At 66.2% G+C, this 81,415-nt stretch carries 70 protein-coding genes, 1 tRNA gene and 1 pseudogene; 28 read left to right on the top strand and 44 right to left on the bottom strand.

Annotated features, from left to right (window positions below; translation table 11 throughout):
- Nucleotides 1-93 (top strand): annotated as a pseudogene (locus A0J57_RS26955) (16S rRNA (adenine(1518)-N(6)/adenine(1519)-N(6))-dimethyltransferase); the annotation flags it as partial.
- Between the two features lie 430 nt (nucleotides 94-523).
- Here A0J57_RS26955 and A0J57_RS17585 read toward each other — a convergent pair.
- A complete protein-coding gene (locus A0J57_RS17585; RefSeq protein WP_061936908.1) occupies nucleotides 524-793 on the bottom strand; it encodes a proton-translocating transhydrogenase family protein in 270 nt (89 codons plus the stop codon).
- Nucleotides 794-822: 29 nt separating this feature from the next.
- The gene (locus A0J57_RS17580) at nucleotides 823-930 is read right to left on the bottom strand and encodes an aa3-type cytochrome c oxidase subunit IV (RefSeq protein WP_226869800.1); all 108 of its coding nucleotides are present in this window, start codon (nucleotides 928-930) and stop codon (nucleotides 823-825) included.
- 169 nt (nucleotides 931-1,099) lie between these two features.
- Between A0J57_RS17580 and A0J57_RS17575 the strand changes: the two genes are divergently transcribed.
- A complete protein-coding gene (locus tag A0J57_RS17575) occupies nucleotides 1,100-2,545 on the top strand; it encodes a sigma-54 dependent transcriptional regulator (protein ID WP_044661720.1) in 1,446 nt (481 codons plus the stop codon).
- Between the two features lie 104 nt (nucleotides 2,546-2,649).
- Nucleotides 2,650-3,276 (top strand): hypothetical protein, encoded by a 627-nt coding sequence (locus A0J57_RS17570; RefSeq protein WP_061936905.1) that lies wholly within the window; start codon nucleotides 2,650-2,652, stop codon nucleotides 3,274-3,276.
- A gap of 76 nt (nucleotides 3,277-3,352) precedes the next feature.
- Here A0J57_RS17570 and A0J57_RS17565 read toward each other — a convergent pair whose 3' ends face one another.
- The 9 genes from A0J57_RS17565 to A0J57_RS17525 form a co-directional block, all read right to left on the bottom strand.
- Nucleotides 3,353-3,856, bottom strand: a complete 504-nt coding sequence (locus A0J57_RS17565; protein WP_061936902.1) for an asparaginase domain-containing protein — start codon at nucleotides 3,854-3,856, stop codon at nucleotides 3,353-3,355.
- A gap of 70 nt (nucleotides 3,857-3,926) precedes the next feature.
- Nucleotides 3,927-4,739, bottom strand: coding sequence for a pyrroline-5-carboxylate reductase (locus A0J57_RS17560; protein WP_061936899.1), 813 nt, complete (start codon nucleotides 4,737-4,739; stop codon nucleotides 3,927-3,929).
- Between the two features lie 11 nt (nucleotides 4,740-4,750).
- Nucleotides 4,751-5,257 (bottom strand): YbjN domain-containing protein, encoded by a 507-nt coding sequence (locus A0J57_RS17555; protein ID WP_025549709.1) that lies wholly within the window; start codon nucleotides 5,255-5,257, stop codon nucleotides 4,751-4,753.
- A 91-nt stretch (nucleotides 5,258-5,348) separates the two neighbouring features.
- Entirely contained in the window at nucleotides 5,349-5,639 is a 291-nt protein-coding gene (locus tag A0J57_RS17550; protein ID WP_007683948.1) for an accessory factor UbiK family protein, read from the bottom strand.
- A gap of 45 nt (nucleotides 5,640-5,684) precedes the next feature.
- On the bottom strand, nucleotides 5,685-6,233 hold the full coding sequence (locus A0J57_RS17545) for a TspO/MBR family protein (protein WP_061936896.1): 549 nt from the start codon (nucleotides 6,231-6,233) through the stop codon (nucleotides 5,685-5,687).
- Between the two features lie 20 nt (nucleotides 6,234-6,253).
- On the bottom strand, nucleotides 6,254-9,358 hold the full coding sequence (locus A0J57_RS17540; protein WP_061936893.1) for an efflux RND transporter permease subunit: 3,105 nt from the start codon (nucleotides 9,356-9,358) through the stop codon (nucleotides 6,254-6,256).
- Nucleotides 9,359-9,370: 12 nt separating this feature from the next.
- Nucleotides 9,371-10,429, bottom strand: a complete 1,059-nt coding sequence (locus A0J57_RS17535) for an efflux RND transporter periplasmic adaptor subunit (RefSeq protein WP_061936890.1) — start codon at nucleotides 10,427-10,429, stop codon at nucleotides 9,371-9,373.
- Between the two features lie 87 nt (nucleotides 10,430-10,516).
- On the bottom strand, nucleotides 10,517-11,254 hold the full coding sequence (locus A0J57_RS17530) for a TlyA family RNA methyltransferase (protein WP_025549713.1): 738 nt from the start codon (nucleotides 11,252-11,254) through the stop codon (nucleotides 10,517-10,519).
- A complete protein-coding gene (locus A0J57_RS17525) occupies nucleotides 11,254-13,287 on the bottom strand; it encodes a protein-disulfide reductase DsbD (protein ID WP_061936887.1) in 2,034 nt (677 codons plus the stop codon). The genes A0J57_RS17530 and A0J57_RS17525 overlap by 1 nt, the downstream gene beginning before the upstream one ends.
- 79 nt (nucleotides 13,288-13,366) lie before the next feature.
- Between A0J57_RS17525 and A0J57_RS17520 the strand changes: the two genes are divergently transcribed.
- Nucleotides 13,367-15,019, top strand: coding sequence for an alkaline phosphatase family protein (locus A0J57_RS17520; protein WP_061936884.1), 1,653 nt, complete (start codon nucleotides 13,367-13,369; stop codon nucleotides 15,017-15,019).
- Nucleotides 15,020-15,083: 64 nt separating this feature from the next.
- Here A0J57_RS17520 and epsC read toward each other — a convergent pair whose 3' ends face one another.
- The 9 genes from epsC to A0J57_RS17475 all read right to left on the bottom strand — a co-directional run bounded on the left by epsC (nucleotide 15,084) and on the right by A0J57_RS17475 (nucleotide 23,762).
- Nucleotides 15,084-16,088 carry a serine O-acetyltransferase EpsC gene (gene epsC, locus A0J57_RS17515; protein ID WP_025549715.1) on the bottom strand — a complete coding sequence of 335 codons (1,005 nt, stop codon included), beginning with the start codon at nucleotides 16,086-16,088 and terminating at the stop codon, nucleotides 15,084-15,086.
- Nucleotides 16,089-16,180: 92 nt separating this feature from the next.
- Complete coding sequence (locus A0J57_RS17510) at nucleotides 16,181-17,500, bottom strand: ATP-binding protein (protein ID WP_062017288.1); 1,320 nt, start codon at nucleotides 17,498-17,500, stop codon at nucleotides 16,181-16,183.
- Nucleotides 17,497-18,207: a response regulator gene (locus A0J57_RS17505; protein ID WP_025549717.1), complete on the bottom strand. Its 711-nt coding sequence runs from the start codon at nucleotides 18,205-18,207 to the stop codon at nucleotides 17,497-17,499. Before A0J57_RS17505 ends, A0J57_RS17510 begins: the two co-directional genes overlap by 4 nt.
- A gap of 166 nt (nucleotides 18,208-18,373) precedes the next feature.
- Nucleotides 18,374-19,219, bottom strand: coding sequence for a TorF family putative porin (locus A0J57_RS17500; protein ID WP_061936881.1), 846 nt, complete (start codon nucleotides 19,217-19,219; stop codon nucleotides 18,374-18,376).
- Between the two features lie 297 nt (nucleotides 19,220-19,516).
- Nucleotides 19,517-21,013 carry a SulP family inorganic anion transporter gene (locus A0J57_RS17495; RefSeq protein WP_061936878.1) on the bottom strand — a complete coding sequence of 499 codons (1,497 nt, stop codon included), beginning with the start codon at nucleotides 21,011-21,013 and terminating at the stop codon, nucleotides 19,517-19,519.
- Between the two features lie 4 nt (nucleotides 21,014-21,017).
- Nucleotides 21,018-21,716, bottom strand: coding sequence for a carbonic anhydrase (locus tag A0J57_RS17490; RefSeq protein ID WP_025550378.1), 699 nt, complete (start codon nucleotides 21,714-21,716; stop codon nucleotides 21,018-21,020).
- Nucleotides 21,717-21,922: 206 nt separating this feature from the next.
- Nucleotides 21,923-22,633, bottom strand: coding sequence for a response regulator transcription factor (locus A0J57_RS17485; RefSeq protein ID WP_025550376.1), 711 nt, complete (start codon nucleotides 22,631-22,633; stop codon nucleotides 21,923-21,925).
- On the bottom strand, nucleotides 22,630-23,082 hold the full coding sequence (locus A0J57_RS17480) for a hypothetical protein (RefSeq protein WP_048577381.1): 453 nt from the start codon (nucleotides 23,080-23,082) through the stop codon (nucleotides 22,630-22,632). Before A0J57_RS17480 ends, A0J57_RS17485 begins: the two co-directional genes overlap by 4 nt.
- 155 nt (nucleotides 23,083-23,237) lie before the next feature.
- A complete protein-coding gene (locus A0J57_RS17475; protein ID WP_025550372.1) occupies nucleotides 23,238-23,762 on the bottom strand; it encodes a hypothetical protein in 525 nt (174 codons plus the stop codon).
- Nucleotides 23,763-24,050: 288 nt separating this feature from the next.
- Here A0J57_RS17475 and A0J57_RS17470 point away from each other — a divergent pair, with 288 nt between their 5' ends.
- From A0J57_RS17470 to A0J57_RS17450, 5 genes are all read left to right on the top strand, one after another.
- Nucleotides 24,051-25,145: a glycosyltransferase family 4 protein gene (locus tag A0J57_RS17470; protein WP_025550370.1), complete on the top strand. Its 1,095-nt coding sequence runs from the start codon at nucleotides 24,051-24,053 to the stop codon at nucleotides 25,143-25,145.
- A gap of 107 nt (nucleotides 25,146-25,252) precedes the next feature.
- The gene (locus tag A0J57_RS17465; protein WP_061936875.1) at nucleotides 25,253-27,502 is read left to right on the top strand and encodes an amylo-alpha-1,6-glucosidase; all 2,250 of its coding nucleotides are present in this window, start codon (nucleotides 25,253-25,255) and stop codon (nucleotides 27,500-27,502) included.
- A 70-nt stretch (nucleotides 27,503-27,572) separates the two neighbouring features.
- Nucleotides 27,573-28,322, top strand: a complete 750-nt coding sequence (locus tag A0J57_RS17460; RefSeq protein ID WP_025550367.1) for an SDR family NAD(P)-dependent oxidoreductase — start codon at nucleotides 27,573-27,575, stop codon at nucleotides 28,320-28,322.
- Between the two features lie 238 nt (nucleotides 28,323-28,560).
- A complete protein-coding gene (locus A0J57_RS17455; protein WP_061936872.1) occupies nucleotides 28,561-30,879 on the top strand; it encodes a TonB-dependent receptor in 2,319 nt (772 codons plus the stop codon).
- A 4-nt stretch (nucleotides 30,880-30,883) separates the two neighbouring features.
- Nucleotides 30,884-32,224, top strand: a complete 1,341-nt coding sequence (locus tag A0J57_RS17450) for an alkaline phosphatase family protein (RefSeq protein WP_061936870.1) — start codon at nucleotides 30,884-30,886, stop codon at nucleotides 32,222-32,224.
- A 43-nt stretch (nucleotides 32,225-32,267) separates the two neighbouring features.
- Here the strand turns inward: A0J57_RS17450 and A0J57_RS17445 are convergent, their stop codons facing one another.
- A complete protein-coding gene (locus A0J57_RS17445; RefSeq protein ID WP_226869811.1) occupies nucleotides 32,268-32,786 on the bottom strand; it encodes a CYTH domain-containing protein in 519 nt (172 codons plus the stop codon).
- Between the two features lie 291 nt (nucleotides 32,787-33,077).
- Here A0J57_RS17445 and A0J57_RS17440 point away from each other — a divergent pair, with 291 nt between their 5' ends.
- A complete protein-coding gene (locus tag A0J57_RS17440; RefSeq protein ID WP_061936869.1) occupies nucleotides 33,078-33,446 on the top strand; it encodes a YciI family protein in 369 nt (122 codons plus the stop codon).
- Between the two features lie 103 nt (nucleotides 33,447-33,549).
- On the opposite strand, the gene A0J57_RS17435 is transcribed toward A0J57_RS17440, so the two are convergent.
- The 5 genes from A0J57_RS17435 to A0J57_RS17415 all read right to left on the bottom strand — a co-directional run bounded on the left by A0J57_RS17435 (nucleotide 33,550) and on the right by A0J57_RS17415 (nucleotide 40,638).
- The gene (locus A0J57_RS17435) at nucleotides 33,550-34,752 is read right to left on the bottom strand and encodes an alpha-hydroxy acid oxidase (RefSeq protein ID WP_061936867.1); all 1,203 of its coding nucleotides are present in this window, start codon (nucleotides 34,750-34,752) and stop codon (nucleotides 33,550-33,552) included.
- 76 nt (nucleotides 34,753-34,828) lie between these two features.
- A complete protein-coding gene (locus tag A0J57_RS17430) occupies nucleotides 34,829-36,226 on the bottom strand; it encodes an FAD-binding oxidoreductase (protein WP_061936865.1) in 1,398 nt (465 codons plus the stop codon).
- 88 nt (nucleotides 36,227-36,314) lie between these two features.
- Entirely contained in the window at nucleotides 36,315-38,570 is a 2,256-nt protein-coding gene (locus tag A0J57_RS17425) for a TonB-dependent receptor (protein ID WP_082718688.1), read from the bottom strand.
- Nucleotides 38,571-38,626: 56 nt separating this feature from the next.
- A complete protein-coding gene (locus A0J57_RS17420; RefSeq protein WP_065846807.1) occupies nucleotides 38,627-39,367 on the bottom strand; it encodes an HpcH/HpaI aldolase/citrate lyase family protein in 741 nt (246 codons plus the stop codon).
- Nucleotides 39,368-39,378: 11 nt separating this feature from the next.
- The gene (locus tag A0J57_RS17415) at nucleotides 39,379-40,638 is read right to left on the bottom strand and encodes an MFS transporter (protein WP_061936860.1); all 1,260 of its coding nucleotides are present in this window, start codon (nucleotides 40,636-40,638) and stop codon (nucleotides 39,379-39,381) included.
- A gap of 398 nt (nucleotides 40,639-41,036) precedes the next feature.
- Between A0J57_RS17415 and A0J57_RS17410 the strand changes: the two genes are divergently transcribed.
- Together A0J57_RS17410 and A0J57_RS26050 are read left to right on the top strand one after the other, a co-directional pair.
- The gene (locus A0J57_RS17410) at nucleotides 41,037-41,720 is read left to right on the top strand and encodes a GntR family transcriptional regulator (RefSeq protein WP_061936857.1); all 684 of its coding nucleotides are present in this window, start codon (nucleotides 41,037-41,039) and stop codon (nucleotides 41,718-41,720) included.
- A gap of 83 nt (nucleotides 41,721-41,803) precedes the next feature.
- Complete coding sequence (locus tag A0J57_RS26050; RefSeq protein WP_153017829.1) at nucleotides 41,804-42,136, top strand: hypothetical protein; 333 nt, start codon at nucleotides 41,804-41,806, stop codon at nucleotides 42,134-42,136.
- Between the two features lie 254 nt (nucleotides 42,137-42,390).
- Here the strand turns inward: A0J57_RS26050 and A0J57_RS17405 are convergent, their stop codons facing one another.
- Together A0J57_RS17405 and A0J57_RS17400 are read right to left on the bottom strand one after the other, a co-directional pair.
- Nucleotides 42,391-43,194 carry an OmpA family protein gene (locus A0J57_RS17405; protein WP_061936854.1) on the bottom strand — a complete coding sequence of 268 codons (804 nt, stop codon included), beginning with the start codon at nucleotides 43,192-43,194 and terminating at the stop codon, nucleotides 42,391-42,393.
- A complete protein-coding gene (locus A0J57_RS17400; protein ID WP_061936851.1) occupies nucleotides 43,169-45,058 on the bottom strand; it encodes a YadA-like family protein in 1,890 nt (629 codons plus the stop codon). The genes A0J57_RS17405 and A0J57_RS17400 overlap by 26 nt, the downstream gene beginning before the upstream one ends.
- A 407-nt stretch (nucleotides 45,059-45,465) precedes the next feature.
- Here A0J57_RS17400 and A0J57_RS17395 point away from each other — a divergent pair, with 407 nt between their 5' ends.
- Complete coding sequence (locus tag A0J57_RS17395) at nucleotides 45,466-46,371, top strand: PAS domain-containing protein (RefSeq protein ID WP_061936848.1); 906 nt, start codon at nucleotides 45,466-45,468, stop codon at nucleotides 46,369-46,371.
- Here A0J57_RS17395 and A0J57_RS17390 read toward each other — a convergent pair.
- The 9 genes from A0J57_RS17390 to A0J57_RS17350 all read right to left on the bottom strand — a co-directional run bounded on the left by A0J57_RS17390 (nucleotide 46,361) and on the right by A0J57_RS17350 (nucleotide 55,397).
- Nucleotides 46,361-46,834: a spore coat U domain-containing protein gene (locus tag A0J57_RS17390; protein ID WP_061936845.1), complete on the bottom strand. Its 474-nt coding sequence runs from the start codon at nucleotides 46,832-46,834 to the stop codon at nucleotides 46,361-46,363. The genes A0J57_RS17395 and A0J57_RS17390 overlap by 11 nt on opposite strands.
- Nucleotides 46,831-49,203, bottom strand: a complete 2,373-nt coding sequence (locus tag A0J57_RS17385) for a fimbria/pilus outer membrane usher protein (protein WP_061936842.1) — start codon at nucleotides 49,201-49,203, stop codon at nucleotides 46,831-46,833. The genes A0J57_RS17390 and A0J57_RS17385 overlap by 4 nt, the downstream gene beginning before the upstream one ends.
- Before the next feature lie 13 nt (nucleotides 49,204-49,216).
- Nucleotides 49,217-49,954 (bottom strand): molecular chaperone, encoded by a 738-nt coding sequence (locus A0J57_RS17380; RefSeq protein ID WP_082718683.1) that lies wholly within the window; start codon nucleotides 49,952-49,954, stop codon nucleotides 49,217-49,219.
- 14 nt (nucleotides 49,955-49,968) lie between these two features.
- A complete protein-coding gene (locus tag A0J57_RS17375; protein ID WP_226869815.1) occupies nucleotides 49,969-50,400 on the bottom strand; it encodes a spore coat U domain-containing protein in 432 nt (143 codons plus the stop codon).
- Nucleotides 50,401-50,874: 474 nt separating this feature from the next.
- Nucleotides 50,875-52,047 (bottom strand): glycosyltransferase, encoded by a 1,173-nt coding sequence (locus tag A0J57_RS17370; protein WP_061936839.1) that lies wholly within the window; start codon nucleotides 52,045-52,047, stop codon nucleotides 50,875-50,877.
- Between the two features lie 3 nt (nucleotides 52,048-52,050).
- Nucleotides 52,051-52,551, bottom strand: coding sequence for a DUF2141 domain-containing protein (locus tag A0J57_RS17365; protein WP_048578149.1), 501 nt, complete (start codon nucleotides 52,549-52,551; stop codon nucleotides 52,051-52,053).
- Nucleotides 52,548-53,492, bottom strand: coding sequence for a hypothetical protein (locus tag A0J57_RS17360; protein WP_061936836.1), 945 nt, complete (start codon nucleotides 53,490-53,492; stop codon nucleotides 52,548-52,550). The genes A0J57_RS17365 and A0J57_RS17360 overlap by 4 nt, the downstream gene beginning before the upstream one ends.
- Entirely contained in the window at nucleotides 53,489-54,658 is a 1,170-nt protein-coding gene (locus A0J57_RS17355) for a glycosyltransferase (RefSeq protein WP_064232685.1), read from the bottom strand. Before A0J57_RS17355 ends, A0J57_RS17360 begins: the two co-directional genes overlap by 4 nt.
- A gap of 1 nt (nucleotide 54,659) precedes the next feature.
- On the bottom strand, nucleotides 54,660-55,397 hold the full coding sequence (locus A0J57_RS17350) for a polysaccharide deacetylase family protein (RefSeq protein ID WP_044661695.1): 738 nt from the start codon (nucleotides 55,395-55,397) through the stop codon (nucleotides 54,660-54,662).
- Between the two features lie 248 nt (nucleotides 55,398-55,645).
- On the opposite strand from A0J57_RS17350, the gene A0J57_RS17345 reads away from it, so the two are divergent.
- A complete protein-coding gene (locus tag A0J57_RS17345) occupies nucleotides 55,646-56,656 on the top strand; it encodes an endonuclease/exonuclease/phosphatase family protein (RefSeq protein ID WP_061936831.1) in 1,011 nt (336 codons plus the stop codon).
- 133 nt (nucleotides 56,657-56,789) lie between these two features.
- Here the strand turns inward: A0J57_RS17345 and A0J57_RS17340 are convergent, their stop codons facing one another.
- The 3 genes from A0J57_RS17340 to A0J57_RS17330 form a co-directional block, all read right to left on the bottom strand.
- A complete protein-coding gene (locus tag A0J57_RS17340; protein WP_061936828.1) occupies nucleotides 56,790-59,135 on the bottom strand; it encodes a TonB-dependent receptor in 2,346 nt (781 codons plus the stop codon).
- A complete protein-coding gene (locus A0J57_RS17335) occupies nucleotides 59,053-60,000 on the bottom strand; it encodes a FecR domain-containing protein (RefSeq protein WP_153017826.1) in 948 nt (315 codons plus the stop codon). The genes A0J57_RS17340 and A0J57_RS17335 overlap by 83 nt, the downstream gene beginning before the upstream one ends.
- A gap of 106 nt (nucleotides 60,001-60,106) precedes the next feature.
- On the bottom strand, nucleotides 60,107-60,625 hold the full coding sequence (locus A0J57_RS17330) for an RNA polymerase sigma factor (RefSeq protein ID WP_025547227.1): 519 nt from the start codon (nucleotides 60,623-60,625) through the stop codon (nucleotides 60,107-60,109).
- 384 nt (nucleotides 60,626-61,009) lie between these two features.
- Here A0J57_RS17330 and nhaA point away from each other — a divergent pair, with 384 nt between their 5' ends.
- Nucleotides 61,010-62,197: a Na+/H+ antiporter NhaA gene (gene nhaA, locus A0J57_RS17325; RefSeq protein ID WP_061936822.1), complete on the top strand. Its 1,188-nt coding sequence runs from the start codon at nucleotides 61,010-61,012 to the stop codon at nucleotides 62,195-62,197.
- A gap of 33 nt (nucleotides 62,198-62,230) precedes the next feature.
- On the opposite strand, the gene A0J57_RS17320 is transcribed toward nhaA, so the two are convergent.
- Complete coding sequence (locus A0J57_RS17320; protein WP_061936819.1) at nucleotides 62,231-63,400, bottom strand: citrate synthase; 1,170 nt, start codon at nucleotides 63,398-63,400, stop codon at nucleotides 62,231-62,233.
- A gap of 78 nt (nucleotides 63,401-63,478) precedes the next feature.
- Between A0J57_RS17320 and A0J57_RS17315 the strand changes: the two genes are divergently transcribed.
- Nucleotides 63,479-64,516, top strand: coding sequence for a DUF2332 domain-containing protein (locus A0J57_RS17315; RefSeq protein ID WP_061936816.1), 1,038 nt, complete (start codon nucleotides 63,479-63,481; stop codon nucleotides 64,514-64,516).
- A 129-nt stretch (nucleotides 64,517-64,645) separates the two neighbouring features.
- On the opposite strand, the gene A0J57_RS17310 is transcribed toward A0J57_RS17315, so the two are convergent.
- Nucleotides 64,646-67,243, bottom strand: coding sequence for a PAS domain S-box protein (locus A0J57_RS17310; protein WP_061936813.1), 2,598 nt, complete (start codon nucleotides 67,241-67,243; stop codon nucleotides 64,646-64,648).
- Nucleotides 67,244-67,410: 167 nt separating this feature from the next.
- Between A0J57_RS17310 and A0J57_RS17305 the strand changes: the two genes are divergently transcribed.
- From A0J57_RS17305 to A0J57_RS17290, 4 genes are all read left to right on the top strand, one after another.
- Nucleotides 67,411-69,129, top strand: coding sequence for a histidine kinase famiy protein (locus tag A0J57_RS17305; RefSeq protein ID WP_061936811.1), 1,719 nt, complete (start codon nucleotides 67,411-67,413; stop codon nucleotides 69,127-69,129).
- Nucleotides 69,130-69,220: 91 nt separating this feature from the next.
- A complete protein-coding gene (locus tag A0J57_RS17300; RefSeq protein ID WP_061936808.1) occupies nucleotides 69,221-70,453 on the top strand; it encodes an NAD(P)/FAD-dependent oxidoreductase in 1,233 nt (410 codons plus the stop codon).
- Nucleotides 70,450-70,866: a thiol-disulfide oxidoreductase DCC family protein gene (locus A0J57_RS17295; protein WP_061936805.1), complete on the top strand. Its 417-nt coding sequence runs from the start codon at nucleotides 70,450-70,452 to the stop codon at nucleotides 70,864-70,866. Before A0J57_RS17300 ends, A0J57_RS17295 begins: the two co-directional genes overlap by 4 nt.
- Entirely contained in the window at nucleotides 70,863-72,497 is a 1,635-nt protein-coding gene (locus A0J57_RS17290) for an SDR family oxidoreductase (RefSeq protein ID WP_061936800.1), read from the top strand. The genes A0J57_RS17295 and A0J57_RS17290 overlap by 4 nt, the downstream gene beginning before the upstream one ends.
- Nucleotides 72,498-72,789: 292 nt before the next feature.
- On the opposite strand, the gene A0J57_RS17285 is transcribed toward A0J57_RS17290, so the two are convergent.
- Nucleotides 72,790-72,864 (bottom strand) — tRNA-Gln (locus A0J57_RS17285).
- Nucleotides 72,865-72,992: 128 nt separating this feature from the next.
- Here A0J57_RS17285 and A0J57_RS17280 point away from each other — a divergent pair.
- The 3 genes from A0J57_RS17280 to A0J57_RS17270 all read left to right on the top strand — a co-directional run bounded on the left by A0J57_RS17280 (nucleotide 72,993) and on the right by A0J57_RS17270 (nucleotide 74,896).
- A complete protein-coding gene (locus A0J57_RS17280; RefSeq protein ID WP_061936937.1) occupies nucleotides 72,993-73,514 on the top strand; it encodes a MarR family winged helix-turn-helix transcriptional regulator in 522 nt (173 codons plus the stop codon).
- 74 nt (nucleotides 73,515-73,588) lie between these two features.
- Nucleotides 73,589-73,903, top strand: coding sequence for a hypothetical protein (locus A0J57_RS17275; protein WP_048577121.1), 315 nt, complete (start codon nucleotides 73,589-73,591; stop codon nucleotides 73,901-73,903).
- Between the two features lie 108 nt (nucleotides 73,904-74,011).
- Nucleotides 74,012-74,896: a DMT family transporter gene (locus A0J57_RS17270; RefSeq protein WP_025550836.1), complete on the top strand. Its 885-nt coding sequence runs from the start codon at nucleotides 74,012-74,014 to the stop codon at nucleotides 74,894-74,896.
- 160 nt (nucleotides 74,897-75,056) lie between these two features.
- On the opposite strand, the gene A0J57_RS17265 is transcribed toward A0J57_RS17270, so the two are convergent.
- Entirely contained in the window at nucleotides 75,057-75,812 is a 756-nt protein-coding gene (locus A0J57_RS17265; protein ID WP_025550838.1) for an enoyl-CoA hydratase-related protein, read from the bottom strand.
- Between the two features lie 138 nt (nucleotides 75,813-75,950).
- On the opposite strand from A0J57_RS17265, the gene A0J57_RS17260 reads away from it, so the two are divergent.
- From A0J57_RS17260 to A0J57_RS17240, 5 genes are all read left to right on the top strand, one after another.
- Nucleotides 75,951-76,940 carry a bile acid:sodium symporter family protein gene (locus A0J57_RS17260; protein ID WP_061936797.1) on the top strand — a complete coding sequence of 330 codons (990 nt, stop codon included), beginning with the start codon at nucleotides 75,951-75,953 and terminating at the stop codon, nucleotides 76,938-76,940.
- A 4-nt stretch (nucleotides 76,941-76,944) separates the two neighbouring features.
- Nucleotides 76,945-77,460: a phosphoribosyltransferase gene (locus tag A0J57_RS17255; protein WP_048577145.1), complete on the top strand. Its 516-nt coding sequence runs from the start codon at nucleotides 76,945-76,947 to the stop codon at nucleotides 77,458-77,460.
- Nucleotides 77,461-77,545: 85 nt separating this feature from the next.
- A complete protein-coding gene (locus A0J57_RS17250) occupies nucleotides 77,546-78,703 on the top strand; it encodes an aromatic ring-hydroxylating dioxygenase subunit alpha (protein ID WP_061936794.1) in 1,158 nt (385 codons plus the stop codon).
- Nucleotides 78,700-80,310: an NAD(P)/FAD-dependent oxidoreductase gene (locus tag A0J57_RS17245; RefSeq protein WP_044663050.1), complete on the top strand. Its 1,611-nt coding sequence runs from the start codon at nucleotides 78,700-78,702 to the stop codon at nucleotides 80,308-80,310. Before A0J57_RS17250 ends, A0J57_RS17245 begins: the two co-directional genes overlap by 4 nt.
- A gap of 64 nt (nucleotides 80,311-80,374) precedes the next feature.
- Nucleotides 80,375-81,415, top strand: a 1,041-nt coding sequence (locus A0J57_RS17240; protein ID WP_064954905.1) for an aspartate carbamoyltransferase catalytic subunit, incomplete at its 3' end; no start/stop codon positions are given.

Below are 81,415 nucleotides of genomic sequence, written 5' to 3'. Positions count from 1 at the left end.
CCCAAGGTCATGTCGGCGGTCGTCCACATCACGCCCAGACCCGCCCCCGAAGGCGTGCAGTTGAAGCATCTCGAACGCCTCACCGCCGCCGCCCCCGCGCAGGCCATGGCTCCGCAGGCGACGGCTGCGCCGATCGCAGCGGCGCCCTCGATACGCAGCCGGTCCGTCGCATCGTCCAGCAGGCCGAAGGCATGCGGATCGCGCAAGGCCGCTCCGCCGATGAAGACGGCCGCCAGGCCGGCCTGTCCGATGAGACCGCTCATCAGCGATGGAAGCGCGGATCGCGGCATGCCGCGCCCCAATGCCAGCCCGATCGCGCTTCCCGCGATCAGCGCCGCGCAGATTTGCGGCAGGGCCATGACATCATGGCTGTAGAGGGTCACGGCGCCCGCAACCATCATCGCGGCGCCCGCCAGATGCGCGCCCCGCCGCAACCCGCCGCCAAGCGGGGCCAGCAGAGCCGCCGCGAACAATAAGGCGGCCAGCGACCAGCCGGCGAGGATCGTCCCGTTCACGCCTTCCATCATGGCCGCGGCGGCATGCCGATCCGCCGCGCCGCCACCAAACCGCCGCAAAACCCGGCGCTGCCCGCCACTATCGCCAGCAGGCCCAATGTCCGGGCGATACTGCTGCCCGCCTCCGCCGCCACGATCAGCGCGCCGACCAGAATGGCGGATGACAGCATCTGAAGAACGGAAACGAGCGCCCAGCCCTCGTCCGGCCGCGCCCGCCATGCAACGAGCGCCCCGACGATGCAGGCCGCCAAAAAGCAGGGGAGAAGGAACGGCGTCATCTGCTCCCCCTTCAGCGATCAAGCCTGGCTCAGCTGGCGATCAGCAGCACGACCAGAGCGGCGACGACGGCGCTGGCGATGGTTCCCCATTTGATGAGGGCCACGAACCCTTCATAGGTCTGGGTTGCGCTGTTCATATTCCCGTCCGAAGCCATGCACTGTCCCTCTCTGTCCGTTTCGCGGCATCCTCTTATCGCCAAGCCCTCTCCCCCTCAAGCCGTCAGCGGACAAGAAAATTTTTCCGGTTAAGCCGGTCTTTACCCCTCTTCCCTACCTTCGGCACCAGTTCGCTTATGAGGGGTAAGGATGGCGCGCGACGGCGTTCCGATGCTGATGTTGATCGACGACGAGCCGGCGCAGCGCAGGCTGGTGTCGGCTCTCGCCGCCCGTGCGGGATGGCGCACCATCTTCGCCAATGACGGCGACACCGCGATTGCGATGCTGGGCACGCAGGACGGCATGCGGCTCGACGCCGTGCTGCTCGACCAGTGGAGCCCGAGCTATGAGCCGACCGGCCTGATCCGCGAACTGCGCGCCCGCCGGCCGGCCCTGCCCATATTGATCCTCACCGCGCATAACAATGTCGCCGTCGCGGTGGAGGCGATGCGGGCCGGCGCCACCGACTATCTCGCCAAGCCGATCGCGCCTGAGCGGCTGCTCGCCGCGCTCAACGCCACGCTGAACGGCGAACATGGCAAGGGCGAGTTGCGCCCGCTGACCGAAAAGATCCCTGCCGCCCTGTCCTTCGAGGATGTGGTCGGCGCCGCGCCGCAGTTCCGCGCCGCGCTCGCCATCGCGGCCAAGGCGGCCCGCGCCCGCGTCCCTGTGCTGATCGAGGGCGAAAGCGGCGTCGGCAAGGATGTGATCGCCCGCGCGATCCACGCCGCTTCCCCCCGCCACAAGCAGGCGATGATCACCGTCAATTGCGGCGCGATCCCGGCCAATCTGGTGGAATCCGACCTGTTCGGCCATGAACGCGGCGCCTTCACCGGCGCCTTCGACCGGCAGGTCGGCAAATTCGTCGCCGCCGACATGGGCACGATCTTCCTCGACGAAGTGAGCGAAATGCCGCTGGACGCGCAGGTGAAGCTGCTGCGCGTGCTTCAGGACGGCGAAGTCCAGCCCATAGGCGCGCGCCGCCCGATCCATGTCGATGTCCGCGTCATCGCCGCCACCAACAAGCGGCTGCACGACGAGATCGAGGCGGGGCGCTTCCGCGAAGACCTATATTACCGCCTCAACGTCGTGCAGCTCACCATTCCGCCGCTGCGCGAACGTCTGGGCGATGTGCCGGCGCTGTGCCGCCATCTGCTCGCCCGCATCGCGACCCAGCCGGGATTGCGCGGCCTTGGCCTTACCGACGACGCGCTGGCGCTGCTGATGCAGCATGACTGGCCGGGCAATGTGCGCCAGCTTCAGAACGCCCTGTTCCGCGCCGCGGTGCTGTGCGAGGGCGATGCTCTTACGCCCCAGGATTTTCCACAGATCGCCGCCCATATTCGCGGGCGCGGCCATGGCGAGTCCCGTGGCCGGCTTCATGCCGTGCCGCAGCCGCATCGGGAGGCCGCCGGCATCACCCTGTTCGAAGGCGACGGCCATGTCCGCCAACTGGCGGAGATCGAAGCGGACGTCATCCGCCTGGCCATCGGCCATTATCGCGGGCGCATGACCGAAGTGGCCCGGCGGCTGGGCATCGGCCGCTCGACCCTCTACCGCAAGCTCGCCGAACTGGGCATCGACAGCGCTGCCTGATCGGACCGGCTGCCGGGGGCGGACGCCCCGCACTGCCGTCGTCCCATCGCGCCACACGCGGTTGCGGCGTTGAAATGTCGCGGCGGCTATGCTTTGGGGGAGCGATGAAAAGCGCCATCCTCGCCGCCGCCATGCCCCTCCTCCTGCTGGTCGCCTGCGGCCGCGCGGAACCGGTGGAGGACCTCCCAAGCCAGGACGAACTCGCCGCCGCCGCCAATGCCGCCGCGGCCAGGGCGATGGCCGAAGCGAAGGCCGACACGCCCGCATCCCGCAACTATGTCAATGTCGAGCGCGGCTTTTCCATCACCTTCCCGGAAGGCTGGCAGAAGGACGCGGCCTCCAGCAATGCGGACGGCGTGGTCTATCAGGACCCCGGCGCGGGCGCGGACGTCCGCATCTTCTGGCAGAAGAAGGAGGGCGACCAGACGCTGCAACAGATCGTCGAGACGGTGAGCGAAGGCTCCGAAGGGGTGAGCGGCGACTATGTCGGCGATAACGAATATCGCGGCACCGCCAATGACGGCGAGGGCAACAATGTCGCGCTGCGGCTGATGAAACAGCCGGACGGCTCGATCGTCACGGCCAGCTTCGTCTATCCTGAAATGCTGAGCGAGCAATATCAGGCGATGGCGGAAAAGACGCTCGACAGCCTCCGCATCTTCGCGCCCAAGGCGCAGACGCCGGAGGGCGGCGCGGTTCCCGTGGCGGCGGAGAATGCCGGCACGCGCTGAAGCGGCCGGTCATGAAGGGATCATGGGCGAGAGGGGAAATGTCCCCTGATCGACCAGGAACACCCCCAGCGCAAACTCACTCGCCAATCGGGACGAAGGCGCCCTTTTCCCGATCCTTCACCACCCTGTCGGCCCGGAAGACCGACCCGCTCATCGTGATGTAAACGCCCGGTGCGGCAAGCTGCACCGTCGCAAAGGCCATACCGAGGTTGAAGCTGGCGTCGCTTTCCCCGAAACGCGCCGGGGCGAGCGCGCCCACCAGCACGACCGTCTTGCCGGCGATGGCGGAAAGCAGCTTCGCCGTCTCCGTCATCGTGTCGGTGCCGTGGGTGATGACGATATGGCTTTCAGACGCGGCGGCCACACGGTCGCGGATCAGGGCGCGGTCGGCATCGTCCAGTTCCAGGCTGTCCTTGCGCACCACTTCCTCGATGCGGAAGGGCCGCTTGACGCGGGCGATGTCCAGCAGCTTCGCCACCACCGTTTCGCCCACCTGATAGTCCGACAGCGCATCGAAATAGATCTTGTCGATCGTCCCCCCGGTGGTGAGGACAAGGATGGACGTTTCGGCGGACAGCATCGCAGGACTCCAAAGGGGGGAAATGTCGTTTCTCTAAGGGCTTTGCGGGAAGAGGTGAACCGCCCCGGCCCTATTCGCCCCGGGCCATCGCCTCGCCCCGGTCGCGCGCGGCGACCAGCGTATCGGTGAGCAGCTTCAGCAACCGGCCGTCGGCATCGAGCACGTTCAGACCCTGCCGCGTCATGCCGCCGGGGCTGGCCACGCGATCCGCCAGCACGGCCGGGCTTTCGCTCGCCATGGCAGCCATGCTGGCAGAGCCGCGCACGGTGGCGAGCGCCATGCGCCCGGCCTGGTCGGCGGAGAGGCCGATCGCCTCGCCCGCCCGCGCAAGGGCATCGACGAAGCGGAACAGAAAGGCGGGTCCGCAGCCGGACAGCGCGGTGACTTCGTTGAACTGGCCTTCATCCGCAATCCATTCGGCAAGGCCTAGCGGGGCGATGAACGCCTCCACCGCCTTGCGCGACGCCGCCGGGAATGCGGCATCCGCATGGAGCGCGGTGACACCCTCCCCTATGCCCACCGGCAGGTTGGGCATGGCGCGGACGATTTCCGCCGCCGCGGGGAAAGCGGCGCGCAGATCGGCCAGCCGCGTTCCCGCAAGGATCGAAACGATCCGCATATCGGCGCTGCAAAGCGGCGCAAGCAGGCCCGCGACATCGCCAAGCTGATAGGGCTTCATGCCCAGCAGGATGGTGGTGCCGGCAGGCAGGGAGGCGGGATAGTCGGTGACGACCCTCACCCCTTCCGCCACCGCCTTGCCGCTGGGACGCAACACGACCACCCGCGCCGGATCGAGGCCGCAGGCGAGCCAGCGCCGCAGCATCTGCCCCGCCATATTGCCGCAGCCGACAAGGAAAAGATGGTCGGGCCAGATGTCGGTCATGGGAAAGCGTCTCAGGCTTCGCCGCGCGTTTCGATGAGGCTGGCGGAAATCGCCTCCGTCGGGGTCTTGCCGCCCCAGAGGACGAACTGGAACACCGGGTAGAAGCGCTCGCATTCGTCTATGGCGGTTTCCACCAATATCTGCGCCTGGTCGAGCGTCAGCGTGCCGCCCGCCCCCAGCAGCGCGCCGTGGCGGAACAGCACGATGCCGCTGGAGGACCAGAGCTCGAAATGGCCGAGCCAAAGCTGTTCGTTGATCAGGCCCAGCGTTTCGTAGATGGCGCTGCGCTTGTCCTCATTCACCCTGATGTCGGGCAAGGCGAGCATTTGCAGCACCTGATCCTCGTCGCGCCAGATGCCGCGCAGCTCATATTGCGCCCAGGACCCCTGGGTGCTGGCGACGATCTCATCCTCACCGACCTGATCGTAGCTCCAGCCATGCGCCTCGAAATAGGCGGCCAGCATGTCGATCGGCGCGGCCTCCTGACCGCCATTTTCATATTCGTCGCTGTCCATCATCTGCGCGCCTTAAAGCATTTTTTGCGCCGGTGGAAACCGGGGCGGCATGGAAAATGCGTGGACAACTCCGCTTCCGCCGGAAATCAGCCGGTTATTCGCCGTCCCTGGGCTTGGCCCGGACCGTCTGCTTGACCGGTTCGGACGCCTTGCCCTCCAGCGCGTCGAGCCGGGCCTTCAGCAATTCCACCTCCTCCCGGGCGGCGGCGGCCAACGCCTTGACCGCGTCGAATTCGTCACGGCTGACGAAATCCATGCCGCCGATCCACTGCTTGGCCTTTTCGCGGGCATTGGTCTCGAATTCCCGGCTCATGCCCGCGACGGTTCCGGCCGCGCCGTTCACCAGCTTGGCAAGGTCGTCGAAAAAGCGGTTTTCGCTCTGCATGATGCTTATCCTTCCGTGCGGCGCCGCGATGGGCGGCGCCAAAAATCATATCTGGGTCTGGAGGGCGGGTTTGCCAAGGCTTTCCGCGTCCGGATTGAGGCGGCCGATCTCATAGTTGAGGTAGGAGGCGAAGGCCAGCCAGCACAGATAGGGCAGCAGCAGCAGGCCCGCGACGCGGCGGACGCGCCAGAACAGCGCGGTCGTGACGGCGACGAGCAGGAACAGCAGGACGATCAGCAGCAGCGCCTGGTCCACCAGATGCGCGCGGAAGAAAAGCGGGGACCAGAGGAGGTTGAGGCCCAGTTGCACGATGAAGGCCGCAATCGCGATGCCCCGCCCACGTGCGCCGCGCGCGTGCAGGACGATGGCGAAGGCGAGCGCCATCAATATGTAGAGCACGGTCCAGGCAAGGCCGAAGACCCAGCCGGGCGGGATCAGCTCCGGCTTGGCGAGGGCGGCGAACCAGCGATTGCCATAGCCACTATTGGCGAGCTTGCCCGAAAGAAAGCCAAGGAAAACAATCACAGGCACAGTAACCAGCGCCCAGCGCGCATAGGCAAGACGTAATTGACCCGGAGACGCAATCTCGTTCATCGGCAACGAAGCTCCACCTTTTATTCGGCGGCTTCCGGCGAATCCTTCAAGGCCGAGTCAAGCCGCCGACTGACGGTTTGCGGTGAAACGGTTCGTCCTGCAACCCGCGAATAGAGGATCGGGATCAGGAACAGCGTGATCAGCGTCGCCAGGCTGACGCCCGAAACCACCACCACGCCGATGGAATGGCGCGCCGCCGCGCCCGCACCGCCGCGAATGACCAGCGGCACGGCGCCGATGACCGTCGCGATGGAGGTCATCAGGATCGGGCGCAGGCGCCGGGCGGCGGCCTGACGGATGGCCGCGCCGATCTCCAGCCCCTCGTCGCGCAGCTGGTTGGCGAATTCGACGATCAATATGCCGTTCTTCGCCGCCAGCCCCACCAGCATGACGATGCCGATCTGGCTGTAGAGATTGACCGATCCGCCCGTCAGCGCCAGCCCCAGCACGCCGCCCGCCACCGCCAGCGGCACGGTGGCGATGATGACGCCGGGATGGACGAAGCTTTCGAACTGCGCGGCAAGCAGCAGATAGACGATCAATATGGTGAGCCCGAAGACGAGCCAGATCGACCCGCCGGTCTCGCGCAGCGACTGGCTCTCGCCCCGATAGCCGAGCGCCAGCACCTCAGGCGACTGGCGCGCCTGTTCCTCCAGGAAACCCAGCGCCTCGCCCAGCGAATAGCCCGGCGCGAGCGCGGCCGTCAGCGTGATGGCGCGCAGCTTGTTGTGGCGGTTGAGCTGGCGCGGACCGGCGACCTCGCGGACGGTGACCACGGCGGACAGCGGCACGAGGACGCCGGTGCGGCTGCGCACATTGATGCGTTCGAGGTCCGCCTGGGTCTGCCGCCCCTCCCGCTCTGCCTGCACCAGCACGCGATATTCCTCGCCCCGGTCGACATAGGTGGTGACGCGGCGGGAACCGAGCAGCGTCTGCAAGGCCTGGCTGATGTCGTTGGCAGACACGCCCAGGTCGCCCGCCCGCTGCTGATCCACCTCGATCCGCATCTGCGGCTTGGTCTCCTTATAGTCGGAATCGAGGTTGATGAGGCCCGGATTGGTCGCGGCGGCGGCCATGATGCGGTCGCGCGCGGCCACCAGCCCCTCATAGGTCGCACCGGCCAGCACCAGATTGACCGGCAGGCCACGGCCACGGCCAAGCCCGGAACGCGGCGCGACATTGCCGCGCACCCCCGGCTGGTTGGCGATCACCTTGTTGATGGTGTCGGCCACCTGCGCCGTGGTGATCGTGCGGTCCTCCCAGGGCCGCAGGAAGGCGATGATGTTGCCGCCGTTGAAATCGTCGCTGGTGCCGAAGCCGGCGGGGGCACGGATGTTCAGCACCTGCAGCGTGCCTTCATCGCGCAACGGCTGAAGATCGGTCTCGATCCTCTGCATATAGGCGTTCATGCGGTCGAACCCGGTGCCTTCGGGCGCTGTCACCTGCCCATCGACGACGCCGGTATCCTCCGCCGGGGCCAGTTCGGTCGGCAGCGTGGTGAACAGCACGCCCGCCCCCGCCAGGAACAGCAGCACGGGCACGAGAGCGAGGACGGGCCGTTTCAGCACGCGGTCCAGCAGCCGCGCATAGCCCGCCTCCAGCCGCTGGAACCGGTCGTCGACCCAGCGCGACAGGCGTGACCGTTCGGAATGACGCAACAGCTTCGAACAGAGCATCGGCGCGAGGCTCAGGGAAATGAAGCCCGAAAAGGCGATGGCGGCGATCATCGCGATGGCGAGTTCGCGGAAGAGCAGGCCCGTCTGCCCGGCGAGGAACATCACCGGCACGAACACCGCGCAGACCACCAGCGTGGTCGAAATAATGGCGAAGCCCACCTGCCGCGTGCCGAGATAGGAGGCGACCAGCGGGTCCTCCCCCTGTTCGATGCGGTGATAGACATTCTCCAGCACGACGATGGCGTCGTCCACCACCAGGCCGATGGCCAGCACGAAGGCGAGCAACGTCAGCAGATTGATCGACAGGCCCAGCAGCCACATGACCGCGCAGGTCGCCAGCAGGCAGATCGGCACGGTGACCGACGGAATGATCGTCGCGCGCAGGGAGCCGAGGAAGAGGAAGATGACCAGCACGACCAGCAGCGCCGCTTCGGCCAGCGTGTCGTAGACATTGTCGATGGCGCGGCTGATGAACAGCGATTCGTCCGATCCGATGGTGACTTTCATGCCCGCGGGAAGCGTGGGCCGCAGTTCAGCGATCAGCGCCTTCGCCTTTTCCGCGACCTCCAGCGTGTTCGCGCCCGACTGGCGGATGATGCCCACGCCGACGCCTGTCGCGGCGTTGGAGCGGAAGGAGGTATAGGGGTTTTCCGCGCCCTGCTCGATCCGCGCGACGTCGCCCAGCTTCACCTGATAACCGTCCGCACCGCGCCCGACGACAAGCTGGGCGAATTGTTCGGGCGTGGAAAAGGCGCGCTCGACGCGCAGCGTCTGGTTCTGGTCCTTCGATTCGAAGCGCCCGGCGGGCAGTTCGACATTCTGCGCGCGCAGGGCGGCCTCTATGTCGCCCGGCGTGATGCCGAAGGCGGTCAGCTTCTCCGCATTCAGCCAGATGCGGGTGGAGGGCCGTTCGTCGCCGCCGCCGGTGACGCGGGCGACGCCGTCAATGGCCGAGAAACGGTCCAGCACATTGCGGTCGAGATAGTCGGCGATCTGCGTCGGGGTCCAGCCGTCCCTGGTGAACACGATGAACAATATCGACCGCGCATCCGCATCGACCTTCCGGATTTCGGGCGCGAGCGCATCCTCCGGCAGATCCTCCACCACGCCGCCCACGCGGTCGCGCACGTCGTTCGCGGCGGAATCGATGTCGCGCGACGGATCGAATTCGATGCTGATCGAGGAGACGCCGTCGCGCGAGGTCGAGGTGATGTTCTGTATGCCCTGTACGCCCGCGACGCCATCCTCGATGATCTGGGTGATACGGGTTTCCACCACCGAAGCCGCCGCGCCGGTATAGGTCGTCTCCACCGAGACGATGGGCGGATCGGTATCGGGATATTCGCGAATGGAAAGGCTGAGATAGCCGACCATCCCGACGATGCAGAGCAGCACCGCGACGACCGCCGCGAAGACCGGGCGACGGACGGACAGGTCCGAAAGCTGCATGGCCGCGCCTCCCTAACCGGCCGCCCGGCCGGCGCTGGCGCTTTTCGCTTCCGGCTTGTCGCCGGGCAGGCGGACGGGCACGCCGTCGGTCAGCTTGACGACGCCGTCGGTGACGACCGTCTGGCCCGGCTTCACCCCGCCCAATATCTCGACCAGCCCGTTCTGGCGGATGCCGGTATCGACCCTGGTCCGCCTGGCCTTGCCATCCTCCACCAGGAAGACGAAGCGATCCTCACCATCGCCCACGACCGCCAGCTCGGGCACGGCCAGCGACTGGCGCTGCTTCGCAAGCACATTCACCGTCAGCAGCATGCCGGGCTTCAGCGCGCGGTCGGGATTGGGCAGGATGGCGCGTATCCGGACGGCGCGGGTGGCGGGGTCGATCACCGGATCGATGGTGGCGATGGTGCCGGTGAAGGGCCGGTCGGGCCAGGCGGCGGAGACCGCCCTGATCGGCTGCCCCTCCCGCACCAGCGCCAGGCGGGTTTCGGGGATGGTGAAGTCCAGCTTGATCCGCGAGATGTCGCTGACCGTGGCGATCGGCGTGCCGGCGGTGACGATGGCGCCGGGCGACACCATGCGCAGGCTGACCCAGCCGGAAAAGGGTGCGCGCACCACGCGGTCCCCGATGGAGGCGCGGGCCTGCTGCGCGCTGGCGCGGGCGGCATTGGCCAGCGCGACCTGGCTGTCGAGGCTGGCGGCGGTTGCGAAGCCCCGCTCCTTCAACGCCTTGATGCGCTCCAGTTGCTGCTGCGCCTGAAGCGCCTGCGCCTGGGCGGCGGCGAGTTCCGCCTTCTCCTGACCCACGGCCAGGGACGCGATCACCTGCCCCTTGCTGACATAGCCGCCGTCGCTGAAATTGAGGGAGACGATCCGCTCCGTCACCGGGGCGGACAACACCACCTGCTCATTGGCGAAGGCGGTGCCGACCGCGTCCAGATTGTCGGTGAAGGTTTCGCGCAATATGGGCGCGGCTTCGACCAGTGCGGAAGGACGCGGCTTCTTTTCCTTTTGACCGCCACAGGCGGAAAGGGTCAGCGCGATCAGGAAGACAGGCAGGATGGTGCGCATGGGATCGGGCTAATCGGCCTTTGCAAGCGACTCAAATGGGCATTTGTCGCAGATGATGACTATAGCGGCGAAACGAACAGGATGGGATTATCCGCCAAATATTGCGAAGAGGAGAAATTCGACATTGCCCTGTGGGCCGGTAATCGGGCTGGCGGTTATGCCTTCGACCTGCCACCCGCGTGACAACACCCATTCCCGGACGTCGTTGCACACCCGTTCATGGATCGCGGGATCGCGCACGACACCGCCCTTGCCGACTTCCTCCCGCCCCGCCTCGAACTGCGGCTTGATGAGGGCGACCAGGCGCGCGCCGGGACGGGCGAAGCTCAAGGGCCGGTCCAATACCTTGGCGAGCGCTATGAAGCTGGCGTCGCAGACGATGATGTCCACCGGCTCCGGGATGTGATCGGCGGTCAGGATGCGGGCGCTGGTCTGTTCATGGACGATGACGCGGGGGTCGGAACGCAGCTTCCAGGCAAGCTGGTTGGTGCCGCTGTCCACCGCATAGACCCGCGCCGCGCCATGGGTCAGCAGGACGTCGGTGAAGCCTCCGGTCGAACTGCCGACGTCGATGGCGACGGCGCCGGTCACGTCGATATGGAAATGCTCCAGCGCGTGGGCCAGCTTGATGCCGCCCCGCGACACCCAGGGATGGTCGCGGCCCTTCACCTCCAGCCCGGCGTCGGCGGCGACCTGCTGCCCGGCCTTGTCGATCTTCCGGTCGCCCAGGAAGACGAGACCGGCCAGGATCAGCGCCTGCGCGCGGGCCCGGCTTTCGGCAAGGCCGCTGTCGACGAGCAGCTGATCGGCGCGGACCTTGGCCATCAGGGCACCAGCGCCGTCAGCGTGGCGGGCGTCAGAAGCTGCGGCAATGTCTGCGCCTCCCGGCCGGGCGCATACCAGAGGTAGAGCGGGACGCCGGAACGCCCCTGCCCTTCCAGGAAGCGGGTGATGGCGGGGTCGGCATTGGTCCAGTCGCCCACCATCACCGTGACGCCGGCCCTTTTGAAGGCCGCGCGGGTCTCTTCGCGATCGATGGCGGCGGCTTCATTGGCCTTGCAGGTCAGGCACCAATCGGCGGTGAAATAAAGGAAAACCGGCTTTTTCGCGGCGCGAAGGCTGGCGAGGCGGGCCTCGTCGAAGGGGACGCCATGGGCCGATGCCGCGGCGGCCGGCGCATGCGCCGGCAGCAAAATGGCGGCGCCTGCGAAGAGGATGAGCGCCGCGCAGATCATGGCAAGCCCGCCGCGCCGGCCGTGACGCTGCCTGCGCCCCAGCCACCACAGGCCGGCGCCGAGGATCAGCGCCGCGCCGACGCCCAGCATGATGGCCGTAACGCCGCGCTGCTGGCCGAGCAGCCACAGCAGGCCCAGCGCGGTCAACGCCATGGGGATGGCGAGGATCTTCTGAAGCCGCCCCATCCACGCGCCGGGCCTGGGCAACCGCGTGCGGAGCGGCGGGATATAGGCCAGCGCCAGAAAGGGCAGCGCCAGGCCAAGGCCAAGCCCCGCGAAGATCGCCAGCGCCGCGCCGAGCGGCAGGACCAGCGCCGCGCCCATGGCGGCGCCCATGAACGGCCCGGTGCAGGGCGTGGCGACGAAGGCGACCAGCGCGCCGGTCCAGAAGGCGCCGGACGCGCCGCCCTTGTCCGCCAGCCTGTCGCCGCCGCCGAAGGCGCTGAGTTCGAACAGCCCGGCGAGGTTGAGCGTGATCGCCGTCACCAGCAGCAACAGCAGCAGGATGATGCGCGGGTCCTGCAACTGGAACGCCCAGCCCACGGCCGCGCCCGCCGCGCGCAGGCCCAGCAGCAGGCCGCCCAGCGCGAGGCAGGTGAGGATGATGCCAAGGCTGTAGGCCAGCGCCTCCCGCCGGACGACATGCTCATCGCCCCCCGCGCGGGCGAGCTTCATCGCCTTCAGCCCCAGGATCGGAAAGACGCAGGGCATGATGTTGAGCAGCAGGCCGCCGACCAGCGCGCCGCCCAGCGCGAGGAGGACCGTCTGGAAGGTGGCGGGCCGCGCGGCGGCAACCGCGCCGGGCCGTGCCGTCAGCAGGAAACCGACATGGTCGCCGGTGCGCAGGACGGCCTGGACCGGCCCGGATTTCATGCCTTGTCCGGCTTCGGTTTCGATCAGCAGCCGATCGCCCTGCCGCGTGACGCTTTGCGGGGCGGCATAGCGGATGAGGCCGTCGGCCAGCGCGAAAAGATGGACGTCGCGGGCGCTCGCCGCCGCGGGGAAAGGAATGGACAGGCGCAGGCGACCGTCAGCCATGGCATAGGCCGCCTCGCTGCCCAGCGGACGCGGGAGGTGGCTGCGCCAGCCGTCGAACTGCGCCCTGCTGCCCGGCAGGACGGAGCCGTCGCCCGCCATCAGGTCCAGCGCCAGTTCCGCCCCCTCGGGCACGCAGACCTTGTCTGTGCAGGCCAGCCAGTCGGCGCGGACGCGGATCGGCAGCTTCGTGCCCTTGGGCACGTCCGGCGCGACGGTCAGCTTCGCCAGCACGCCATAGGGGCCCTCATAGACATGGTTCATGAGGCCGGAGATCAACAATGTCTCCGGCACCGGATAGCGCAGCGGGCCGATGGCGACCCCCTTGGGCAGCGTCCATTTCACGGTCATGCCCAACCCCGCATCGCCGGGATTTTCCCAATAGCCGTGCCAGCCCGGCTCCGGCGTCATGGAAAAGGCGATCGTCGTGCCAGACGCCTGCCCCTCGCCCGGCCTCGGCACGGCGCTTTCGGCGGTCAGTTCCGCCGCGATATGCGGCGCGCTCCCGCCGAACGCGCCCTGCGCCCGCGCCATGGCTGGCGCGAACAGCAAAAGCACTGTCATCAGAAGGACATGAAAAATCCGCATCGGGCCTCTGTTCCGGTGGACGCAAGGGGGCTAGGTCCGCTTGCATGCGCCGTCAAGGCATCAGAAGGTCTCCTCCCCCATGTTCAAAAAAGTCGCCGCCGCCCTGCTCATCGCCAGTTCGCTGCCCGCGCTGGCCCAACCAGCGGCCACCCCAACGCCTTCCGCCCCGCCCAGGCTGATCGTCGCCATCGCCGTCGACCAGTTTTCCGCCGATCTGTTCAGCGAATATCGCCAATATTATAGCGGCGGCCTCAAGCGGCTGACGGAACAGGGCATCGTCTTCCCGCGCGGTTATCAAAGCCATGCCGCGACCGAAACCTGCCCCGGCCACAGCACCATCCTGACCGGCAGCCGCCCGTCGCGCACCGGCATCATCGCCAATAGCTGGTTCGACCTGCGCACCGCCCGCGCCGACAAGCTGGTCTATTGCGCGGAGGATGAGACGCAGCCGGGCACCGACAGCGAAAATTACCAGGCTTCGCCCATGCATCTCAGGGTGCCGACGCTGGGCGGGCGGATGAAGGCGGCCCATCCGGCGACGCGCGTCGTATCGGTCGCGGGCAAGGACCGCGCGGCGATCATGATGGGCGGACCGACGGCCGATCAGGTCTGGTGGCTGGGCGGGCCGAAGGGCTATGTCAGCTACAAGGGCGTGGCGACGCCGCCGCTGGTCGCCAGGGTCAATGAGGTGATGGCCCAGCGTCTGGCAGAGGGCAATCCCGGCTTCGAACTGCCGCCGCAATGCGCGGCCAAGGATTTTCCGGTGAAGGCGGGCGACCGGATCGTCGGCACCGGCCGTTTCGCGCGGGAGGCGGGCGATTACAAGGCCTTCCGCATCTCGCCGGAGCAGGATGCGATGACCCTCGCCTTCGCCGCCGCCGCCATCGAGAACATGGCCCTGGGCCGGCAGGCGCAGACCGACATCATCTCCATCGGCCTGTCCGCGACGGACTATATCGGCCACACCTACGGCACGGAGGGTACGGAAAGCTGCATCCAGGTCGACCGGCTGGACCGCGAACTGGGCGCCTTCTTCGACCGGCTGGACAAGGATGGCATCGACTATGCCGTGGTGCTGACCGCCGACCATGGCGGCCATGACCTGCCCGAGCGGCACCGGATGAACGCCATGCCGATGGAGCAGCGCGTCGACAGGGCGCTTACGCCCAAGGCATTGTCGGCGGCGGTCGCGGAAAGGACCGGCATCATGGGCAAGACGCTGATCTGGGGCGATGGCCCGGCGGGCGACCTCTATTTCGACCGCAGCCTGACCGCCGCCCAGCGCGACAGGGTGGAAGCGGCGGCCCTCGCCCTTCTCCGCGCTCACCCGCAGGTGCAGACCGTCTTCACCAGGGCGGAAATCGCCGCCACCCCCTCCCCCTCCGGGCCCCCGGAAAGCTGGTCGCTGATCCAGGAAGCCCGCGCCAGCTTCGACCCGCAGCGTTCGGGCGACCTGCTGCTGCTGCTGAAGCCGCGCGTCATGTCGATCCCCGAAGCGGCGGTGATGGGATCGGTCGCGACCCATGGCTCGCCCTGGGATACCGACCGCCGCGTGCCGATCCTGTTCTGGCGCAAGGGGCTGGCCCATTTCGAACAGCCGCTCGGCGTGGAAACGGTCGACATCATGCCGACGCTGGCCGCGCTGATCGAATTGCCGGTGCCGAAGGACCAGATCGACGGGCGCTGCCTCGACCTGATCGCCGGGGACGGGGATAGCTGCGCGGCGGAGTAAATGAATAAACCTGTCATTCCCGCGAAGGCAGGAATGACGAAGTTTTTGGAGGCTCGCTGCCGCCTCAGATATTCTCCGCTATCCCGTCGCGCCCTTCCTCCAGCAGCGCGTGGACGCGATGGGGCGCGGACACTTCCACGCGGCTGGTGACTTCATAATGCGCCTTGGCCTGGCGGACGTTGCTGTCCGCGGGCACGCTGTCGGTCAGCCAGACATTGCCGCCGATCACCGACCGGCTGCCGATGATGATGCGCCCCAATATCGTCGCGCCGGCATAGATCACCACATCGTCCTCGATGATCGGATGGCGCGGCAGGGCCTTTTCCAGCGCGCCCTTCTCATCGGCCGGGAAGCTGCGCGCGCCCAGCGTCACGCCCTGATAGACGCGCACCCGGTCCCCGACGATCGCCGTTTCCCCGATGACCACGCCTGTGCCATGGTCGATGAAGAAGCTGTGCCCGATCCTCGCGCCCGGATGAATGTCTATCCCGGTGCTGCCATGCGCGATTTCGGAGATGATCCGCGCCACCAGCGGCGCGCCCAGCTGATAAAGCCGATGCGCCAGACGATGGTGCGTGATCGCCATCATCGAGGGATAGCAGATCAGCACCTCATCCACGCTGCGCGCGGCGGGATCGCCCAGAAAGGCCGCCTCCACATCGCTGTCGAGCAGTTCGCGCAGGGCCGGCAGGCTTTCCGCGAAAGCGCCGATGATACGCGACGCTTCCCGGTCCACATGCGCGATCGGCTCGTCCTTCATCGCATAGATCAGTTCCAGCCTGATCTGTCCGTAAAGCCGGCTCAGCACCGTCTGCAGCGTCTGGGCGACATAGGCGTCCTCATTATGCAGGCGCACGAAGCTGGGGCCAAGGCGCAGCGGAAACAGCGCACCGCACAGCGCCTCCATGATCTTGGTCAGCGTGGCGCGCGACGGAAATCCCTCCGCGCCATATTCGGCGTGGTGGTCCTGCCCCTGCCGCCAGCGCCGCCGCACCGCGCCCAGCTCGGTCGCCAGCCTGTCTATATCCCAATAACCCTGGGCGATTTCCTTTTCGCCTTCTGCCGTCATAAGCGCCTCTTTTCATACAGACGCCCGGCATAGCGCGGCATCCCGCCCGCCAGTAAATGAGTTTTGCTTGGGGGCAGGCAGATTCTCTTTTGTCAGCGCTTCTGGGCATCGGCCGGAAGATGCAGGCAGATTTCCGCCCGCAATCCCCCTTCGGGCCTGTTGGCGAGGGTCAGTTCGCCCCCCTCCAGTTCCACGGCCCGCGCGACGATGGCCAGACCCAGGCCAAGCCCGCGCGTGTTGCGCTGCCGCGCCTCGTCCAGACGCGCAAAGGGCTTCAACACCTCGTCCAGCTTGTCGCGCGGGATGCCGGGCCCGTCATCGTCGACCCGGATCAGCACTTCCCGGTCCCGGCGCTCCAGCGTGACGCGGGCGCGGCTGCCATAGTGCAGCGCATTTTCGATCAGGTTGACGATCGCCCGGCGCAGGGTGAGCGACCGCACCGCCATTTCCAGATGGTCGGGCCCCGCATAATCGACCTGCCTGCCCTGATCCTGGAAGGCGTCGACCACCGTCGCCACCAGCACGGCCAGGTCGGTGCGCACCGGCGGTTCGCCATTCTTCTCGCCGCCCAGGAAGGCAAGCAGCGAATCGATCATCTCGCCCATTTCAGCGAGGTCGCCCTCGATCGCCTCCCGCGCTTCATTGTCGGGCAGGTTCTCCAGCCGCAGCCGCAACCGGGCGAGCGGGGTCCGCATGTCGTGGCCGACCGCCGCCAGAGTCTCCGTCCGTTCGGTGATGAGGCGATGGATGCGCTTCTGCATGGCGTTGAAGGCGCGGATGAGGTTGCGGACGTCATTGGACCCGCCCTCCTCCACGATCACTTCGTCGCTCAGGCCAATGCGCTCGGTCGCGCGGGTCAGGTCGCGCAGCAGCGCCAGCGTCCGCCGGATCATGATGCCGCCGACGATCAGCAGCGCCAGCACCGGGATCAGCGCCAGCCCCATGCGGCCGATGGCGAAGGTCCATTTGCCGCCGCTATGGCGCATGCCGAAATAAAGCCAGCTTCCGTCTGCCAGGCGCAGGCCGCCATTGATCTCCGAAACCCGGCCGGGCGAAGCGAGGCGCAGCCACAGGCCCGACTGTTCCAGCGTCGGTTCCCAGTTTACGATCTGCCGGCGCATCCGCTCCAGCCCCGGCGCCAGGGCCGGCGGCGGCGGCGAGGACGGGGTCCAGTGCACGTCGTAGCGATCGGTGGTGAGTTGCAGCGACAGCGCATGCCGCTCGTCCGGCGGATGTTCGGTCAGCAGCTTGCGCGCGATGACCAGATGTTCGGCCAGGCGCCGGGCCTCGTCATCCTGTAGCGAGAGGTGGTTGGACCGTTCGTTCAGGAAGATGCCGACGGCGAATTCCAGCGTCAGGGTCAGCAGCAGGATCGCGAAAATCTGGCCGACCAGGCTGACATGCCGTCTCAAGCGCGGCTGACCTCCGCGTTGAACATATAGCCGACTCCGCGAACGGTGGTGATCGGCGCCGTGCGATCCTGCGTCGACAGCTTGCGGCGCAGGCGGCTGACCAGCACGTCGATGCTGCGGTCGCTGCTGTCGCCCATGCGGGTGCGCGAAAGCTCGATCAGCCGCTCGCGGGCGATGACGCGCTGCGGATGGCTGAGGAAGCTGCCCAGCAGGTCGAACTCCGCGCCGGTCAGGTCGACGATGGCGCCGGTCGGCGAACGCAGTTCCCGCCGGGGGAAGTTGACGATCCAGCCGTCGAAGCGCGCCTCATTCTCGCGATGCTCGTCCGGCCCGCGCTCCACGCCGACGCGGCGCAATATGGCGCGGATGCGGGCGATCAGCTCGCGCGTGCCGAAGGGCTTGGGCAGATAGTCGTCCGCGCCCAGCTCCAGCCCGACGATGCGGTCGGTCTCGCTGCCCTTGGCGCTGATGAAGATGATGGGAACGTCGCTCTTGCGGCGGATCTGGCGGCAGAGATCGATGCCGTTGGTGCCCGGCAGCATGACGTCCAGCACGACAAGGTCGACCGGCCCGGCGTCGAACGCCACCCACATCTCCGGCCCGGAGGACGCCGGGCGGACCTGATAGCCATGCTCCTGCAACGCCCGCGCCGTCAGGGTGCGCAGCGGCGGGTCGTCTTCGACAAGGATGATGGTCGGCGCGGTCATGAAAATGTCGGCACGGCTATGGGCATGACAGCGGGATAAGGACGGCCGGACCCCGGGTCAACCGCAGGGCCGGCGGGAAGCGCCCGGATGCGACAGCAGAAACAATTTGTCACGACCGGGAAAGAAGCATGCGCCGGGCCCGGCGAACCGGGCCCGGCGCATGAGATCAGAAAGCGGCGCTCAGCGAGAAGAGGATCGTGCTGCGCGCGATCGACTTGCCGAAGTCCTTGCTGTCATTGACCATGAAGTTCGGGCGCAGATATTCTTCCTCGACCCTGGCGATGTCGGTGTCGACATAGGCGACGCCCACGGTCAGCGGCGTGCCGGGAATGGCCAGGTCGGCGCCGACCAGCCAGTCGAGATATTTGCCGGTGGGCGCGATCGAGGTGCCGTTGGGCCCCAGGCCCGAATTGCCGTTCGACCAGCCCATATGGGCCTTCAGCGTGACGGGGGTGTTGGGAACCGCGGCGTTCAGATCCCCCCAGACGTAGAAATTGTCTTCCTTGTCGCCCGGATCGTCGATGCCGCTGGTGGCGCTGCTCTGCCACTTGCCGAGCGCTTCCTGCTTGGGAGCATAGGCGACGCCGACCAGGCCCTTGACCGGGCCGAACTGGTGGGACAGCTTCACATAGGGTTCGGCGAAGTCCGTCTTGTCGGCGCCCGACGGATACATGTACCAGGTCAGGCCGACGTCGACCGTGGTGCCCTCGCCCAGCGCGGCGGAATAGCCGGCGACCAGGTCGAGTTCCATGTTCGCCCCGCCGAAACGGCCCCAGCCGCCAAGGCTCGAACCCCAGGTGCCGACATAGAAGCCGCTTTCATGCGTGGCAGTGATGCCGCCCTGAATGGCCATGCCACGGTCGCTCTGCGACACGCCGCGGAAACGATAGTCGGAAACCAGGCCGACGCTGCCAGTGACGGTGACGGGGCCTGCCGGCTCTTCCTGAGCGAAAGCCGGAGCGCTGGAAAGCAGCGCAAGCGCGGCACAGGCAATCTGATACTTCATGAACATTCCCCTTTTACGTAAGAATGTTCCGTCCTGCGTCCGCTCCGTCCGAAGATCTCTTGTCTTATCGTCTTCGATACCGGCGGATCGAGAGCAGGTTATGGGGATAAGGCGAATTGGGGAAATGGCTTTTTCGCAAATGCGAAAGGACATGAAGGCACTGTGATGTCCGCAACACGATTATTGTCTTACAGTCTTCTGAATATTTCTATTGTGTTTCTAGTTTGCATCTTAACGAAAAACCGCCGCATCGCCCAAGGGTGATGCGGCGGTTCGTTCAACGCCTGACGAGGGGGTGAAGGATCAGGCGGCGAGGTGACGCATGCGGCCGGTGGCGCCGAACAGTTCGACCTGCGCCCCGGTCCCGCGGCGGCGGTCGACCCATTCGCGGACCATTTCCGCGCAAGTATGGTCGATATGGCTGAGCCGCTCGACATTCAGGATGACGAGCCGCCCGGCGGGAAGCGCCTCCAGCCTGGCCGACAGCTTCGGCAGGTTGAGGAAGGTGGCGGTGCCATGCAGCGCGACTTCATGCGCGTCGTCGCGTGCTTCCTCGTCCACGCCCAGACGGAGACGCCGGGCATGCGGCAGAAGCTCGATCAGCGAAAGGCCGATGCCGACCAGTACGCCGGTCAGCAGGTCGGTCGCCACGACGCAGATCAGCGTCGCTGCCCAGACCACGGCCGGCAGCGGGCCATAGCGGTGGAGGAGATGCTTCACATGGTCCACGCTGACCAGACGCACGCCGGTCACCACCAGGATGCCCGCCAGCGCCGCCATCGGGATTTCCCGCAGCAGCCACGGCAGCAGGGCGACGAAACCCAGAATCCAGATGCCGTGCAGGATCGTCGACAGCCGCGTCCTGGCGCCGGCCTGGACGTTGGCCGAACTGCGGACGATGACGCCCGTCATCGGCAGCGCGCCGGCCACGCCGCAAAGCAGGTTGCCCACGCCCTGAGCGCTGAGTTCGCGGTTGTAATTGGTGCGCACGCCGTCATGCATGCGGTCGACCGCCGCCGCCGACAGCAGCGTTTCCGCGCTGGCGATGAAGGCGATGGCGATGGCCGTGGTGATGATCGTCGGGTTCAGGAGCTGCTGGACCAGATTGTCGCCCGGCAGCGAAATGGCCGAGACGATCGATTCCGGCACCACGACGCGCGCGACGGGAAGGCCGAGGAAGAAGGCGACCAGCGTTGCCAGCACCACGCCCACCAGAGCGCCGGGAAGCAGCTTCATGGAGGCCGGACGCAGCTTTTCCCACCCCAGCATGCCGCCGATGGTGACAAGGCCGACCGCGAAGGCGGTGGCCGCGTCCTGGTTGCTGAGGCCGAAAATCTGCCCCGGCATGGCGATCAGATTGGCAAGGCCGCTGGAAAGCGGCTTGTCGTCGAACAGCACGTGGAACTGACCGACGACGATCAGCACGCCGATGCCCGCCAGCATGCCGTGCACCACCGCGGGCGAGATCGCGCGGAACCAGCCCCCGACCCGCAGCAGCCCGGCGATCACCTGAATGGCGCCGGCCAGGATCAGGATCGGCCCAAGGGCGGACAGCCCCTGTTTCTGCACGATTTCGAAGACGATGACCGCAAGACCCGCCGCCGGGCCGCTGACCTGAAGGGGCGAACCCGCCAGCAGGCCGACGATCAGGCCGCCGATCATGCCGGTGATCAGGCCCTTTTCCGGCGGCACCCCGGAAGCAATGGCAATACCCATGCAGAGCGGCATCGCCACCAGGAAGACGACGATCGACGCCGTGAAGTCGCGGCTGAAGGTGCCGCCGGAAAATGCCTTGAGCATGAGCTTACTCCGCGGCCTCGGCATAGGCGATGTCGACCGCCAGACGCCTGGCATGGGGCAGCGCCACGGGCAGCGGCTGGCCTTCGCGCAGCGGCAGGAAACGGCCGGTCTCGCCGTCAAGACCCAGAACCTGGCCGGCATGGATGTCGACATACCAGCCGTGCAGCGCGATCTCGCCACGGGCGATGCCCGACGCCACCGAGGGATGGGTGCGCAGATGGGCGAGCTGCGCCACCACATTCTCCAGCGCCATGTTGCGCAGCTTCTCCGCATCGCTGAGGTCGGCGGGGTAGCTTTCGCGACACACCTTCTGCGCGGCATGGCTGTGGCGCAGCCAGGCGGCGACATTGGGCATGGCGCTCAGGTCGGCATTGGTGGACAGCGCCTTCATCGCGCCGCAATCGCTGTGGCCGCATACGATGATGTCGCGCACGCCCAGCACCATGACGGCATATTCGACCGTAGAGGTCACGCCGCCATTCTGCGTCGCATGGGGCGGCACGATGTTGCCGGCATTGCGGCAGACGAACAGGTCGCCCGGATCGGCCTGCATGATATGTTCCGGCACGATGCGCGAATCCGCGCAGGAGATCATCAGCGCCTTGGGGCTCTGCCCGTCGCTGGCGAGGCGGTTGTAAAGCGCGCTCTGGTTCGGAAAGACATGGCTTTCAAAGCTGAAGACGCGACCGATCAGATCGTTCATGTCGTTGCATCCTTCTTATCTGATGGCCGGTCAGGGGGCAGACCGGCCTTGAGGATGCACAATAGGGAAGCGTTTTTGCTGCGTCGCAGCGGCTTTGTTAAATAATATGTCTGAGCGATGGAAAGCGGGATCGACAGGACGGCTCGTCCGATTTTCCAACGGAATCAATGTAATGGATGGGAAACATTCGACCGCGCCGGTTCGGCTCAGCGCCGGTCGACCACGGCGCTGAACATATATCCGCCGCCCCGCACCGTAACGATGGGCGCGGGCCGGCCGCCATGGCTGAGCTTGCGCCGCAGCCGGCTGACCAGCACGTCGACGCTGCGGTCTGACGAGGGCGCGTCCCGCACGCCGGCCAGTTCCATCAGGCGCGGACGGGCGATCACCACCTGCGGATGGTCGAGCAACACGAGCAGCAACGAAAATTCGGCGGCGGTCAGATCGACCTGCGCGCCGTCGGGATCGAGAACTTCGCGCCGGGAGGAATCCACCACCCATCCTTCGAACCGCGCCTCGGCCGGGCGGCGCACGCCAAGGGCGCGCTCGTTGCGCCCACGGCGCAGCACCGCGCGCAGCCGGGCGGCCAGTTCGCGGGTCGAATAGGGCTTCGCCATATAATCGTCGGCGCCCAGTTCCAGCCCGACCACCCGGTCGACCTCGCTGCTGTTGGCGCCCACCAGGATGATCGGCACGTCGCTGCGGTCCCGGACGTCGCGGCACAGGTCCATGCCGTCCGGGCCACGCAGCGCGGCGTCCAGCACGACCGCTCCCACGGGCATGCTGTCCATGGCATTCCAGATTTCGTTCGCAGAGGCGGCGGCCAGGGCCCGAAACCCGCTTTCCTCCAGCGACTGGCGCACTTCATGGCGCACATCCTGCTGGGCCTCCGCGATCAATATCAGCGGTGGACTCATCCGCCGGTTACGGCGTCCTTCGCGGACAGCGCATGAATGCCGTCAAGCTCGCCCAGCAATACCGAACGGTCCCGCTGCGCCACGGCGACCGCTTCGGCGGCGCGAGCGCTGGCGTGGCGGGCGACTTCCGCCTCGATCTCATCGCGCGCGGCAGTGCAGCCGCCGGCATGGCTGCCCGACAGCGGGGCGAAGCGATGGATCGGCTTGGCGACGGCGGCCAGCGTGCGGCCCTGCGTCGCGACGTCCCGGTTCACGACCAGTTCGGCCTGCCAGCGGCACACCGGCATGGACGGCCGGTTGGCGAAGCGCGATTCGACCTCGCGGAAGCGGACCGTCGATTCGGTCTCGTAACTCGCCCGATAGGCGTTCGAAGCATGGGTGATTTCAGCGCTGTGGATCGGCGTGGCGACGGCAAGGGCCGCCGCGCTGGATGCGAGAATGAGCAACATGGGGCCTTCTCCCTGACGACCGGACATGGTCGGTCAGGGTTTAGGCGCACTGAATGTCTCCGAAATTTGCCGAGCGTTACAAATTGTTGCTCAAGCATTTTCCGGTTGCGGCAGGCGCATGGAACATCCTCCAGGTCTTCCGATGGGAGGACGGGTCAGGCCATGCGCATCAGGGCGGGGGCATGGATCGTCCGGCCGGCGATATGATCCAGCAGCGACGCCAGCCACAGCGCATCGCTCGCCGCGCGGTGGCGATGCGGCTGGACCGAGTCGGCAAGGGCGACCGCTTCCATGATCTGCCGCTCGCCCGCGCGATGCTCGTCAAGCAGCAGCGAGACATGATCGATGAGGAAGGGCGTCGCCTGCCCCGCCGCGTCGGCCAGCGTGTCCAGCCAATATTGGTCGATCATGCTGTCGGCCACCATCCGCTGCCCCGCGCAGGCGTCGGCCAGTTCGGCCAGCACGGTTTCGACGGGCAGGCCTTCGCGCTCCACCCGGTCGCGGCTCAGGCCGTGCAGCGCCTCCGCCTCGGCCGACCAATGCCATCCAGCCCAATCGTCATGCGGCCGGATCAGCCAGCTTCGCGCCTGGCCCTTGCGGGCGATACCGACTTCGATGGGATAGGACAGGCCGTGCCGGGGCAGGCACGATGCCTCGAAATCGATCGTGATGACCGTCAAATTGCTCTCCATATTTCAAGGCCATGTCCGCCCCACTTCAGACCGGCCGGCCAGATTTTCGCTGTCGCTCACCTAAGCGGCGACTATGTCAGTCCGAAGTCAGCGGCGCGAAAAATGATGCGGATGGGCGCTTTCCGTCGACCGGCCGAAAAAGGCCCGCCCACCGGAAAATCCCGACATGGAAGCGCAATCGCCATGCAACCTGCGGGCCTTTCACGCTTTTAACGGGGGCGCCCACCGCAGGTCGGGGGATCGGTGGCGGCGCGATCTTCGAAGGGATGCCCGACCATGAAAATTGCACAGATTGCTCCGCTTGCCGAAAGCGTGCCGCCGCGCCTCTATGGCGGTACCGAACGCATCGTGTCCTACCTGACGGAGGAACTGGTGCGTCAGGGTCATGAGGTGACGCTGTTCGCCAGCGGCGACTCCGTGACCGCGGCGGAACTGGTGCCGGTGACAGACATGGCGCTGCGGCTCAATCCCGACGTGCGCGACCCCATTCCCTATCACATGATCCTGCTGGACGCCGTGCGCCGCCGGGCCGACGAATTCGACGCGCTGCATTTCCATATCGACCTGCTGCACATGCCGCTGGTCCAGGATTTCATCGGCCGCACGGTGACGACGCTGCACGGCCGGCTGGACCTGCCCGATCTTCCCGCCTTCTACCGCGCCTTTCCCGATCACAGCCTGGTGTCGATTTCCGACCATCAGCGGCTGCCGATGCCGCCGGTGAACTGGGCAAGGACGATCCACCACGGGCTGCCCGCCGACCTGCTGCCGCCCCGCACCGGCCCCAGCGACGGCTACCTTGCCTTTCTGGGACGGATTTCGCCCGAAAAACGCCCCGACCGGGCGATCCGCATTGCCGCCCGCGCCGGACTGCCGCTGCGGATCGCGGCGAAGATCGATGCGGTGGACCGCGCCTATTGGGAGGAGGAGATCGCGCCGCTGGTCGAACGCTATCCCAATATCCACTATATCGGGGAGATCAACGAGGCGCAGAAGGCCGAATTCCTGGGCCGGGCAAGCGCCCTGCTGTTCCCCATCGACTGGCCCGAACCCTTCGGCCTGGTGATGATAGAGGCCATGGCCTGCGCCACGCCGGTCGTCGCCTTCCGCTGCGGCTCCGTCCCCGAGGTGATCGACCATGGCCAGTCGGGCTATATCGTCGAGAGCGAGGATGAAGCGGTCGCGGCGGTCCGCCGACTCCACGAACTCGACCGCGCGCAGGTGCGCGCCGCCTTTGACGCACGCTTCACGGCAGAGCGGATGGCGGCCGATTATGTTCAGCTTTATCATGATCTTCCCGGCGCGCGGACGCAGGCCGCGATGCTGCGCCGGCTACGCGGAGAAGGTTCGGAACTTCAGGTCGTGGGATAGGGCATTTTCAACTGGACCGTTTACGGTCGACAGCCCGGAAAATGCGGCATCAAAGGACAAGAGCGTTTTCACCTGTCGTGAAAACGCTCCGGCATCAGGAGAGAGGCATGACGGCAAGCCAGTTGCAGCCGGAAAACCCCAGCCCTTCGGTCCCGAACGCCGGTCACGGCGTCGATCCGGGACAGGCGCTGTCGCAGGCGCAGACGCAATTCTTCATCCCGGCGACGGCGTCGCTGCATGAGCGGCGGCCGCGAACGCTGAAACATGGGGACAGCTTCGCCGTCTTCGACCATAGCGGCGATGCGATTGCCGGTCCGGGCAGTCCGGAAGGACTCTATCATCGCGACACCCGGCATCTGTCGCACCTCTACCTCACCATCAACGACACCCGGCCGATCCTGCTGAGTTCTGGCCTTCGCGACGACAATGCGATGCTGACCTGCGACCTCACCAATCCCGATTTTCCGGGCGGGGACGGCCGGGTGGCGGTCGAACACGATCTCATCCACCTGCGCCGCACCCGTTTCCTGTGGGAAGGCGCGGTGCATGAACGGATCACGATCCGCAATTTCGACACGGAGGTCCGCACCGTGGCGGTGAATATCGGTTTCGCCGCCGATTTCGCGGACCTGTTCGAGATACGCGGCATGACCCGTCTGCGGCGCGGCGCCGTGCGGGAACCTTTGATCGGCCCAAAGTCCGTGCTGCTGGGCTATGACGGGCGCGACGACAAGCGGCGCGAAACGCTGCTGCGCTTCGATCCCGCTCCCCAGATCCTGACGGAAAGCCGCGCACGCTTCGAGGTGGCCGTGCCGCCTGGCGAGCGGCGCACGCTATATCTGCAAATCTGCTGCCAGCCGCAGGATGATGAGCCGGTGGGCGACCTGTCCAAGCATTTCCTGAAGACGCTGCGCGAATCCATGCAGGCGCTGAAGCAGGCGCGCACGCGCGGGGCGACCGTGCGCTCCTCCAACCAGCTTTTCAACGAGGTGGCCCGACGGTCCGTGGCCGACATCACGATGTTGTCGACCGACACCGAATATGGGCCCTATCCCTATGCCGGCATTCCCTGGTTCAGCACCGTCTTCGGTCGCGACGCGATCATCACCGCGCTGGAGACGCTGTGGCTGGACCCGGCGATCAGCCGCGGCGTGCTCGGCTATCTGGCCGCGCATCAGGCAACCGAATATGACGCCGCCGCCGATGCCGAACCGGGCAAGATCCTGCATGAAGTGCGCCATGGCGAAATGGCGGAACTGGGCGAAGTCCCCTTCCGCCATTATTATGGCAGTATCGATTCGACGCCTCTGTTCGTGATGCTGGCCGGGGCCTATCTGGAAAGAACGGGCGACAGCGGCTTCATCGCCTCCATCCTGCCCCATGTCGAGGCTGCGCTGAGGTGGATAGACGAGCATGGCGACCGCGACGGCGACGGGTTCGTCGAATATGGGCGGCTGACCGACCAGGGGCTTGTCAATCAGGGATGGAAGGACAGCCATGATTCGGTCTTCCATGCCGATGGCAGCATTGCGCGCGGCCCGATCGCGCTGGCGGAGGTGCAGGCCTATGTCTATGGCGCCTGGCGGGCGGCGGAGGCGATCTTCACCGCCCTGGGCGATCCGGACAGGGCGGTGAACCACCGCGCGCGGGCGGACGATCTGCGCGATCGTTTCGACGCCGCCTTCTTCGACGCCGGGATCGGCACCTATGTGCTGGCGCTGGATGGGGATAAGAGGCCGTGCCGCGTCCGCTCCTCCAATGCCGGGCACGTGCTGTTCACCGGCCTCGCGAAGGAGGCGCGCGCCGACATGGTGGTGCACACGCTGATGGCGCCGGCCTCCTTTTCCGGCTGGGGCGTGCGGACCATCGCCTCGACGGAGGCGCGCTACAATCCGATGAGCTATCATAACGGATCGATCTGGCCGCATGACAATGCGCTGATCGCGGCGGGCTTTTCCCGCTATGGCTACCGGACGCAGGCGGCCCAGATCTTCGAGGGGCTGTTCGCGGCCGCGACCTATGTCGACCTGATGCGGCTGCCCGAACTGTTCTGCGGCTTTCCCCGGCGGCGGGCGCAGGGGCCGACATTCTATCCCGTGGCGTGCAGCCCGCAGGCCTGGTCCGCGGCGGCGCCCCTGTCGCTGATCCAGTCGAGCCTGGGCCTGACCTTCGATGTCGCGGGGGCGGAGATTGCCCTGCGCGATCCCACCCTGCCCCGCTTCATCGACGAGCTGACGCTCTACGGCCTGCGCCTCGGGGACGCGGCGGTGGACATCGCCTTCGACCGGATGGGCGACAAGGTGGTGGTGAAGCCGCTCGACCGGAAGGGGCATGCGCGCGTCGTGACCATTGCCTGACAAATGGCGCTTGGCATTGCCGCAAATGGGCTTACATCCCCGGCCATTGGCTGACAGGATGGAATGAAGCATGGCAGGGACGGCGCTGATCACCGGAGCAACCGCGGGCATAGGCGCCGCATCGGCGCGGCGTTTCGTCGCCGCCGGGTGGAAGGCGATAGTCACCGGGCGCCGCGCAGAACGGCTGGACGCGCTGGTTGAGGAACTGGGCGCGGACAGGGTGCATGCGATCAGCTTCGACATGCGCGACGAAGCCGCCATCGACGCGGCCTTGGCCGCCCTGCCTCCGGGCTTTGCCGATGTCGACCTGCTGATCAACAATGCGGGACTGGCATTGGGCACGGCGCCGGCGCAGCAGGCCGATCTCGACCAGTGGCGCCAGATGATCGACACCAATGTCACCAGCCTCGTCACCATCACCCACAAGCTGCTGCCCCGCCTGATCGAGCGCAGGGGCGCGATCATCAACATCAGCTCGGTCGCGGCGACCTATCCCTATGCGGGCGGCAACGTCTATGGCGGGACCAAGGCGTTCGTCAGCCAGTTCTCGCTGGGGCTGCGGTCGGACCTGCATGGCACGGGGGTCCGCGTGACGTCCATCGAACCGGGCATGGTCGAAACCGAATTCACCCTGGTCCGCACTGGCAGCCAGGCGGCATCGGACGCGCTCTATGGCTCCGCCAATCCGATGACGGCGGAAGATATTGCGGAAACCCTGTTCTGGGTCGCCAGCCAGCCGCCCCATCTGAACCTCAACCGCATCGAACTGATGCCGGTCACCCAGTCCTTCGCCGGCTTCCAGGTCGCTCGCGAGGGCTAGGCAGCGTGGACATGTTCATGACCTCGCCGGACTGATCGGGTGGCTGCAAGACATTCCGAATTCGTCCACGCGGCCGGGAACCTATTCCCTCATCCGTCAACTTGTCCGTCACGCCACGCCATTGTGACATCCCCGTCACAAAAACGTCTCCCTCCAGTCAAACACCCCACATCGCAGTGCAACATTGAACCGCTAGGGCGCCCCCCAATCCACGATTGCGGAAAAAGGGGAAGTCCACATGCGTATCGCCACCGCCCTGCTGATGGCCTCGACGGCCATGGCCGCCATGCCAGCCTTCGCGCAGGGAGCCGCGCCCGTTCCGTCCGCCGCCGACGCGGCGGCCGAGGGTGCGAACATCATCGTCTTCGGCCGGGGCGAAACCCGTCAGGTTCAGGAAATCCAGGCGCAGGACATCGTCACCCTGACGCCCGGCACCAACCCGCTGAAGGCCATTGAAAAGCTGCCCAGCGTCAATTTCCAGTCGGCCGATCCCTTCGGCAACTATGAATGGTCGCAGCGCGTCACCATCCGCAGCTTCAGCCAGAACCAGCTCGGCTTCACCTTCGACGGCATTCCGCTGGGCGACATGAGCTACGGCAATCACAACGGCCTGCACATCACCCGCGCCATCAGCTCCGAAAATATCGGCAGCGTGCGCGTGTCGCAGGGCGCCGGCTCCATCGGCACCCAGGCGACCAATGCGCTGGGCGGCACGATCGAACATTTCTCCGCCGATCCAGCCGACTATCTGACCGGCGGCGCGCTGGCCGGCCAGGGCAACCTCACCTATGGCAGCGACGAAAGCTGGCGCGGCTTCGCCCGTCTGGCGCTGGGCAGCCGCGACGGCATCCGGGGCTATGTCTCCTACGCCTATGGCTCGACCGACAAATATAAGGGCAATGGCACGCAGGACCAGCATATGGGCAATGCCAAGGTCGTGATCCCTGTCGGCGATGTGACGGTCGACGGCTGGCTCAGCTATTCCGACCGGCGGGAACAGGATTATCAGGACATGTCGATGTCGATGATCCGGCGGCTGGGCTGGGATTGGGACAACACCTATCCCGATTATGCCCGCGCCATCGACTATGCCAGCCGCCTGAACGATGTCGATCGGGTCAGCAACAGCGGCGGGTCGCCCTTCCCCGATGGCCGCTACGACTATAGCGGCGCGCTCGTTTCCGGCGGGCAGGTCTATCCCGGCAACGTCACCAGCGCGGACGACGCCTATTATGACGCCGCCGGCCTGCGCAAGGACTGGCTGGGCGCTCTGGGCATCGCCGCCCCACTGGGCGAGCGGGCCAGCTTCAAGCTCAAGGGCTATTATCACCACAATAAGGGCATGGGCCTGTGGGCGACGCCCTATGTCCCCAGCCCCAACGGCGTGCCGATGTCGGTCCGCACCACCGAATATGAAATGGACCGGATCGGCGTCTTCGGCAGCGTCGACTTCGCGCTGGGCATCCAGAATTTCACGGTCGGCGGCTGGTATGAGAACAACGAATTCAACCAGGCCCGCCGCTTCTACGCCTTCGCCAGCCGGACCGAGCCGGGCCTGAGCTTCCGCGACTATCCGAAGAACCCCTTCGCGACCCAGTGGGAATTCGACTTCACCACCGACACCATCCAATATCATGTCCAGGACAGGATCGACCTTGGCATGGTGAAGATCGACCTGGGCTGGAAGGGGTTCAAGGTCACGAACGAAGCCGACGCCGTGGTGCAGGCCAGCTTCCCGGAGGGCCGCATCAAGGCCGAGGACTGGTTCCAGCCCCATGCCGGTTTCGCGGTCGAACTGTCTCAACAGGCAGAGGTCTTCGGCGGCTTCACCCAGGCGACCCGCGCCTTCGCCAGCGCGACGACGACCGGTCCCTTCTCGACCAACCAGACCGGCTTCGACGCGATCAAGGGCAGGCTGAAGCCCGAAGCATCGGACACCTATGAACTGGGCCTGCGCTACCATGACGGCGTCTTCAACGGCGTGATCGGCGCCTATCTGGTCAACTTCCGCAACCGCCTTATCGCGGTGCAGGTCGGCAGCCCCATTCAGGGCTTCGCCTCGGCGCTCCAGAATGTCGGCAATGTCCGCGCGATCGGCGTGGAAGCGGCGGGCACGCTGACGCTGGGCGGCGGTTTCAGCCTCTATGGCTCCTACAGCTACACCGACTCCACCTATCGCGACGATGTGGTGGACGACAGCGGCGCCGTCACGCCGATCAAGGGCAGGACCGTCGTCGACAGCCCCAAGCATATCGCCCGGGGCGAGATCAGCTACGACCATCAGGGCGCGTTCGGCCGGATCGGCGTCAACTATATGTCGCGTCGCTATTACACCTACACCAACGATCAATCGGTGCCGGGCCGGGTGATCGTGGACGCCAGCGTCGGCTATCATTTCAACGAGAATCTGGAATTGCAGCTCAACGCCACCAACCTGCTGGACAAGCGCTATGTCAGCACCATCGGCTCGGGCGGTTTCGGCAATAGCGGCGATGCGCAGACCCTGCTGGTCGGCGCTCCCTCGCAATTCTTCGCTACCTTGAAGGCGGGATTCTAAGGCGATGAACAAGGCCGCGCTGCTCCTCGCCGCCCTCGCCGCCCTTCCGGGCGCGGCGCTGGCGAACCCGGTCCTGCTGATCTCCATCGACGGGCTGCGTCCGGGCGACGTGCTGGAAGCGGACAGGCGCGGCCTAGCCATCCCCAATCTGCGCCGCTTCGTGAAGGAGGGGGCCTCCGCTTCGGGCGTGACGGGGGTGCTGCCCACCCTCACCTACCCCAGCCATACGACGCTGATCACCGGCGTTGCGCCCGCGCGGCACGGGATCACCGCCAATAACAGCTTCGATCCCAATGGCATCAACCAGGGCGGCTGGACCTGGTACGCCTCCGACATCCGGGTGCCGACATTGTGGGAAGCGGCGACCAAGGCAGGGCTCACCACCGGCAACGTCCATTGGCCGGTCAGCGTCGCGGCCAGCGGCGTGACCTGGAACCTGCCGCAGATCTGGCGCACCGGCCATGCCGACGACGTGAAGCTGCTGGATGCGCTGGCGACGCCGGGCCTCAGGGCGGAACTGGAACGCGCGACCGGCGCGCCCTATGCCATGGGGATCGATGAAAGCCTGTCGGGCGATGAAAATCGCGGCCGCTTCGCCACCGCCCTGATAGAAAGCCACAGACCCGGTTTCCTGACCGTCTACCTGACCGCGCTGGACCATGAGCAACATGCGAAGGGTCCGGACACGGCCGAAGCGAAGACCGTGCTGGAAAGGATCGACGGCATCGTCGGCCGGATCGTCGCGGCGGAACGCAAGGCGCATCCCGATGCGGTGATCGCGCTGGTCAGCGACCATGGCTTCCAGGCGACGCACAGCGCCGTCAACCTGTTCCGCCCCTTTATCGACGAAAAGCTGATCGTGCTGGACAAGGACGGCAAGGTCGCATCCTGGCTGGCCATGCCCTGGATTTCCGGCGGATCGGCCGCGATCATGCTGGCCCGGCCGGAGGATGAGGCACTCGCCGCGCGGGTCGGGGCGCTGCTCGACAGGCTGGCCGCCGATCCCGCCCATGGCATTGCCCATATCGCCGACCGCGAACGGATCGCCCGCATGGGCGGCAATCCGCAGGCGGCCTTCTACGTCGATCTCCAGCCCGGCTTCGTGACCGACATCTTCCGCGGCCCCGCCGCGCCCCTGGTGGCGCCCGTCCCGATCAGGGGCATGCATGGCTATTTTCCGGGACCGGCCAATCTGCAATCGACCTTCCTGCTGATGGGCGAAGGCGTACCCGCCGGGCGGAAGCTGGGACAGATCGACATGCGGGCCATCGCCCCCACCCTGGCGCGGATCATGGGCGCCAGTCTGCCCGATGCCGAAAAGCCGGCGATCGATCTGCGCCCCTGACCCGGCGGCGATGGCGGATGAGTCCTTAGTCTGATCCTCAGGGTCAGACCGCCGCCTCGAACCCCCGCATCAGCGCGATGGCGGAGTTGCGGAAGCGGGGGTCGCTGGTCACCTCGTCCCCGACCCAGTCCGGCAGGTCGAAGCGTTCGTCAATCGACCGCATCTCGACCTCCGCCAGGACCAGCCCTTCCGCCGCCCCGGCAAAGACGTCGACTTCCCAGACCTTGCCATCATGCGGCACGCGATAGCGGGTCTTCCTGATCAGCGTATCGACGCAGAGCCGGTCGAGCATGTCCTCCGCATCCGCCGCGGGTATCGCATATTCGAACTCGTCCCGGACCAGGCCTGCCCGCGCACTCTTGACGGTAAGCCAGGCCCCGTCCGCCGACAGGCGCACCCGCACGCTGGCATGGCCGTCATGCGCGACATAACCCTGCCGCAAGTCCCGCCCCGCGTCCGCCATCGCCCGCCATTCATCGCTCACGACCAGGAATTTCCGTTCGATCTCGACTGCCATGAACGCTCCGACGAAGGATCGCCAGCGGCCGGCGAACTGATCCATGTTTAGCGCATGTCGGACATGAACGGGAGTCGGTTCGTCGCGATTGAGCAATGACTCTTCCCGGACCGGCCGGCATGGAAGGGCCGCCGCCCCATGCGGTCATAGGTTGATCCGGCGCGCTTTCTCCTACATTCTAAGGCACGCTGCGTTAAATCGGGGGCAGGTCCTCCCGGTCTCCGTTGCCGCATCCTTTCAGGCAGAAACCCCTTTCCCACTTTTCTGCACGATGCTCCAGGACGGAACGGCAGCATATAGGCTGTATCGACAGCCAGCCCTGACAGGAGAAAAGCCATGCGCGTGATGGTGCTCGTAAAGGCCACTGAGGACAGCGAACGAGGTTTCGTCGCCACTCCGGAGACTCGGGCGGCGATGGAAGCCATGGGCCAGTTCAACGACGAACTGGCGGAGGCCGGCATCCTGCTCGCCGCCGACGGCCTGACGCCCTCTTCCCAAGGCAAGCGGATCGCCTTCGACGGTCCGAACCGGACGGTCATCGACGGCCCTTTCGCACAGGCCCGCGAACTGGTCGCCGGCTTCTGGCTGTGGGAAGTCAAGGACATGGAAGAGGCCGTCGCCTGGGCGAAGCGCTGCCCCAACCCCATGCCGGGGCCGAGCGAGATCGAAATCCGGCCGGTTTACGACCTGGCCGATCTTTCCTGAGATGCCGGGGGGGCAACAGGTCAAGGATTCGACGGGAAGGGCGCATATCCCCTCCCCCCGCGCCAGGGGCCCGTGGCAGGGAGCGGTTCGAAGCTGCCGGGCTCTATCCGCGATGACGGAGTTGCGGAACCTCTTCGCCTGTTTTCAATATCCAGGATCGGTCCAGATCGCGGACCGAGCGGCATCCCATCAAAATGAGCGTGCGATGCAAATCCGATCGCAACAGCTCGATGATCTCCCCAACACCCTTTTCTCCAGCCACCGCCAAACCGTAAAGATAGGGGCGGCCCAGGAAGACGCCGGTCGCGCCAAGGCACAGGGCCGTCACAATATCCGCCGCCCGCCTTACCCCGCCATCCAGATAGATTTCGGCCCGACCGCCGATCCTGTCGGAAATGGCCGGCAATGCATCGATCGACGCCATGGCCCGATCGAGCTGACGCCCGCCATGGTTGGACACGACAATGCCATCGGCGCCGACAAGATCGATCGCCTTTTCCGCGTCATCGGCGTCCAGAATGCCCTTGATGTAGAAGCGTCCCCGCCACTGGTCCCGCATCCATCGCAGGTCGTCCCAGCCCAGATCCTGCTGCATGGCGCGCCAAGCCTGCCTTGCCCCAGCCGCCCCGTCGAACCGCAACCTTTCTGCCTCGACATAATGAACCGGCACATTGCGGCGATGCAGCAGCACGTTCGCCATCCATCGGGGCCGGCGCGCGATGTCCAGAATGCGCGCGGGTGTAAGAACCGTAGGCATGCCTATTCCGGCTCGGCGCTCGCCTTCGCGATTTCCCGGCACGGGCACGTCGACGGTGACGATCAGGGCGCCATAGCCCGCATCGCTCGCGCGCCGCATCAACCAGGACGCCACCGGCCGGTCGGCAAAGGGATAGAGCTGAAACCAGTGGTTGCTCTTCGTGGCCTGCGCGACCTCCTCGATCGAATAGCAGGACGCCGTGCTCAGCGCCAGTCGGGTGCCCGCCGCCTCCGCGGCGCGCGCGGCTGCGACATCCCCGCTCCAATGCGAGGCGCCGGCCAGCCCGGTCGGCGCCAGCGCGACCGGAAGGCTGACGTCGACGCCGCACATGATCGTGCCCAAGGACGGCGCCGCCTGTCCTGTCAGACAGCGCTGCCGCAATTTCCAGCGGGTGAAGGCGGCCTCATTGTCGAGCCGCGTCAGATGATCTCCCGCACCGCTTTCCACATATGTCCAGATCATGTCGGGAAGGATGCGGCGCGCCCGCTTCCGGTAATCCTCTATGTTCTGCAGCGCGCTGAAATCCCGCCAAGCATATCGAAACGCCATTGAATCTCCAAATCTGCGCCTGACCGCATCGTCCCAATGCCCGCGCCGGAAGGCCGCCGGGCCGACCTGTCCGGCCTCATCCAGCGGCAGGAAAAACCTTGCCGGGGTTCAGCAGGTTCAGCGGGTCGAGAGCCTGTTTGAGCGACCGCATCAGCGCGATTTCCTCCCGGGAGCGCGATCGATCGAGAAATTCCAGCTTCGCCTGCCCGATGCCATGTTCGGCGGCTATCGAACCGCGATATTGACGGATAGCGTCATAGACCAGGCATTCGGTCGCATGCATGACCTGCGGATCATGCAAGGCGGGGTGGCTCACGATCAGGTGCATGTTGCCGTCGCCGCCATGTCCATAGTGCAGGACCACGGCGCCCGGCAGCATCTCGCCCATTTTCGCATCGGTCTGTTCGATGAACCGGTCCATATCGAGCAGCGAAAGACTGATGTCGAAGCCCGCAAAAGGGGAGAGGGCCGCCAGCGGTTCGAGCAGATCTTCCCGCAAGGCCCAGATATTCTGCCTTTCACGCTCCGATTGGGCAATGACGACATCATGGACGAGCCCGCCGTCGAATATGGCCGACAGGACTTCCTCGAACACCTGCCGATCGCGCTCCGGGTGAGAACCCAGCGCTTCGACTATCGCATATAGCCGATATTCCGGCGACATGGGCAAGGGACGGCGGGCCGATTGCGCCTGGCCGATGACGTTGAAAAAATCCCTCCACATCAGTTCGAAGCTGGACAGCCGCCCGTCCAGATCCCGTTGCAACCGGCGAAGCAGCCGGCTTGCCTGCTCGACCGTATCGAACGCCAACAGGGCGGTCTGCGCCGTCGTGGGAAGCGGCCGCAGCCGCAGGACCGCCTGGGTGACGATGGCCAGCGTGCCCTCGCTGCCGATGAAGAGATGCTTCCAGTCATAGCCGGCATTGTCCTTCAGCACCTTGCCCAATCTCGACACCACCGTGCCATCGGCAAGGACCGCTTCCAGCCCCAGCACCATATCGCGCATCATGCCCCAGCGCAGGGTTCTGAGGCCGCCCGCATTGGTCGCTATGTTGCCGCCGATCGTCGCGCTGCCGCGCGATCCGATGTCCAGCGGCATCAGCAGGCCCTTGCCGGCGGCCGCCTCCTGCAGGGACTGGAGAGTGACGCCGGCTTCGGCGGTGATGGTCATGGCATCCTCGTCGATCTCAAGGACCCTGTTCATCCGTTCGAGCGACAGGATGATGCCGCCATCCGTGCAGGCCGTGCCGCCGACGCCCCCCGTCCCGCCGCCCAGAACGGTGACCGCGATGCGTGCCTTGCGCGCCGCCTCCATCACCCGCGCCACCTCCCCCGTGCTTCCCGGGCGGACGACGCAGGATGGAGAGCAGGTGTAGAGGCCAAGCAGGTCCGTTCGATAGCGCTGGTCGATTTCATCCCCGGCAAAGCAATGGGCCCTGCCGACGATGGATCGAAGTTCTTCCCTATGATCCATCACGAGAACTGGCTTCCTTTCAGCGAATATTTCCCTGGACTGCGCCAGGGGCGGCTTCCGGGAACTTGCCCCGCAAGCCGCCTCGACCTCAAAAGTTCGCGCCCAGCGTGACGCCATAGGTGCGGGGTGCGGCGGCCGCATATTTGGCGCCGGCCGTCGACCCGGTCGTGGCGATGGTGTAATATTTCTCGCCCGTCAGGTTGTTCGCCCACAACCGCACGTTGAAAGTGCCGCCCGGCGCGGTCCACTGGACCGATCCATTAACGATGTCCGTCCTGGGCTGGCGCGTCAGCGGACTGCTGAAGACGTCATATTCATAATTGCCGCCATGCGCCCAGGATGCCGACAGGTCGAAATCCCCAAGGTCGGTCGGCAGCGTATAGAGAAGCTGAAGATTGCTGGAGAAGGGCGGAGCCTGGATCAGCCTGTTGCCCGATACGTCGCAGCTTCGTTGCGTCGCCGGGGCGGAACCCTGGACCGCGGGATAGGGATTGGGTCCACTACATCTGGCGGGATCATAGGGCGTGGGCGCGTTCGGCGGCAGCAGGAAGAAGGAAGGGGCATTCCGGAAATCCTTGTACCGCCCGTCCAGCAATCCGATGGAGGCGCTGACCGTCAGATTGCGGACCGGGATCGCGGATATTTCGAAGTCGATCCCCTTGATGGTGGCCTTGCTCGCATTGGTGAGGGTCGTTCCCGTCGGCAGGACGATCTGCACCTGAAGGTCTGAATATTCATAGAGGAAGGCTTCAGCATTCACGCGCAGGCGGCGATTGAGGAATTCGGACTTGAAACCTATCGTATAGGCATCCAGCGTCTCCGGATTTACCGGCGGGGGCAGAGTGGTCGTGCCAGCGACGATGCCGGTAAAATTATATATGCCCGATTTGAAGCCCCGATTATACGCAATATAGCCCATGAGATCGTCGGAGAAATGATGATCGATCGAAGCCCGGCCGGTCACGCTGTTGAATGTCTTTGCATCCTCGAACGGGCCGAATGTGACAGCCGCGCCCGTGGCGGGCAGCAATCGGGCAACGGCATCGAGCGACCGGCGGTCCGAAGTATAGCGCAAGCCCAGCGTCAGGTTGGTCCTCGGCAGGATTTCCGTTGTCACCTGCCCGAAGCCGGCGATCGAATTGGTCCGCTGAACCGCGTCGGTATGCGATTTGGAGGTTCCGAACGCCTGCCCCTCATAGGTCGCGTCCATGAAGGACCGGTCATGCAGGTAGAAGGCGCCCAAAATCCATTTGACCGCGGAGCCTTCGGGCGAGAGCAGTTGCACTTCTTGCGTGAACGTGCGCCCGCCCATGGCGAATTCGCGCGTCTGGAAGAAGGGGCTGGGCGATCCGTCGCTGTCGCTGACCACGGGATCGACGACGGTCTTGCTGAACGCGTTTATCAGCACGAGCCGCGCAGATCCGAAATCATGCGTCAACTTGCCGCTCAGGGACCGGGTGGTCGACTTTTGCACGGTGTCGAGATTGGACATGACGTCGTAGAATCCCAGCCCCGCCGCATCCGCGCTGTAACCGTCCCGCGTAAAGGTTCCTGCAATCGAGCGCCCCGGCTGCCCCTGATCGGAACTGCGCCGGTCATAGCTGCCCGCGACCAGCAGCGACGTCTCTTCGCCCATGTTCCAGAGCAGCTTGGCGCGCCCTCCCCAGCCCGACATGCTGTTGGCTTCGTTCCCTGTCGTGCCGTTGACGCCCCAGCCCTTGCGCTGGTCGATGCCCTGCAGGGCGAAATTGATCGCGACGGTGTCGGTAAGACCGGTCGATCCATAGAGCTGGCCAGAGATCGTGTCGTAATTTCCATAGCTGGCGGTCGCGCTGGCGGAGGGGTCGAAGCTTGGGTCTCTGGTGCGGATGTGGATCACGCCGCCCGTCGCATTCCGCCCGAACAAGGTGCCCTGAGGGCCCTTGAGAACCTCGATCGAACTGATCGAATTGAGCTGGAAGACACCAGCCGAACCGGTCGGCAGATAAACGTCGTCCACGAACAGCGCCACCGCAGGCTCATTGCCGATGGCGACCGAATTGGTGCCCACCCCGCGAAGAAACGGCGTAAGGCCCCAGGCGGAGTGGTTCAGTTGCAGGCCGGGAACCATCTGAGCGATCACGTCCGGCTGGGTGATGCCCAGCTTGATCGCCTGTTCCGACGTGATGGCCGTTACCGAGATCGGGACGTTCTGCAGATTTTCCGACCGGCGTTGCGCCGTGACGACGATGTCGGCCAGGCTTGCCCCCTCTTGCCCCGCCTCGGTCGTCCCCTGCGCCATGGCCGGCATGGCGATCAGGCTGGCGCAGACCAATATTGTCCGGTGGATCGTATTTTTTGTCATGATACCTCCCCTTGTTGATATTCGTCGCGGGCAAGGCCGCGTCTTTTTCGGTGCGTCTATCCGGGTTTAGCCTTGATGGAAGCGGCAGCCGCCGCGGCCGCCTGAAGCGCGAACATCCGATCCATGCCGAAGATCGCCAGCTTTGCTCCGGCATCGCGGGCATGCTGGACCTGCCGGGCGGTGGCGCACACGGCGATGCCGGCAATGGCTGCATCGCGCGCCGCGCGGCAGATCCGGTCCATCGCGGCGGCATGCGCCGGCGACCCCACCGGATGGCCGATCGACACGGCAAGGTCGAACGGTCCCATGCACAGGCCGTCGATGCCCGGAACAGCGGCGATCTGCTCCACCATGTCCAGTCCGGCCAGGGTCTCGATCTGAACGATCGCGGCCAGATGATCATTTGCCTGTTCCAGATATGGCTGCAGCGAAGCCCCATAATCGCATGCGCGGACTGCCCCAGCGCCCCGCGCGCCGTCCGGCGGGAAACGGACTTCAGCGACGATCCTTTCGGCCTGGGCGACGCTTTCCACGCGCGGCACGATGACGCCCGCCGCCCCCAGGTCCAGGGCTCTGCCGATGTCCGGACCGATCGCCGCCACGCGGACCAGCGCGGGCAGACCGGCGACGTCGGCGGCGCGGATCAGCGCCTCAAGCTCCGCAATGCCGAACGCGGCATGTTCGGCGTCGAGCACCAGCGCATCGAAGCCGATGCCGCCCAGGGATTCGACGAGCGAGGGAGCAGGCAGGGAGATGAACATGCCGATCAGACCGCCCTGCCTCAATCGATCGCGCATGCGGTGCAGCCTCATGGGATCGAACGCCGGTCCACCGGGTCGGCCATTCGGCCGGCAAAGGTGGAACACAGGGCCGCGAGGAAGGCGGGCATGGCCAGCAGGATGAGCACCAGCCTGAATTCGCCGGTCATATCCTTTGAAATGCCGACGGCGACCGGCGCCACGAAACCGGCAAGATTGCCAAAAGAATTGGTGAGCGCACCCGCCGCTGCGGCTGCCGCGCCAAAGACATGGACCCGCGGAATGGCCCAATAGGATGCCGACGCCATCGAACTCAGCGCAACGCCCAGCGACAGCAGCCACAACCCGGAAAGCGCGCTGTCGTCAAGGAGCAGCGCGCCGGCCATCGTGATCGCTCCCGACGCCAAGCAGGGCAGGATGGCGTGCCAATAACGCTCGTTGGTCGAGGCTGAATGCCAGGCCCAGAGCGGCGTGAGCAGTGCCGCAAGCACCCATGGCACCGTGCTGAACAGCCCGGACTCGAGCGTCGACATGCCGGTCGACCGGATGATCTGGGGGAACCAGAAGATGATGGCCTGGCTGCTCAGCCCTATGCAGAAATATTGCAGGCTGAGCAGGAGCACCTGGGGATGCGTCAATGCGTCCCGCCAGGACCCGGCCTGACGATGGGCGCCGTCCGCCATCAGCCGGGCGGACAGGGCCTTTTTCTGATCGTCGGAAAGCCAGGGCGCGTCGTCGATGCGCTCGGGCAGCGATTTCAGCACCAGAATGGCGACGAGAAACGCCGGCGCGCCTTCGATGATGAACAGCCAGCGCCAATCCACCGCCATCAGGAGACCCGTGGTCAGCGGCGCGCCAATCGCCAGCGACGCTGGCATCATCGCGATCATCAGCCCCATGACCTTCGACATTGCGCGCCGGTCGAACCATTGCGCGAGATAATAGACGATGGCAGGCACGAACCCCGCTTCAGCAATGCCCAGGGCCAGACGAACCGCATAGAAGCTTCCGGCATCGGATATGAATCCGGTGGCAATCGCAATAAGGCCCCAGGCGACCAGCAGGGCCGCGATCCACCGGCGCGCGCCTATTCGGGCGAGCAGCAGGTTGGCGGGTACGCCGGCGAAGAAGAAGCCGATGTAGAAGAGGCCCGCCCCCATCCCGTAAGCCGATGCCGACAGGCCGATATCCGCGCGCATGTTGAGGGCGGCGATGCCCACATTGGTGCGATCGACGATATTCACGAAAACGCACAGCGCCAGCGTAGGCAGAATATGCCGCGCCGCGAGATCGACCGGAGATTTCTCCAACTCGCCCCTCCTGTTTATATTTGTACGCATGCATATCTTATCAACTGTAGACTGTCGACAGTTTTTTGCTTTTTCGAACGCTGAGAGGAGGAAGCCCGAAACCCCAGGAAGATCACTTTATTTCAATCGATTATTCTCGAAGAGCGCTGATTCCGCGTCGGGCGCCGTCACAAGCCGGAAAAGCATAGCTGAGGGATTCAGCCCTATTTCCCCGATTCGATACGCAAGCATATGACATGACAATGATCCGTCCATCGTCAGGCGAAGGCCTGGCTTGCCGTTCGACCTTGAACAGGACAAGGACCTTATCTTACAGCCAGCACCTCAATGTGAGACGATCGGATGGAAATCGTCATAAAGGCGGTGGAACGGCAATGGCACGCGCGAGCACTGATGACATGAATTTCACCGCGGTTCGAACCAGCTCGATCGTCAGCGAGGTATATGCCCAGATCAGGGAAAAGCTGCTGTCAGGGGAATTCCTCGCCGGGCAACCGTTGCGGGAGTCCGTGCTCGCGACGGGGATGGCCGTCAGCCGCGCCCCCGTGCGCGAAGCGCTTCGGTTGCTCGAACAATCCGGACTGATCGTGAAGGCGCATAATCGATCCTATGTCGTTGCTCCGTCCGCGCCGGGCGACATGCCCGAACTGGCCGCGCTTCGGGCGGCTGACGAGATATTGGCCATTCGCATCCTCGTGCAGCGCAAGACCGATCTCGGTCCGCTAGCCGCCGTGGTGGATGGAATGCGGGCGGCGCAGGCCAATTCCGATGTGGAAACCATCTCGGCGCTGGACATCGAATTCCATATGACGCTGGTCCGGCTCACCGGACTTCCGCGATTGATCTCACGCTACGACCAACTGAGAGATCAAATTCGGTTCGCCATGCTCTCGGTCGAGGATTTGCACGGCCGTGTCTTGCAGGACCAGGCGGTCATGCATGAGGAATTGCTGACGGCATTGCTGAACGCCCAGCAAAGCGGCCGCGCCGCCGACCTTCTGCGCCTGTGGGAAGAGCATGTCTTCTTTTCCATGAACCCGGCAGATCACATCATCCCCTTGCACGATGACGGCCCGGCCTGAGCGCCGGATCGAACAAAGGGCATCGAACGCCATGGGAAACCTATCTCCTCCGCCGCGTTCCTTCATCACGAAGGAGACCTGTCATGTTGAGGACTTTGGCATTGCTCGGCGTCGCGGCCTTGGCCGGGCGGCAACTCTTGAAAGGCGGACGCCCAACCTGGTCCACGCCCGGTACCGGAAACCGGGATTCAGCAGCGGAGCATGATGAACAGACCGCGGCGCATCGGCAACAGGCCGACGCCCCCGGCGAAGTGGGACATCGCCCGGTCGATCTGGAAGGTCCCGAACATCCCGACGGATCGCAACGCGCGGACGAACATTACCGGCCCGACATTCATGCAACGGTCGCTCCGGAGGACAAGGAAAGCCTGCGTCCCGTCACCCTGAAATCGGCGCGAGGCCCAACTGACGCCTAGAGCCAATCGCCATTCAGAAAGATGACGAGCCGAGCCGAAGGCCACCGAAGGTAAAATGGTGTTTTTCCGTGACCCGGAGCGCAGCCTACTCAAAGTAGGTGAGCACCGGAAGCACGAAAAAGCGTCATTTGCAGGCCGTCAGGGCTGAATGTCGATGGCTCTAGCCTTTCGGCGGGACGCAGCGACCATCGCTCCCGCGCACCGGCTTTGCCGGACATGCCAGCGATCCGGCTGCGAAGCGCAGGGATATATCATCATTCGTCATTCGACATCATGCGGACCAGCACCCGCCGGTTGAGAGGATCGGCAGCGCCTCCCTCGGACCGGTGCGCGGGCGTGCGCTCCCCCGCTCCGGAGACCTGGAGGTTCGACAGGGGCACCCCCATCGCCGCCAGATCCCTGGCCACGGCATCCGCCCGCATCAGGCTCAGCCGGTCATTATAGGCATCCGGTCCCGCGCTGTCGGTAAAACCCGTCACGGACAGCTTTGGGATGCTTCGCTCTCTCCCCTGTAGGAATGCGGTCAGTTCGCGATGCGCATCTTCGCGCACATCGGCCTTGTCGAAATCGAAATAGACCGTGAGCGTCGGCAGCTTCCGCACCGTAACCGGGCGTTGCGGATCGCTGGCCAGCGGTTGCGGCGGCGCGTAGACCATGTCCCGGCACGCCTTGTCGCTCCAGGCCATTTTTTCGAGGCGCATCCTGCGGTCCCAATGCAATTGCAGGCGGCAAATCCGATATTCCATTCCAGAACCGGTATAGAAATCAAGGATATAGTTCCAGCGCCGCTCACCGATCAAACCCTCATGGAAATGGGGCACGCCCAGCAAGGCATAGACCTGCCGCTTGGTCATGCCGGGCGTTAACAGGCGCGGCGTCTGGGGCAACAGAAACACACCCTCGCGGCGGGTGGCGCGACCGGGATCGGGGAAATCCGACAAGGGCGCGATGTCCGGCAGAAAGTCCGGCTCGGCCGCCGCCGCGGGCGACGGACACAGGACCAGTGCCAGCAGGGCCAGATACCGGCGCCTTTCAGAACGCGATGCCCATGCCGGCATTGGCGCCTCCCTGATTGCGGCTGTTATAGGTTGCGGACGCCCGCATGATGAAACGGCCATTATCCGACACCTTCGATATTCCCATGGCGACCGCATGTTCGCCCTGCCACGTGCTGACGCCCAGGCCCAGGGTGCCGCCGCCGGCCTCGGAAAATTGCGGTATGCCAGCCATCGCCATGGACGCGGCGATGCCGCCCTCCGCATCGCGGCGCAAATTGCGCAGGCCGCTGTCGAACAGATTGAAGCGCACATCCGTATAGGCGTTGGCGGCATCCACCGCCTGCCCCATTCCGCCTTGCAGCTGGCGCAGATTGACCGCGTCGGTCGGCGCCATGCCGTCGGCGACATGGGTGATCTGCCGCTCCGCCCCAGCGCTGCCGACCGACACCGTATTGGCCCGTTCGGCGACAGAAGCATAGCCAAGCGCGACGCTGCCCGGCGCGATCGCCTGCGCCTGCGTGCCCAGGGCCAGGCTGCCGCTGCCGGACGCCACCGCGCCCGCCCCCGCGGCCAGCGTGTCCGCGCCGCTCGCGACGGGCTTGGCATGGCCGGAGCTGTTGTTGACCTGGAGATACCCTGCCCTTGCTTCCTGAAGGTCGGTGATGGCGGTCACATTATAGGCCAGTTGCACATTGGTCGCGTAGAGTTGCGCGCCATTGACCGCCTCGGCCGATGCCGCGCTCAGTTCGCCCGCGGCAACGCCGCCGATCTTCTGGTCGACGCCGCCGCGCGCGGCATTATAGGCCTGGATCGCCGGATCATAGGGCAGCGCGTCCTGCGCCGCGCCGCCGCCGCCGCCGCCGCCGCCGCTCCCCGAACTGCTCAACTGCGACAGGTTGACCGCGTCGCTGCTCGTGGTGCCGGCGGCCAGATTGGTGATGGCCGTGCCGCCTGCGCCGCCGAGGATGATGGAGGATTTCGTCCCATCCTGATATTTGACGGCCAGATCGTTCAATATCGCAAGGTCATAGCCTAGCTGGACGATGGCCGCGCTGTTCTGGGCGACAAGGTCGTTCGTCGCCTGCAATTGCGAGCCGTTGACCGCATCGGTGCTGGTGGCGTTCACCGCTCCCGCGCTGAGGTTGGTGATGCCGGTGCCGGTCGCGCCCTGCAGCGTGACCATCGACCGCGCGCTGCCGTCATATTGCACCGCATTGCCGGCCAGAGTGCCCAGCGCGTCGTTGACGGCCTGCAATTGCGCGACATTGACCCCGTCGGTCGGATTCGCCCCGGCCGCGAGCCCGGTCAGCCGGCGGCCGCCGATATTCACCTCCGCGCTGGCAGCGCCGCCGACCAGATAGGCGGGCAGGTTCAGGCTGAGGCCGTTGGCGACCGATCCCGCACCCAATGCCACGCTGCGCATGTGGGTGGCAGATGCCCCCGCGCCGATCGCCACCGCCTCATAGGCGCCCGTTGCCGTGCTGGCGAGGTTGCCGATGGCGATCGCGTCCAGCTCGCCCGCGCTGGCTTCAAGACCCGGCGTACCCAGACCGGTGATCTTGTTGCCGCCAAAGGAAATGCCCCTGGGCGTAAGAAGGCTGAAACTGTCGGAGGTCGTTTCGCAACTCGGGTCGGAGAGCAGGTCGACGGCATTGCCGTTGATGTCGAGCACATTGAGATTGATCGGCGCGCCCGACGCCGCATTGGACAATGCGGCGTTGATGCCGAGGTCGACCGATCCGAAGGTCAGGATGCTCAGCGTCGATTCCACCGGCGCCAGAACGGGCGTGATGACATCGCCGATGGTCTGCGTCAGCACCGATTTGGGAAGGCTGACGCCGGAGCAGGCGCTGACCACATTGGCTCGGGCGGTCACGCCCGACCCCGCGCCCGCCAGCAGCAAAGCGCCCGTCAGCCATCGCATGGCCTTCCTGCCGCGCCCCTTTGCCGGGTTCGCTATTCCGGCAGTCCCGGATGAATATCGCGATGCGTCGCGCCTCATGGATCCGTCCCCTGAACGGGTGCCCCCCACGCGCCCGTCCAGCGGTAGCGCAAGCCCGGCATCCCACGTCCCCGGACGGAAGATGGAAGCGCCACGGCTAAGGGCGCGCGAAGGCGAAGACAGGGAATTTTACGCAATATATGTATCGGCACGGCCCGCCGGATTTTTCCCTTCCCCGACCCCGTCCATATTCGTCCGGCAACACAATGGGTTGAGGAAGCATTTGATCGGCGGCAGCGCACTCGTTACGATTCCGTTTTAATGACAGGCCCGATATTGTACGCATTATGCGGACACCGACGGGATGATGGGGAAAGGGGAGCAAGCCGGTGGATGATTTACCGCCCGGTCAGGTCGTCACGGCCACGGCGCTGATTCGGCATTTCGCCGTGCATTCCCGACAGGCAATGGGCGAACCCATCCATATCATGAACCATGGCCATGTCGGCCTGACGCTCCTTGCGACGGACCTGTTCCAGCGTCTGGCCAGCGGCCGGAAATGCTCCAGCGGACCGGATCATCCGGAAACGCAACTGGACATCCTGCTGGACATGATCCCCACGCAGGTGATCCTGACGGATCGGGATCTGAAACTCTCCCGGATCAATCTGGCCGCCCGCCGCCGCTTTGGCGTCAGCGAGAAGCAGGTGCTGGGAGTCCCCCTGGCGCAGATGCTGGCGGGCTCCGACTCCCATTCCCTGTTGCGGGCGCTTGAACGCGTGCGCGACACGGGCATTCCGGAAGCGTTCGAGCAGAACGCCGCCGGGCCGCCGCCGCTCGTCCATCGCGTCCAGGCTGCGGCCTTTCCGGGCGGTTTTGCCGTGCTTGCCGACGAAATCGCGGATCGCGTGACCCTGCGCGCCCAGGATGCGCGGATCGCCGCCTATGAGGATCTGATCGACCGGCTGCCCGGACTGGCCCGCGGAACCTTCAATGTCCGGGCCATCGTCACCGATATTTCGCCCGCGCTCGCGGAGCTGGTCGGAACGGAGAAAAGCCGGGTCGTCGGCACCCGATTTGCGACCCTGTTTGGGGCTTCCAACCGCGGCACGATCAGCGATGCCGTGGAAGAATTGCTGACCGTGGGTAAACCGTTCGGCATGGCGGCGGCATTGGTGGGCGGCCGTCCCGACGGCCAGACCGTCTGGGTCAATGCCGCGCCGCTCTTGTCCGCCGACGGGCAGGCGGGCGGCGTCTTCATGATGGGAACGAAGCCGGTCGGCATCAGTAGCTGATGGTGACGATCAGGCTGTCGGCATAGGCCCCCGCCTGCGGCCATTGTCCCGCCGCGATGCGGCCATAGACGGACACGGTCTGGCTGAAGGACAGCAGCCCGTTCAACGAGGCGGTGACCGTGCCGGTCCCCGACGATCCGGTTCCCCAGACGGTCGTGCGGCTGGCATTTGTATAGAGGTTGTAGTTGAGCCGTGCGCCACCCTGCGTCATCTGGCGCGCCAGCGCATCGCCCGACGAGCCCGGGCTGATCGCGATGTCGATGGTCCCCGCCAGCGAGACCAGGCCCGTGCAACTGAGCGTCACGCTGCCCGCGGCGTCCTTGGGCGCGGGCGAAGTGGGATCGTAGCCGCCAAAGCTGATTCCCGTCGTCGACGCCGAACAACTGCACAGGGTGCAGCCCCATGCCGGCGTCGCCAGCCCCATGCCGGCCAGCGCGGCCAGAACGAATCCCGCAGCTTTCATCGCTTCCCCTCCCGATCCGGCACACAGCGTACCGGCCCCATCCGTGCCGCACCGGCGTTGCCCGGCAGGGCCGGGACGATCGCGCGGCAGGCGACCGCCGGGCCGGTCAGCAGGATTTCCTGCCCTTCATGCGCGTCGGCCAGATACACTTCGCCGCCATGTCCGGAAATGCCGGATGCCGCTCCCTCCATGGTGACGGTCAGTCCTTCCGCAATGGCGGCGCCGCCGCCGTCGACCAGCCGCAAGGTGACGGGGTGAGCGGCCGCACCCCCAAAACCGATCCTCACCGCCTGCCGGTATCCCGGAACCACGACCTGCTCCGCCGATGTCACGACAGTGTCGATCGGCAGGGCATCCAGGTCGATCGCGATCCGGTTGGCCGCATAGGGCTGCAACCCCGTGACGATCGCGGGCCTGCCCGGTTCCGCCTTGCGCGCGACCGGCCGGTTTTCGAAGAAGACCGTCACGTCCTGATCGGCGGCCACATCCACCACCGCAAAGGCGTAATCGAGCTGCGGTGTCGCGATGATCCGCCCCCCTACCCGCAGCAACGCCCCGCGGGCCTGGAACCGCATCCCTTCCATTTCCCCCATGCGCGACGCCGACAGATCGACATCGCCGGCCGCCGTGCGCCATGTCACGCCGCCTTCCATCTGTACCGGCGCATCCGCCTGACGCGACGCCAGGAAGCGATAGCCCCACCCCGCGTCCGGCGGCGGGTTCTGGCTGAAGCTGGCGGCGGTGCGGCCTCCCTCCACGAACAGGCCCGCGCTCGACCGCGCGCCGAGGGGAAGGGTCAGCGATCCGAAAAGGCCGTTGGTCCGGCTGTCCGAAAAGCGCGTCCGCCGCGCGCCCAGCGTGACCCAGGCCGCCCCCAGGCTGGCCGCATAGGAAAGGGAACCGGTGGAGAAGCGGTCGCCTTCGCCGCCCTCACTGTCGAGATAATGGGCATTGATGGTGCCGCGCCCGCCAAGGGCCAGGCTTCCCGCCACGACCCATTCCCGGCGACCGGCGGGCACTGGATCATCCTCCCCGACCTGCGTGAAATGCGCATCTTCCTGCATGTAGCTGGCGGTCACGGAATAGCGGGCCGTGATCCGCTGCACCTGCGCGCGCCACAGGAAACCATCACCCGAACGGCCATGCGACCCCGCCGCCGCCAACGATATTTCGCCCCAGGAAGACAGAAGCGCGCCAAATCCCAGCCCGGCCATCTGCCCATCCTCGCTTGCCTCCATGCGGCCGGAAAGCGTCAGGCCGTCGCCCAGCCCATGCCGCCAGAAACCGGCGGCGAAGGGAGCCCCATAGGAAAAGCTGCGCGCACCGAAGTCCCTGCGCAAAAACCCTGCCTCCAGCGAAAAATCGTCCAGCCCTTCCCGCAACAGCCGCGGACTGGTGTAGAAGCTTTGCGTGACGGTGCGGGCGGCGCCATTGGCGTCCCTGATCGTCATCGTCACTTCGCCCGCGCCGGTAAAGACGGGCTGATAATCGATTTTGAAATCGCCGGGCTGAACCGCCATGCTCTGGCGGCTGCTGGCCGCCGCAAGGTCCACGACCGAGGGCAAGGCGGCGGAGCCGGAAAGCCGGGGCACCGGATAGGTGACGGCTTCCGGCGTCAACGAGAAATCGGTCCCCAGCCTCACCCCGGCGAACCGGACCGGCCGGTTCCAGTCGGCGCCGCGCGTGAATGTGTCGCCCAGGACCAGCCGCAAACGCCGATCCTGAAAATCGCGGATGACATTGCTGTCGAGACGAACCGCCGCCGGCCCGCCGCCCTGCTGCATCAGGGCGGTGGTGCCGGCGACGCCCCAGCCGCCCGACATCCCGGCATCCAGCAGGGCGGAAGCGGCCCAGCCGCCGCCCCAGCGCGCGACCGACAGATCATAGCCGGCAAATTGCACCGGCACCGCTTCCATCACCGGCCGTCCGCGCTGTTCCGGGCCGATATGGGCGGTCGGGAAGAAGGACGGCCCGGCGTCGATCAGCAGGGTTCCGCCCGAACCGTCGAGTTTCACCGAAAGGCCGGGCAGCCCGTCCAGCAAGGCATAGTCGCAGCCACCCACCTCCATTTGCCGAAGCGGCGCGGGCAACCGCAAACCCCATTGGCTCAGCATGTCCTGCCGGACGAACAGGCGGCCCGCGCTCAGCACGACAAGGCCCGTCTCTTCAAGCGGCTGGCCATTGATGACGACGCCCACGGGCATGGGGCGCGGACTGCCGTCCGGCTCGACCGCCACCGGAACGGCGAGTGCCAACGGAAGATCGGACGCCGCCGCCGGTTGCGCCAGCGACAGCCATAGCAGGACCGATGCCCTGCCCGGCCGCCAGCCGGCCCGCCCTGCGCCGGACAATGCAGCAGCGAGCGGCATCGATCATCCACCCTCACCGCTCGGCGACGGCGGTTGACGCGGCGAGTGGGCCAGTGGCCGTCTCCACCTGCACTCCGCTGATCGCATCGCCATCCGGGGATTCAAGCGGCAGGTCGATGCGCCCGCCCGCCAGCAGGTAGAAACCACGGTCGAGCCGCGTGACTTTCCCGCCAGCCCCGGCAGGCGTCATGTCGATCGCCGTGACCTGGACATGCCGGTCGCCCTGGTTAAACAGAATGAGCGTCCGCCGTCCATCCGCACCCTTTCCGACCGACCAGCGAAGCAGGGGCGCCGCGCCCGACGGCGCGCGGAATATCGGCATGCTGATGCGAAGCAACGTCCGCACGGTACCGGGAGCAACCGTCGCCATCGGCAATTCATCGATGATCAGGCGGTAGCTCTCTTCACGCGACCCGCTGCGCGCCGGCAGGCTGCACCGGACCAGCCGGCTCGACCCGCCGGGAATGCTGAGAATGGAGGGATTGACGACCGGCCCCCCATCCGGGTCCAGCAGGTCGATGCCGTTCGCATCCTTGCGCCAGCCAAAACCCCTGACCTGGACAGTCGCGGGCGCCTTGTCATCATTGGCGATGGTCAGGCTGCAAAACTGTTTCTCGGCCGCCATTTCGATCCGCACCGGCAGGATGCGCAACGCGCCCGCATTCGCCGACGGCGCGATCCCCCAGAACAGGGCGCCGACCATCACCGCCAGATCCCGTCCGGGTCCTGCGCCATGCCGCCTGATTGTCATGACCGGGCCTGCCTTCAGTAGCTGACGGTGATCGTCACCGTGTCGGTGTAGCTGCCGGCGGCCACGCTCTGCTGGGCGGGGATGCGGCCATAAACGGTGAACGCCGCCGGCAGGATCGTCGACGCGGTCTGGGCGACCGTGTCCGACCCCACCGAGTTGCCCCAGTTCGTGCTGCGTCCCGAATTGCTGTAGAGCGCGTAGCCGAGCGGATTGGCGCCGCTCAGCATCTTTCGGGTCGATACCGTCGCTCCGACGGCGCTTCCGGCGTTCAATCCTATGTTGAACAATGTGCCCGGCGTGCAGGTGACATTGATCGTGCTGGTCGCATCGGTCGGAGACGCCGATGTCGGATCATAGCTGCCAAACGCCATGTTCGTCGCCGACACCAGGCAGACGTTCAATACCGTGGCCGACACGCCCATCGTCGTTGTGGCATCCGTTGCCATCGCCGCATTCGGCAAGAGACCCAAAAGGAACAACGCACAATATTTGCGCATGACGTTTCCCCCTCCGGTGATTTCGACACCTATTGATCTGAACCAATATTGGAGCAGGAAAGGTTAGAGAAACGTTAGCAGTGTTTATTGTTTCCCATGCAAAGGGGATTATATTCACTTCCGATCACAATTTGCGGGATGGATATATAACTTTCGAAATATCGAAGAAGACCGATTATCTTTATTTGAATGTCAGGAATTGGCTCCCGCGCGACCTGACGCCGCGGTCAGGGTCGTCCCGGCCGCTTCCCATGTTGCCGATCGGCACGCAACAACCACCAAAGAATGGCGGCCACGAACGACCAGCACTCGCAAGTCGATCGATGGCGCAGGCCGCAGGGATGGACTTCCACCGCATCCTGCGGCGATTTCCGAAAGGCCGGAAAGGGAATGTGCGGGCGCAGGGGGCGGGTAATGCGTCGGTCAAGCAACATGGCGTCGTGCCCCTGCAATATCGTCATAGGCCGCAAACAGCCGGTCGAAATGGTCGTCCATGGTCATGACGGCCGGCGCAGACTCCAGCGCCGCCCGGTGCCGCGCCACCGCATCGGCGCGCGCGAATTTCGCGATCACGCCGGCCAGACTGTCCGCCTGTCCCGCGCGATAGAGCAGTCCGCCGCCGCTGCGCGCCTGATCGGACGCGCCGCCTTCGTCGGGCACGATGACCGGCAGGCCGCTGGCGCGCGCTTCGGCCGCGACCATGCAGAAGGTCTCCGCCTCGCAGCCATGGACGAGCGCGTCGGCGCTGGCGAGCAGTTCGGCCAGCGCCGGGCGGGAATGCATCGGCGCCAGCAGCTGGATGTGCGGATTATGGGCCGACGCCCGGCGCACCCGCCCTCTCTCCCGCCCGTCACCGACCAGCACCAGACCGACCGGCGTCGAAAAGCCCGCCGACGTCACCGCATCGATCACCATCGGCCAGCGCTTTTCCGGGGCGTGACGGCCAACACCCAGCAGCAGCGTCGCCTCCGGCCCCAGCCCGCAGCGCTCCAGCAGGCGGGCGCGCAGCCCCTCATGCCGATGCGCGGGGCTGAAATACCCCGGCTCGACGCCCATGGGCAGCGTCATCACCCGCCGGAGCCGTCCCGCCTCCAGCCGGCGCGACAGGCTGTCGCTGGCGCTGACCACCAGATCGAACCGCTCGTCCAGCCGGCGCAGGTGGCGCCAGAACCAGTCGAACCCCCGGTCGATCGCCTCGCGGCTCAGCACCGATCCGAACCAGCGATAGGCATAGGCCGACAGCGGATCGGCGTGCATGATGAGCGCGCGCGGCGCGCCGCCCCGCCACCGCGCCACCATCGCCGCGCTGGCCCAGGGCGAGGATGCCTCGACCAGATCGGGCTGCAACCGGTCGAGCATGGCATGGAGCGACGCTTCGTCGTCGAAATAGGAATAGCGCCGGTCCAGCGGAAAGCGGCGCGCGGGCAGCATGACGATCCTGCCGCCGCCCGCCTCCACCACCCGATCGCTGTCGGACGGCGCGAGGATGATGACCTCATGCCCGGCCAGCGCCCCGGCGCGCAGCTTGCGCTCCACATAGGTTTTCACCCCGCCGCCGCTGGGCGCGTAGAAGGCGCAGACGTCGACGATGCGCATGGCCTATTTCTCCACCGGGCCGAAGGACAGCAGCCCCCGGCGATAATTGACGATGATGCCGATATGGGCGGGGCCGCTGCCGACGACCGCCCTGGCGGCGGCGGCGGACGGTCTGGACCAGCCCAGCTTCGGATTGCCGGGAAAGCCGATCCCGTCGACCGAAAGCGAGAAGCGGCGGTTGGCGTCGCGGTCGTGCAGCAGGCTGAGCGCATAGGTGCCGGGACCGGGCGCGCGGATGCAGAGCTGCACGGGCCCGGTGGCCGGGACCGCCACCTCCACCCGGCGGAAGGGCTTGCCGGCCGCGACCAGCAGATTGTCGTCGGCCAGGAAGTCCGCGTCGTCCGCGGGGTACAGTTCCAGCTTCAGCCGTCCCTTGCGGTCCTTGAGGCCGTTGACGTCGACCAGAAAGGCCGGGCCCTTTTCATCCACCCGGCACTGGCCCTCCGCCTTGCCAAGGTCGGGGGTGGAGGGGATGGCGGCGGCGAGCAGCAGCGTCGCGATCATTGCGCCTCGCTCTCCTTCATGAGGCCCGTCGCGCCCAGCGCCATGCCGACCAGCAGATGCGCCACCAGGATGAGCGAGGCCATCAGCGCCATCGCCGACACGATCTCGCTGTCGCGCCCGATCAGGAAGGCGGCCATGCCTGCGAACACCACATCCTTGTTCGGCAGGAAGGGCAGGCGGGATACCAGTTGGCGCAGCGTGCCGAGCAGGATCCACCAGCTGAGTTCGATGTCGGGCAGCAGCATGTGCCACATCATCGCCGCCAGCACCGTGGTCGCGACGATGCGGGCCAGATGGATGCCCGCAACGACCCGCAATTCCGCGCGCGGCAGGGTGAACAGCCGCCTGCGCAGCAGCATCGCCACCAGCGATGTCGCCAGCACGAACAGGATCGACCCGCCCACTTCCCAACTGTTGAGCCGCGCGTCCACCGCCCCCAGCAGCGGCACGGCGAAGGCGACCATGACCAATGTGACGCCGTTGCCGACCAGCGCGGAAAGGATCGTCACATCCTTGATCGCGCCGAACGGCGCGGTCGTGATCTTCCCGCTGCGCCGCGCCCACGCGTAGAAATAGACTTCGCCGAGATAGCCGAGCAGTATCTCGTTGCTGACCAGCTTGCGCAGCAGCGCTGCGAAGCCGTCCGCCGGGATCGCCCAGAGACGGCGGAAGATCACCCATTCGGAAAGCGGCCCGGCCAGATAGTAAAGCGCGAACGCCGCCCAGAAGGCGATGCTGCCGGGCAGCATCGCCCACAGGCTGGACGGGTCGATTCCATGGAACTGGTGCAGCGCGACGACCAGGATCAGCACCGACACCAGCGGCCCGGCCCAGCGGGTCCAGTTGCGGCCCGACTGGATCAGCGGCTTGGGGTCGAGCACCGGCGGGTCGAGCGGCACGACGGGGGGAGGAAGCAGGCCGGTGGAGCTGTTGCCGGTCATAAGGAACTCGTCATTGTGGACGGGATGGGTTGACGACGCGCAATGAGGAACGCCTCAGTCGGTCGCGCGGCAATTCGGGCGAAGCTGTCCAGATAGGCGGGGGCGGCCGCCTCCAGCGTGAAGCGCCGCGCCTGGGCCAGACTGGCGGCGGCATGCTGGGGCCCCGGCGCGTCGGCCAGAACCCTTGCGAAGGCGGCAAGATCACCTGCCGGCACCAGCCTCCCCAACGCGCCGTCGCCCAACAAGGACCGCATCGCGGCGCTGCACTCCGTCGCGATGACCGGCAGGCCGACCGCCAGCGCTTCCAGCACCACGGCGGGAACTCCTTCATAATCGGACGAGAGGAGGAAGGCGTCGGCCTGCCCGATCCTCAGGGCGGGATCGGGAACATGGCCCATGAAGCAAAGGCGGCCGGCAATGCCAAGCCGGCGAGACCGCGCGGCGAGCCTGCCGCGTTCCGGGCCCTCGCCGAAGATCAGCAGACGATCGTCGGGGCCCGTGGCCCGCGCGAAGGCGTCCAGCATCAACCCGAAATTCTTCTGTCGCGCCAGCCGGCCGATGGCGACGAACCGGCGCCCCTTGCCCGCCCTCTTCCGCCGGACGGCGCGCAGCCGGTCGATCTGGTCCAGCGACAGCGCCGGATCGGGGATGATGCTGATCGCCCCGGCCCCCGGCCGGACGAGCGCGGCAATCTCGCGCTCCAGCCCCGGCGCCATGGCGACGAAATGATCGATGAACCGCCCCTGGATGCGCAGCCACAGCCGGTAGGCGGTACGCACCGGCCAGACCATGTCCCGCCGCTCCAGATCATTGCTGATCTTCGCCAGGACGGGCGGGCAATGGCGTCCCAGCAGCAGCTTCATCGCCACGGCGACCACCGCATAGCTGTTGCCCGCGCAGAACATCGCGTCCGGCCGCGTCCGGCGGATGAAGCCCGGCAATGTCATGATCATCCACAGGGTCTCGAACCCGGCAACGGAAAAGCCCGGCCCGCGCGGCACATGAGGGCCAAGGTCATGGCCCAGTTCAGCGCCCATCGCGCCATCGCCGCGTCCCAGGAACAGTGGCGCGTCGATGCCCTGGTCCCGCCAGCGGCGCACCAGCCGCAGCGCGACCCGCTCGACGCCGCCCGGCTCGAAACTGTGGAGGAAGGTCAGGATACGCATTTCAGCCAGCCAGCAAATCGCCATAGCGCGCCGGGCGGTGGGTCCGCCCCAGACGCCGCACCACCCGGTCGATGCTGTCGAGCAGGGCAGGCACATGCGCGTCGCCCGGATGCACCGCGACCCGCGCGACCGGCGCATGGCGCAGGACAGGCGGCAACAGCCGCGCCGCCAGCAGGGAGGAGGCGATGCGCGCCCGGCTGCGGCTGGCCCAGGTGATGACCGGTCCACGGGCCAATATCCTGCCCGATGGCGGATGCCACACCTTCATATGATCCTCCGCCAAGGCGAATCCGCACCGGCCAAGCGCGGCGCGCGCAGGGCTGCCGTAAAGCCAGGCGGGCGCGACGAAGCCCGCCACCGGCAGGCCCGTAACCTGTTCGATCAGATCGCGGCCGTCGGTCATCCGCCGTGCAGCGGTCGCCCCGTCCAGACCCAGAAACTCGCCCTCTCCGGCGGTCATGCGCCGCGCCTTGAACCGATCCAGGGCATTGTCATGGGTCGCCATGTCCCTGTGGAACCATCCATGGGCGAACATGCTGACGCCGGCCTCCGCCCAGCCACGCAGCCGCGTCGCGAAGGGCGATCCGGGCAGCAGCGGGTGCGCGCCCCAATGATTGGGCACCACCAGCATCGCGAGCGCGCCGGGCGCGGCGTGCATCGAAAGCCGATCCAGCAGTCGATCGACTTCACCCTCGAAACATGGACCAACATCATGAAGGGAAAGAAGAAGTCGTTTCATGACAGGTCCACACCCCCAGCACGCCTGCGCCTATCGTGCGCCGCTATGATGCCGGGTGATGACCTGCCTGTGACAATTTGCGCCATATCCGCCTTTCGCCCTCATCGGGAAGACGCCATCGCCGCAAAGGACCGCAGTTGCTGCATGAATATTTTTATCGTCCGGCGACAACTGCGGTGTTGCTCTGCCGGCATCGTCGTTGCGCCACAGGAGAAGAAGCTGTGCGCATTCCGACATGGACTTTCCGCATGATCGCCGTCGCCGCACTGATCGCGGCGGCGCCTCCGGCTGACACGCGCGCCCTCCCGCCGCCGCCCGTCCCCATCGGCTTCGATGGCGCCCTGTCGGTCATGACCTATAATGTCCATGGCCTGCCCTGGCCGCTGGCCTGGGGGCGCGAAGCCGATTTCGACCGCATCGCAACGACGCTGCGCGACATGCGCGCGGAGGGACGCAATCCCCATGTCGTGCTGTTGCAGGAAGCCTTTACCGACGATGCGAGGGCGATCGGACGGGCGGCCGGCTATGCCTATGTCGCGGACGGCCCGGACGACCGGACGACGAACGATGCGCGACCGGCGGTCACGGAGCAGCGCTTCGTCGCCGGCGAGAGCCCGCTCCACGGCGAGGGCATCGGCAAATATGTCGGCAGCGGCCTGCAGATCCTGTCCGACTTTCCCATCGTCGCCGTCCACCGCATGGCCTTTCCGCGCTTCGCCTGTGCCGGGTTCGACTGCCTGGCGAACAAGGGCGCCATGCTGGTGCGGATCAGCCTTCCCGGCCAGCCCGGGCCGATCGATATAGTCACTACGCATCTCAACAGCCGTCGCGCCTCCGACGTGCCGGATGCCCGCTCCAACCATGCCCACAGCCTTCAGATCGCCAGCCTCACCGCCTTCATCCGCCAATGGCACGACCCTCACGACCCGCTGATCGTCGGCGGCGATTTCAATGCAGGCCAGGCGGTCGAGCGGCGCGTCGACCTTATGGACCATGCGGCGCGGGACTGGAGCTTCGGCACGCCCATGGACAATGCCTATGCCGCTGCCGAAGGGTTGCACCTGCCCTTCTCCGCCGATGCCCGCCTGTCGGAACGGCGCGCCCGCGACTGGGAGTTTTTCGCGTCGGGCCGGCAGATGACTCTGACGCTGCGCCGGGTCGACATTCCCTTCGGCCATGGGGCGGACGGCACCATGCTTTCCGACCATGTCGGCTACACCGCCACCTATGCGCTAGAGCCAATCGACATTCAGCCCTGACGGCCTGCAAATGACGCTTTTCCGTGCTGCCGGTGCTCACCTACTTTGAGTAGGCTGCGCTCCGGGTCACGGAAAACCACCATTTTCGGCTCGTCATCTTCTGAATGCCGATTGGCTCCAGGGCGAAGGCCGGTCACCAGTTTTTCGTGAGCCCGACCGCCCATTGCCGCGGCCGCAGCGGCGTATATTGCGTGCCCCTGGCGAGCGCGAAGGGATTGCCGAAGGCGAAGCTGTCCGCCTTGCAGTCCAGCAGATTGCTGCCCGACAGCCGGATGCTCCAATCCTTCCGGCGCAGCGCCAGATCGGCATTCGCCAGCGCATAGTCGCCCATCCGCCGGTCGAGGCCCGGATCGAAACTGAGACGGGAAGGACCGAGATAGGCAAGGTTCACGCCCATGCTGCCGCTCCAGCCGGACAGATCGAAATGGCGGTTCACCCCCAGCCGCGCCTTCCAGTCGGGAATGACAGGCAAATGCCGGTCCTCCAGCCGCAAGCCCTCGTTCGTGCGGGTCAACAGCGCGCTCTGCCCGACCAGCCCGGCGCTGATCGCCCATCCGGCGGCCGGTTTCCAGTCCACCGACGCCTCGACCCCCCGGATGCGGGCATCGCCGACATTGCGCGTACCGATCAACCCGTCGGCCAGCAGATAATCCGACTGCATATGCGACCATGTCGTCAGGAAGGCGTCGAGATTGACCGTCAGCCAGGCGGAGGCCGAATGCCGCCAGCCCATCTCGACCGTCTGCAGCTCGTCGGATTCGAACCGCTCGGCCGAAGCGGCGCCGGTCCGGCTAAGGCCTCCGGGCCGCAGCGCCCCGGCATAACGCGCATAGAGGAAATCATGCGCGCCCGCCTGCCAGGACAGGGCCAGCGAAGGCGTAAAGCCGCTGCGCGCAACCGACGCCTCGATCCGTGCGTGGCGCGCGCCCTGCTCCTCCTCTATGCGGGAATGGAACAGGCGGCCGCCGACGCTGAGCGACAGCGCCCCGGTCAGCGGCATGCGCATGTCGCCGAAAGCCGAAAATTCGACCACGCCCTGTATGCCTGTCCCGACCGTCTCATCCCGCACCCCCCGGACCACGCCGGAGAGATGGTTGCGCACATCCACGAAGGAGAGACCCGCCAGCCAGGACAGGCCGTCATCCCGCGTCTGCGACAGACGCACTTCCTGGTCGAACAGGCGATTGCGACGCTGCTCCAGATAAAGCGCCGGGGCAGCAATGCCGAAGGCGGAGGCGGAAAGATCGCTCGCGTCCAGCGTGCTCGATACGTCATGATCGACCCAGTTGCCGGCATAGACCAGGTCCGCGCCGCCCAGCTTTCCCGCGACGCGCAGCGCCATCAGGGCAAAATCATTGTCGTGCGGCTCGGCAGGCTGGGCGGGCCGCTCCAACGCATGGCGGGCATAGACATATTGGCTGTCGGCCACGTCCCGCATCTGGGCCATGCCGTTGAGATCGACGGTCCAGTCCCCCGCCAGCGCGCGCAACGCCACGCGCCCGCCGCGCAACTCGCCCCGGTTCGCATCCCCCCGACCCGCCGTGTCGATCCATCCCGGCTCGCGGACCGCATAGGCCACGGCGCGCAACGCCAGCCGGTCCGCCACGACCGGCAGGTTGACCATCGCCTCCGCGCTGCCGCCCATTTCGCCGTGGGTGGCCAGTGATGCGCCCATGCCCGCCATTGCCGCGAACGACCCCGCATCGGGCGGGCGCGTGACGATATGATAGACGCCCCCCAGCGTGCCGGTGCCGTAAAGCGACCCCTGCGGTCCCTTCAAAAGTTCCACGCGCTCGACATCGACCAGCTTCAGGTCGGGATCGGGCGCATTATAGGTGGCGCGCGCATCGTTGATCAGGATGGCGACGGTCGACTGGCTGTTTCCGTTGAAGGGACTGTCCGCCACGCCGCGGATGAACTGGCGATTGCGCCCCGGTCCCAGATTGGTGAGCGTCAGGCCGTCCAGCCGCTGCGCAACCTCCTCTGTGCCCGGAAGCAGCGCGCCGCCCTGCTCGCCGGGCGCCTGCACGATCGCGACCGAAATCGGCAGCCGGGCGAGAGGCTCCTCCCGCTTGGTGCCGGTGACGATGATATCCACCGACCCCTCCGGCGGAAGCGGATGCGCTGGCCGGACGGGGTCGCGGCGCGATGCCGGCGGCGCGGCTTGCACCAGGCGATAGGCGGTGGGGGAGAGACGCCGCGCCTCCAGCCCCGTTCCCTCCAGCATCCGCGCCAGCGCCTGCTCCACCGTCATCCGCCCGTCGACGTGGCGCGACCGAAGGCCGGGCAGGCGGCCTTCGAAGCCGATCGCTATCCCGGTCTGCCGCGACAGCGCCGTCAGCGCCTCGGCCAGCGGCGCGGGTTCGACATGGATCGGCCGCTCCTGCGCCCCGACGCTAGCGGGCGCCAGCGCGCAGCAGCACAGCGCCGCCCTGATGCACGGTGCGAAGGTCCATGAACTGCGCGACTTCCCCGACAAGGCCCGATCCGTCCCCCACGATCAACACACCGGAAAATGGCCGGTCGGCGACATCGGCCCCGACCCTGACAGGCACCCCTGCATAGCGGCTGAGATCGGACGCCACCAGAGAGAGCGGCACGGCCTCATAGACCAGCCGTCCCTGCCGCCAGCTGCCGACGGTGCCGGGCGATACCGCGCTGGTCGCGCCGCGATGCGTCACCCGATCGACCAGCAGTTGCCGCCCGGCCGGCAATGGGATCGCATCCCCGCCATCGCGCGGCGCGATGCTGATCCTGCCCTCCGCCACGGCCACCCGCATCGTCCGGGCGTCGGCCAATATGTCGAAACGCGTGCCGATGTCGCTGATCCGCTGCCCGCCCGCCTCGATCGTCATCGTCCGCCCGGGCCGGTGAGGAATGTCGAACAGGGCGCTGCCCTCCAGCGCCAGCCGGTCCTGCGTCGCGCCCTCCACGCGCAAATGGCTGGAGGCGGCAAGCGCAATCCGGGAGCCGTCCTTGAGCAGGATGGTGCGCCCCTGCCCCGGCCCAGTGCGATAGTCCGCCGGTTGCGGCGCGGGCGATCGCAAGGCGGGAATGGCGACGGCAAGCGCGAGCGCCGCCGCGACTCCACCGCCCACCCACCGCCGTCGCCGGCGCGGCGCCTCCGCCGCGATGGCCGGACCCGGCATGTCCACCGGCGGCACCAGCGCCGCCAGCGTCGCGCGATGCTCGACGATCCGGGCATCGACCAGCGCAATGGAATCGAACGCGGTTCGATGCGCGGGATCGGCCTCTAGCCACAGCGTAAAGCCGTCCCAGTCGAAATCCGCGTCATCCTGCGCGCGGTGCCAGGCGATCGCCTGGTCGAGGATCGTCTCCGTCATGGCCCTATCCCACCAAAGCCGGTCCCATCGAAGCCCGCCCATTCGGGGCACCGCCTCCCGCTCATGCTCCTGTGTCCCGCTGTGACGCCATCATGCCCGCTCCGCCTCAGTCCTCGCACAGGGCCCGGCGCAGATATTTCATCGCAACCGCCATATGTTTCTCGACCCCGCTCCTGCTGATCCCCAGCCGCTGCGCCACCTCGTCATGCGACAGCCCCTCCAGCTTGTGCAACTGGAAGGCGCGTCGCGCCCCGGCAGGCAGGTTGGCGATCGCGGAAGCAAGCCGCGCCACCTCCTCCCGCTCGGTCATCTGCGCCAGCGCGTCGGCGTTCGGATCGGCGGGATCGGCATGCCGCAGGTCCACGCCGGCGGCCATCTCCATCCAACCCTGCTCCCGCACCGCGCGCCGCCGCGCCTCCCGCAGGCGGTCCAGCACCAGATTCTGCGCGACCCGATAGAGATAGGCGCGCCCATTGGCGACAGGACCGCTTCGGCCCTGACCGACCCGCAGCCATATGTCCTGAAGAATATCCTCGGCCTCCGCCGCACTGCCGGTGCGCGCCAGCAGAAAGCGCAGCAGTTCGGCGCGGCAGCTATGATAGACAGTCTCCAGCCCGCCTTCCATCCTTGGGCGCCTTTCCGATCCGATGCCCCTCCTTCGCCCCTCCAGCGGGATTGCGCAATTTAATTGGCTGTAATCTTCTGCCTCACCTGCCCGGCAAGGGTAGCAGACCGTTGGGGCCGATCATCATTGATCGAGCACAATCCATTGCATGCGGAAGAGGCGACAGCGTCGATTCGGTTGCCGCGCCCGGTTCAGGGATCAGGAAAGCGCCCCATGCTCCCTCCTCATCCTCGGCGGCCCGCTGCCTGACTTCGGGATATGGTTGTGCGCCGCGAGCGCATTTGCCATAGCGGCGACGGGTGTTCGCTTCGGCTGTCGGGCGGGCAGGTTGATAGCCGTTGGTCGGGCCGCCAGCGGGCTGATGACTTGCCGGGAGTTTTCTCGATGGCCCTCTTGCGTGTGAAGCCGCTCAGCGCTCTGCGCCAGTTTCTCAAAGGACAGGCCTCCGGCGGAATCATTCTCATGGTCGCGGCCGCGCTGGCGATGCTGATCGCCAATTCACCCCTCGGTCGGGCTTATGAACATCTGCTGCACAGCCGGATTGGCCCATTATCCCTGCATCACTGGGTCAATGACGGGCTGATGGCGGTCTTCTTCCTGCTCGTCGGACTGGAGATCAAGCGCGAGGTGATGGACGGGCAACTCTCCACCTGGCCCCGTCGAATATTGCCCGGCATTGCGGCGGCGGGCGGCATGGCGGTGCCCGCGCTCGTCTATCTGGCGTTCAACGGCGGTGCGACCGCGCGGGGATGGGCGATCCCGGCGGCGACGGACATCGCCTTCGCACTGGGCGTGATCGCGCTGTTGGGCAACCGCGTTCCCATTTCCTTGCGCGTCTTCCTGACGGCGCTCGCCATCATCGACGATCTTGGCGCGGTCGTCATCATCGCCTTCTTCTACACGGCAAAGCTCTCGCTGATCGACCTCGGCGGCGCGGCGGCTGTCACCATCCTGTTGTTCGCGCTCAATCGTTCCGGCGTGCGCCGGCTCATTCCCTATCTGCTCATCGGCACGCTGTTGTGGCTCTTCGTCCTGCGCTCGGGCATTCATGCGACATTGGCGGGCGTGATCCTCGCCTTCGCCATTCCGCTGCAAGGGACGCCCGGCAAACCGGATCTGGAGGAACATAGCCCGCTCCATCGACTCGAACATTTGCTGCACTGGCCGGTGGGGTTCCTGATCGTGCCGCTCTTCGGGCTCGTGAATGCGGGCGTTCCCCTTCTCGGCCTTCGGGCGGAGGCCCTTGTCGCGCCGGTCACGCTGGGCGTCGGGCTAGGCCTGCTGGTCGGCAAGGTGGTGGGTGTGTTCGGCGCATCGATGCTCGCCGTCCGGCTCGGCATGGCCGACATGCCTGCTCATGCCGGCCGCCTCCAGATGCTGGGCACGGCGCTCCTGTGCGGGATCGGGTTCACGATGAGCCTGTTCATCACGCTTCTCGCCTTTTCGAACGACGCGATGCTCCAGGCCGAAGCCAAGATCGGCATCCTCGCCGGCTCCCTGCTTTCCGGCTTGCTTGGCTATCTGCTGCTGCGGGTCGCCAAGGGAGACACGCCGGACCGTATGGAGGCTTGAAGCACAGCCGTGTCGCGGCCAAGGCCCGGTCCGTCAATCCGACCCGATCAGCGGTTCCGGTCCCACATAGCGAGCACGAGGCCGGATCAGTTTGCCCGTCCGGTTTTGTTCAACGGCATGGGCGATCCAGCCTGCGCTGCGCGCTGTCGCGAACAGGGCAAAGGGCGCCTGGGCAGGCATGCCGCAGGACAGGCAGATAGCCATCATGGCGAAGTCGATATTGGGTTCGACATCGGCCAGATCCTTCGCCGCTGCCCGCAATGCCGCCAGCGAGGCGGGCAGTTCGAAGCCGTCGAGCAGCGCTTTCGCCCTTATGTCGCCCTGCGGATAGAGTGGATGGCCGAAACCCGGCAGGGACCGCCCCTCAACCAGCCGCGCGTGGACAGCGTCCCGCGCGCCATGCAGCTCAGCCTCCACAGCGAAACGCCGCGCCATGGCGCTCATGCCGCCATGGCGCGGGCCGGAAAGCGTCGAAAGGCCGGACAGGACAGCGGCGGCCAGCGAGGCGCCGGTCGATGCAGTCACACGCGCCGCGAAAGTGGAGGCGTTCAATTCATGATCGGCGACCAGTATCAGCATGCGGCGGATGAGGTCAGCCGTCGCGCCATGGGGGTCGGCGCCCCAACTGTTCGCCAGCCGCTGATGGATCGGGCCGGGCAGGACAGCGCCAGCGGCCGCATCCGCGACGAGGTCCAGCAGCAGCGCCGCTTCGGCAGCAATCATACCGTCACTCGATCCCAGCATCGGCGGCGAGGCCGCGGCACGCCCCGCCAGCATCTGGTAGAGGCGATGGTGGAGATCGACATGGTCGGGCGGTGGGGTTCGCTCCATGTTGTCGGCGCCGGGTTGGTCTTCGCCGAGCAGCAGGCGAGCGACGGCTTCGAGCGGCCGATCCTCCGCTAGTCCGACGGCATCATGGCCGCGATAGAAGAAACGGCCGGCGCGCACCGTGGTGATCGCCGAACTCAGGACGGGCTCGCCCCAGGCGATGGCGGCGGACGCCACATCCGCCAGCTTGCGGCTGCGCCCGTTGCGGACGGCGAGTTCATCCACATCGGTCGCTCGATACAAGCTGCGGCGCGCGTCCGCTGGATGGGCACGCACCTGAACATGCCCGCGGCTGACATAGGCATAGAGCGTCTGCGCGCGAACGCCCAGGCGCAACTGCGCCTCCTCGGCGGATATCCAATCGCTCTCTTTCATATTGATTATATTTATCAAGATTGACCGATCAATGTCGATGGGGGCTTTTCCGGGCAAGCGAATATCCGGGAGACCGCCATGTCGAACACGCTTTTGGAAGCCTTTGAACGCCAATCTCATGCCTGCGCGACGCTGGGTGCGCCGTTCAGCGCGGCTGTGCTGGAACGGGCGGGCAGGGCCATCATCCCGGGCGGGATAGTGTCGCATCTGCTGGCGGACTGGAGCGGGGTTCCGGCCGATCGACTGGTGCGCGATGCCGTCGCGCTCCGGCTGCTGGCGAGCCTGCATTATCTGGTGCTGAGCGGGCAAGCGCCCGCTCTGGCAGCCTGCTACCCGCCTGCGGCAGAGAATCCGGAACAGGCCTGGGTGACGGCGGAGCAGGTGCTGATCGACCATGCCGGGCCGGTGGCCGCCATTCTGGCACATGAGCCGCAGACCAATGAGGTGCGGCGCTCGGCATGCCTGCTGGGCGGGTTCCTGACGATCGGGCGCGAGGCCGGGCTCCCGCTACGCTGCTTTGAACTGGGCGCGAGCGCGGGGCTGAACAGCCTGTGGGATGCGTTTCGCTATGAGATCGGCGGGACGATCTGGGGCGATCCGGCCAGTTCCGTGATTGTCCCAAGCCGATGGGAAGGAGCGGCACCCTCGCTGGACCGGGACTTGATCGTGGCGGAGCGGCATGCCTGCGACCGTCGCCCGATCGACATCCGGCAGACGGCCGATGCCACCCGTCTGCTGTCCTATTGCTGGGCTGAGCAGCGGGAGAGAATGGAACGCCTGCAGGCGGCGGTCGCGCTGGGTCAAAGCGGTTCGCTGGTGGTCGAGGCGGAGAATGCAGCGCGTTTCGTGCAGCGCGCGGCACCTAAGACGGGCTTCGCGACGGTCGTGTTCCACTCGGTGGTCTGGCAATATATCCTGCCGGTCGAGCAGGCGCAAATCCTTGCGACGTTGGAGAGCCATGCCGCTGCCGCGACGGCCGATGCGCCATTCTTCTGGCTCCGGATGGAACTGAATGAGACCGCGCGGCAGTTCGAACTGCGGCTATGGTCGGGGCCGGGGCACGACCGGCTGCTGGCTGTCGTCCATCCCCATGGTGAATATGCCGTCTGGCAGTAATGGGCCATGGAAACAGACGAAAACAACGCGCTATCGCCAATTTTCAGTCCTCAGGTCCGGACGGTCAGCTATCTCATGCCACGCCCCTCAAGATGACCTTTGACCGATGCGGCCGGAGATCGGCGTCGATCAGGCGCCGAGGTGCCGATGCTCGATCATGTCGGTGATCTTGTTCGCGAGTTCGGTCATCACAAATGGTTTGGTGATAACCTCCATACCCCTCTCAAGATGACCATTGCCGACAGCGGCATTCTCCGCGAACCCGGTTACGAAAAGTACCTTCAGGTCCGGGCGACCGACGCGGGCCGCGTCGGCGATCTGTCGGCCGTTCATGCCTCCGGGTAATCCGACATCGGTGATGAGCAGGTCGACCCGGACGTCGGACTGAAGGATTTTCAACCCTGAGGGGCCATCTTCGGCTTCGAGCGCGACATATCCAGCCTCTTCGAGCACCTCTATTATGAGCATGCGAACGGTCGGTTCGTCGTCGATCACGAGCACGGTTTCCCCGGCGCCCGTTTCCGGGATCGGCGACTCCGCCGCCGCGGCATCGTCCGCGACATCGCCGGAGTAGCGGGGCAGATAGAGGCACATCGTCGTTCCCTGCCCCGCTTCGCTGTAGACGCGAACCTGGCCGCCCGACTGCCGCACGAAACCATGGATCATGGAAAGACCCAGACCTGTGCCCTGACCGATCGGCTTGGTCGTGAAGAACGGATCGAATATCCGGTCGGCGATGTCTTTCGGTATGCCTGTCCCCGTGTCGGTGACGCACACCGAGATATACTGTCCCGGCGGCAGGTCGCGTTCCCGCCCGGCGCGATTGTCCAGCCACTTGTTCGCGGTCTCGATCGTCAGTTTGCCGCCGTCGGGCATGGCGTCGCGAGCGTTGATGGCGAGATTGAGGAGCGCGCTTTCAAGCTGGACGGTGTCGATCCTGGTTGGCCAGAGGCCCGCGGCGCCGACGACCTCGACCTTGATGGCCGGGCCGACGGTGCGGGCGATGAGGTCCTCCATACCGAAGACCAGCCGGTTCACGTCGGTCGGTTTGGGATCGAGGGTCTGGCGACGAGAGAAGGCGAGGAGCCGCTGGGTCAGCGCTGCGGCGCGCCGGGCGGAGGTCTGCGCACCGTTGATGAAGCGTTCGATACCCTCGGTCCGGCCTTCGGAAATGCGCCTTTCGATGATTTCCAGGCTGCCGATGATGCCTGCCAACAGGTTATTGAAGTCGTGGGCGATCCCGCCGGTGAGTTGTCCTATCGCCTCCATCTTCTGCGACTGGCGCAGCGCCTCTTCCGCTTCCGCGCGTTTGCGGATTTCGGCCTCGACCTGCTCTTCCAGCCGCTCGTTAAGCTGGTGCAACCTGTCCTCGGTCGCCTTCCGCTCGGTAATGTCGATCACGGTCCCGACAAACCGCGTTCCCTGGTCGGTATCGAAGAGCGCGCGGCCGTTCGCGGAAATCCACCGCTGCCGTCCGTCCTCGATACCGATGGTGCGATATTCTATGTCGTAGCGGCCCATGCCCTCGGGATCGATCGCTCTTCGGACGGCCTCATCCGCGCGCTCCCGGTCGTCCGGATGAATTCCTGCAATGAAGGAGCCCGCATAGGTGACTGCCGCCTCCGGGGATAAACCGAAGAGTTGCTTGCACCGAACATCCCACCGAAGTTCGTTCGAGGCGGGGTGGTAGTCCCAGGTGCCGATTTCAGCCGCTTCAGTAGCCAGCCGCAAGCGCGCTTCGCTGTCGGCCAGCTCGCTCTCCGCCTTCCGCCGTTGTGTGAGTTCGCGTTCGAGCGCCTGAAAAAGCCTGGCATTATCGATTGCGACGGCCGCCTCGGCCGCCAGGCCTTCCAGGCCCCGTTCCGACCGATCGTCGAAGACGCCGATATCGGCATGGCCGAAGAACAGGCCCCCGATCACCTCTCCGCTACGCGAAATGACCGGCACGGCCAGATAGCTGCGCACGGGCAGATGTCCCTCGGGCATGCCCTTGCGTGGCGCATTCTGCCCGTAACGCGGGTCCCTGGTTATATCGTCGGAGCGAACGATCCCTTCGCCTGAGAAGGTCGGCGCGAACACCGATGTGTTGCGCGGCATCGGAAATTTGGAGAAGGCCTCGGCCGGCGCCCCGGACAGGGTGTAGAGCATGTAGCTCTCCCCGGCCTCATTCTCGACATTGTAGAAGAAGGCGCCGAATTCGGCGCCGGTCAGTTCGACCCCCGCATCGGTGACGATCTGGACGAGTTCCTGAAGATCGGTCTTGGCCGCCAGCGCGGAGCCGGCCCGATTGAGTATCTCCAGCGCGCGGCGCTCTTCGGAGATCGCCTCCTGCGCTTCCCTGCTTTTCGTGCGATCGTGCAAAATCTTCGTGAATCCGACCACGGAACCGGCCTGATCGCGGATCGGCGACATTTCGCCTACGGCCCATATCTGCGATCCGTCGCGGCAAATGCGCCAACCTTCCGTTCCGCCGCCACGGCCGACGGTCAGCGCGTCGGTCATCTCTTGTCGGAGCGCCGAGGCGCCCTCTCCGGGGGGGAACAGGCGCTCCAGCGTCTCACCCAGAACCTCAGAGGCGGTCCAGCCCAGCATCCGGGACGCGCCCTCGTTCCAACTCGTCACCCGGCCTTCGAGATCGGTGGTGACGATCGCCGTGCCAACCGCGCCATCGACGATCTGGCGCCATTCGTCAGCGCTGATCGCGCGCGACGGTTCTGGCTTTTTCATCGATCCCCCGGGAAAAAATTCTTCTGATGCTGGACGCAAACGCAAAACGCCTGAACTGGTTGCAGACGGGATGGTCGGACCGGGCCGATAATCTCGATCGAAGACTCATGGCAACCAGATCGCCGGTGAAGATTTATTGCGATGTTGAAACTGATTTGAGGTAGCCCGTGGCCGACAAGGATGGCGCAGAAGCGCCCGTCAATCCCAACGAAGCGACCGGCGAGCCAGCCGGCGATCTGGAAGACACCAGCTCCTATAGTCCGACAGGCGCCCGACCGACGCATCACTGGAAGCGATCGACCGTGGCGGAACCTGGGCTCGACCAGCGCGGTACGGTGTTCTTCGCTGCCTTGCAGATGACGCGGATGCCGATGATCCTTACCGATCCGCGCCAGGACGACAATCCCATCGTCTTCGCCAACAAAGCGTTTCTCGATCTGACAGGCTATGAGGAAAGCGAAGTCGTCGGCCGCAATTGCCGTTTCCTGCAGGGGGCCGACACCGACAGGGAAACCGTCCGCGCCCTTCGCGAAGCCGTAAGGGCGCAGGAAGCGATTTCGACCGAAATCCTGAACTATCGCCGCGACGGCAGTCCCTTCTGGAACGCGGTGTTCGTGGCGCCCGTCTATGATGACGACGGCACGCTCCTCTATTTCTTCGCCAGCCAGCTTGACGTCACGCGTCGGCGCTCCTCTGAACAGGCTTTTCGTCAGGCGCAGAAGATGGAGGCGATCGGACAACTGACTGCCGGCCTGGCGCATGATTTCAACAACCTGCTGCAGGTGGTGACAGGCAATCTCGACATCGTGCTCGGAGACGATCTGAACGATGCCCAGCGACGGATGCTGGGCAATGCTGCCCGCGCTGCCGAGCGCGGCGCGAGGCTGACGCGCCAGTTGCTTGCCTTCGCGCGCAAGACCCGGCTCGAGCCGCGCCGGATCAACATGAACGAGCTGATCCACGAATTCGGCGATCTGATCGACAATACCGTGGGGCCGCAGATCAGGCTGGTCACCGCGCTGGAGCGTCGGCTCCCGGCGGTGCAGATCGACCCCACGCATCTTGAGATGGCGGTGCTCAACATCCTGATCAACGCCCGCGACGCGATGCCGGGCGGCGGCACCGTGACGATCGCGACCGAGCTTTGGAAGCTGAACGGCAACGCGGCGGCGCATGGCCTTCCCGAAGGGGATTATGTCGTATTGAGCATCCGCGACGAAGGCCATGGCATGAGCGCCGAGGTTCGCCAGCGCGCCACCGAGCCGTTCTTCAGCACCAAGGGCAAGGAGCGCGGCACCGGCCTTGGCCTGGCAATGGTCCACGGCTTTGTGCAGCAGTCGCTCGGCCGTCTGGAAATCGACTCCGAGCCGGGGCAGGGAACGACGATGCGGCTGCTCTTTCCCGTCGCGCCGCCCGAAGAGGTCGTGTCCGGCCCCGTGCGGCCCATGCCAGCGCCGGCGATTTCGGGCGATGCCGGAGGACAGACGATCCTGCTGGTCGAAGACAGTGACGATGTCCGCGCGCTGGCGAGCGAGCAACTGGCTGCGATCGGGTACCGGGTCATTCCTGTCGCAAGCGGCGAGGAAGCGCTCCTGAAGCTTGAGAATATCAAGGTCGACCTGCTCTTCACCGATATGGTCATGCCGGGTGGCATGAGCGGCCTGGAACTGGTCGAGAAGTTCAACGAACTATGTCCGGAAACGCCAGTGCTTATGACCACGGGCTATAATGAGGATCTGGTCGCCGACATCCCGCGCGGCACGCGGCTCGACGTGATCGGCAAGCCCTATCGCCGCGAGGAGCTGGCGGATCGCGTAAGGACGGCTCTGTCACGCCGCACGGTCGTCAGGCGGGAGGAAAGTCCGTTTGGCGCCAAGGAGGGGTGATGGGCTGAATCCCCACGCGCCCCAGGATGCTGATTTAAAAGCTTGTGGTAATCCTATTGGATAGGACGGTATCCTCAGCTAGACAGCGACCATGCGGGGGCTGGACATTGCGATCGCGGGCTGCGGGCCGTGCGGACTGGCGGCGGCGCTGCTGCTGCATCGTGCCGGACATCATGTAACGCTGTTCGAACGCTTCGATACGCCTCGACCTATCGGGTCCGGCTTGATGCTCCAGCCCACGGGCATGGCGGTCTTGTTTCAATTGGGATTGCTGGAGGAGGCTCGGGCACGGGGCGCGCGGGTCGATCGCCTTTTCGGCAAGGCGGGCAGGCGGATTGTCCTCGACGTCCATTATGCAGCCCTTCGCCACCGGGAAATGTTCGGCATTGGCATCCATCGTGCCAGCCTGTTCGCGATCCTGCACGAAGCCGTCCTGCAGGCGGGAATAGCCGTCCATACCGGCCGCACGCTGACGGGGAGCGCCCCGGTCGGGCTGAAGCGCGCGCTACATTTTGCCGATGGAGAGACGAGTGGCCCCTATGATCTCGTCGTCGATGCGCTGGGCACGCGCACAGCGCTGGCGCCGCCCACGGGTCGGGAACTGGCCTATGGCGCGCTTTGGGCAAGCCTCGACTGGCCGCAGACCGCCGCATTCGATCCCCACGCACTCGCACAGCGTTACGAGCGCGCCAGCATCATGGCGGGAGTCCTGCCCATCGGAACGCCGCCCGGTGCGACGATGCCCAAAGCTGCTTTCTTCTGGTCGCTCCGCGCGGACCGGCTGGACGATTGGCGCGAGACCGGGCTGGCGCCATGGAAGGCGCAGGTTGCCAAGCTATGGCCCGACTGCATGCCGCTGCTCGATCAGATTCATGATGCTGACCAACTGACCTTCGCCCGCTACGCCCATCGGACCCTTGCGGCTCCGGCGGAACCGGCGCTGATCCATATCGGCGATGCCTGGCACTCCGCCAGCCCTCAGCTGGGACAGGGCGCCAACATGGCGTTGCTCGACGCCTGGGCGCTGGCCAAGGGTCTAGCAAAGAAGGATAGTGTCGATGAAGGGATTCAGCACGCCATCGAACTGCGCCGTCGCCATGTGCTGACCTATCAATGGCTCACCGCACTGTTCACCCCGGTCTATCAATCGGACAGCCGTCTGCTGCCGTTGATTCGCGACCGCGTGGTCGGCCCCTTGTCCAAGCTCTGGCCGGCCACCGCCATACAGGCGGCGATGGTCAGCGGGCTGGTCGGCAATCCCCTGCCGCCACTGGGGCTGGATGGCGATTGGACGGTTGGGATGCCCTTGGCGGAGGCTGCATGAACGATGCGTCGAGCGATAGCGACGGCCCCATCATCGTCTTCGACGCCATGTGCGTGCTCTGCTCCGCCAATGCCGCTTTCGTGCTGCGCCATGACCGCGCCGGTCGCTTTCGGCTCGCGTCCATGCAAGGTGACATTGGGGCCGCGCTCTACCGCCAGTTCGGGATCGACCCGGCCAATCCGGAAACCCTGATCGTGGTGGAAGACGGCCGCGCCTTGCGGGACAGCGATGCGGTGCTGGCCATATGGGCGGGTCTGGACCGCCCCTGGGATGGGCTGGCGGCATTCCATATCGTTCCGCGCTGGCTGCGCGATCCCGTCTATCGCTGGATTGCGCGCCATCGTTATCGGCTGTTCGGGAAGCGATCGACCTGCTGGGTCCCGACGACGGAACAGGCACGCCGCATTCTGTGAGCCGGATCTTGCTCCTTGGCGGCTATGGCGGCTTTGGCGGGCGCATCGCGCGGCGTCTCGCCGCCGCAGGGCATGAGGTGCTGGTCGCTGGACGGTCCATCGACAAGGCCCGCGCCTTTTGCGGGGATGCGCCCAGCCTGATGCCGCTGGGACTGGATCGCAGTCGGATCGCCACCGCATTGGAGGAGCATAGGCCGGACATGGTGGTGGATGCCTCAGGCCCCTTTCAGGCGATGGATCATGCCATCCCCAAAGCCTGCATTGCTGCCGGGGTTCACTATGTCGACATCGCCGACAGCCGCGATTTCGTGTGCGGCATCGGGGCGTTGGACGATGCCGCCAGAGCCGCAGGCGTCATCCTCCTCTCCGGCGCTTCGAGCGTGCCGGCGCTGTCGAGCGCGGCGGTGCGTCATCTGGCGCAAGGCATGGACAGGGTGCGCGCGGTCGAGATGGCGATCAGCGCATCCAACAAGGCGACGGCAGGTCCGGCGGTTTCCGCCGCCATAGCAGGACAGGTCGGCCAGCCCCTGCGCATCTGGCGCGGTCAGCACTGGGCGAAAGCCTTCGGATGGCAGGAGATGCGTTCCGTCCAGTTCCGATGCGCGGGAACGGAGGCGATCACAGGTCGCAAGGTCGCGCTTGTCGATGTGCCCGACCTCGCCCTTCTGCCCGAAAGGTTGGCGGGACGCCCGGCCGTCACCTTCCGGGCGGGTACGGAACTCCGGTTCCAGAATTGGGCGCTCTGGCTAGCCAGCTGGCTGGTGCGTTGGCGGCTCGTCACGACTCTCGCGCCGCTCGCGCGCTTCCTTCACCCTCTCCAATCCCTGACCCGGTCGCTGGGGAGCGATCGCTCCGCCATGATCGTGCACCTGTTCGGTGACGTGGCTGGCCAAAAGGTCGAGCGCCGATGGACGCTGATCGCCGACCGGGGCGATGGCCCGGAAATACCGACATTGTCCGTGGCGCCCATCGTAGCGCGCATCCTGTCGGGGCAGGAAGCCGCAGGCGCCCGCGATGCCGCAGAGGCGCTGACGCTGAGCGATTATGCCGATGCCTTCGGAAATCTGGCCATCCATCATGATAGGGCGGAACTGCCTGCTCCGCCGCCCCTATATGAACGCATCATGGGTGATCGCTTCGGACAGCTCCCACCGGAGGTGCGCGCCATTCATGATGTGTTTCGCGATGGCGGCGCAGCGGGCGAAGCCACGGTGACCGGCGCGTCGAACCCGGCCGCGGCATTGATCGCGCGGATCGTGGGCTTTCCCAAAGCCGGTACTCATCGCCTGCATGTTCATTTCCATGAAGCCGACGGCCGCGAAAGCTGGACGCGCAATTTTGGAGGGCGACGCTTTCAGAGCCACCTCAGCCAACGGGGCCGCTGGCTTGTCGAGCGCTTCGGCCCGTTCCGCTTCGCCTTCGATCTTCCCGGCGACGCTCAGGGATTGACCATGGTCATGCGGCGTTGGTGGATCGGTCCCCTGCCCTTGCCAACATGGCTTGCCCCGCGTTCGCCCGCCCGCGAATGGGCCGAAGGCGGGCGCTTCCATTTCGATGTGCCCATCGCATTGCCCCTGATCGGGCGGCTGGTCCATTATCGCGGATGGCTGGAACCGGCGACAATCCGATAGCAGACCACGCTTTCGACCACTGGCTGCAATTTGGAACATCGATCCTGTGTGGACGGCCCTCCGTTGGCAAGGGTTTATGAACTTTGCCCAGCTGGTTGGTGCGGCCATGTGTCCGACCTGTTTATGCGGCTTTTGGATGCCGCTGGCCATAACGCCATTCGCGCGTCTCAGGTCCCGATCAAACGCATGGTGGGTCGGGTCAACGCCTCGCAGATCGCTTCCACATCGGAACCCCGCCATTTGAGCCAGCTCCAGCGAGCGGCCGAAAAGTACGTCGTCATGTCGGAATATGTGGCTGGGGCGGCAGGATTCGAACCTGCGCATGGCGGTACCAAAAACCGCTGCCTTACCGCTTGGCTACGCCCCAGCATCGCCCGGACATCGCCGGCGCGGACCGCCATATAGCGCCTGTTGCGCGAAAGGAAAGCCTAGTCATTATTTTCCGGAACCGCCAATATGCGCGCGCCCTTTCCTCTCAGCCTGGAACCGACCGGCATGTCCGCGCCCCATTCCCCATCCCCCGTCCCGACATCCCAGATCGCGCCCGCTTCACCGCTTTTCCTGCGCGAGGATGAGATCCGGCGCGGCATAGAGATGCTCTATTTCGGCTATTCCGCGCTGACCCGCTCGATCGACGAAGGGCTCGCCGCGCAGGGGCTGGGCCGGGCGCATCACCGCGCCCTTTATTTCATCTCGCGCCAGCCCGACCTGACCGTCAAGGACCTGCTGCGCCTGCTCGCCATCACCAAGCAGTCGCTGGGCCGCGTGCTCAACGACCTGATCGAGCAGGGTTATATCGAAACCCGGCAGGGCGCCAGCGACCGGCGGCAGAAATTGCTGCGGCTGAGCCCGGCCGGCGTCGCGCTGGAGGCGGACCTGTTCCGCGCCCTGCGGGAAAAGATGGCCGCCGCCTACGCCCAGGCGGGGCAGGGCTCCGTCACCGGCTTCTGGCGCGTGCTGGAGGGGCTGATCCCCGATCAGGACCGATCCATGGTGTTCGGCCTGCGCGGCCGGTGAAGGATCGTTGCGCAACCTTATCGCCGTAGGGGCGCTTATCTGCTCTTTGTTGAAGGCAAGATAAGGGTGAACCCATGCGCACATCATTCCTGACCGCCATGTCGGCGCTGACCGTCCTCGGCGCATCGGCCTGTTCGGAAAAGGCGGCCGACAATCTGGAAAATGCCGGCTCCGCGATCGGCAGCGACGTCGGCAATACGGTCGACCGGGCGGGTGACAGGCTCGACCGCGGCCTGGACGAGGCGGGCAATGCGATAGACGAAGGTTCCGGCCGCCTCGGCGCGGCCATGGACAATGCCTCCCGCGATGCGGAGCGGGAGGCGCGCGAAGCGAAGCGGGATGTCGGCGCGGCGATGGAACGCGCGGGCAACGACATCCGCAACGACTGACGGCACGGAAAGGGACCTGGGGAAAAGGATCGGAAAAAACGCCGCGCCCTGCCGACCGGACGGGAGCGGCGCTTGACCTGAGCGGCCATCCGCAGCACCAGCGACGGCATGCACGGCGCCGCACCCGAAACCCCCTCCCGGCTGATGATCGGGCGCCCGGAACTGGCGCTGATCGGCATCACCCTGCTGTGGGGCGGCACCTTCCTGATCGTGCATCAGGCGATGCGGCACAGCGGACCGCTGTTCTTCGTCGGACTGCGCTTCGGCACCGCCGCCCTGATCGCCCTCCCCCTCGCCCTGCCGGTCTTGCGCGGCGTCACGCGGCGGGAATGGCTGGCCGGGACGATGATCGGCTGCGGCATCTTCACCGGCTATACGCTCCAGACCTGGGGCCTGCGGACGATCCCCAGCAGCACCTCCGCCTTCATCACGGCGGCCTATGTGCCGCTGGTCCCCATCCTGCAATGGATCGTCCTGCGCAGGCGGCCGCGCCTTGCAAGCTGGATCGGCGTGGCGCTGGCCTTTGCGGGACTGCTACTGATCGCCGCGCCGCGGGACGGGCTGTCGCTCGGCCGGGGGGAGGCGCTGACGCTCATCAGCACGCTCGCCATCGCGCTGGAGATCATCTTCATCAGCCTCTGGGCGGGCCGCGTCGATGTGGCGCGGGTGACGTTCATCCAGTTGGCGGTGACGTCCCTGCTCGCCTTCGCCTGCATGGTTCCGGCCGGAGAGGCCGTCCCGCCCATCAACTGGATCGTCATGCTGTCGGCCTGCGGGCTCGGCCTGATGACGGCGCTGATCCAGCTCGTGATGAACTGGGCGCAGCGCAGCGTGTCGGCCACCCGTGCAACGCTGATCTATGCCGGAGAGCCCGTCTGGGCGGGCCTGATCGGTTGGATCGCGGGCGACCGCCTGCCCGCCAGCGCCCTGCTGGGCGGCGCGCTGGTGGTCGCCGCCGTCATCGTCAGCGAAATCCGCTTCGGCAAGCCTTAGGGCGCGCCGGGAGCAGCCGATCCGATGCAGCCATAGCGGAATCCGCCGCAGCGGCGGGACGCTAAGAGCATCGTGCGCAAAAGTGGGAACCGGTTTTGCGCACGATGCGACAACAAAAGCTTGGAGCGCGCGGCCTGCGCAGGATTTAACGCAGCGCGCTCTAGCGGCGGAACACCGGCGCGCGCTTCTCGAAGAAGGCGGCGAACGCCTCCTGCGCCTCGGCGGATTGCATCGTCTGCTGGAACAGGCGCGCCTCCTCCTCGATCCGCTGGTTCAGCGCCGCCGGATCGCCCTTCATCAGCCGGCGCGTGGCGGCAAGCGCCTGGGGCGGCTTGGTCATCAGCAACGCCGCCTTCTGCCGGGCATGGTCCAGCAGCGCGTCTGCCGGGACGATCGCCGTGACGAAACCCGCATGGTCGGCGGTCTGCGCATCCATCGGCTCGCCCAGAAGCAGCATCGACGCCGCCTTGGCATAGCCCAATATGGCCGGCGCCAGCAGGCTGGAGCCCGCCTCCGGCACGATCCCCAGATTGACGAAGGGCATGATGAACCGCACGTCGGGGCTCGCATAGACCAGGTCGCAATGGAACAGCATGGTCGTCCCCACCCCCACGGCCAGACCCTGCACGGCGGCGACCACCGGCTTGTCGAAGGCGGCGATGGCGCGGATGAAGGCGAAGGCCGCCTCCCCGCCCTGCGGACCGGACATGAAATCCTTAAGGTCGTTCCCCGCGCAGAAGGCGTCGCCCTTGCCCGCGAACAGCACGGCGCCGATCCCGTCCCGCGCGGATGCGTCGGCCAGCGCGGCGGTCATGGTGCGGTACATGTCGGCGGTCAGCGCATTCTTCTTTTCCGGCCGGTCGATGTGGATTTCGACGACGCCCTGATTTTCGACAATGGCTATCCCTTCGCTCACGACCGGAGTCTCCTTGCTGTTCTTCCGCCCTTGTCACGGATGTCGCCGGTGTCGCGGGCCTCTTGGTTCGTCGCGACTGTTGGCGCATCGGCACGAGCGCGTCTATCCTTTTCCGTCCATCCTGCCTAAAGGCGACCCATGCAACGCCTGCGCGAGATACTGGACCCCTTCCTGCTGCTGCTGATCGGCACGGTGGCGCTCGCCTCCCTGCTGCCCGCCCGCGGGGAAGCCGCCGGCCTGGCCGGGGCGGCGGCCGATGCGGGCATCGTCCTGCTTTTCTTCCTGCACGGCGCCAAGCTGTCGCGGGAGGCGATCTGGAATGGCGCCCGGGCCTGGAAACTGCATCTGGCGACCCTGGGAACGACCTTCGCGGTCTTTCCCCTGATCGGCCTGGCGACTCAGCAGGCGGCGGCGATCCCGCCTTCGATGCGGGCGGGGCTGCTGTTCCTGACGCTGCTGCCCTCCACGGTACAATCCTCGATCGCCTTCACCGCCATTGCGCGAGGCAATGTCGCGGCGGCGGTGGTCAGCGCATCCTTCTCCAACCTGCTGGGCATCGTCCTGACGCCGCTGCTGGTCGCGCTGACGATGGAAAAAAACGGGACGGGCGGCCTGATCTCGCTCTCTTCGGTCGAGGACATCGTGCTGCAACTGCTGCTGCCCTTCGTCATCGGCCACCTGTCCCGGCCATGGATCGGCGGCTTCGTCAGCCGACACAGGGCGATGCTGGGGCGGGTGGATCGCGGATCGATCCTGCTGGTGGTCTATTCCGCCTTCAGCGCGGCGGTGGTGGAAGGATTGTGGCAGAAGGTGTCGCGCGGCGAATTGCTGCTGCTGGCGGCGATCTGCATCGCCATGCTGGTCGTCGTGCTGGTCTTCACCTTCCTGCTGGGACGGCTGCTCGGCCTGTCGCGGGAGGACGCGATCGTGCTGCAATTCTGCGGATCGAAGAAAAGCCTGGCGTCGGGCGTGCCCATCGCCGGGGTGCTGTTCCCCGCCAGTGCGGTGGGGCCGATCCTGCTGCCGGTCATGCTGTTCCACCAGATACAGTTGATGGCCTGCGCCTTCCTCGCCCGCCGCTACGGCGCGGCGGCGGATGCCGAAACCCGTCTGGCGGCGGCGGGCTGACGCGATGGGCCAGCCGATCCTGACCCCCGTCACCATGGATGCGTTCCTGGCCCAGATCGATGCGCTGGCCCGCGCCCTGGCGGCGTCGCAATGGCGGCCCGATTATCTGGTGGGCATCGGACGCGGCGGCCTGGTGCCCGCCACCTATCTCAGCCATGCGACCGGCCTCGCCATGCTGTCGGTCGACCTCTCGGCGAAGCTGCCCGATTTCGGAGAGGCGCTGCTGGCCGGCCTGGCGCAGCGCGTGGCGACAGGCGAAACGCTGCTGTTCGTCGACGACATCAACGACAGCGGACGGACGATCAATGCCGTCCGCAATGCCCTGGCGGCCGCTCCCGCCGCAGGGGTGCGCTTCGCGGTCCTGATCGACAATATCCGGTCCGCCGCCACGGTGGACTATCGCGCGGAAACGATCGACCGGGACGCGACGAAGGACTGGTTCGTCTTTCCGTGGGAGGCGGTGGCCAGCCGGGACAGCATATTGGCCGACTGGGGCGAGGTGCCGGAAAGAACGGCTTAGGACAGGTCCGACCGCCGCCATTGCCGGAAAAACGAGGTTGTTATACATACGTAAAATCTATCGGCTGGGGTGGGGCGCGGGGATAGTGGAGGAAGGCGGGCAACTGGCGGACCCGGACGCGGCATGGAGCCTGCCGGCATGGACCTATCGCGATCCCGAATTTTTCGAGCTGGAGCTGCGCCGGATATTCCGCCCCTCCTGGCAGATCGTGGCGCATGAAAGCGACATTCCCGCTCCCGGCGATTTCCGCACGCTGGACTATATCGGGGAAAGCGTCATCCTGATCCGGGGCGGGGACGGCGTCATCCGCGCCTTCGCCAATGTCTGCCGCCATCGCGGCGCGCGGATCGTGGACGCCGCCGCGGGCTGCGCCAGGAAGCTCACCTGCCCCTATCATGGCTGGACCTATGACGACCGGGGCCGCCTGACCGGGGTGCCGCTGAAGGCCGGCTACGACTTCGACCCCGCCCGCCATGGGCTCCACGCCGTGGAGGTCGAGGATTTCCACGGCTTTCTCTTCGTGAGGCTGGAGGATGACGGCGGCCCCGGCGTCGCGGAGATGATGGCGCCCCATGGTCAGGAGATCGCGGCCTATCGCTTCGCGGACTTGAGGGCCATGGGGCGCATGACGCTGCGGCCCCGCGCGGTGAACTGGAAGATCATCGGGGACAATTATTCGGACGGGCTGCATGTCGCGGTCGCGCATCCCGGACTGCGGCGGCTGATGGGGGAGGGCTATCGGGTGGAAGCCGGCCCCCATGCCGACCGGATGTGCGGGCCGATCCTCCGCCAGCCCTCCTCCAACCCGTCCGAGCGGGCCTATCAGCATTTCCTGCCGCGCATACCGCATCTGGGGGATGAGCGGCAGCGGCTTTGGACCTATTTCAGGCTGTGGCCCAATATCGCCTTCGACATATATCCCGACCAGGTGGACTTCATGCAGTGGCTGCCGCTGTCCCCCACCCGATCGCTGATCCGGGAGGTTCCCTATGCGATTCCTGACGAGCGGCGGGAAATGAAGGCCGCCCGCTACCTCAACTGGCGGATCAACCGGCGGGTGAATGCGGAGGACAGCGCCCTGCTGGACCGGGTGCAGGCGGGCCTTTCCTCGGACAGCTTCACCGTCGGCCCCCTGTCGGCGCAGGAGGTGGCGCTCCGCCATTTCTGCGCGCGGATGCGGCGGATCATTCCGCAGGCGCGGCTGCATCGCGCCCCGGCCCCGGGATGGAGCCGGGCGGCATGACCGGGGCCTATGACGCGGTCATCATCGGCGGCGGGCATAACGGGCTGGTCTGCGCCTTCTATCTGGCGCGGGCCGGCTACCGGGTGCGGATACTGGAACGGCGCGCCATCGTGGGCGGCGCCGCCGTGACGGAGGAGTTCCACCCCGGCTTCCGCAATTCGGTGGCGAGCTACACGGTCAGCCTGCTCCACCCCAAGGTGATAAGCGACATGCGGCTGGCCGAACATGGCTATCGCGTGCTCGAACGGCCGATCAGCAATTTCTTCCCCCAGCCGGACGGCCGCTATCTGAAGCTGGGCGGCGGGCTGGAGCGGACGCAGGCGGAATTCGCGAAGTTCAGCCAGAAAGACGCCGCCACCCTCCCCGCTTATTATGACGCGCTGGAGGTGGTGGCGGACCTGCTGCGCGACATGACGCTGAAGGCGCCGCCCAATGCGGGCGACGGGCTGGCGATGATCGCCGCCGCGCTCCGGCAGGGACGGCGGATGGGCAGCCTGACGCTGGAACAGCAGCGCGACGTGCTGGAACTGTTCACCCGCTCGGCACGCGGCTTCCTCGACGGCTGGTTCGAGAGCGAGGCGGTGAAGGCCGCCTTCGGCTTCGACGCGATCGTGGGCAACTATGCCTCCCCCGACGCGCCGGGCAGCGCCTATGTGCTGCTGCACCATGTCTTCGGCGAGGTGAACGGGAAGAAGGGCGCCTGGGGCCACAGCGTCGGCGGCATGGGCACGATCACCCGGATCATGGCGCAGGTGGTGCGCGGCCTCGGCGTGGAAATCAGCCTGGAGGCGCCGGTCGCATCCGTGCTGGTCGACGGCGCGCGCGCCGTGGGCGTCCGGCTGGAAAGCGGCGAGGAGGTGATGGGCAGGGCCGTCATCGCCAATGTGGGGCCGAAACTGCTCTACGAGCGGCTGATGGACCCCGCCGACCTGCCGCCGGATTTCCTGAGGCGCATCCGCGGGTTCAAAACGGCGTCGGGCACCTTCCGCATGAATGTCGCGCTGTCGTCCCTGCCCGACTTCACCTGCCTGCCCGGCATGGGCGAACATCACCAGTCGGGCATCATCATCGCGCCCACGCTCGACTATATGGACCGCGCCTATATGGACGCGAAGCGCGAAGGCTGGTCGCGCGAGCCGATCGTGGAGATGCTGATCCCCTCGACCGTGGACGAAAGCCTCGCCCCGGCCGGCTGCCATGTGGCCAGCCTCTTCTGCCAGCAATTCGCGCCCGTTCTGCCCGACGGACGCCGTTGGGACGATGAGCGGGAGGCGGCGGCGGATCGCATCGTCGCCACGGTCGACGCCCATGCGCCCGGCTTCGCCCGATCGGTGATCGCGCGGGACATTCTCTCCCCGCTCGACCTCGAACGGAAATTCGGGCTGGTCGGCGGCGACATCATGCATGGCAACATGACCCTGGACCAGCTCTGGGCGGCGCGCCCGGTCCTGGGCCACGGCGCCTATCGCGGACCCCTGAAGGGCCTCTACATGTGCGGCGCGGGCACCCATCCGGGCGGCGGCGTGACCGGCGCGCCCGGCCACAATGCCGCGCGGGAGGTGATGAAGGACGGCGCGCTGCTGGGCCGCTGGCTCGGACGGGGCTGAACCTGCCCCGCAGCAAGGGGAGCATACTTGCCCTCTTCCCCACCCTCGCCTAAAGCGTCGGCTCATGCCCGACATCCCCGTTTCCTCCACCCAGTCCGATCTTGAAGGGGGCGACCTGACCGGCCGGGCGCTGTTCCCGCATCGGCATCTGCTCTCCATCGCGGACCTCAAGCCATGGGAAATCCGCTTCCTCCTCGATGAGGCGGAACATTGGGCCAGGAGCAACCGGGGCGGCGCGCGCAAGCATGACGACCGGCTGGCCGGCATGACCCAGATCAACGCCTTTTTCGAAAACAGCACGCGCACGCTGCTGTCGTTCGAGATCGCGGGCAAGCGCCTGGGCGCCGACGTCGTCAACATGCATGCCGGCCAGTCCAGCGTGAAGAAGGGCGAGACGCTGATCGACACCGCCATGACGCTCAACGCCATGGCCGCCGATGTGATCGTCATCCGCCACGCCAGCTCCGGCGCGGTCGCGCTGATCGCGGACAAGGTCGACTGCCCGGTGCTGAACGCGGGCGACGGCTGGCACCAGCATCCGACCCAGGCCCTGCTCGACGCCCTCACCATCCGCCGGCGCAAGGGCGGGTTCGAAGGGCTGATCGTCGCGATCTGCGGCGACGTGCTGCACAGCCGGGTGGCGCGCTCGAACATGCTCTGCCTCGCGGCCCTCGGCGCGCAGGTCCGCGCCGTCGCCCCGCCGACGCTGATGCCGCCGGAGGTCGAGATGCTGGGCGCGACGCCCTACACCCGCATGGACGAAGGGCTGGAGGGCGCGGACGTCGTCATGATGCTGCGGCTCCAGAATGAACGGATGGACGGCGCCTTCATCCCCTCCCCGCGCGAATATCACATGCTCTACGGACTGACGCCGGAACGGCTGGCCATCGCCAGACCCGACGCGCTGGTGATGCACCCCGGCCCGATGAACCGGGGCGTGGAGATCGCCAGCGTCGTCGCCGATCACCCGCAACGCTCCGCCATCACGGAACAGGTGGAAATGGGCGTCGCCATCCGCATGGCCTGCCTGGACGTGCTGACCAGAGGCGCGCGAAGGTGCGGAAATCCGTCACCGCATTGTCGGAGAGGAAGAGATAGGCCGGGC

The sequence above is a fragment of the Sphingobium sp. 22B genome (assembly GCF_001580035.1).
In the GTDB taxonomy this organism is placed as follows: domain Bacteria; phylum Pseudomonadota; class Alphaproteobacteria; order Sphingomonadales; family Sphingomonadaceae; genus Sphingobium; species Sphingobium fuliginis.
The sequence above is the reverse complement of the archived record's forward strand: the minus strand, read 5'-3'. Positions and strand labels throughout refer to the sequence as shown.

Bases quoted from the DNA above. Each gene is read 5' to 3' on its own strand.
- A0J57_RS17585 (WP_061936908.1), bottom strand. From the start codon at position 793: ATGACGCCGTTCCTTCTCCCCTGCTTTTTGGCGGCCTGCATCGTCGGG.
- A0J57_RS17580 (WP_226869800.1), bottom strand. From the start codon at position 930: ATGAACAGCGCAACCCAGACCTATGAAGGGTTCGTGGCCCTCATCAAA.
- A0J57_RS17575 (WP_044661720.1), top strand. From the start codon at position 1,100: ATGGCGCGCGACGGCGTTCCGATGCTGATGTTGATCGACGACGAGCCG.
- A0J57_RS17570 (WP_061936905.1), top strand. From the start codon at position 2,650: ATGAAAAGCGCCATCCTCGCCGCCGCCATGCCCCTCCTCCTGCTGGTC.
- A0J57_RS17565 (WP_061936902.1), bottom strand. From the start codon at position 3,856: ATGCTGTCCGCCGAAACGTCCATCCTTGTCCTCACCACCGGGGGGACG.
- A0J57_RS17560 (WP_061936899.1), bottom strand. From the start codon at position 4,739: ATGACCGACATCTGGCCCGACCATCTTTTCCTTGTCGGCTGCGGCAAT.
- A0J57_RS17555 (WP_025549709.1), bottom strand. From the start codon at position 5,257: ATGATGGACAGCGACGAATATGAAAATGGCGGTCAGGAGGCCGCGCCG.
- A0J57_RS17550 (WP_007683948.1), bottom strand. From the start codon at position 5,639: ATGCAGAGCGAAAACCGCTTTTTCGACGACCTTGCCAAGCTGGTGAAC.
- A0J57_RS17545 (WP_061936896.1), bottom strand. From the start codon at position 6,233: ATGAACGAGATTGCGTCTCCGGGTCAATTACGTCTTGCCTATGCGCGC.
- A0J57_RS17540 (WP_061936893.1), bottom strand. From the start codon at position 9,358: ATGCAGCTTTCGGACCTGTCCGTCCGTCGCCCGGTCTTCGCGGCGGTC.
- A0J57_RS17535 (WP_061936890.1), bottom strand. From the start codon at position 10,429: ATGCGCACCATCCTGCCTGTCTTCCTGATCGCGCTGACCCTTTCCGCC.
- A0J57_RS17530 (WP_025549713.1), bottom strand. From the start codon at position 11,254: ATGGCCAAGGTCCGCGCCGATCAGCTGCTCGTCGACAGCGGCCTTGCC.
- A0J57_RS17525 (WP_061936887.1), bottom strand. From the start codon at position 13,287: ATGCGGATTTTTCATGTCCTTCTGATGACAGTGCTTTTGCTGTTCGCG.
- A0J57_RS17520 (WP_061936884.1), top strand. From the start codon at position 13,367: ATGTTCAAAAAAGTCGCCGCCGCCCTGCTCATCGCCAGTTCGCTGCCC.
- epsC (WP_025549715.1), bottom strand. From the start codon at position 16,088: ATGACGGCAGAAGGCGAAAAGGAAATCGCCCAGGGTTATTGGGATATA.
- A0J57_RS17505 (WP_025549717.1), bottom strand. From the start codon at position 18,207: ATGACCGCGCCGACCATCATCCTTGTCGAAGACGACCCGCCGCTGCGC.
- A0J57_RS17500 (WP_061936881.1), bottom strand. From the start codon at position 19,219: ATGTTCATGAAGTATCAGATTGCCTGTGCCGCGCTTGCGCTGCTTTCC.
- A0J57_RS17495 (WP_061936878.1), bottom strand. From the start codon at position 21,013: ATGCTCAAGGCATTTTCCGGCGGCACCTTCAGCCGCGACTTCACGGCG.
- A0J57_RS17490 (WP_025550378.1), bottom strand. From the start codon at position 21,716: ATGAACGATCTGATCGGTCGCGTCTTCAGCTTTGAAAGCCATGTCTTT.
- A0J57_RS17485 (WP_025550376.1), bottom strand. From the start codon at position 22,633: ATGAGTCCACCGCTGATATTGATCGCGGAGGCCCAGCAGGATGTGCGC.
- A0J57_RS17480 (WP_048577381.1), bottom strand. From the start codon at position 23,082: ATGTTGCTCATTCTCGCATCCAGCGCGGCGGCCCTTGCCGTCGCCACG.
- A0J57_RS17470 (WP_025550370.1), top strand. From the start codon at position 24,051: ATGAAAATTGCACAGATTGCTCCGCTTGCCGAAAGCGTGCCGCCGCGC.
- A0J57_RS17465 (WP_061936875.1), top strand. From the start codon at position 25,253: ATGACGGCAAGCCAGTTGCAGCCGGAAAACCCCAGCCCTTCGGTCCCG.
- A0J57_RS17460 (WP_025550367.1), top strand. From the start codon at position 27,573: ATGGCAGGGACGGCGCTGATCACCGGAGCAACCGCGGGCATAGGCGCC.
- A0J57_RS17455 (WP_061936872.1), top strand. From the start codon at position 28,561: ATGCGTATCGCCACCGCCCTGCTGATGGCCTCGACGGCCATGGCCGCC.
- A0J57_RS17450 (WP_061936870.1), top strand. From the start codon at position 30,884: ATGAACAAGGCCGCGCTGCTCCTCGCCGCCCTCGCCGCCCTTCCGGGC.
- A0J57_RS17445 (WP_226869811.1), bottom strand. From the start codon at position 32,786: ATGGATCAGTTCGCCGGCCGCTGGCGATCCTTCGTCGGAGCGTTCATG.
- A0J57_RS17440 (WP_061936869.1), top strand. From the start codon at position 33,078: ATGCGCGTGATGGTGCTCGTAAAGGCCACTGAGGACAGCGAACGAGGT.
- A0J57_RS17435 (WP_061936867.1), bottom strand. From the start codon at position 34,752: ATGGCGTTTCGATATGCTTGGCGGGATTTCAGCGCGCTGCAGAACATA.
- A0J57_RS17430 (WP_061936865.1), bottom strand. From the start codon at position 36,226: ATGGATCATAGGGAAGAACTTCGATCCATCGTCGGCAGGGCCCATTGC.
- A0J57_RS17425 (WP_082718688.1), bottom strand. From the start codon at position 38,570: ATGACAAAAAATACGATCCACCGGACAATATTGGTCTGCGCCAGCCTG.
- A0J57_RS17420 (WP_065846807.1), bottom strand. From the start codon at position 39,367: ATGCGCGATCGATTGAGGCAGGGCGGTCTGATCGGCATGTTCATCTCC.
- A0J57_RS17410 (WP_061936857.1), top strand. From the start codon at position 41,037: ATGAATTTCACCGCGGTTCGAACCAGCTCGATCGTCAGCGAGGTATAT.
- A0J57_RS26050 (WP_153017829.1), top strand. From the start codon at position 41,804: ATGTTGAGGACTTTGGCATTGCTCGGCGTCGCGGCCTTGGCCGGGCGG.
- A0J57_RS17405 (WP_061936854.1), bottom strand. From the start codon at position 43,194: ATGCCGGCATGGGCATCGCGTTCTGAAAGGCGCCGGTATCTGGCCCTG.
- A0J57_RS17400 (WP_061936851.1), bottom strand. From the start codon at position 45,058: ATGCGATGGCTGACGGGCGCTTTGCTGCTGGCGGGCGCGGGGTCGGGC.
- A0J57_RS17390 (WP_061936845.1), bottom strand. From the start codon at position 46,834: ATGAAAGCTGCGGGATTCGTTCTGGCCGCGCTGGCCGGCATGGGGCTG.
- A0J57_RS17385 (WP_061936842.1), bottom strand. From the start codon at position 49,203: ATGCCGCTCGCTGCTGCATTGTCCGGCGCAGGGCGGGCCGGCTGGCGG.
- A0J57_RS17380 (WP_082718683.1), bottom strand. From the start codon at position 49,954: ATGACAATCAGGCGGCATGGCGCAGGACCCGGACGGGATCTGGCGGTG.
- A0J57_RS17375 (WP_226869815.1), bottom strand. From the start codon at position 50,400: ATGGCAACGGATGCCACAACGACGATGGGCGTGTCGGCCACGGTATTG.
- A0J57_RS17370 (WP_061936839.1), bottom strand. From the start codon at position 52,047: ATGCGCATCGTCGACGTCTGCGCCTTCTACGCGCCCAGCGGCGGCGGG.
- A0J57_RS17365 (WP_048578149.1), bottom strand. From the start codon at position 52,551: ATGATCGCGACGCTGCTGCTCGCCGCCGCCATCCCCTCCACCCCCGAC.
- A0J57_RS17360 (WP_061936836.1), bottom strand. From the start codon at position 53,492: ATGACCGGCAACAGCTCCACCGGCCTGCTTCCTCCCCCCGTCGTGCCG.
- A0J57_RS17355 (WP_064232685.1), bottom strand. From the start codon at position 54,658: ATGCGTATCCTGACCTTCCTCCACAGTTTCGAGCCGGGCGGCGTCGAG.
- A0J57_RS17350 (WP_044661695.1), bottom strand. From the start codon at position 55,397: ATGAAACGACTTCTTCTTTCCCTTCATGATGTTGGTCCATGTTTCGAG.
- A0J57_RS17345 (WP_061936831.1), top strand. From the start codon at position 55,646: ATGATCGCCGTCGCCGCACTGATCGCGGCGGCGCCTCCGGCTGACACG.
- A0J57_RS17335 (WP_153017826.1), bottom strand. From the start codon at position 60,000: ATGACGGAGACGATCCTCGACCAGGCGATCGCCTGGCACCGCGCGCAG.
- A0J57_RS17330 (WP_025547227.1), bottom strand. From the start codon at position 60,625: ATGGAAGGCGGGCTGGAGACTGTCTATCATAGCTGCCGCGCCGAACTG.
- nhaA (WP_061936822.1), top strand. From the start codon at position 61,010: ATGGCCCTCTTGCGTGTGAAGCCGCTCAGCGCTCTGCGCCAGTTTCTC.
- A0J57_RS17320 (WP_061936819.1), bottom strand. From the start codon at position 63,400: ATGAAAGAGAGCGATTGGATATCCGCCGAGGAGGCGCAGTTGCGCCTG.
- A0J57_RS17315 (WP_061936816.1), top strand. From the start codon at position 63,479: ATGTCGAACACGCTTTTGGAAGCCTTTGAACGCCAATCTCATGCCTGC.
- A0J57_RS17310 (WP_061936813.1), bottom strand. From the start codon at position 67,243: ATGAAAAAGCCAGAACCGTCGCGCGCGATCAGCGCTGACGAATGGCGC.
- A0J57_RS17300 (WP_061936808.1), top strand. From the start codon at position 69,221: ATGCGGGGGCTGGACATTGCGATCGCGGGCTGCGGGCCGTGCGGACTG.
- A0J57_RS17295 (WP_061936805.1), top strand. From the start codon at position 70,450: ATGAACGATGCGTCGAGCGATAGCGACGGCCCCATCATCGTCTTCGAC.
- A0J57_RS17280 (WP_061936937.1), top strand. From the start codon at position 72,993: ATGTCCGCGCCCCATTCCCCATCCCCCGTCCCGACATCCCAGATCGCG.
- A0J57_RS17275 (WP_048577121.1), top strand. From the start codon at position 73,589: ATGCGCACATCATTCCTGACCGCCATGTCGGCGCTGACCGTCCTCGGC.
- A0J57_RS17270 (WP_025550836.1), top strand. From the start codon at position 74,012: ATGCACGGCGCCGCACCCGAAACCCCCTCCCGGCTGATGATCGGGCGC.
- A0J57_RS17260 (WP_061936797.1), top strand. From the start codon at position 75,951: ATGCAACGCCTGCGCGAGATACTGGACCCCTTCCTGCTGCTGCTGATC.
- A0J57_RS17255 (WP_048577145.1), top strand. From the start codon at position 76,945: ATGGGCCAGCCGATCCTGACCCCCGTCACCATGGATGCGTTCCTGGCC.
- A0J57_RS17245 (WP_044663050.1), top strand. From the start codon at position 78,700: ATGACCGGGGCCTATGACGCGGTCATCATCGGCGGCGGGCATAACGGG.